A 113,914-nucleotide genomic window follows, 5' to 3' on the forward strand; every position below is an offset into this window, starting at 1 on the left:
GGCTGCTGAACCGCAATCTCGGTTTCATCGACACCATCAACGCGCTGGTCTACCGCGAGCAAAGCCTGCCGGAGGGCAGCCAGGGCACCGCCACGCTGTTTCTCGAGGACGTGCGGATCTCCACCAATGTGCGGCTGTTCGAAAACGTGCGCGCCCTCGGCACCCGGGTCTCGGCCGAGGTGCGTGGTCAGGTGCTGGGGCGTGGTGAAATCTGGCTCGACCGCGCCTTTGTGGTGAATGACTGGTACATCTCCGCCTATGAACCGATCCTCGACAGCCGCGGCAGGCGGGCCGGGATGCTTTATGTCGGCTTTCTGGAAACCCCGTTCCGCCAGGCCAAGCGCAGCTCGGTGCTGGCGCTGGGGGGCGCTTTCCTGCTGATCGCTGCCTTGTCGGTGCCGATCTTCCTGCGATGGGCCGGGCGCATCTTCCGCCCCCTTGAGGGCATGAACCAGACCATCGCCCGTGTCGAACAGGGCGACTTCACCGCGCGCAACCGCCCGCAGGCTGCCAGCGGTGAGATTGCCCGCGTGGCCGCCCATTTCGACAGCCTGCTGGACCAGGTTCAGGAGCGCGACCGCCAATTGCGGCACTGGGGCGAAAGCCTTGAAGCCAAGGTCGGAGAACGCACGGCCGACCTGCGCGAGGCAAACCGGCGGCTGGAACAGACCACCGAACGTTTGATTGTCTCTGAAAAGCTTGCCGCGGTTGGTGAAATCACTGCCTCCGTCGCGCATGAGATCAACAACCCGGTGGCGGTGATCCAGGGCAATCTCGACCTCGCCCGCTCGGTGCTGGGCGGCCACGCCGCCCCGGTCGAGGAGGAATTCCGCCTCATCGACGATCAGGTCTACCGGATCGGCGTGATCGTCTCGAAATTGCTGCAATTCGCCCGCCCGGAAGAATACTCCGGCGCCTCCGGGCTGATCTCTCCGGCCGAGGTGCTGTCGGACTGCCTGGTGCTGACCCGCCATCAGCTCGACGCCTGTTCGGTCGAGGCAGAGACCCGTCTGACCAGCACCCGCGAGGTGCGGATGTCGCGCACAGAACTGCAGCAGGTGCTGGTCAATCTGATCCTCAACGCAGTGCAAGCCATGCCCGCCGGCGGCCGCCTGACTCTGACCGCTGAAGATGCCCCGGAGGGCGTGCTGCTGACCGCCACAGACACCGGCACCGGCATTCCGCCCGAGCTGCAGAACCGCATCTTTGATCCGTTCTTTACCACCAAACAGGCGCAGGGCACCGGGCTGGGCCTGTCGATCAGCCACCAGCTGGTGAGTCGCGCAGGCGGGCGGATCACTGTCCAGTCGGAGCCCGGACAAGGCAGCCGCTTCGAGATTTTTCTGCCCTGCCCGGCTGTTGCCTGATCCGGACAATTTGGCGCAAATTTCGGCGCAGCCGCTGTACAGGTGCGGACAAAATGTCCCGGCACCGCCCCGCGGCCCTGACCCCGGCAGACAAAGTGTCACGATAAGCCGTTGTTATTGCTAAATTATTTAATTGACAGCTGTGGCAATCCTCCGCCTTTGTCAAGCCACGGCACATTGCCGAACGCCATTCCGGACCGCCGCAATAGGAGGTTGCAGCAGCCGGAACAGCACAAGGGAGGACAACACATGAGCAACCGATCACCCGGCGGGCTGGGGATCCTGCACAAGGCCCATATCACTGCCGGACCCGGCTTTAACCGCTGGCGCGTGCCGCCGGCATCCATCGCCATCCACCTCTGCATCGGCTCGGTCTATGCCTGGTCGGTCTTCAATCCGCCGCTGACCCGCGAACTGGGGGTGATCGCCTCCAGCGCCGACGACTGGAGCCTGGCTTCGGTGGTCTGGATCTTCTCGGTGGCCATCGTCTGCCTTGGCCTGGCCGCAGCTTTTGCCGGCAAATGGCTGGAAGAGGTCGGCCCCCGCATGGTCGGCGTGGTGGCCGCGCTGCTCTGGGGCGGCGGCTTCATTGTCGGCTCTTTCGGCATATCCAGCCACCAGCTGTGGCTGGTCTATCTCGGCTACGGCGTGCTCGGCGGCTGCGGGCTTGGTCTGGGCTATGTCTCGCCGGTCTCGACGCTGATCCGCTGGTTCCCTGACCGCCGCGGCATGGCCACCGGCATGGCCATCATGGGCTTTGGCGGCGGCGCGATGATCGCCGCACCGGTTAAAGGCTGGCTACTGAGCCTGTACCAGACCGCGCCCACCTACCTTGGCACCCAGGACACACTGCAGACGGTGGTCGAGAACGGCCGGGTGTTTGCCCAGACAGCCCAGGGACAGGTCGAAGTGGTGCTTGCCAGCGCCACCCAGGCAGCTGCCTTTGGCGGCGAAGCCGGCGCCTATGCGGTAGGCACCGGCAGCACCGGCGCTGCGCAGACCTTCATGACGCTTGGCATCGTCTATTTCGTGGTGATGATCCTGGCCGCCTTCCAGTACCGGGTGCCAGCCAAGGATTGGACGCCGGAAGGCTGGACACCGAAACCCGCCGCCTCGGGGCTGGTGACACAGAACGACGTGCATATCGACCAGGCGCTGAAGACACCGCAATTCTGGCAGCTGTGGGTAATGCTGTGCTTCAACGTGACCGCCGGCATCGGCGTGATCGGCGTCGCCAAGACCATGATGTCTGAGATCTTCGGCTCGGTGATGCCGCTGGTGGCGACTGCCGCCTTTGCATCAACCTACGTGCTGATGATTTCCGTGTTCAACATGGTCGGGCGGTTCTTCTGGGCCTCTGCGTCAGACTATATCGGACGCAAAGCCACCTACATGTGCTTTTTCATTCTGGGCACCGCGCTGTATCTGTCGATCCCTTATTTCGCCTCTGCCGCTGCAGCCAATCCGTCGCTGATCTATCTGGCGGGATTCTACCTGGCGACAATGCTGATCTTCTCGATGTATGGCGGCGGTTTTGCCACCATCCCGGCCTATCTGGCCGACATGTTCGGCACCATGCATGTGGGCGGCATCCACGGCCGGCTGCTGACAGCCTGGTCGACCGCAGGGGTTCTTGGACCGCTGGCCATCACCTCGCTGCGGCAGATGTCGGTGACCAGCGCGGTTCAGGATCTGGCAGCCAAAGTCGACCCGGCTGCCTTTGCGGCCAAGTTCGGCGCCCCCGTGGCGCAGCTGGATCAGCTGGTTGCGGCCAAAACCGTGACCATCGCCAAACTGATGGAGATCGCCCCGGCCGGCACTCTGGATCCGACCCCCGGCCTCTACAATACCACCATGTATTGCATGGCGGCGCTGCTGGCGGTGGCCTTCTTTGCCAACCTGCTGATGCGCCCGGTCAAAGAGCATCACCACCATGATGAGCCGGAGCTTCAGGCCGTTCCCGGCGAATAAATCCGCAGCCGAGGCGCCCATTGCGCCCCGGCTATATGATCCCGCAGTTTGATGGTGTGATCCTTGCGTAGGAGTGGACGGAAACACTATGGGACAGACGTCGTGATGGCAGCGCCGCACCCTGTCACCCGGCGGGGTGTTGCACAGCAATGTCCCGGGATACGCAGGCTTCGATCGCAGAGCTGAGCCGGGAGCTTGGCATTACCCCGAAGACGGTTGCGAAGTGGCTGAAAGCTCCATCTCTTTGCAGCCCTTGACCGTACCAGCAAGGTCGCGACGGCACAGCCGGTGGATAAAGCCGATGGCAAAATGGTGTTGGCATTCCTCGAACACCAGCTTGAAACCGTGCCCTGCCTGCTGGCATGCGAAACATTCTTGACAAAACCACTAGGATTTCTTACGGATTCCCGCGCGCCAAACGGGCGCGAATTCAGCAAGACGTGGGCGGATTTTTTTCCGCCGTCAGTCCAGCCACCCCCAAAGAACATGGCCTTCGGAACCTCCTGAGGCAGCCGGCTGGAGAGATGTTGTGACGCTGAGGCTGTGGCTGAAACCTCCGGGTGCCAATCCCGCGCAGCCGATCTGCTGTGGCCTGCTGCGCCGGGCAACTGGAATGACGGTACAGGCGGCGGCCATGCTGCTGGTCACCGCTCTGCCCGCCGCAACGGATACGTTTCCGGTAGAAATACAACACCTGTCCGGCTTGGCCGCCGTGCCTGCCAAACCCGAGCGCATCGTCTCTGTCAGCTTTTTCGGGCATAGTTTTCTGCTGGCCCCGGGCCAGACGCCAATCAATTTGCTCAATTGGTATGGCAACGAGTGCTCCGCCGTGTGGCCTTGGGGCCATGATGCAATGCGAGACGCCCCACGGGCTGAGTTCGGCTCCTATGGCACGCCCTGGCAGGAGATGCTGCACACGCATGGCGCCGCCACAGGAACTTCCGGACGCACCGAGACCGTCATCACCCGGACCGGGAGCCGGGTATCCGCCACCTGCGGGGAGCACCCCGAATTGGAAGGCGCCAGCGCCCCCCTGGCCTGGGCGGGCGGAATTGCCATTATGCTGCTGTGCGGCGCCAGTGTTGCGGTGGCGGGTCCAATTGCCTTTGCCGGGCTGATCGTGCCGCATTTGGCCCGCTGGGCCGCAGGCGCCGGTATGCGCCGGGTGATGCTGTTGCCTGCCGTGATCGGCGCCCAGCTGCTGACCGCCGCCGATCTCTTGCGCCGCTTGCCGCTGTTTCGAGGCAACATGCAGGCCGGTGTGATGACGGCATCAAATTCACGTGGCTCAGCCGGGATGTCAGCGGAATGCTGGCGGAGCGGGGGCAATACTCTGGGTACTCCCTTTTTGTTTGCCTGTGACAAGGCCGAAACCCAGCACCCGCGCGCAGCGCTCAAGCCAGAACGGGCAGATCCTAAAACCAATTACACCGCAGCAAATTGGAGCCAGACATGACCATTCGTATCCCTGCAGCGCTGGCAGCATTTTTGATGCTGACCGCAGCCTGGGCGGCAGCCCAGGAAACCCCTGCCGCGCCGGTGCCGGAGATTGCATTGGACGCACCCGTGGCCTCTGTGCCTCAACTTCCAGCCAGCGCGCCGGGGCCTGAAGTGCCCGAGGGAAGCGGGAACCCGGTGACAGCACACAAGGCCGGCCCGATGCCCCCATCAGTCCCGCCCGCCAGTCAGGATGAATTGACACAGGCGGCACGTGACGCTTCATCCAAGGCCTTGAAATTCCTGCGCGATGGCGGCCCTTCAATCTGGGCGATCGCCGTCTTGTCGGTGATCACAATGGCCCTGATTCTGTGGAAGATCTGGCGCCTGGCGCTGATCGGCGCCTGGTCGCGCGGCAAGGCAGGACAGGCCGTTCAAGCCTTTGAACGCGGCGACCGCACCGCGGCCCGATCCATCGTCAATAACCGGAGCGGAGTGCGGTCCAAAGTCGTCAGCGCCGCGCTGACCGCCGCCGCTGCCCTGCCCGAGGACCGCGCCCGCGAGGAAACCGCCAGGGTGGCCAAACTGCACCTTGCCAGCGCGGCCACCGGTCTTGGCGCGCTGGAGCTGATTGCCACCATCGCCCCGCTTCTAGGCCTGCTGGGCACCGTTCTGGGTATGATTGCAGCCTTTCAGGCGTTGCAAGCGGCCGGCTCCAAGGCTGACCCTGCGCTGCTGGCGGGCGGCATCTGGGAGGCGTTGCTGACCACTGCTGCAGGTATGGCAGTGGCGATCCCCGCCTCTGCCGCGCTGACCTGGTTTGAAGCGGTGATCACCCGCATCCGCCGCGACCTTGAGGACAGTGCCGCCCGTATCTTTATCGCCCATGACCCGCAGCCGATGAAACTGGCGGCCGAGTAGAGCCATGGAGTTCACCGAAACCCTGAAACCGCGGCGCAAGCCAAGCCTGACGCCCATGATCGACGTGGTGTTTCTGCTTCTGGTGTTCTTCATGCTGGCGTCGCGCTTTGGCACCGATGCGGTGCTGCAGCTGCCACTGGCGGCCCAGGGCGGCAGCTACTCGGGGCCGCCGCGGCTGGTCGGAATCGGTGCGGGAAATCTGGATGTAAATGGCGTGCCGGTGGCAGACAGCAACCTGACCCAGGCACTGGCACCGCTGATGGGAAAACCCACCGATATGCTGATCCTGCGCGGCCGCGACGGCGCCGACTTGCAGCGTATCACCGATGTGACCGGGCTGCTGCGGCAGGCGGGCTACAGTAACTTTGTGCTGGTGGAATAAGGAACCGCGCATGGACCTGACAGAGGCGCCCCGCCGTCCGCGGACTGAATCCATCGTACCGATGATCAATGTGGTGTTCCTGCTGCTGATCTTTTTCCTGATGACCTCGCGCCTGGCGCAGCCTGATCCGTTTGAGGTAACCCCGCCGGACGCAGCAATCGAGGCAGACCCCGGAGCCGGGCCTGTGCTGTACATCAATGCCGAAGGCAGGATGCATTTCGATGGGGCCGAAGGCGGCGAAGCCCTCGCACGGCTGGCGGCAGTCAGCGGCGGCACCCCGGTTCTGCAATTGCGCGCCGACGCCCGGCTGGAGGCAACAGCCCTGGCCCGCCTCCTGCGCCAACTGGCGGCAGCAGGCTTCAGCCAGGCTGAACTGGTGGTCCGCCAGCCATGAAACGTGCCGCTGAATTCACCGTTTTTGCCGGCATTGCCGTATTGATCCATGTGTCGCTGTTTGCTCGCGTGCCCGGTTCCGGCGCGCAATCCAGCGGCGCGGGCGGCACGGCGATGGTGTCAATCCAGGCGGCGCCTGAAGCTGTAGCGGAAATGGCCGAGGCCTGGGAGAAGCCGCCGCAGACTTCACCGCAGATCGCAGCCCAAAGCGTTGAACCGTTGCCGCCGGCCAACGTCCCTTCCCTGCCGCAACTGGCACTTGACCTGGCACCGCGGGCTGCAGCACAGATTGCAATACCCGCGCCTGCAAGAACGGACAATCTGCAAATCGACACTGCGCCGCCGTCACCTCCAAAGCCACAGAAACCAGAGCCAAAGCCGGATCCGCAGCCTAAACCCGCGCCTGAACCGCAACCGCAGCAGGACCGTACATCAGAACAGGCCTCGGCCGGCCGGGCCGAACAGCGGGCCGCCGGATCGGGCGGCGGCGCTCAGGCCGGGCAATCCGGCGGAGCACAGGCGGCAACGGCAGAGTCCGGCCGCCGGGCCAAGCTGCGCAGTATCTGGGGCGCCAAGATCCGCGCCCGTGTGGAACGGCGCAAACGCTACCCCGCCGGAACCAGCGGCAAAGGCCAGGTTGTGGTGCGTCTTACCGTCTCCCGGTCAGGCCAGCTGCTGAGCCACCGGATTGCCAGATCCTCAGGTGTCGCAGCCTTTGATCAGGCAGCCCTGCAAGCCGTCGCCCGGGCCGGCAAGTTCCCATCAGCGCCGAAAAAGCTGCAGATCAATCAAATCAGCCTTAACCTGCCTATGAGTTTCTCGAAATAAGCCCCGGAAGGCTGCCGCTCCAGCCAGCCCCGCCGGAGGGCCGGATCCCGAGGCTCAAGGTCAATCCGCAAGTTCCGGCGCAGGCTGGCATAGGCCGCAACCGGTGCACATGGCGTCTTCGGTGTCTCTGATCAATCGCTGCCGGTGTTATTGGCAGACCCCGGGATCGGCTCCCGAACGCTGTCTTGGATCAGCCACAGATGCGTTTTCTGCCGAGGTGTGGCCGCATTGCTGGGCCTGCAACCGCCAGCCGTCGCTTGTCATTCAGCAAATTGCTGCCCTTTGCAGCGCACAGCTGACACCAATTGAAGGCAGCAATTCCGTCCAAAACCGGCGGTGACCGCAGTATAGAATTTCCGTTTCCACACACAATGCAGCTTTTAATTGCTGTCTGCGGGCTTCGTCTCCGAACAGGCCGGGTGCAACTTTGCTGCTTGGCCGCTCACGTAATGCTCACGCAATGTGACCCCGCAAAGGCTTGCCTCGCCTCTCCCGGACCTTAAGGTGGATCCCGTACGCAGCATACTGAGGCCAACGCATGAAAGATCTAGCCCCCGTTCCGGACCTGAAACCGGAAACAGCGCAGCCGGACCTGCCCGCCAAACCGCCGGCACTGCATGAACGGGCACTGCATGTGCTGGCCCGGCTGCTGCCGCTGGCGTACTTCCGCCGCCCTCCAAAGATCATCATCATCGACGCCACCAACAGCTGCAACCTGCGTTGCCCGGTGTGCCCGGTCACCTTTGCCATGCAGCGCAAACGCGGCATGATGAAACCGAACGTGTTCCGCAGGATCATCGACGATTTCAAGGACCAGCGGGAAAAGCCCGCGATCTATTTCAGCTTCTCGGGTGAGCCGACCCTGCACAAAGACCTGCCCGATTTCATCGCCTACGCCCATGAAAACGGCCATGACACCTATCTGTCGACCAATGCCACCCGCCTCACTCCGGATATGAGCGAACGGCTGATCCGCTCGGGACTTGCCCGCGTAAATCTGTGCATGGACGGTTTTTCAAAGGAGGCTCAGGAAACTTACCGGGTCAATTCCGACTTCGATAAGGTCAAGGCCAGCATTGAAGAGTTTCTGAACATCAAAAAGGACCTGGGCTTCAAAACCCCGGTCACGGTGCTGCAGACACTGCTGACCAGCTATTCCGAACCGCAGATGGACGAAATGGAGACCTGGGCGCGCAACGCAGGTTTTGACCGGGTGCGGTTCAAGACATTCTCGATCGGCTCCTATACCTCCGCCGACCAGAAACGCGAGTTTGCGCATTTCCTGCCGCGTCAGAAAGAGCTGCGCCGCCACCCGCGCCACACCAGCCATGCGATGTGCACGGTGCCGCTGTTTCAGTCGGTGGTGTTCTGGAACGGCGATCTGGGCCTGTGCTGTATCGACTATGACCAGGTGATCCAGCTGCCCAATGTCGAGCAGGACGGCTTCCTCGCCGCCTACCGTTCGGACGAGGCCGCCCGCGCCCGCAAGCGCGGCTTTCTCAAACAGTTCGGCATCTGCAAAACCTGTTCGTTTTCCAACGCCGAAAACATGGGCATCCGCCGTGATCTGAAAAAATAACCGTGCGGCCAAGGCTGCCCGCTTCTGCTTCTTTCTGGTCAAAAATACCCTGGGGGTGAAGGCCCTCAGGCCTGAGGGGGCAAGGCCCCCTCCCCTGTTACCGCTGCAGCAGGACCGGAAACCAATCCTCGCGCAGTCGCTGGCCGGGCTGCATTTCATGCCCCGGGAAGGGCGGCGATGTGGGGCCGGGACGCTCAACATAGCGTGCATCATCGCCCACCAGCCGCAGCGAAAACGCACGGCGGCGCGCAGTTGAGGTGTTGCCGCGGGATCCGTGCAGCGTCTTGTAGTTAAAGGCGATCGCATCACCCGGTTGCATCGGGTATTCCACCACGGTCATGCCTTCGGCGTCAGGATCAGGAACAGCCATATACTGCCCTTCGTCCGCAAAGAAATCCTCCTCGGAGACCCAGCGGGTCGGCAGCACTTCCTTTTCCCATTTGTGGGAGCCTGCGACGCAGCGCAATGCGGCGTCCTTCACCTCATCCAGCGGCGACCAGAAGCTGATGGTCTGCTGCCCCTCGACGAAATAATATGGCCCGTCCTGATGCCACGGGGTCGGCATTGATGTGCCCGGTTCCTTGACCAGAACATGATCGTGGAACATTTGCACAGACTGGGATTGCATCAGGTCAGCGGCAACTTCGGCCGCTGGCGATTGTTCGATCGCCTGCTGGAACTCGGGGATGCGGGTCCAGTTGCAGTAGTCGTCAAAGAAGCGCCCGGTCTGGCCGGCCTTTTCGTTATTGGACGCATATGGCCCAGGGTTTTCCATATTGGCGGCCACCCCGGCGCGCAGCAGCTCAACCTGTTCGGCAAACAACCCGCGGATAAGGACAACGCCGTCGCGCTGAAACTGTTCGATGTGTTCAGGGGTGATAAGGGGGTGGACCATGGCGGCCTCCGCTGCTGAATGATGCAATTCTGATGCGTCATTCCTGCCGGTCAACGGACATAGTTTCAAATCATATCTTTCTATTATAGACTTAACCTCATGTTATACCTTACGTTACGCCATTACGAATATATCTGCGCCGTAGTGCAGCATGGCAGCCTGTCCGCAGCGGCCGAGGCGGTGCATGTAAGCCAGCCTGCCCTGTCTGCAGCCCTCAGCCGGATCGAAGACCACCTTGGTTATTCATTGTTCCTGCGCCGCCGCGGAACGGCGCTGACATTGACACCGCAGGGCCGGGACTTCGCGGCACAGGCGCAGGAACTGCTGGATCAAGCCCGGCGGCTGGAAGACCCGAAAGGGTCCGGTGCCGGGCAAAGAGGGCTAATGCTGGCCTGTTTCTCGGACCTTGCGCCGTTCCTGCTGGCACCGGCGCTGAAGGCCCTGCGCCAAGCGCTGCCAGAGGTGGGGGTCCGCCACCGTGCCTGCGGGTTCGACCCATTGAACAATGCGCTGACCGAAGGCGAGGCGGATCTGGCCATCACCTTTGACCTGGGTTTGGATGCCGGGTTCAGCCGGGCGGAACTGGACCGGTTTTCACCCCACGCGCTGGTGCCGCCTGAACATCCGCTGGCAACGCGCAGCGGCCTTACCCTGGCAGAGGTGGTGCTGCATCCGCTGGTACTGTCACAGGAAGGCTTATCTGTGCAGCACATGCTGGGACTGTTCAAGGCGCAGGGGCTGGTGCCGCGGATTGCCCACCGGGCGGGTTCGCTGGAATTGCTGCGCAGCCTGGCCGCCAATGGCGAGGGTGTCGGCATCAGCTACAGCCTGCCGCCTGGCGGGATGAGTTATGATGGCAAGCCATTGTGCGCTGTTCGGATCACGGACCAGGCCGCAGAAGAGCCGGTAATTCTGGCGGCGCATACGCAATTGCCGGATGCTTCGCCGGCCTTTAAGGCGCGTGACATTCTGCGCACAGTGCTAAGTGCCGGCAGGTCAGACCTTGCGCAGGCGGATCACCACATCGACTGAGGCGATCTCCATCCCGTCGGGGGCTTCCGGCAGTTTGTGAATCACCAGTTCCTGTGCGGGCGCGTCGCTGACGCGGCCTTCATCCTCCCAGAAGAAATGCGGATGATCATGGGTGTTGGTGTCAAAATAGCTTTTGGAGCCGTCCAGCGGGATCTCTTGCAACACGCCGGCGTCGCAAAAGGCGCGCAGAGTATTATAGACGGTGGCCAGCGATACGGCGGCGCCTTTCTTCTTGGCCGACTCGAACAGGCTTTCGGCGGTGATATGGCGGTGTTTGCCGTCGCCGACCAGCAATTCGGCAAGCGCCACCCGCTGCCGGGTGGGTCTTAGCCCGGCCTCTGTCAGCCAGCGTGTGGCCGTGTCTTCGCTGTTTGGCGTCATGAGCAGATCCTGCATCGCGTTGCTGACCGTATATATAGGTGCAACACCCAGGGTTTTTCAAATGAAATTCATTCGCAGCTAGGCAGGTGTTTCTTGTGTGCGTGTGGCACATTCAGCGCAGGAAGTGACGCGGGGTCCCCTTGCAGGACCCTTTGGCCGGGTGTTACAGGAAACCAGATATACTTATAGACCAGACCCCAGGCAGGAGATGCGCCCGAATGGCCGATTACCCGAGCAGCTTTGACAAGGACGAATTGCTGAAATGCGCGCGGGGCGAGCTGTTTGGGCCGGGCAACGCCCAGCTGCCGGCACCGCCGATGCTGATGATGGATCGCATTACAGACATCAGTGCGGATGGCGGCGAGTTCGGCAAAGGCCATGTTGTTGCGGAATTCGACATCACCCCGGACCTGTGGTTCTTCGACTGCCATTTTCCTGGCAACCCGATCATGCCCGGCTGCCTGGGCCTGGACGGGCTGTGGCAGCTGACCGGCTTTAATCTGGGCTGGCGCGGCATGACCGGCAAGGGCATGGCCATGGGCGTTGGCGAGGTCAAGCTGAAAGGCATGGTCAAACCCGACCGCAAAATGCTCACCTATTTCGTGGATTTCACCCGTGTCATCGACCGCAAGCTCAAGCTTGGCGTTGCCAATGGCCGTGTGCTGGCGGATGGTGAAGAAATCTATCAAGTCAAGGACATGAAGGTCGGGCTGGCAGACGAAAGCTGACCTCTATCCGTTTGATCGAATCCAAGGAGTACGCCTATGCGTCGCGTCGTCGTCACCGGTTTGGGGATTGTCTCCTCCATCGGGAACAATGCTGAAGAGGTCACCGCCGCGCTGAAAGCCGGTAAGTCCGGCATCGAAGCCAGCCCCGAGATGGCTGAGCACGGCTTTCGCAGCCAGGTGGCCGGCACGCTGAAAATCGACACTGCCCAGCATGTGGACAAGCGCACCCTGCGGTTCATGGGGCCAGGTGCGGCATACGCCCATATCGCGATGAGCCAGGCAATTGCCGATGCAGGTCTCTCGGAAGATCAGGTGGTTAACGAGCGTACAGGTCTGGTGGCAGGCTCCGGCGGCCCGTCGACCTCGGCCATGCTGGCAGCGCATCAGGTGGTCGCCAAAACAGGCGCCACCAAACGCATCGGCCCCTTTGCCGTGCCAAAATGCATGTCCTCGACCATTTCCGCCAACCTGGCAACGGCGTTCAAGATCAAGGGCGTCAACTATTCGATCACCTCGGCCTGCTCGACCTCGCTGCATTGCATCGGCAATGCGTCCGAGCAGATCATGATGGGCAAACAGGACGTGATGTTTGCCGGCGGCGGCGAGGAGTTGGACTGGACCCTTAGCTGCTTGTTCGACGCTATGGGCGCAATGTCTTCGAAGAAGAACGACGACCCCACCGCGGCCAGCCGGGCTTTTGACCAGGACCGCGACGGGTTCGTGATCTCCGGCGGCGGCGGCATTGTGGTGCTGGAAGACCTCGACCACGCGCTGGCCCGCGGTGCAAAAATTTACGCCGAAGTGACCGGCTTTGCCGCCACTTCTGACGGCCACGACATGGTGGCCCCCTCCGGTGAAGGCGGCGAGCGGGCGATGCGGCTAGCGCTGTCGACCCTGCCTGAAGGCCGTAAGGTGGACTATATCAATGCGCATGGCACCTCGACCCCGGTCGGCGACGTCGGCGAAGTCGAGGCCGCGCGCCGAGTGTTCGGCGAAGGCCAGGTACCGCCGATTTCCTCGACCAAGTCGATGACCGGCCACGCCCAGGGCGCTGCCGGCGCGCTAGAGGCGATCTTCTGCCTGTTGATGCTGGACAATGATTTCATCACGCCGTCGATCAATGTTGATACCCTCGCCGAAGGCATTCAGCCGGGCGAGATTGCCACCGCACTGGTGGAAAACGCAGGCCTCGATTCGGTGATGACCAACAGCTTCGGCTTTGGCGGCACCAATGGCTCGATGGTTCTGAGCAAATACAAGGAATAAGTGACGATGGCGGGACTGCTGACCGGCAAACGCGGCCTGATTATGGGCGTTGCCAATGACCGCTCCATCGCCTGGGGCATTGCCAAGGCCATGGCCGAAGCCGGTGCCGAGCTGGCCTTTACCTATCAGGGCGAAGCCTTTGGCAAGCGGCTGGAGCCGCTGGCACAGAGCGTCGGCTCGGACTTTATGGTCGACGTGGATGTGACCGACGACGCCTCGCTTGATACGGCGTTCGAACAGCTTGGCAGCCGCTGGCCGTCGATCGATTTCGTGGTCCATGCGATTGCCTATTCGGACAAATCCGAACTGACCGGGCGGTTCTTGGACACCAGCCGGGCAAACTTTAAGAACTCGCTGGATATCTCGGCCTATTCCTTCATCGAAGTGGCGCGCCGGGCACATCCGCTGATGAAGGAAAACGGCGGCACCCTGCTGACGCTGACCTATCAGGGATCAAACCAGGTGGTGCCGAACTACAATGTGATGGGCGTGGCCAAGGCAGCGCTGGAATCGGCGACCCGCTACCTGGCCAATGACCTGGGCCCCGAGGGCATCCGGGTGAATGCAATTTCGCCCGGTCCGATGAAGACACTCGCCGGTGCTGCCATCGGCGGCGCGCGCAAGACCTTCAAGCACACAGCCCAGAATGCGCCAATGCGTGACAACGCCACGCTGGAGGCGGTAGGCGGAACCGCAGTATACCTTGCGTCTGATGCAGGCTCTTGCACGACCGGTGAAGTCATCCGGGTCGATGGCGGCTTCCACGTGCTGGGAATGCCGCAGCAGGATTATCTGTAAGCAGCCAGAAGCCGCTGACATCTGGAAAGGCGCCCCTGGAGGCGCCTTTTTTCTTATTCACCCGTGGTTTCAGGACGCCGGGGCTTTGCAATGCGTCCGCCTGCCTTTGACCCGGCGCACTCCCGCCCGTCGCCGGGCTTTTGGCAAAGCCGGAAGACCTGCGGGCGCGGGAGTGCCGCCTGCCCGCAGGCCGGACATCAGGATACCGAGACCAGCGCGATATCGAAAATCAGATCTTTACCCGCCAGGAAATGGTTGGCATCCAGAGTGACTGTCTCGTCGCCGACCTCGACCACGGTCACCGGCAGCACTTGGCCGTCCGGGCTTTGCATCTGCAGCTGAGTACCCAGTTCCAGCGGGATATCCTCGGGGATGCCTTCGCGGGGGATCTCCTGGCGTGCGGCGGGGTTGATCGGGCCGTATCCTTCGGCGCAGGGGATTTCCAGCGTCTTGCTCTCCCCCACGGACATGCCTTCAAGCCCTGCATCCATGCCCGCGATCACATGCCCCGCACCGACGGTGAATTCCAGCGGATCACGGCCCTCGGAACTGTCGAAAACGGTGCCATCCGTCAGCTTGCCTGTGTAGTGGATGCGCACGGTGTCGCCGTTCTTTACCCCGGTCATATGACCTCCAATCGGTTGCGGGTTGATAAAGGAGCGCAGCCTAGCGTCCGCGAATGTGATGTAAACCCGTATGGATACAATTTCACGCTTTGCCCGCCCGGGGCTTCGTGCAACGCTTCAGCAAAGGGAGCGCCCCATGCCAATTACAACTTGTATCTTTGACGCCTACGGGACCTTGTTCGATGTGACCGCTGCGGCGCGGCAGGCCGCCAGCGAGCCGGAATTTCCGCATCTGCAGGACAGTTGGGCGGAGCTGGCCAACAACTGGCGGCTGAAGCAGTTGCAATACACCTGGCTGCGGGCGATCACCAATGCCCATGCCGATTTCTGGGATGTGACGCAGAACGGGCTTGATTGGGCGATGGAGGCGGCCGGGCTGGCAGCAGATGCCGCCTTGCGCCAGCGGCTGCTTGATCTTTACTGGCAGCTGCAGGCCTATCCGGAAGTGCCCGCAATGCTGAACACGCTGAAGTCCGCCGGCATGAACACCGCAATCCTGTCCAATGGATCCCCTGCCATGCTGGATGGTGCAGTACAATCAGCCGGGCTCGGCGATGTGCTGGACGGCGTGCTGTCGGTGGAGAGCGCCGGCATCTTCAAGCCCGACGCCCGCGTCTACGATATGGTTGGCGCCCGGTTCAATTGCGCCCGCGAGGAGGTGCTGTTTGTCTCCTCCAACGGCTGGGACGCGGCGGGGGCATCCGGCTACGGGTTTGTCACCGCCTGGGTCAACCGGGCGGGCGAGCCTGTTGACAGGCTGCCCTGGAAACCGGCGCATATCCTGCCGGACCTCACCACAATTCCCGATCTGGCCAAGGGATAAACCTTCACACATGCCGTTTTATGAAACCTCAGACGGGTTGCAGCTGCATTACTCCGCTGCCGGGGAGGGTGTACCGCTGCTGTGCTTGGCGGGCCTGACCCGGGACAGCCGCGATTTCCGCTATTTCGCGCCGCATGCCGCAGGCTGCCGGATGATCACCCTGGACGCCCGCGGAAGAGGACAGTCGGATCATGATCCGGACTTCATGACCTACAATGTTTTGCGCGAGGCGCAGGATGTGCTGGAGCTGCTGGATCATTTGGAATTGAACCGCGCTGCCATTCTGGGCACCTCGCGCGGCGGCCTGGTGGCGATGACATTGGCCGCCATCGCCAAAGACCGGCTCGCAGCGGTAATCCTGAATGATGTCGGCCCCGAGATCCCCGCAGATGGCATTTCCCGGATCATGGACTACGTTGGCAGGCGCCCGGCTGCAAAGACACATGCACAGGCTGCAGAAGCACTTTCTGCCCTGATGGCGCCGGCCTTTCCCGGTGTTCCGGCTGAACGCTGGCGCGAGGAGGCCGAGGCATTCTATGACGAAGATGCCGGCGGGCTCAGCCTGCGCTATGATCCGCGTCTGCGGGACGCGCTGCTGGCACAAGCGGAGGCTGGCCCTCCCCCGGATCTCTGGCCTCTCTTAATGACCCTGGACGGGCTGCCCTGCGGGATCATCCGCGGCGCAAATTCGGACATTTTGAGCGCCGGAACCTATGTGGAAATGCAGCGCCGCCTGCCTGCCCTGCAAGCCGTGGAAGTTCCGAACCGCGGCCATGTGCCCTTTCTGGACGAGCCAGAGGCGCTTGCCCTCATCCATGCTGTACTGGACCAAATCAAATGACCTCAATCGCCATGATCGAAGCTGCGGCAGCGCGGCTGAAAGGCCATGCCCGCGTCACGCCGCTGCTGTCTTCGCCGTTTCTGGACGAAATCGCCGGACGGCGTCTGTTTGTGAAGGCGGAATGCCTGCAGCACACCGGATCCTTCAAGTTCCGCGGCGGCTGGTCGGCGGTCTCGGCGCTGCCGGAAGAGGCCCTCGCGCGGGGTGTGCTTGCCTATTCCAGCGGCAACCATGCGCAAGGCGTGGCCGCAGCAGCCAAAGCGCACAAAACGCCTGCTGTGATCGTGATGCCCGCTGATGCGCCGCAGCTGAAGATCCGGAACACCCGTGATCTGGGCGCTGAGGTTGTGCTGTACGACCGCGCCGGCGGGGAAAGCCGCGAAACCGTTGGCGCCCGGCAGGCCGGAGAACGCGGGCTGGCTCTGATCAAACCCTATGACGAACCGCTGGTGATTGCCGGTCAGGGCACCTGCGGGTTGGAGATTGCGGAACAGGCCGCTGACGAAGGCGTCACCAGAGCAGAGGTTCTGGTCAACTGCGGCGGCGGCGGATTGTCGTCGGGGATCGCTTTGGCGCTGGAGGCATACGCGCCAGGCCTGCGGGTGCGGCCGGTGGAGCCGGAAGGGTTCGACGACGTGACCCGCTCGCTGGCCGCTGGTGAAATCCGGCAGAACCCCAGCCAATCGGGCTCCATCTGCGACGCGATCCTGACACCGCAGCCGGGAGAGATCACCTTTCCTATCCTCAGCCGCCTGTGCGGGCCGGGCCTGGTCATCACCGAAGAAGAGGCGCAGCGGGCGATGGCGATGGCCTTTTTGCGGCTGAAGATCGTTCTGGAACCCGGTGGGGCTGCGTCGCTGGCGGCGGCCCTGTTCCACCCTGGCAAGATCGGCGGCGAGGCCGTGATTGCAGTCGCCACTGGCGGCAATGTGGATGCAGCGCTGTTCCAGGAGGCACTGGCGCGTTATGCTTGAACTCTGACCGCACGGCAATCCGTCCGGCAGCCAAGGGGGCCGTTCATGACACGTTTCACCATCGCCTCGTTCAACGTCAAAAATCTGATCGGACCCGAGCGGGAATACTACCGTTTCCAAAGCTACACGCCCGAGGAATATGCGTGGAAAGCAGATTGGATGGCCGACCAGCTGCTGACGCTGAATGCCGATATCGTTGGGTTTCAAGAGATCTTTGAAGAGGCTCCGCTGCGCCAGGTGATTGCCGAAGCGGACCGGCGCGGGGCTGAGGCGAATGCAGCCAGCATCCCCGACCCCTCCAAGCGCTATCACCGCAAGGCGATTTTTCAGAAGCTGGCCTATGGGTCTTATGCTGAGGCTGCGCTGGCATTCGCTCCGAATGTCAATGACACGGGCGAGCCTGGAAAGCGGCGCCCGGGTCTTGCGGTGCTGTCGCGGTTCGGCTTCGAAGGCGAAGCAGAGGTGATCCAGGAGCTGGCTCAGCCGCTGGATATTCCGATGGCTTGCCTGGGCGAAGATGACGACGCTGGGTTCTATACCCTGCGCCGCCTGTCGCGCCCGGTTCTGAAAGTGCGCGTGCCGGTTGGCGATCAGGTTATCACCGTCTTCAACTGCCATTTGAAATCGAAGCTGGGTGAATACATCACGCCGCAAGGGGCGGAGTACGCCCCGGAATCTGTGCTGACAGCTTATGACGCCGCGGGCCGTGCCCTGGGGGCCTTGCGCGCAGCGTTGCGGCGGATGGGAGAAGCCTGGGTGCTGCGCCGTGCGGTGCTGGACGAGCTGGAACAAGGCCGCCCGGTCATGGTGCTGGGGGATTTCAATGACGGCGAACACGCGGTCAGCAGCGAAATCATCTCGGGCGAAGCACCATTCAGGAACTACGCCTGGATGCTGCGCCATGACGCCCGGCACGGCGGCGACCGCTATAGCGAGGAAGAAGACAGGCAGATCCGCGAAGCCATCGACCGGGTGCGGCTGCGCTCGGCCGAGAAGATGTTTCTGAAGAAGAGCTTGCGTGATGTGGTCTACACCACCGCCTTTGGCGGCGTGCATGAAAGCATCGACCAGATCTACATGTCGCGCCATTTCGACCCTGCCTGGAACGGCGCGCTGGGGGAGATGCAGTACTACAGTGTCTTCAACGATCATCTGACCGACGGCAGCCATCCGGAGGCGCCTTACAACAAACTCGCTTCCGATCACGGGCAGATCATGGCCCATATGGAGCTGCGCAGCTGAGGGGGGCCGGAAAAATCCGATTTTCCCGGCCAATTTTCTTCCTCAAGAAAATTCCACCGCCTGCGGCCAGCGGTTGGTTTACCTCGCCGCCAAGGCGCAGGTAGACTGCGGCGGAACAGAAATGAGGCATTTCATGCAGATCGCAGACCTGGGCGATGTCCAGCTTCACTACCGCATTGACGGAGATGCGGACGGCGCCCCCATCGTTTTTGCCAATTCGCTGGGCACGGACCTGAGGGTCTGGGATGCGGTGGTAGAGCGGCTGCCCGCGGGCCTGCGCGTTATCCGTTATGACAAGCGCGGCCATGGGCTGTCGTCCTGCCCGCCTGCCCCCTATTCGATGGGCGCGCTGGTGCGCGATGCGGAAAGGTTGCTGGATCTTCTAGAGGTACGCGATTGTGTTTTCGTAGGGCTGTCAATCGGCGGCATGATTGCACAAGGGCTGGCAGTGAAGCGGCTGGACCAGATCCGGGCGCTGGTGCTGTCGAACACTGCGGCCAAGATCGGCACCGCCGAGATGTGGAAGGACCGTGTGCAGATGGTGCAAACGCAGGGTATCGGGGCACTGGCCGATGCCGTGATGAAGCGCTGGTTTTCCCGCGGCTATCGCGCGTCGCCTCAACTGCAGCTTTGGCACAACATGCTGGTTCAACAGTCCCGCGATGGCTATGCCGGCTGCTGCGCGGCAATTGCGGGCACTGATTTCTATACACCCACCAGCGGTCTGCGGCTTCCCTGCCTGGGCATCGCGGGATCGGAGGACGGAGCCACCCCGCCCGATCTGGTGCGCGAGACGGTCGATCTTATCCCCGGCAGCCGATTCCACCTGATCCGCCGCGCAGGTCATATCCCTTGCGTTGAGCAACCTGAAGAATACGCAGCGCGCCTGACCGCTTTTCTGCAGGAGACCGGGCACATTGGCTGAGGTTCTTCTGATCCATGGTTCCTGCCATGGCGCCTGGTGCTGGCGCGATGTGATCCCGGGACTGGAAGCCAGCGGCCACAGCGCCCGTGCAATCACCCTGCCCGGCCATGGCGACGGCCGGGATCCGGCAGATGTCACGCTGGCAGAAACGGCTGAGGTCATCGCAGCAGCCTCCACTCCGGACACCCTCGTGCTGGGGCATTCCTGGGGCGGTTTTCCCATTTCCGCCGCGGCTGAGGCAGCACCTGAAAACCTGCGTGGATTGATCTATCTTTGCGCCTACATCCCTGTCAGCGGCATGTCCTTGATCGGTATGCGCAAGGCCGGGCCGCGGCAAACGCTGACGGGCACGACCGCCAAGAACCCGGCCGGCACAGGATACACATTCCTGCCCGAAACCGCGCCGGACTTATTTTATCACGATTGCCCGGCGGAGTCGGTGCGCTTTGCTCTGCAAAACCTCTGCCTTCAGCCGATCCGGCCTCAGGACACAGCGATCCAGCTGTCTGAACGGTTCGAAAGCGTGCCCAAGGCCTATATCCGCTGCTCAGGCGATCGGGTGATCCCTCCGGAATACCAGGCGCAAATGGCGGCGCAGCTGCCGCCGCAGCGGGTCTATGACATAAAAACATCCCATTCGCCCTTCTTTGCGGACCCCGACGGGCTCGCCGATCTGATCGGGCAAATCGCAAAGGACTTCTGATGGCAGGTTCCGTCTTTGACAGCCAAGTCTACGGTGATCTCTTTGGCAGCGGCGAGGCCAGCCGCCTGTTCTCTGACAGCGCAGAGGTGCGTGCCATGCTGCTGGTGGAAGGCGCGCTGGCCAAGGCGCAGGGCGCGTCCGGAGTGATCCCGCAGGAGAGCGCCGCCGCAATCAGCCGGGCCGTGGTGGAAATCGCCATTGATCCCGGTGTTTTGAAGCGGCCCACAGGGCAGAACGGCGTGCCGGTGCCAGGGCTGGTCGCGGCGTTCCGGGAAGAAATGAAAGCGCCAGAGCACGCGCAGTATGTGCATTGGGGCGCCACCTCGCAAGACATCATGGACAGCGCGCTGATGCTGCGGCTGCGCCAGGTGCTGGCGCTGATAGAAACGGATTTGACCGCAGCAGTAAAAACGCTTGGCACATTGGCCAAAACACATGCAGAGTTGCCGATGGCCGCCCGCACCTATGGCCAGCACGCCACCCCGACCAGCTTCGGTGCGGTGGCGGCGGGCTGGGGTGCGCCGCTGCTGGGGTTGCTGGAGGAACTGCCCGGCTTGCGCCGCTCCTGCCTGCTGGTGTCCTTGTCAGGTGCTGCGGGAACCTCATCTGCATTGGGGCCGCAAGCAGCCGAGGTACGCGCGGCCATGGCCAATGGGCTGGGGCTGGGCGATCCCGGACACAGCTGGCACACCAACCGCACCCCGGTCCTGCGGATTGCGGACTGGCTGGTGCGCGTGACGCTCGCATTCGGCAAGCTGGGAGAGGACAGCACCGCGCTGGTGCAAAGCGGTATCGGGGAGATTTCGCTGGGTGGAGCCGGCGCGTCCTCAACCATGCCGCAGAAACAGAACCCGGTGGCGCCTTCGGTTCTGGCGGCGCTGGCGCGGCAGGGCAGTGGTCTGCTTTCCGTCCTGCAGAGCGCTTCAATCCAGCAGCATCAGCGTGACGGGGCGGCCTGGTTCACCGAATGGATGTGCCTGCCCCAAATCGTGCTGGGTGCAGCCAGTGCCGCAAAGACCGGACGGGCGCTCAGCGCGGGCCTCGCGCCGAATGCGGCGGCCATGGCATCCGCGTTGTCGGACGGGCTGGGTATGATTCACGCCGAGGCATTGAGTTTTGCCCTCGCCGCAAAGATGCAGCGGCCTGATGCGCAGGCGGCGGTCAAGTTGCTGTGCCAGGAAGCACAGTCCACACGAACCCCGCTGCAGGAGCTGGTAGCGCGGGCGTACCCGGAACTGGACGCGGCAGCCCTGTTTGATCCGGCACAGCAGATGGGCCGGGCCCCGTGGGAAGCCTTGCAATTTGCCAAGAAGACAGAAGAACCGGGCGGCGAATAGAACCCGCTAAGGAGAGCAGAATTGCCTGTGCTACCGGCAAAATTCGACGAATGCGGCAGGGCTGAACGCCATAGCCGCCTGTCCCTCGTCTTTGTCCTGGCGACCGTGATGATCGATGCCATGGGCATTGGGCTGATCATGCCGGTGATGCCTGGCCTGATCACCGGGGTGCAGGGCGGTTCGCTGGCGCAGGCAGCAGTTTGGGGCGGTGTGCTCAGCACTGTCTTTGCAGTGATGCAGTTCCTGTTCAGCCCGGTCCTCGGCAGTCTATCCGACGCAGTGGGGCGCAGGCCGGTGCTGCTGGTGTCGCTGTTTGTGATGGCGCTGGACTATCTGATCATGGCCCTTGCCGGCACTATGTGGCTGCTGCTTCTGGGCCGCATTCTGGGCGGGATCACCGCCGCGACGCATTCGACAGCGGGCGCCTATATCGCCGACATTTCGCCGCCGGAGAAAAAGGCCGCCAATTTCGGCCTGCTGGGTGCGGCCTTTGGTGCCGGGTTTGTGCTGGGGCCGCTGATGGGCGGGCTGCTGGGCGAGTTGGGCACGCGGGCGCCGTTTTATGCCGCCGCGGTTCTGGTGCTGGCAAATTTCACCATCGGATGGTTTGTGATGGGCGAAACGGTGCAGGACAAGAACCGCCGCCCCTTTGATTGGCGCCGCGCCAACCCGTTTGGTGCCTTCCGCGCAGTCGGGCGCATTCCGGGCATCAAACCGCTGCTGTGGGTCTATTTCCTCTATTCTGTTGCGATCTATGTCTACCCTGCGATCTGGGCCTATTTCACGCTGGAACGTTTCGGGTGGCAGCCGCAGGTGATCGGCCTGTCGCTGGCGGTCTACGGTATCTCGATGGCTTTGGTGCAGGGCTGGCTGCTGCGCTATACAGTGATCTGGTTCGGCGAGCGGCGGACGGTGATCTGGGGGCAGCTGTTTGAGTTTATTGCCCTCGGCATTCTTGCCTTTATTTCCAGCGGCCCCCTTGCATTGCTGCTGATCCCGGTCTCGGCCCTGGGGGCAGTTGTCCAGCCCGCGCTGCAAGGAATGATGGCACAGGCGGTTGAGGACAACCAGCAGGGTGAACTGCAAGGCGTAGTGACCGCCGTCAATGCGCTGGCGATGATCCTGTCACCGCTGATGATGACGGCGGTGTTTGCCCGCTTCACCGGCGAAGGCGCCGGCCTCTACCTGCCTGGTGCGCCGTTCCTGCTGGCGCTGCTGATGATGGCGATCGGCTGCGCAGTGTTCCTGCGCAGCAAAACTTCCGTAGCGTAAAAGCGCCGCTCTGCCGGGCTGCTGCCGCATTCCAGCTTGCTTGCCGGGTGCCCACCGCGCCACGCTGCCTGAAAACGGGGAGAAAGAACATGCAAACCATCAAAGCCGCCGTCTGCCATGAATTCGGCGCTCCGCTGGTGATCGAGGAGGTGCAGCTGGCGCCGCCTGGAATGGGCGAGGTCGAGGTCACGCTGGACGCGGTTGCCATCTGCCACAGCGACATTTCTTATGCCGAGGGCGCCTGGGGCGGGCATCTGCCCGCAGTTTACGGGCATGAGGCCGCAGGGGTGATCACCGCAGTCGGCACCGGTGTGCAGGGGTTTACCGGGGGCGACTCTGTTGTGGTGACCCTGATCCGCAGCTGCGGCACCTGCCCCTCCTGCGCTGGCGGCAGGCCGGTGATCTGCGAAACGCCGCATGACACCCTGCGCGGCCCGCTGAAAACCGCGGACGGCAAGCCGCTGGATCAGGCCATGGCTTGCGGCGCCTTTGCCGAGAAGGTTGTGGTGGACCAGCGCCAGATCGTGAAAATCCCGGAAGACATGGGTAAGGACGCCGCGGCGCTGGTTTCCTGCGGGGTGATCACCGGCGTGGGCGCGGTGGTCAATGCGGCGCAACTGCGTGCGGGCCAGGATGTGGTGGTGATCGGTGCCGGCGGCGTCGGCCTCAACGCCATCCAGGGCGCCCGCATTGCCGGCGCCCGCCGCATCGTTGCAGTGGACATGAGCCCCGGGAAACTGGAGATCGCCAAGGAGTTCGGCGCCACCCACGGGGTGCTCGCCACCGAAGAAAAGCCATGGAAGGCCGCATACAAGGCGCTTGGCGGCCGCGGCGCTGACGCGGTGCTGATCACCGTTGGCGCCATCCCGGCCTATGACCAGGCCCCCCGCTACCTGGCGCGCGGCGGCAAGGCGGTGCTGATCGGGATGCCGCATTCAGGCGCCAAGGCTGCTTATGAACCGGTGGTTCTGGCAGCTGTTGGCCAGGGGCTGATCGGCTCCAAAATGGGCGATGTGGTGATCCAGCGCGATATCCCCTGGATGGTGGACCTCTACCAGCAGGGCAGGTTGAAACTGGATGAGCTGATCTCGGGCCGCTGGCGTCTGGACCAGATAAACGAGGCGATTGCCGACACCAAGACTGGTTCAGCCAAACGCAATGTGATTGTCTTCGGCTGACACTTTCAAGGCGGAGCGCAGGGCGTGCTGAAATTTTTGACCGATCTCTTCAAACCCGAGGCCCCCAAGGCGCCGCCGATCACCTCTGAGACATCGATGAATTTTGAAGCCGGCAGTGTCGGCCCTTTCCTGACCCGGCTGGCCAACAACCCCCGTTTCGGCCTGCCTGCGGATTTCACCACTTCCGTCACCGGCGCGATCCAGGACATGGCGTTGAACGAAGCCCGCCGCTGGCGGATTGACGGCGCATTTGACGGATCGCGGGTGCAGATCGAGATCGAGGTTTTCATGGACGATGCAGAGGCCCCTGACCTGGCCTTTTTCAGCACAGGGGCCGCAGTTGATGAGATCGGCAAGGAACTAGCCGCCTTTGCCGAGACTTCGGAGACCTGAACCATGAAACTGCAAGATCTGGATATCATCGTAACCGCCCCGCCCGCCCCTGGCTGGGGCGGACGCTATTGGATTCTGGTGAAAGTCACCACGGACACCGGCATCACCGGCTGGGGCGAATGCTACGCGTCGTCAGTGGGCCCCGATGCGATGACCCATGTGATCCGCGACGTATTCGCGCGCCACATGGCCGGGGAAAACCCGGAAAACATCGAACTGATGTTCCGCCGCGCCTATTCCTCGGGTTTCACCCAGCGTCCGGACCTCACGGTGATGGGGGCCTTCTCGGGCCTGGAAATCGCCTGCTGGGATATTCTGGGCAAGGACCGCGGCCGTCCCGTTCATGCGTTGATTGGCGGGCGGATGAATGACCGCATCCGCGCCTATACCTATCTCTACCCGCTGCCGCATCAGAACATCACGGAGTTCTGGACTTCGCCTGACTTGGCTGCCGAGGCCGCAGCGCAAAAGGTAAGCGAAGGCTACACTGCGGTGAAATTCGACCCCGCAGGCCCGTATACGATGCGCGGCGGGCATATGCCTGCGATGTCGGACATCTCCATGTCGGTGGCGTTCTGCAAGGCGATCCGCGATGCCGTGGGTGACAAGGCGGACCTGCTGTTTGGCACCCATGGCCAGTTCAGCACCGCCGGTGCCATCCGCCTGGGCCAGGCAATAGAACCCTATTCCCCGCTTTGGTTCGAAGAACCCACACCGCCTGACAATATCGAAGACATGGCCCGCGTTGCCCGCAACTTGCGCATTCCTGTGGCCACCGGCGAACGCATGACCGCAAAGGCGGAATTCGCTGCAGTGCTGCGGGCTGGTGCCGCCGAGATTCTGCAGCCCGCCCTGGGCCGCGCCGGCGGGATCTGGGAAATGAAAAAGGTCGCGGCCATTGCCGAAGTGTTCAACGCGCAGATGGCGCCGCATCTTTATGCCGGACCGGTGGAATGGGCGGCCAACATCCACCTGGCAGCCTCAATCCCGAACATTCTGCTGCTGGAAACCATCGAAACCCCCTTTCACGATCAGCTGATCAAGGGATCTATCCGGGTAGAGAACGGGTTTGTCACCCCGCCAGAGGCACCGGGGCTGGGCATTGAGGTGGACGAAGACCTTGCTCGCGCCCATCCGTTCACCGGAACTGACTTGCACCTCAATATGCAAGAAGCGCCTTGTGATTACGCCAATGGCAACGCCTTTGCCGGTGGCTCTCCGCCGATCGTGGACTGAGGCCATAATTCCTGGGTGACTTGGTCCGGAAAATAGAGGCAATATGCGGCAGACGACCAGCCAGGATGCCGCATATTGCCTGCCCAGATCAACGACCTCATCGACCCGGAAACGCCAGTCGACATGCAGGAACGCGCCGCAGCAGCGGCTGCTTTCCTCAAAACGCTTGCCCATGAAGGGCGGCTGATGATCCTGTGCCATCTTGGCACCGGCGAGAAATCCGTGGGCGAGCTGGAAGCCCTGTTAAATATGCGCCAGGCCGCAGTCAGCCAAATGCTCGCCCGGCTGCGTGAAGATGATCTGGTTGCCACGCGGCGGGAAGGCAAGACGGTTTTCTATTCTCTGACCGACGGCAACACACAAGAATTGATAGCCTTGCTGTACAAGCAATTCTGCAGCGGCGCTTGAACGTTTGTTTCCGCGGGTGCTGGCGGCGGTCAATCTGGCAGCCAGGCACGTTCCTTTCAGCCCGCTTCAGCGTTGCTGCACGCAGGCCCGCGCTGCGCATGGCGCAGCGCCGCGCCCAACCGGGGAGGCGCATTCTGCGAATGCGCCGGAACGGGCGGGAGACCCCGCCAGCAGCTTGTCAACGATCAGAGCGCACCGTTTGGGTCTGCACTCCCAGTCCTTCGATCTCCAGCCGCATCACGTCGCCGGGCCGCAGATAGACCGGTTGCGGTTTGCACCCCATGCCGACGCCCGGCGGGGTGCCGGTGGCGATCACATCACCCGGATGCAAGGTCATCAGCTGGCTGAGATGCGAGATGATCTGTGCCACGGTGAACACCATCGTGGCCGTGGTTCCAGTCTGCCGCCGCGCGCCGTTCACATCACAGGTCAGCCACAGGTTCTGCGGGTCCGGCACCTCGTCCCGCGTCACCAGCCAGGGGCCGATCGGCCCGAAGGTGTCACAGCTCTTGCCCTTGGTCCATTGGCCGGTCAGCTTGGTCTGATAGTCGCGCTCGGACACATCGTTAACCACGCAATACCCCGCCACATGGTTCAATGCATCTGCTTCGGAGACATATTTGGCTGCGGTGCCGATCACCACGCCCAGCTCGACCTCCCAATCCGCCGCCACTGAGCCGCGCGGCAGGATCACGTCATCATCCGGTCCGCAAATCGACGAGGACGCCTTGAGGAACAGGATCGGATGCTCCGGCAGCGCCATGCCCATCTCCTCGGCGTGATCGGTGTAATTGAGGCCGATGCCAAGAAACTTCCCCGTCTGCCCGGCACAAGGCGCCAGCTCCTGATGTCCTTTCACCAGCGGCAGTTCTGCCGGGTCCAACGCTGCCAGCCGTCCCAAGGCTTCGTCCCCCAGCACCGCACCGGTGATATCCGGCACATGCGCCGATAGATCCCGGACTGCGCCTGTACTGTCCAGAAGGCCAGGCCGTACTTGCCCGCCCGCGCGGTACCGCAGCAGTTTCATGTTCTTGTTCCCTGTCTCAATTCCTGGATCAATTGGAGACGTAGCCCGCCACCACCTGCAATAGCTTGAATGCCGTAGAAGCGTCATTTTCCACCACTGCCAGGAATTCTTCTTCGCCGATCCGCAGGCAGCTGAGGTCCGTCGCCGCAATCATGCTCAGCGCCCGGGCTTCATGCCGGATCAGACCCAGTTCCCCCACCAGCCGCCCGGGGCCAACCGTGGTAATCAGCCGGTCCTCGCCGCCGGGCTGCGGCAAGAAAAGCTCTGCCTCGCCTTCAAGGATCATATACGCCCCGTCCGATGCTTCATCATCCTTCAGGAACACCACCTCGCCCGCCTTGGCATCATACCAGCGGGCGCCAAAGGCCAGAAGACGAAGCTGGCGGCGGTTCAAGCCGGAGAACAGTTCAGTCTGTTCCAGTGCCCTCAGCTTGCGGGCCAGGTCCTGGCTGGCCGCCCCGTCGCCCGCTGCCGCGGCCTGCGCCTCGTCGCTGACCAGACGGCCCTGGCGCAGTTCAAAGAAGACGTCAAAGACATCCGGACTTTGGAAGCTTGGGGCAAGATAGATCAGCGTGGTGCCGGGCAACAGCTTTCGCAGGTTCTTATGCACCGCGACCCGGGTGTCCTGATCATAGCTTGCCATCGCGGAATCGAGGATCAGGATATCCGGTTTCTTGATTGTGGCCCGGCAAAAGGCCAGCGGCTCGGCAAAGCTGGCGGCCAGCCCCTGCCCGCCCACCGCAATCGGCATGTCAAAGATCAGCTCCACCACCTGGTCACGCAAGCCTTCGCGCACCATCAGTTCGGAAACCAGTTTGCGCACCTCATCGCCCTTGGCCCCGGCAGCGTCCGATATTTTGCCAAACAGAGCATTTTCCAGAACCGTCAGCGTGGGGGCGATGGCCTCTTCTGCAAACGGCACAAAGCCCGCGCCCAAAGCTTTTAGCAAGCTTTGCCCGTGGCTGCGGCGAAAGCCTAGGATCCGCTCTTTCATTTCCTCTTCAAAGGCCGGGCCGATCTGTTCCGCCGAGATGGTGAAAGGCACGATCAGCAGCTGCGCCAGCTCCTCACGGCTGAGCGCCGCCGCATTGACGGTACCGGGCCGGTCGACCAGCGACAGTGCCGTTTCATAGGCGCCCACATCCAATCCCAACTTGCGGAACAGCGGGTGGCCAGTGCCATCCATGCCGAAGATCTGCCGCAGCATCTCCACCACATCACGGGTCAGCGCCACCAGCCCTTCGTCCAGCCCCAGCTGCTTGAGCTGGTCGAGAAATTCCGCATGACCATGCAAGACCTCGCCGGTCATGGCCTGCTGCGAGGCTGCAAACAGCAGGTTTTCCGCAACCGGCAGCGCCGGGTTGTATGCTTCTGGTTCCAGAAAATGCACGTGCACATCCAGACCGGCGTCCAGAATGGCCTTGCGCACCGACGCGCGCAATCCGACCAGCCGCTCCGCCAGATCCGGGTGGGCGGGTGCCTCGAAACACTGTTCGATACCCCGGCGGAACAGGGCGGTATCGGATCCGATCCCCTCAACCAGCTGCAGCCACCAGCTCCGCAGTTCCGCCTCGTTGGAAAAACCAGCCAGTTTGGGATCAAGCCAGGGCGCATCAAAGGGATCCGGGCTGTTGCCCGCGCGTTTGGCTATTTCCAGCTGTTGCAAGTTGTGGGCCGCGCCCAACGGGCGCAGCCGCATTGGCATCATCACATTGTCGCCAAAAGATCCCTTAAACAGAACCGGCCGCGAGGTGGCATAGCCGATCCGCGCTGCCACCGTTGCCTGGTGCAGCCCGCTGAGGTTCTGATCGGCCACCGTCACCGTCCCTGTTGCGGGCAGGATTTCCCGCGTCAGCAGTTCCGCCAGGGCCCGGCGGTCTTCTTCGGAGGGGGCCGCAATACCGATGACCTGCCCTGCGGGGAAGGTTGCGCTCAGCTCCTCCAGCACCGGATTACCATCCGTGTCACGCACATTGATCGCATCCAGGACCACATCTCCGCGCAGGCGCTCCAGCTCCTCCGGCTCGCCGACCAGCAGTTTTTCATCCACCATGCCCTGCGGTGCAAAGCGCTCCAGGATCACGTCCCAGCGCAACCCCATGTCCTGAGTCTGGTTGTAATAGGTCAGCAATTCTTTCCAGGGCGACGCCAGATCCTTGTAAGCGGCAAGCGCCGCCACCAATGCGCCCAATGAGACTTTGCCCTGCAGCACCAGAAAGCCGCCGACGGCATAAAAGAAAAACGGCGTCAGCTGGGTGATGAAGTTGTTGAGAAACTTCATGAAGAATTTTTTCTGGTAGATCTCGAAGCGGATGTCATACAGCCGCCCCAGCCGCGCCGTGATGATCGCCATCCGGTAGCGCCAGCCGCCATTGATCCGCAGCGTCGCAGCACCCGCGGCGCTTTCGCCGATCTCAGTCGCCAGCGCCCGCACCTGTTTGATGCGTTTCTTGTTCAGCAGGTTGATCTGCCGTTGCAGCATCGGGATCAGCCAGCCTTGCAAAGGAATGAGCGCGATGGCTGCCATTCCGAACCAGAAATTCTGCAGGAAAAGGAAAAACAGGATGGTCAGCATCTGCCCGGCTTGCAGCACCGGCTGGCTGACCGCATCCCCCATCAGCCCGCCCATCGGCTCGGATTCCGAAGTTACCATGGACACCAGCTCGCCCTGGCTGACCCGTTCAAAATATGGTTGCGGAAAGCGCAGCACCCGGGCAATCAGCTGATAACGGAAGCGGCGCAGCATCCGCTCGGCCAGCACCCCCTTCATGGTGTTGATGCGCATTTTCAGCAGGCCGTGGCACAGCACCGCCAACAAAAAGCCGCCGCACAGAATCCACAGGAAGGTCAGCTGATCAAAGCTTTGCCCCATCAGGGTTATAGTGGAGGTCTCAGCGCCGATTGCATCATTGATGATCCGTTTCGGCAGCTCCAGCGTCAGGTAAAGAAGCGGGAACAGGCAGGCCGTGACCAGCAGCAGCACCAGCTGGTCGCGTTTCGAGTACTTCCAAATGAAACGGAACAAAGAGCGTTCGATGGGGAAAGCTCCATAATTGGCGGCTTCGGATGTGGTCTGCCTTATGGGTAGCGCGGTTTGGCAGGAACAGGCAATGGGCAGAAGACCGCCTTGTCCCGTTGCGGCACCCTGCCGGCGCGGCATTTGCCAGACGGCGAAAAATCCGTAAGGTTCCAGCGAGGTATCCATGCTGGAGGTCAATAGGTTTGCCGGAATATGTCGGATCCGTTCTGCTGCTGCTCTGCGCGTTGCAGGTCAAACACCTGTTTGCCGACTTCTTTCTGCAAACCCCCAAGATGCTGTCCGGCCGCTGCGCCTATGTCCATATGGGCCGTGCCCAGCATGCGGGTGTCCACGTGATCGGCTCAGCCATTGTCTACGCGTTGTTCAGCGCACCCGTGCCGTTCATCCTGGTGCTGGCGGCGCTGGAATGGGTCGTGCATTTTCACATCGACTTCGGCAAGGCCCGGTTTTCCGAGCGTAAAAAGCTGAACCCGCAGCAAGCGATGTTCTGGCAGGCCATGGGATCAGATCAGGCACTGCACCAGCTGACCTATATCGCCATGGCCTGGGCCTGGGTGAAATACGCGGCGATGTGAAAAAACCGCGCGCTGGGGGCCAGCCCCCAGACCCCCGGAGTATTTTTGCAAAGATGAAATTAAAGGGTGGTCCTCGTTCCCGCCAGTCTTGCGGGTCTTCCTTGCAGCAATGCTCCCGCCGCAGGCGGACTTTCTAAGGCACAACAGGCCTGTCCCGTTTGATCGTGCGCAACACCACATTGGTCTGGGCGCTGGCTACCGCTGGCAGGCGGAACAGGAAACCCTCCAGAAACCGGTTATAAGCATCCAGATCCGGCGCCAGAACCCGCAGGTGATAGTCGGACTGCCCCGTCGTTGCGTAACATTCCTGAACCAGCGGACTGCTCTCAACCGCGCGAATGAACTCCACCAGTTTGTCCGGATCGTGGCGGGTTAAATGCACATGCACGATAGCCTGGAACCCCAGCCCCATTGCCGGTGCGTTCACCACCGCACCGTAACGTTCAATAATGCCCGCCTCCTCCAACGCCCGCACCCGGCGCCACAGGGCCGACGGCGACATGCCCACGGCCTCTGCCAGATCAGCGTTGGAAATGCGGGAGTCTTCCTGCAGCAAGGTGAGGATACGGGAATCGCGGTCGTCAAGCTTCATGTTCCGGTCACTTTCTTCACCAGATAACTGTCATTCGGAAATTCTAACCATAAATTCCCACAAAAACAGTAACTCGGGCAAATCTTTTCAAACATTGTGGATTACTTTTCCGGAAAGCACATTTTCCGCGCAAGGACTCCCCGAGATGACCAAGCTGAGCCACGATTTCCGCAGCTACAAGCTGGACGACCGGTACGAAATGACCCAGGGCCGGGTTTTCCTGACCGGCACTCAGGCTTTGGCCCGGATTATGCTTGATCAGGCGCGCCGCGATCAGGAAGCCGGCTTGAATACCGCGGGCTTTGTCTCAGGTTACCGCGGCTCGCCTTTGGGGGCAGTCGACCTGGAATTCTGGCGCGCCAAGGACCGGATGCAGGCAAACCGGATCAAGTTCATGCCAGCGGTGAACGAGGACCTTGGCGCCACAGCTGTCCTGGGTGCGCAGCAGGCCGTGCTGGACCCGCATTGCGAGGTCGAGGGTGTGTTTTCCATGTGGTACGGCAAGGGGCCGGGCGTCGACCGCTCCGGCGATGCGCTGAAGCATGGAAACGCCTATGGCTCCTCCGCAAAAGGCGGTGTGCTGGTGGTGGCTGGTGACGACCACGGCTGTGTCAGCTCCTCGATGCCGCATCAGTCGGATGTGGCATTCATGTCCTGGTTCATGCCGGTGCTGAACCCAGCAGATGTGTCGGAGTATCTGGCTTTTGGCGAATACGGCTTTGCCCTGTCGCGCTACTCCGGCACTTGGGTCGGCTTCAAGGCGGTGTCGGAAACCGTTGAGAGCGCGCGCTCGGTGGACCTGCAGCCGGACCGTGAATTCATCTGCCCGGAGCTGGCGGATTACCCAGGCGGGCTGCATATCCGCCGCTCCGACCTGCCCTCTCCCGAGATTGAGACCCGCATTCACGCCAAGCTGGATGCCGTTCGCGCCTTTGCCGAGGCCAACCCGATCGACAAGCGGATTTACGACATCAAGGACGCGCGTTTTGGTTTTGTTTCCACCGGAAAGGGTCATCTTGATCTCATGGAAGCGCTGCGCCTTCTTGGGCTGGATGAGGCCGCCTGCCGCCGCCTGAAGATCGACATTTACAAAGTCGGCATGGTCTGGCCGCTGGACCGCACCGACGCGCTGAAGTTCGTCAAAGGCAAGCAGGAAGTGCTGGTTGTCGAGGAAAAGCGCGGAATCATTGAAAGCCAGTTCAAGGAAAACTTCTATGACTGGCCCGGCAGCAAACCCGAAAAGATGGTCGGCAAATACGACAGCCAAGGGGAGCCTCTGATCCCCTGGACCGGGGAGTTGAGCCCGCTGCTGCTTGCCCCCATTGTTGCCGCGCGGCTCGATAGTTTTTTCCCGGAGGAAAACCTGCCAGCCAAGGCCGCAGCACTCACGGCGGAACCGCCGAAGCTGTTGAACGTGCCCGGCGCCGCCCGCACGCCCTATTTCTGCTCCGGCTGCCCGCACAACAGCTCGACCAAGCTGCCCGAAGGATCCAAGGCGTTTTCCGGCATCGGCTGCCACGTGATGGCCAGTTGGATGGACCGCGACACAGCCGGCTATGCGCAGATGGGCGGCGAAGGCGTGCCCTGGACCGTGGCCTCGCAGTTCAATGGAAACAAGCATGTGTTCCAGAACCTGGGCGAAGGCACCTGGTATCATTCCGGCTCGCTGGCGATCCGCCAGGCAGTCGCGGCCGGCACCAATATCACTTACAAAATCCTGTATAATGACGCAGTGGCGATGACGGGCGGCCAGCCGGTGGACGGGCCGGTCTCGGTGCATGGTATCGCCCAGACCTGCCGCGCCGAGGGAGTGGAACGGATTGCATTGGTCTCGGACGACATTGGCAAGTTTGTCCGCAGCGACTTCCCCTCCGGCACCACCTTCCATGACCGCAGCGCGCTGGACACGGTGCAGCGGGAATTGCGCGACATCTCCGGCGTCACTGTTCTGATCTACGAACAGACCTGCGCCACTGAAAAACGCCGCCGCCGAAAGCGGGGCAAGATGGAGGACCCGAAACGCTTTGCCTTCATCAACGACCTGGTGTGTGAGGGGTGCGGCGACTGCTCGGTTGAATCCAACTGCCTGAGCGTCGAACCGAAGGAAACGCCCTTTGGCCGCAAGCGCAAGATCAACCTGTCCACTTGCAACATGGATTTCTCCTGCCTGAACGGCTTCTGCCCTTCTTTCGTCACTGTAGAAGGGGGCACCCGGAAGAAGAAAAAACCCGCTGGTCTGGACGCCGCCGCATTGACCGCCAAGCTGCCGGCGCCGGAACTGCCCTCTCTCAAGACGCCGTTCGACCTGCTGGTCACCGGAGTCGGCGGCACCGGTGTTGTCACGGTCGGCGCGCTGATCACCATGGCGGCCCATCTGGAAGGCAAGGGATCAAGCGTGCTGGATTTCACCGGCTTTGCGCAGAAGTTCGGAACTGTCCTCAGCTACATCCGGCTGTCCAAAGAACCCGGCACCTTGAACCAGGTGCGTATCGAACAGGGCGGCGCGGATGCGGTTATCGGCTGCGACGTGGTGGTCAGCTCGGCGCCCAAGGCCTCGGCCCATTACCGCGCAGGCACCAAGGTGGTGCTGAACCGGGCTGAAATGCCCACTGGCGATCTGGTGCTGCGCCGCGATGCCGATCTGATGGCAGGCCTGCGCGAGAAAACCATTGCCGAGGCCGTCGGACCGCAAAACCTGTCCGGTTTCAACGCCAATGAAGCCGCCGAGACAATGCTGGGCGACGCTGTGCTGGCAAATGTCATGATGCTGGGTTTTGCCTGGCAGCAAGGGCTGGTGCCGGTCAGTGCCGGGGCGCTGGACCAGGCGATTGAGCTGAACGGCGTTGCCATTGAAAAAAACCGCCTCGCCTTTGCCATAGGCCGTGCCATGGCGGAGGACCCGAAACTGGTCGCCAGCCACTTTGAGGAGACACCCGCAAAGACGGAAACATTGGACGCGCTGATCGAACGCCGTGCCACTTTCCTCACCGGCTATCAGAACATGGCTTATGCGGGACGCTACACCGCTGCCCTGAACCGGTTCCGCGACGCATTGCCTGCGGAGGCACAGGAAGAATTGACCGCAGCCGCGGCGCGGGCGCTATTCAAATTGATGGCGTACAAAGACGAATATGAAGTTGCCCGGCTCCTGACCAGCGACGCCTTCCAGCACCAGCTTGAGGATGAGTTCGAGGGGGATTTCAGTGTCAAATACCACCTCGCGCCGCCTTTGCTGAACTGGAAAAAGGACGCCCGCGGACGCCCAGCAAAACGGGCCTTTGGGGCCTGGCTGCGACCGGCGATGCACTTGCTGGCCAAGGGCAAGACGTTGCGCGGTTCGGCCTTCAATATCTTCGGTTATCACGAAGAAGCCCGCCTGCACCGCGATCTGCTGGCCTGGTTTGAGGCCGCGCTGAAGACCATCGCCAGCCGTTACCGTGCCGATGCGCATGAGGTCTGCCTGAAGGTACTGAAAGCGCCAATGGATATCCGCGGCTATGGCCCGGTCCGGCTGAAAGCAGCTGAGGAGGCGCGCGCGCAGGCTGAGGGTATTCTCCGCAGCCTGTAACACCACACGCCCGCGGCCGCGGCTGGTGTCTCAGACGTCCCAGTGCTGCTTGGTGAATTCAGTGAAGTCCGCCATCTCTTCGGACAACGGCTCGCGCCCGGTAAAGACCTTGAGGTACTCGGGCGTCACCTCCAGCCGGTGGGCGTGGCTTTCATTCGGATCCGCCATCTCATAGCCGAGCTGCATGTAGTACAGCACCTTGGCCCGGGTCACTGCTTCCCGGTCCGCATAGCCGTAGCGGGCAAACATCGCCGTCAGCGCCTCGACCCGGCGCCGGTCCGAGCGGTCCAGCAGGCTGCGCACCTTGCCGGAACGGCGCGACCAGTCACGTACGGCAAAGTCCAGCGCAGTGTTGAACAGATCAGGGTTGGCGATGCACTGGAACACATTCAGCACTGCCCCGGTGATGGCCTTGGCCGGCGCCTCGGCCTGGCGGACCATGCCGGCGGTATTGGTCTGCTCCCAGGTCTTGAGCAGCGCATCCAGCAAGTCCTGGCGTGATTTGAAATACCAGTAGAACGACGAGCGCGAAACCTGCATCCGCTCGGCCAGCGCCAGCACTTTCACCTGCTCCACCCCGTCCGAGATCAGCACATCCATCGCGACATTCAGCCAGTCGTTGCGGGTGACCTTAATATTGCCGACCAGCGGCTCGGCTTCCGGATCGTCCCGGTGCAGAACAGTTTTTTGCGCCATGTGCGGCCTTTCGGAATGCGTGCGTTCCCTGGCATCCTATGCCGGGCTGACTGCCGGCGCCAACAAGGCAATCCTGTCAGCAGCCATTTGCGGCAAGGACCGAGTGGCGCCGGGGCCACAGCAGGTCCGCAGCGTCCGGAGGGCGGAATTTAGCATTGCACCATAAAACACGTGCCGGCACGCTAATGTGAGAAACTGTTATTCCTCCTTGGGACACCGGACCGAAAACACCGGATATGCAGGGCGATTGCGGGATGACGGCACTGGTGAAGTGCCCGCAGTGCAACCGGGAAGCCCATCAATTTTTCCTTGCACAACGGGCATCTGGGCAAATGGGGTTTGACTAAGCAGCCTTCAGCGCGCGAAGGTGAGGCCAAAAAACAGGGGAAAACAAGATCTCATGAGTGCCTTGAACCAGCCGGGCGGACAATTCTGAATGCACCCGCTGCTTTCCGTTGAAAATCTCAGCATTGGGTTTGGCAAGGGCGACCCCGTCGTGAAGGACGTCAGCTTTGCTGTGCAGCCAGGCGAAACACTCGCCTTGGTCGGGGAAAGCGGCTCGGGGAAAACGGTCTCTTGCCGGGCCGTGCTGCGCATCCTGCCGAAGGTGGCGCAGCTGCGCTCCGGGCGCATTTTGCTGAACACCCGCGGCAGCGAACTTGACCTTGCGACGCTCGACGAACGGCGGATGCGCGACGTTCGCGGCAATACCGTCGCGATGATTTTTCAGGAGCCGATGCGCTCGCTTTCGCCGCTGCACCGGATCGGCAATCAGGTGTCCGAAGTGCTGTGGCTGCATGGCCGCAAGTCCGAACGCAAGGCACGCAAGGAGGTTCTTGAATGCTTTGAGCGGGTCGGCTTCTCCGATCCGGAACGCACCTACAGATCTTATCCCTTCGAACTGTCCGGCGGGATGCGCCAGCGGGCGATGATCGCCATGGCCATGGTGGCCAAGCCGGACCTGCTGATCGCGGATGAGCCGACCACGGCGCTGGACGTGACCACACAGGCCCAGGTTCTGGGGCTGATGAAAGAGTTGCAGCGCGAAACCGGTATGGCGATGATCCTGGTCACTCATGATCTCGGGGTGGTCGCCAATATGGCAGAGCAAGTGGTGGTGATGCACAAGGGCCGGGTGATGGAATCCGGCCGTGCGGAACCGATGCTGCGCACCCCTGCCCACCCCTACACCAAGGCCCTGTTCAACGCTGCACCGGAAATTCCGGATGAAGCGGTCGTCGCCATCCCGCCGTCACGCGATGACCTGATCATGGAAATGAAGTCGGTCTCCAAGACCTACACATTAAGAGCCAGCAAGGGCTGGCAAGCTCCGACCCTGATCCACGCCTGCCGCGAGGTTGATTTGCGGTTAGCCCGCGGGAAAACCTTGGCAGTTGTCGGTGAAAGCGGCTCGGGCAAGACCACGGCTGCACGAATTGCCTTGGGGGCAGAGCTTCCGGATCCCGGCGGCGAGGTGCTGTTCCGCCCTGATCCGGATCAGCCGGCGGTCACCGTGCACAGCATGGACCGCGCCGCGCGCACCGCCTTTCAGCGGCAGGCCCAGATGGTGTTCCAGGACCCTTACTCCTCGCTGTCGCCCAGGATGCGCATTCAGGATACTTTGGTCGAGCCGCTGGACATCCATCGCATCGGTTCTCGTGCCGAACGCCGGGACAAGGCGGCGGACATGCTGCGGCTGGTCGGCCTGTCACCGGACATGCTGAAACGCTATCCGCACGCGTTTTCCGGCGGTCAGCGCCAGCGGCTGTCGATCGCGCGCGCGCTGATGCTGGAACCGGCGCTGATCGTCTGCGACGAACCGACCTCGGCGCTGGATGTTTCAGTGCAAGAGCAGATCCTGCTGCTGCTGGAGGAAATCCGCGACCGGCAAAACCTGTCTTATCTGTTCATCAGCCATGATTTGGCCGTGGTCGCCCGCATCGCAGATGAGGTCGCCGTGATGCGGCGCGGGTTGATTGTCGAGCAGGCACCGCCGGAAACCTTGTTCTATAATCCTCAGCACCCCTACACCAAGGCGCTGATCGCAGCCCAGCCGGAACCCGATATCGACCGGCCCATCGACTTGAAACTGGTGGCCCAGGGCGCAGGCGCGCCGGACTGCTGGCCCGAGGAATTCCGCTTTAACGGATCTGATGCCCCGCGACTGGTAAACCTGAAACACCTGGAACCCGGCCATAAGGTGCGCTGCCATGCTTGATGCCCTGAAACCCCTTTTGACGGCTGCCTTCTGCCTTGCCCCGCTTTCGGCCCTGTGCGGCCCCGAGGTCCAGGAAAGCAAGTTCTGGAGTTCCGAAGTCAAGGCGGGCTATCTGCCCCCGGTGGCCAAACGCCTGCCAGAGGTGCCGCTGGTGGTCGACCTCGCAGCCAAGGGCCGGGACTTTGGCACCGAAGGCGGCACGCTGAACACCATGGTGACCCGTTCCAAGGATATCCGCCAGATGGTGGTATACGGCTATGCCCGCCTGGCAGGCTATGACGAACGCTACCGGCTGCAGCCTGACATTCTGCTGGGCTATGAGAACGAAAGAAACCGGCGTTACACCCTCAAACTGCGGCGCGGCCACCGCTGGTCCAGCGGCGATCCCTTCACCTCTGCCGATTTCCGCTACTGGTGGGAGGATGTCGCCAACCACGAGCTGCTCAGCCCGGCCGGTCCGCCGGATTTCCTGCGCGTCAACGGCAAGCTGCCGCGCGTAAGCTTCCCGGACGAAGCCACAATCATCTACGAATGGGACGACCCGAACCCCAGTTTCCTGCACATGCTGGCCCAGGCGCGCCCGCCTTTCATCTACCGGCCTGCAGAATACTTGAAACAATTCCACGCCGATTACGCCGACCCGGATGCGCTGGAAGAGGAAGTCGACTACGCCCGCGTCAAAAGCTGGGCCGCGCTGCACAACAAATACGACAACATGTACAAGTTCGATAACCACGAGCTTCCGACGCTGCAGCCCTGGATCAACGCCTCGCCAGGCAAGAAGATCCGCCACCAGTTCGTGCGCAATCCCTATTACCACCGGATCGACAGCCGCGGCGTGCAGCTGCCCTATATCGACACCGTGGAAATGGAAATTGTGACCGCCGGCCTGGTAGCGGCTAAGTCCAACGCAGGGGAAGCCGACCTGCAGGCCCGCGGTTTGGGGTTCCGGGATATCCCGATCCTGCGCAAAGGCGAAAAAGACGGCGCAAACTACAAGACTTATCTTTGGGGCTCCGGTGCCGCCTCGCAGATCGCGATCTATCCGAACCTGAATGCCAAGGATCCGGTCTGGCGCGAGGTGCTGCGCGATGTCCGGGTGCGCCGGGCGCTGTCCCTGGCTATCAACCGCCGGGCCATCAACCGGGCGCTCTATTTCAATCTGGCCAAATCCGGCGCCATGACGGTGCTGGAGCAGAGCGAATTTTTCGACCCCGCCCTGCGTGCCGCCTGGGCGGATTTCGACCCGGAGCAGGCCAACCGGCTGCTGGACGAGGCCGGCCTTACAAAGAAAGACGCCTACGGCATCCGCTATCTGGCCGACGGGCGGCTGATGGAGCTGGTGGTGGAAACAGCCGGTGAGCTTCAGGAAGTCGAGAATGCACTTCAGATAATCTCGGACGACTGGCGCGATGTCGGGGTCAAACTGGTGATGCGCCCGCTGGACCGCGACATCCTGCGCAACCGGGTGTTTTCCGGCAGCACCATGGCTTCTGCCTGGTTCGGCTGGGACAACGGCTTGCCGCAAGTCTATACCTCGCCTGCCTATCTGGCGCCAACGGACCAGGTGTTCCTGTCCTGGCCGAAGTGGGGCCAATTCTATCAAACCGGCGGCGACGCAGGCGAGCCGCCAGACATGGCTCCGGCGCGGCAACTGATGGATCTGATGCAGGACTGGAACATGGCCACCACAGATGCCGAGCGTGCCGCCGCCTGGCGCGCCATGCTGCAGATCCACGCCGATCAGGTCTATGCCATCGGCGTCGTGGCCGCCGCACCGCAGCCCGTCGTGGTCAGCAACCGCCTGCGCAATGTGCCCAAACAGGCAATATGGGCCTGGGACCCCGGCGCCCATTTCGGCCTTTACCGTCCGGATGAGTTCTTTTTTGAGGATGGCCAGGGCTGATGGAAATTCTGCGTTACGCCATTTACCGGTTTGGCACCATGCTGCTTACGCTTCTGGTGGTGTCGGTGCTGGTCTTTGCCATCATCAACCTGCCGCCGGGCGACTATCTGTCGAACCAGATTGCCGAGCTGCAGGCCACCGGCCAGTCCGCAGGCGTCGCCAAGGCGGAATTCCTGCGGCAGGAATATGCGCTCGATAAACCGCTGTGGCAGCAATACATGATCTGGATGGGCTTCATGCCCGGCCCGCACGGGTTCTCCGGCATGATCCAGGGAAATTTCGGCTGGTCATTCGAATTCGACAGCCCGGTTGCCGATATCGTCGGTGACAGCCTGTGGCTTACAGTTCTGGTAAACCTGTCCGCCGTGGTTTTTGTCTATGCAGTGGCGCTGCCGTTGGGGGTGCTGGCTGCCGCGCGGGCCCGCACCTGGATTGATTACACCTCGGCTTTCATCGGTTACCTGGGACTCGCTACGCCAAACTTCCTGCTGGCGCTGATCCTGTTCTACTATGGCCATCGCTGGTTCGACCTGCCGATCGGCGGGCTGATGGCCCCCGAATACGAAGGCGTGCCGATGAATTGGGACAAAGTGAAGTCCATTCTCGTCCACCTGATCGTTCCAACCTTCGTGATCGGCACCGCCGGTGCGTCCGCGATGATGCAGCGGCTGCGCGCCAACATGCTGGACGAACTGGGTAAACCATATGTGGAAACTGCCATCGCCAAGGGCATGAAACCCTCGCGGATGCTGGCCAAGTATCCGCTGCGCGTCGCCTTCAACCCCTTTGTCGCCGACATCGGCAACCTGCTGCCGGCAATGATCTCAGGCTCGGTGCTGGTGTCGGTGGTGCTGGGGCTGCAAACCATCGGGCCGACCCTGCTGACGGCGCTTAAAACCCAGGACATGTTCCTGTCGGGCTTCGTGCTGATGTTCGTCGCTTTGCTTACCTTGATCGGCACCATGGTTTCAGATGTTCTGCTGGTGCTGCTTGACCCGAGGATCCGGTATGAGGGGCGCGGCGCATGACCCGGCTGCCTGATGGACGTTATGTCGATGATGAAGCTTTCGACCCGCAGGCCTCGCTGCTGGAGCTGGAGCGCAAGGACCTGGACGCGCCGAACTGGCTGCTGGTCTGGCGCAAATTCAAGACCCACAAGCTCGGGTTGATTTCAGGCCTGTTCCTATTGATCGCCTACCTCATGATCCCGTTCGCCGGCTTCCTTGCGCCCTACGGACCAAACCAGCGCTTTTCAGAGCATCTGTATTCCCCGCCGCAATCGATCAAGCTGTTCCACGAGGGCGCGTTTGTGGGACCCTTCGTTTATCCAATGACTTCCGAGGCCAACCTGGAAACCTTCCAGTGGGAGTTCAGTCCCGACACCTCGCGCCCGCTGAAGCTTGAATTCTTCTGTGAGGGCAAGACCTATAAACTGGCCGGTCTCATCGAAAGCAACCGCCACCTGTTCTGCGCAACCGAAGAGGCGACAATCTTTATCCTGGGGTCCGACCGGCTGGGCCGCGACATCTTCAGCCGCGTTTCCTATGGTGCGCAGCTGTCGCTTACTGTGGGGCTGATCGGCATATCCGTGTCCTTTGTGCTCGGTATCTTCTTTGGCTCGCTGGCGGGGTATTTCGGCGGCAAAACCGATTGGCTGATCAACCGGGTGATCGAAGTTCTGCGGTCCCTGCCCGAGCTGCCTTTGTGGCTGGCGCTGTCTGCCGCGGTGCCCTCGAACTGGTCGCCGGTTGCGGTGTTCTTTGTCATCTCGATCATCCTTGGCATTCTCGACTGGCCGGGGCTTGCAAGATCGGTGAGGGCAAAATTCCTGTCCCTGCGCGAAGAGGAATACGTGCGCGCCGCCGAAATGATGGGCGCATCTTCAGGCCGGGTAATCCGCAAGCATCTGCTGCCAAATTTCATGTCGCACCTGATCGCCTCGGCCACCCTGTCAATCCCGGCGATGATCCTGGGCGAGACCGCGTTGTCATTCCTCGGCCTTGGCCTGCGCGCGCCGGCGGTCAGCTGGGGCGTCATGCTGAATGACGCGCAAAACCTGGCCTCGATCGAAATCTACCCTTGGACCGCGATCCCGATGCTGCCGATTGTGATTGTCGTTCTGGCATTCAATTTCCTCGGTGACGGGTTGCGCGACAGCCTGGATCCTTACCAGCAATGACCCTGTTCACTGCCCTGCCGGCGCCTGGCAGCTACCGCCTGACCGGCACAGGACACTGGCGCAGCGCCTTTGCGGTTACGGAACTTGCCAATGCCTCAGTCGCCGCCGTGGGGCTGGAGCTGGCGCGGCTGGTAAAGGCCCTGAACCTTGCGCCCGTTGCACCGGACGTCACGGTGGACCAGCGCCTGGCATCACTTTGGTTCAGCTATAGTTTCCGCCCCGAGGGCTGGGAGCTTCCCAGCCTGTGGGATCCGGTGGCCGGCAGTTATGAAACCGCAGATGGCTGGATCCGCCTGCACACCAACCTGCCGCACCACCGGCAAGCTGCTCTGAAAGTACTGGACTGCGCAGGAGACCGCGCGGCCGTGGCAATTGCCGTGAAACAATGGCAGGCCAGTCATCTCGAAAACGAAATCGTAAACGCGGGTGGTGTGGCCGCCGCCATGCGCAGCCGAGCGGCTTGGCTGACGCATCCGCAAGGTCTTTCTGTGGCGGCGGAACCGCTGATCCTATGGCAGTCGCCCCGTGTTATCCAACTGCGTGAGCGGCCAAAAGCAACAGCCGAACGCCCGCTGGCCGGACTGAAAGTGCTGGACCTCACGCGGGTTTTGGCCGGTCCGGTTTCCACCCGCACTCTGGCCGGATTTGGCGCCGATGTGCTGCGTATCGACCCGCCCGGCTGGGACGAACCTGGTGTCATCACCGATGTTGCGCTGGGTAAGCGCATGGCTTCCCTGGATCTGCGCAATACAGTGGACCGCCAGCAGTTTGAGGCGTTGCTGTCCAAGGCCGATGTGCTGGTGCATGGCTACCGTCCCGGTGCGCTGGATGGTCTGGGCTACGGCGCGGACGCCCGCCGCCGGATCGCTCCCAATGCGGTTGAAGCCTCTCTGGATGCCTATGGCTGGACCGGCCCCTGGGCCCAGCGGCGCGGTTTTGACAGCCTCGTGCAGATGAGTGCAGGCATCGCCGATACAGGCCGCGTCCAGGCCAAGGCGGACGATCCGCACCCTTTACCGGTACAAGCGCTGGACCATGCCACGGGTTATTTGATGGCAGCAGCGGTGCTCTCGGCCTTGGCAACTGCTGCCCAAAAGGCGGCGGTGCCCGCAGCGCATCTATCGCTTGCCCGCACCGCAGAACTGCTTGGTGGAATGCAGAAATGTTCCAAAGGACCGTATGTCGTCAAACCGGCACACAGCGACTTCACCCAGGAGATCGAAAACAGCGGCTGGGGGCCGGGCCGCCGCCTTGCTGCGCCGCTTGCCCTGGACACTAGCAAAATGCGCTGGGGCCGGCCCGCCTCCCATTGCGGCAGCGCCCCGGCATGCTGGCCGGAATAACCAATGGAAATGGGGCGCTGCCCCTCTTGGCTTGCAACCAGTTCACCCCGGCAAATTCTCAACCAGAACAAAACCGGATTCCGCAGCGGCGGCTTCTTTCTGGGAGAAGTACCTCCGCCGGAGGCAGCGGCGCGCGCCAGCGCGGCGCCACGCCCAACCCCAAGCGGAGCGCGCTAGCGGTCCAGCGCGGGGGCGGGAGGTCGCCGGTCAGGCATCTGCTCAGCGGTCATCGCCGCCCGGGCCGCCCATTTCGTCCAGAAGATCGTCGTCAATCGCCGCCTGCACTGCCCCTGCGGCAGCCTCTTTCTGCTTCGGCGTCATCTCATCAGCCTGGTCCGGCGCCAGCCGCACGGTGACCTCGCGATGAGCAAATCTGATGCCCTCGCGGGCAAACAATTCACGGATCTCCTGGTACACCCGTTTGCGGACAATCCACTGATCCCCCGGTTTGGTCATGAATTTCACGCGGATAATCATCGCTGAGTCCTGCATCTCGATCACACCCTGGGACTTCAGCGGCTGAATAAAGGTATGTCCGACAACAGGGTCATCCATCAGCTTCTGGCCAAGCTTCTTGATCAGCTTGCGAACCTTCTCCACGTCAGTATCATAGGTCACGCGCATCGGCAGTTTCATCATCACCCAGTCACGCGAATAATTGGTCAGAACCTTGATCTCGCCGAAGGGGATCGTGTGCAGCGCCCCGAGGTGATGGCGCAGCTGGAAAGACCGCACCGAGATCTTCTCGACCGTGCCCTTAACGTCGCCGATGTCGATGTATTCGCCCTTGCGAAAGGCATCATCGATCAAGAAAAAGGCGCCAGAGAAAATATCCCGCACCAGCGTCTGCGAACCAAAGCCAACCGCAAGACCGACAACACCGGCACCGGCGAACAGCGGGCTGACATTAATACCCAGTTCCAGCAGAACGATCAGCACGATCGAGACCAGCACAACCGCCAGGATCGTTCCCCGGAACAAGGGCAGCAAAGTGGCCAGACGGCTGGCGCCCCCGGCCCCGCCTTCATCACCCAGCTCTGCCTCCGAAACATCGCCGGCTTCCTCATCGATCTTGCTGTCGATCCAGATCCGGAACAGGTGATAGACGATAAAGCCGATGAACAGGATCACCGTCACATCTATCACCCGTTCAGCCGCAGTGGTTTCGGTCCATTGGGCGTCCGGGTTCCAGACAATCACCAGTGAATAGGCCCCGACTACAAAAGCCAGAATGCCTGCCACTCTGCGGGCAAGATCCTGGTACGTGCCAATAGGATGTCTTGCGGCCGGTGCATCTGCGGCTTCCGCAGCGGTCTCCGCCTCATCCGGAGCAGCTTCTTCACCCCGTTGCTCAGAAATACCCTCCGCTTCCGTGGCGGCACCTTCCTGCCCGGTTGCTGCCATGGCAGCCTGCATTCGCCGGGTGCGGTTGAAATAGCGTTCGATGAAGTAGTTGATCGCGCCATAGACAATCAGGATCGTGGTCAGAACGAAATAACTGCCCGCCATCAACGGGATCGAAATATCCTTTTCCAGCACCAGATCAAAGGCCAGCTTAAGCCAGCCAAAAGCCATGTAAGCCATCAGAACCGGTGCCCAGGCAACTGCCAGAACACGCACCAGCCAGGAACATTTTTCCGGCATTCGGCCGGCACGGATGGCATTGGATATGGCGCGCCCGTTGACCAGCACCATCAGCAGGTTGCCCAGCATCCCGACCAGTGCCAATACCCCGTATACCAGTGCATAGACATTGTAATTCAGGCCGAAATCGCCGACCCAGGTGGCAAACAGCGTCGAGGAAATGTCATAGGTCGCCAGCAGGGACGCCCAGATATAGAGCCGTTTTGCGTCCCGGTCTGAAAACACCGGTATCCGGTACTGGGCCAGGAACGGCGACAGCACCATCCGCCACAGATCGGACACCGTGCGGGCCAGGAAAAACGCCGTGTAGACAGCAGTTGCCGTGAATTCGATTGAGGGGTCGCCCGAAGCACCGAAGATCAAATAGGAAATCAGCGCCGCAAAGACCATCGCAAAGACGGTCCCGCCAATCCCCATCAGGAACCGGTAGACCAGGAAGGGCATCTTTTCCTGATAACCTTCCGGGTTCTGCCGGATCCGCGCCACGACGAAACGCTTGGCAAAGCGCTTTCCGTAGATTTCCGTCGACAGCCAGCGGCCGATCAGCAGGAACAGCACGCTCCAGAACAGCACCTCGACATAGGTCATGATCCGGCCGTCCGGGCTGGTTTCCCGCAGGATCCATTCCACCTCCAGCCGCGAATAGGGCAGCGCCTCCAGGCGGCTGCTCAATTCAGCCCGGAAGGCGCCGACCCTGGATTGCGCTTTCATCAGCGCCGAGGGCTGCTCCATCGTGTCGGATGCAGGATGGTCCGCTGCCTGTTCCGCGTCCGGCGGCGCGTTCAGCAACTTGCCGCTGCTGTCCACCACGACCACACTGACACCGCTTTCCGCCGCCTGTTCGATCGCACGGGACAATGTATCTGCTCCGCTCGCTTCACTTTCCTGCGCGCCTGCGTGAGCGGCCAGGCCAAAACTCAGCAGGCCGCAAATGAGAACCCGGAACAAAACTTGCAGCATGACCGCCTATCCTTTTGGAAACTTGCGTCAAATTAACCACGCAGCGGAGCGTTGCGCAAATGGCGCGGACGCAATTTCCTGTGCGGCAGGCAACAAAGGCGCATGATTGCATGCACACAGGCTCCGGGCTATACCAATTCATATACCCGCCCCTTGGGCGGACTGCTGCAGAGACTGGACTGGCAAACACCCTCCGGGCTTGAGCGGCAGCAAAAGCAAACACTGACCGTGCCCCCGCCGCAACCGGCTTCTGGGGCGCGCAAACTGAGGCGGAAGATGGCGGAGCACACGAGCACGCGCCCGGGGACGAGCGGCAAAACCGGCTGGCCTGGTTCCTGCGCCGCCGGCCCCGGATTTCGGCCATCCGCCGCCCGGCAACCTGATCAGGCAACTCAATGACGACCGCAAGCACCACACCGGCAGCGGCGGGCACCCGCGGGCCGCGGATCATGTTCTACAGCCACGACACTTTCGGACTGGGGCATCTGCGCCGTTCACGTGCGCTGGCAGGTGCACTCACCTCAGCCAATCCCGACGCTTCGGCGCTGATCCTGACAGGTTCACCGGTTGCGGGGCGGTTTTCCTTTCCGACCCGGGTCGATCATGTCCGCCTGCCGGGTGTGATCAAGCGTACCGACGGCTCTTATGCCTCGCGCACCATGGGCATGAGCATCGAAGAAACTGCTGATCTGCGCGCTGCGCTGATCCGCTCTACAGTAGAGCAATACGACCCTGACGTGCTGGTGGCCGACAAGGAACCCACCGGCTTTCGCGGTGAGCTGATGCCGGCGCTGGACCTGCTGAAATCGCGGGGCCGCTGCAAGATGGTGCTGGGCCTGCGCGATGTGCTGGACGAGCCCGAAGTGCTGGCCGCCGAATGGGAGCGCAAGCACGCGGTTGAGGCCACCCGCGATTTCTATGATGAGATTTGGGTCTACGGGCCGCGGTCCGTGTACGATCCCACCGCGGGGCTGCCCTTCACCCCGCAGATGCAGGCCCGGATGCATTGGACCGGCTACCTGCGCCGCGATCTTGGCCAGGTGGGGGAACCGCCCGAACAGCCCTATTTGCTGGTCACTCCTGGCGGCGGCGGCGATGGCGAGATGATGGTGGACCTGGTGCTGTCGGCTTACGAAGCCGACGCGGAGCTCTCCCCGCGCGCCGTGCTGGTCTATGGCCCTTTCCTGTCCGGGGAAACCCGGGAGGATTTCGAGGAGCGTGTCGCCCGCCTGAATGGCAGGGTTACCGCAGTTGGCTTTGAATCACAGATCGAGACGCTGTTTGCCGGCGCCCAAGGGGTGGTCTGCATGGGCGGCTACAACACGTTCTGCGAGGTCTTGTCCTTTGACAAACCCGCCGTGATCGTGCCCCGCACCACGCCGCGGCTGGAGCAATGGATCCGCGCCAGCCGGGCCGAGGAAATCGGCCTGACCACCATGCTGGACGAATCCCGTGACGGCTGGACACCCCCATCCCTGGCCAAGGCGATCCGCGCGCTGGCCACCCAGCCGCCGCCCTCTGCCGCCGGGTCTGAGGGGCTGCTGGACGGGTTGGACTATGTCACCCGCCGGGTGGACGCACTGCTGCAGGACACACATCAGGAGGCCGCCGAATGAGCACGCCCCGCCCGCCGCTCGCGGTGGTGGTAAAGGGCTGGCCGAGGCTGTCCGAGACCTTCATTGCACAGGAACTGGTTGCCCTGGAGGCCGCCGGCCACGCGTTTGAGATCTGGTCTCTGCGCCACCCCACCGACATCAAGCGCCACCCGCTGCATGCGCAGCTGCAGGCGCGCGTTAACTATCTTCCCGAATACCTCCATGATGAGCCGGAGCGGGTCTGGCGCGCACGCACGATGGCGCAACAACTGCCCGGTTATGCTGAGGCCTACCGCATCTGGCGCGCCGATCTGCGCCGTGACCAGACACCCAACCGCATCCGCCGCTTTGGCCAGGCCTGTGTGCTGGCCGCAGAAATGCCCGCGGACGTGCTGGGGCTTTACGCCCACTTCCTGCACACGCCGTCCTCGGTTGCGCGTTATGCCGCGATCATGCGCGGGCTGCCCTGGAGCTTTTCGGCCCACGCCAAGGACATTTGGACCTCGCCCGATTGGGAGCTTAAGGAAAAGCTCTCCGCCGCCCACTACGGCGCGGCCTTCGGCGCCACCTGCACCGGCTTTGGCGCCAAACACCTGCAACAGATGGCCGATACGCCGGGCCGCGTCGATCTGGTTTACCACGGGCTGGATTTGTCGCGGTTCCCCGCCCCCCCTGAACGCGGCCTGCGCCAGCCGCAGGATCCGATCCAGTTCATGTCCGTGGGGCGTTTGGTCGAGAAAAAAGGCTTTGACCGGCTGATCGCCGCCTTGGCTCTGCTGCCCTCAGGGCTTGATTGGCACTGGACCCATATCGGCGGCGGCGGATTGGGCGATTTGCTGCAGGGCATGGCTGAGGATGCTGGCATTGCCAACCGCATCACCTGGCGCGGCGCCTGCGACCAGCCCGAAGTGATCGAGGAAATGCGCCGCTCGGATCTGTTTGTGCTGCCCAGCCGGGTGGCTGCGGACGGCGACCGCGACGGGCTGCCCAATGTGCTGATGGAGGCGGCTTCACAGTGTTTGCCAATCCTGTCGACACCGGTTTCTGCGATCCCAGAGTTCATCACTCATGGAACCCATGGCCTGCTGAGCGAGGACCGCCCCGAGACGCTGGCCGAGACCCTGCTGTATGCTGCCCGGCACCCGCAACGGCTGGCAGCAATGGCCGGCGCAGCACTTGTCCGCCTGCGCACTGATTTCGGCATGGATCCCGGCATCGCCCAGCTGTCCAGGCGGCTGCATGCCATGCTGCAAGGAAGCTGACCGGTCATGCAGCCGGGAGCCGGAAAGCGGGTCGCCTTCTACGCACCGATGAAGCCGCCGCATCACCCGGTGCCCTCCGGCGACCGCGAGATTGCCCGCAACCTGATGGAGCTGCTCACCGCCAGCGGTGCGGCGGTGCAGCTGGTTTCAGACTTGCGGATCTATGACAAGACCGGCGACGCGGCGTTGCAGTCCAGCCTGCGCAATCAGGCCGAGGCCGAGGCTGAAAGACTGATCCGTTGCATGCCCGCCGCGGACCTCTGGGTCAGCTATCACAACTATTACAAGGCGCCAGATCTGATCGGCCCCGCTGTCGCCCGCGCCCGTGGAATTCCCTATGTGCAGATCGAATCCACCCGCGCCAAGAAACGCCTGACCGGACCATGGGCCGGTTTTGCTGTAGCGGCCCATGCCGCTGCCGACGCTGCCGCGGCGATCTTCTATTTCACCGAGCAGGACCATTTCGCATTGAACCGCGACCGCTGCGGCGCGCAGGCAGTGGCCCATCTGCCGCCCTTCCTGCCGCTGGATCAGCTGCCCGAAGCCTCGTCGCTGGACGGCCCGATGCTGACCGCCGGCATGATGCGTCCGGGTGACAAGCTGGCTTCCTACCAAATTATCTCGGAAATGCTGTCTCATCTGCCTGGCGATTGGCGGCTGGACATTGCCGGCGACGGCCCCGCCCGCAGCGAGGTTGAAGCACTGATGGCCCCTTTCGGACACAAAGTGCGCTTCCTCGGCCAGCTTTCCCGCGCGAAGCTGGCAGCCGCCTATGGCAACGCCAGCCTGTTCCTTTGGCCGGGCGTGAACGAAGCTTTTGGCATGGTCTATCTGGAAGCCCAGGCCCATGGCCTGCCCATCGCAGCCCAGGACCGGCCCGGCGTGCGGGATGTGCTGTTGCCCGCTGGCTATCCCGCTCCGGATCAAGGGGCCGAGGCTCTCGCAGGTTTTACCGCAGGCTTGCTTGCAAACCCCGAACTGCGCATTGAGGCTGGCAAGGATGCACGTGACCTCATTTTGTCCCGCCACCTTGCTCCCGCCGCTGCCCGGCAGTTCTGGGCAACCGTTCTGCCGTTAATGGAGACCCGCGTATGATCCGCCTCGCCCTTTTGCGTCATGGCCACACCGCCTGGAACCGCGCCGGCCGCATCCAGGGCCGCAGTGACATACCGCTGGATGATCAGGCCCGCAAAGAGCTGCGCGGCTACGCCCTGCCCGCTGACTGGACGCAGGCAGACCTCTGGTCCAGCCCGCTGATGCGCGCGGCGGAGACCGCAGAACTGATTACAGGCCGCGCACCCAGCACCGCACATGAACTGACCGAAATGAACTGGGGCGACTGGGAGGGGCTGCATGGGCAGGACCTGAAGGCCGACCCGGCAAGCGGTTTCCGCGATATCGAGAACTGGGGCTGGCACTACCGCCCGCCCGGCGGTGAAACCCCTGCCGAGGTCTGGACCCGTATAGAACCCTGGCTGCGCAGTCTGACGCGGGATACAGTAGCGGCCTGCCACATCGGCATCATGCGGATGATCCTGGCACGCGCCCATGGCTGGGATTTCGACGGCCCCGCCCCCTTCCGCATCAAACGCAACCGGCTGTTTGTGGTGGAAATCAGCAGCTCCGCCCTTATGCCTTGGCCCGAACCGGTCCGGCTGATCCGCAAGGCCGCGCCATGAAAGTCCTGATCGCCGTCACCCATCTGCTTGGCACCGGCCACTTGGCCCGTGCGCTGACATTGGCCCGCGCTTTCACCGCTGCCAGCCATCAGGTTCAGGTGGTTTCCGGCGGCTTCCCTGCCCCGCAGCTCGACACGGATGGAATCAATCTGATCCAGTTGCCGCCGTTGCGTTCCGATGGAGTGGATTTCACCCGGCTGCTGGCAGAGGGCGGAGGGCTGGCGGACGCGGCCTATTTGATCCGGCGCCAAGACGTTCTTTGTGCCGCTCTGAACGAAATGCAGCCCGATGTGCTGATTACCGAACTTTATCCTTTTGGCCGCCGCTCGCTGCGCAAGGAGTTTCTTGCGCTGCTTGATGCTGCCCATGCGTTGCCCCGGCGGCCGGTGATCCTGTCCTCTATCCGCGACATTCTCGCCCCGCCCTCCAAACCCGGGAAAGCGGACAAAGCCGATGCTGTAATCGCCCAATTTTATGATGCGGTTCTGGTCCACTCCGACCCCGCAGCAACAAAACTGGAGGCCAGCTGGCCGGTCACCCGCATGCTTGCAGGCAAGCTGCGCTATACCGGTTACGTTGCCCCTCCGGCTGCCGGCCTGCATCCGTCACAGGCAGGATCAGGCGAGGTGCTGGTCAGTGCTGGCGGCGGCAGCGTAGGAACGCCGCTATACCAGGCAGCACTTGACGCGGCAAAGCTGATGCCGGACACGCCTTGGCGGCTGCTGGTTGGCGGATCAAACGCCGCCCGGCGCATCACAGAATTTGCCAAAACAGGCTCCCCCGCCCTGCTGGAACCAGCGCGCAAGGATTTCCGCCAAATGCTCTCCCATGCCGCGGCCTCGGTCAGCATGTGCGGCTACAACACTGCTCTGGATCTGCTGCAAGCCGGCACGCCTGCGGTGCTGATCCCGTTTGATGCCGGGAATGAAACCGAGCAGGGTCTGCGCGCCGCCAGCCTTGCGCCCCTGAACGGCGTCCAAGTGGTCAAAACCGCAGATCTCTCAGCTGAGACGCTATGCGCTGCGGTCAAGGCGGTATTGCACGCACCGCCGCGGGTTGCAGGCGGTTTCAGGTTTGACGGCGCCGCCCGGAGTGTGGAGATTGCCGCAGAACTTGCGGGAGGGCGCGAATGACACCGGATTGGAGCGGTCTGGACCGGGAACTGGAGCACTGGCAGACGGCAGGATTGACGCTGCCTTTGTGGTGGCGGGATGATGACGCGATGTCCCATTCAACCGAGCTGGAGCGTTTGGCAGCACTGTCTGCGGACCTGGACCTGCCGGTGCATCTCGCGGTGATCCCGCACGGCGTCACCCCGGATCTTGGCCGTTTTGTTGCAGATCATCCGCAACTGATCCCGGTGGTGCATGGCTGGACGCATCAGAACCACGCGCCCGCCGGCGAGAAGAAAGCCGAGTTTGGAGCGCACCGCCCGCTGGAGGAACTGCTGGACGATGCCGAGCGCGGCCTGATCTGTCTGCAAGAGATATTCGGCACCAGCCTTCGCCCTATGTTCGTGCCGCCCTGGAACCGGGTCTCTCCGGAAATGCTGACATGGCTGGCGGGTACCGGTTTCACCGCAGTTTCCACTTTTACACCGCGCAAAAGCGCCAAACCCGCCTCCGGCCTGCTGCGGGTGAACACCCACCTGGATCCCATCGACTGGAAAGGCGGCCGCAGCTTGCTGCCACCGGAGCAGCTGATTGCGCAAGTGGCGCGCCAGCTGCGCGACCGCCGGCTTGGCGATGCCGACAATGCAGAGCCTTACGGGCTGCTGACCCACCACCTGGTGCATGACGAGGCAGTCTGGAACTTTATCGCCGCTCTTGCAGTGCGCCTGCTGGATGGCCCGGCAGAGGCCTGGATCTATGACGAAAGGATGTCCTGAATGAGCCGTCTTGATTCCATGCTGCGCCGCCTCACCGCCCAGCGCGACGGGTTGAACTGGGCCGCAAATCAGGTCGCCCCGCTGGGCGGCGATGTGCTGGACATGGGGCTTGGCAACGGCCGCACCTATGATCACCTGCGCGAAACCCTCGCCAGCCGGCGGATCTGGGTCATTGACCGGTTGCTGCAATGCCATCCCTCCTGCGTGCCGCCGGAGCAGGATTTCCTGCAAGGCGAGGCAAAACCAATGCTGGAACGGCTGGCGGCTGAGGGGCGCAAAATCGCCTTGGCGCATTATGACTTCGGCTTCGGGATCAAGGAAAAGGACGTCGCCGAGGCCGCTGCCCTCTCCCCCGTCATTGCGCAGGTCATGGCCCCTGGCGGCATCATCGTCTCCGGCCAGCCGCTGGTTGGTTTTGAAGAACTGGACGGCCCTGATGGCATCCAGCCGGGGCGCTATATGTTCTACCGGGCCGGCTGATCCGGGTCACCGCCCGGCCCGGAAGGCCGGGCAGCGCACGCCCCCGCCCCAAGAGGGCTGGCGCTCCTCCCGCTTCCGGATTCTGGGCCGCTCAGGCCACACGCTCCCCGCGCGACCAGACCCCGCGCAGGACCGGCGCGCCGGCTTTCAGCCGGAACCGGATCAGATCCGCGCGCTGACCGGTTTCCAACCGCCCGCGATCACTCAGCGCAACTGCATCGGCCGGCGCATGGGTTACCGTGCCCAGGCCGCGCGCCATGTCGCCCCACAGATCGCCCAGCTGTACTGCCGCCATCAGCAATGCCGCAGGGACATAGTCTGACGAAAGAATGTCCAGCAGCTCCAGCTCCGCCAGCTCATGCGCCGCCACATTGCCGGAATGCGAGCCGCCGCGGATCAGGTTCGGCGCCCCCATCATGACTTTGATCCCATTCGTATGACAGGCCTGCGCCGCCTCTACCGTTGTCGGAAATTCCGCCAGGCTGATGCCATGACGGGCTGAAACAGCCACTTGACCCGCGGTGGTATCGTCATGACTGGCCAGCACCGAACCGAACCGCCTGGCGGCTTTCACAGCCTCAGCTTCATGCACGTCGCCGTAGGTTTCGCGCAGCCCTTTCAGATGCGCGACATGGGCCTGAAAAGCCGCATCATCAAACCCATGCTTTCCCTTCACATATTGCTCAAGCTTTGCGAGATCGCGAAATTGCCGCTGACCCGGCGTGTGATCCATCAGCGAAACCAGCCCTACACGGTCCGCATCTCCAAATGCATTCAATTCATCTACCAGAGTATCACTGCAAACTTCGGCCCGCAGATGCAGAAAATGCGAGATCTTCAGCGCGCCTGCCGCCCGCAGCTCCAGAAGCTCGCTCGCCAGTCCGCGGGCATAGGCGCCATAGCGGCTTTCCCTGCGGCTGATCGACCCCACGCGCATGGCATCAAACACCGTGGTGATCCCAGTGCCCGCCAGTTCCGCATCATGGGCGATGATGGCGCTGGCATGCGGCCAGTCCACCTTGGGCCGGGGCTGGATGTGGCGTTCCAGATTATCGGTATGCAACTCCACCAGCCCCGGGCAGACGCAGTCGCCCTCGCAGTCAATTGCGCCTGCCGGAATCGAAGCCCCTTCGGCAATATCAGTGATTTCACCGCCGGTGACCTTAACACTGCCTGTCCGGGTCTCGCCCGGCAGCACCAGTGTGGCATTGGCAAGGATTAAATCTTCTGTCATCTGAACTTCACATCTTTCGAGCTATGGAAGGCCACGTTTAGGAGGCCAATGTGACATTCACGCGATACGCGATCTATTACGCCCCGCCTGCCGGGGCAGCATGGAGCCGGTTTGCCGCCGGCTGGCTGGGCTGGGACATGGAAGCGGGTCTGGACTTGCCTCACCCGCAGGTTCACGGGCTGGATGTGGCGGCAATCACCGATGTGCCGCGCACATACGGGCTGCACGCCACCCTGAAGCCGCCGATGCGCCTCGCCGAGGGGCAGACCCGTTCGGCGCTTGAAGACGCCTGCGCGGCGCTGGCCGCCACGCATAAACCGGTCACGCTGGACGGTCTGCAACTGGCGCGGCTGGGCCGTTTCCTGGCCCTGCGCCCTGCCGGAGACGATACCGCGCTGAAGGCGCTGGCCGCCGCCTGCGTGACAGAGCTTGACCGGTTCCGCGCGCCTGCCTCTGAGGCTGAGCTGGAGCGCCGCCGCGGCGCGGGGCTGCCCCCGGAGCAGGACGCAAACCTCAGCCGCTGGGGCTACCCTTATGTTCTGGACCAGTTCCGTTTTCACATCACCTTGACCGGCAAGCTGCCCAAGCCGCAGCTGCCCGCGGTGCAGGACGCGCTCGACACGCATCTCCTCCCGCTGCTGCCTGCTCCCTTCGTGATCCGGGATCTGGCGCTGGTGGGCGAAGCAGCGGACGGCCGGTTCCACCTGATCCATCGCTACGCCCTTTCCGGCTGAATGGCGCTCAGCGCGGCCTGCACGGCCGCGCTGAGCGCACCGCTGTTGTCAATCTCATGCACACGGGCCAGCCCCTCAGGCAGCGGATTGGCGGCGCGCGTCAGACGGCGCCGCACCTCTTGCGCATCTTCCCGCCCGCGTGCCAGCAGACGGTCGGCCAGAACCTCCGGCGCGGCAGTCACTGACAGCACGATGAAATCCCCGAACACGTCCTGTGCCTTCAGCAGCACGGAACGCGAAAGGTTCACCAGCACGCCGCCCGATCCTTCCCGCAGCATTTCAATGTCGCGTGGAATGCCATAGTGCAGCCCGTGTGCCCGCCAGTGCAGGGCAAAGACCCCATTTTCTGCCAGCGCAGAAAACTCAGGTTCCGTAACCGCCTGATAGTCCTCTCCGCCCGCCTCTGGCGCGCGGGTAATAACCCGCCGCATCAGCCGCAGCTGCGGGCCGGATACCGCCAGGGCAGACATCAGACTATCCTTGCCCACCCCCGATGGCCCGACCACCGCGATGACGGGTCCCTTTTCAGAAGGCGCACTCATGCCGCGGCCTGGGGCGCAAAGCCCGACACATCCACGAACCGGTCGCAAACCTGCTGGCGCGCCGTCTCATCATGAAAAATGCCGATGATCGCCGCCCCGCGCGCCTTGGCACTTTCTATCAAACCCAGCACGATGGCGCGGTTCCTCGCATCAAGGCTCGCTGTCGGCTCATCCAGCAGCAGCGCCGGATAGCCATAGGCAAAACCGCGGGCGATATTCACCCGCTGCTGCTCCCCGCCCGAAAATGTGGTCGGGCTAAGGCTCCACAGCCGTTCCGGAATGTTCAGCTGCGCCAGCAGCGAGGCCGCCGTATCACGCGCCTGTTCTATTGGCGTGCCAACCGCAAGCAGCGGCTCAGCCACCACATCCAGTGCCGGAACCCGCGGCACCACGCGCAGGAACTGGCTGACATATCCCAAGGTCTCGCGGCGCAACGCCAGAATCTCACGCGGCGCGGCTTTGGCGACATCCAGCCCGCCGACCATCACACTGCCGGACGCTGCCAGATAGTTGCCGTATATCACCCGCATCAGGGTGGACTTACCCGCCCCGGACGCGCCGGTCAGGCCAACGCACTCACCCGGCTTTACACGCAGCGTGGCGTTTTCCATCACCGGGATCACTGCGCCGCCCTGATTGTGCAGGGTAAAGCTTTTGCTTACCTTATTCAGTTCAATCATCACCCTGTCCTCAGACTTGCAGCACGCTGGAGACCAGCAGCTGGGTATAGCCATGCTGGGGATCATCCAGCACCTGATCAGTCAGCCCGGTTTCAACCACATGGCCGTCCTTCATCACCATCAGCCGGTCCGCCAAAAGACGCACCACCGCCAGGTCGTGGGTGACGATGATGGCGCTCAGCCCCATTTCGCGAACCAGCCCCCGCAGCAGATCCAGCAATCGCGCCTGGACCGAGACATCAAGGCCGCCGGTCGGTTCATCCATGAACACCAGCCGTGGGCCGGTTACCAGATTACGGGCGATCTGCAGCCGCTGCTGCATGCCGCCGGAAAAGGCTGACGGACGGTCATCAATGCGGTTGCCGGAAATCTCCACCCGGCCCAGCCAGTCCGCAGCGCGTTCCCGGATCGCGCCATAATGGCGGTCCCCGACTGCCATCAGCCGTTCGCCGATGTTACCGCCGGCACTGACGGACATGCGCAGCCCGTCGCGGGCGTGCTGATGCACAAACGCCCAGTCAGTGCGGCTGAGCATCCGGCGTTCCGGCTCGGACATGGTGACGGTATCCACAGGACCATCACCGCGGGTGTCAAAGATCACCTCTCCCCGGTCCGGCGTCAGATGGCCCGCCAGACTGTTCAGCAGCGTCGACTTGCCCGAGCCGCTTTCACCCACGATCCCCATCACCTCGCCGGGGTAGAGATCAAAGCTCACATCCGTGCAGCCGATCCGTGCGCCATACATTTTGGCAACGTTTTTCACTTGCAGCAAAGGTATCATTGCGCTGCCTCCTCACCCAGGCGGCCAGTATGGCCTGCGCCGCGCCGCGAGCGGCAGTAATCAGTGTCGGAACAGACAAACATCCGGCTGCCCGCATCATCCAGGATCACCTCGTCCAAATAGCTGTCTTCCGCCGCGCATAGATCGCAAGCGTGATCCGCTTTGCTGGCTTCAAACGGGTAGTCCTCAAAATCCAGCGAGACGACTTTGGTATAGGGCGGCACTGCATAAATGCGCTGTTCCCGGCCTGCGCCGAACAGCTGGATCGCCGCCATTTCCATCTTGGGGTTGTCGAACTTCGGGATCGGCGAGGGATCCATCACATAGCGCCCTTCGACCTTCACCGGATAGGCATAGGCGGTGGCAATTGCACCGTGCTGGCTGATGTCCTCATACAGTTTCACATGCATCAGCCCGTATTCCTGCAAGGCATGCATTTTGCGGGTTTCTGTTTCCCGCGGCTCCAGAAACCGAAGCGGCTCCGGGATCGGCACCTGATAGACAAGGATCTGATCTTCGGTCAGCTCCGCCTCGGGGATCCGGTGACGGGTCTGGATGATGCTGGCCTTCTCGGTTTCCTCGGTGGTTTCAACACCCGCAGTCTTTTCAAAGAACTTGCGAATCGACACCGCGTTGGTGGTGTCGTCGGCCCCTTGGTCGATCACTTTCAGCGTGTCATCCGGCGTCAGCGTGGCTGCCGAGACCTGCACACCGCCTGTACCCCAGCCATAGGGCATCGGCATCTCACGGCTGGCAAAAGGCACCTGATAGCCCGGCACCGCCAGCCCTTTGAGGATTGCCCGGCGGATCATCCGCTTGGTCTGCTCATCCAGATATGCAAAGTTGTAGTCGTTCATTCCGCAGCCTCCCGTGCCGCCAGCGTCTCTGCCAGTTCCGCCGCTTCCCGGCGCAGTTTGCGGACAAGTTCCAGTTCGGACTGGAAATCCACGTAGTGGGGCAGCTTGATGTGCTCCAGAAAACCGGTAGCCTGGATGTTGTCGGCATGGCTCAGGACAAATTCCTCATCCTGCGCAGGCGCGCCGACGTTGTCCTCGCCCAGTTCCTTCCAGCGCAGCGCGCGGTCAACCAGCGCCATGGCGATGGACTTGCGTTCTGACTGCCCGAACACCAGGCCATAGCCGCGGGTGAACTGCGGTGGCACCGTCTTGGAACCCTTGAACTGGTTCACCGTTTCGCATTCGGTCAGCTCCACCTCGCCGATCTCGATGGCAAAGCCCAACTCCGGGATTTCCATCTCCACCGGCACCGTGCCGATGCGCAGCTCACCTACAAAGGCGTGGTTGCGGGCATAGCCGCGCTGGGTGGAGTACGCCATGCCAAGGATAAAGCCCTCATCCCCGCGGGTCAGCGACTGCAGCCGCACCGATCTGTTCGCCGGGAAGGACATCGGCTCACGGGTCAGATCCCCCGGCGCAGCGTCCGAGGACGGCTCACGCTCGATAATGTCCTCGCCTTGCAGAAATCCGGTGATATGCGGCGTTTCTTCCATGCGCGGTTCCGCAACCGGCGCTTCGGGCACCTCGCCGTCTGCGGCCAGTTTGAAATCCAGAAGGCGGTGTGTATAGTCAAACGTCGGCCCCAGCACCTGGCCCCCCGGTGCATCCTTGAAGGTCGCGGAAATCCGGCGGTCGCAGGCCATCCCGCCGGTTTCCACCGGCAGCGTATAGCCGAAGCGCGGTAAGGTGGTGCGGTAAGCGCGGATTAAAAAGATCGCCTCAATCAGGTCGCCGCGCGATTGTTTGATCGCCAGCGCCGCCAGGTCCGGATCATAAAGAGACCCTTCCGCCATCACCCGGTTCACCGCCAAACTTAGCTGTTCGCGGATCTGGGCAAGAGACAGCTCCGCCACATCCCTATCACCGCGGCGCTCTTCGGCAAGCCAGGCGTGGGCGTTGTCAATCGCCCGCTCGCCGCCTTTTACTGCAACATACATCGTTCAGGTCTCCGCGTTGATTTGGGTGGACCGGGGCAGCGCAGCCAATTGCGCCCCGCAGGTGAAAAAGAAATCCACCCCCAGCGGGTAAAGCATCGCGTTGTTCTGCAAGGCTTCCAGCTCAGGCAGCGCCATCTTTGCGGTGTCCTTGATGCCGGGTCCGGACAGGACGGCATTGGGCGCGCCGAACGCCGGCACTTCCACAATCAGGGTGGCAGAGCGATCCGGATACTCCGGCGTCCCGATGCGGAAGCGGTCGAGCGGCATCAGCGCAGCCCAGCTGCCAAGGACAAAATCCGCCTGTTCCGCCGCCACGATAGGCGCGCCGGTGTGAAATGACAGCCAGCAGCGCAAGGCTTCGCTGTCCACGTCCGGGGCCAGATAGACACCGGTTTCCGGATCGCACAGTGTCAGCAGCAGGCTGCCAGCAGCAACCGATATCCCGCCGGGCGGTATGGCGCCGGTGATATCTTCGATCCGGCCGGGACGTGCCATCGCATTCATCGCTGCGCGAAACGCTTGGGCCGACACCACCGGCGGATTGCTGAACCCGCCGGCATAGGCCATATTCTGAGACTGCCGAGGCATCAGTCTTCCCCCCGCACCATTGTAAAAAACTCAACCTTGGTTGCCGCAGCCTTGGCGGCCCGGGCCGTCTTGCAGGCCTTGCGTTCGGCGGCCAGCGGTTCCAGCACTGCAGTACGCAGGCCCGCCGCCGTACCGGTCTGCATCAACGCGTCGATCTTGGCGGCCATTCCGGCCTTTGCCTTGCTGCGGCCCTGCACATAGCCGTGACCAACCGTTCCGTCCTCCAACGACAGCGCACAGCGGGTGATGGTCATCTCACCCAGATTGAACGAGGCGCCGACCCCGCCAATCCGGCCCCGGACCATAACGCCGCCTGCCTCCGGCGCGCGCAGCCATTCACAGGCGGGATCGGCCCCGTATTCTTGCCACAGCTCAGCGAGCCGGACCTCGTCAGCAGAGGCCAGCAAGCTCATCCAGCCCTTGCGGTCTTCTGTGGAAAATTCTTTGTTCATTTGTCTAAGCCTCTTGGCCAGGTTGTCTATATAAGCTATACAACTAGACAAATGCTATCTGAGTCGCCCCTGCCGACGCAATCCAAGACTTGTGAAAGTTACATGACATGGCCCGCACCCCCGTTTGGAAGTCCATCGCCATTGCCCTGACAGACGACATCGCACAGGGCCGCTACGAGACCGGCGGCAAGCTGCCCGCCGAGGCGCAGCTGTCGGCCCGTTTCGGGGTGAACCGCCACACTGTGCGCCGGGCGTTAGCCGATATGGCGGAACAGGGCCTGGTGCATGCGCGCCGCGGCGCCGGTGTGTTCGTGGCGGCCAAGCCGACGGATTATCCAATCGGCAAGCGGGTGCGCTTTCACCAGAACCTGACTCGCGAGGGGCGCAGCCCTGCCAAACAGATCCTGATGCTGGAGACCCGCGCCGCGGCGCCCCGTGAAGCCAATGCGCTGCAGCTGGATCCCGGCGCCCAGGTGCATGTCTATGACGGCCTGTCCCTTGCTGACGGCCAGCCCATTGCCCTGTTTCAAAGCATCTTTCCCGCGGACCGGTTTCCGGGGATTCTGAACGCATTGAAAGACCTGCGCTCGGTCACGGCGGCATTGCAAGAACAGGGTGTTGAGGACTACACCCGCGCCGAAACCCGGATCACGGCCAAACTCGCCAACGCGACCCAGGCCCTGCATCTGAAGATAGCCGAAGGCAGCCCGATCCTGCGCACCACCGGCATCAATACAGATCCTGAGAACCGCCCCGTCGAGTTTGGCCGAACCTGGTTTGCCGGCGATCGGGTCACCTTGACCGTCGGCGGCGAGACCTGAAGCAAAAAGCTCCCGCCTGTTCCGGCGCATTTTGAAAATGCACCTCTCAGTTGGGCCGCGCGCCGCGCTGACGCGCGGCGCGCAACCACTTCGACCTCAATTGCAGTTTGTTCAATTGCAACGCCCCCTGCCGTGCGCAGCACGGCTGCCACGCCCAACCATTGCAGGGTATCTTTGATACCCGGAACGGGCGGGAGTACCACCGCAATGGAACAGGCCCCCGCTGACAGCAGAGGTTTAGCGTGCAGATCAAAAACCGCTATTGTTTGGCGTTGAACACAAACAGCGTCTCGCCATTGATCTGATACCCGTTGATCAGCTCTTGTGCTTTGTCCGAAACCAGCCAAGCCTCCAATTGCACCGCCAGGCTGTTCTTCACGTGACCATGTTTTTCCGGGTTCACCGGGATATAGGCGTATTGGTTGAACAGCACCGGATCGCCTGAAAACAGCAGCGCCAAGCCACCTTTGTTGCCAAAGTTGAGCCAGCTTGCACGGTCCGACATGATGTAACCGTCCATGCCTGACGCCGTATTCAGAGCAGCCCCCATCCCCGCACCAACCGCGCGGTACCAGTCGCCGAAATCCTTAGGATCAAGGCTGGCCGATGCCCACAGGCTCAGCTCTTTCTTGTGGGTGCCGCTGTCGTCCCCGCGGCTGACAAAGGCGGTTTCAGCGCCTGCAATCTTCTGCAGCGCGCTTGCAGCATCCGCGGCACCGGACACGCCGGCCGGATCCGCCTTTGGACCAATGAAGACAAAATCATTATACATGATCTCGCGGCGGTGGGTGCCGTACCCGCCAGCCAGGAACTTTCCCTCAGCCGTCTTGGAATGCACCAGAATCGCATCGACGTCACCGGCTTCGCCCAGCCTGAGCGCCTGACCGGTACCAACAACCAAAAGCTGCAGATCCAGACCAAGATCGTTCTTGATCTCCGGCAGCAGGATCCCGGCCAGGCCGGAATTGTGGAAGGAAGTGGTCACCGCCATCTTCATCTCTTCCGCAAGCACTGCCGTGGCCATTGCCATTGAGGCAACCGCACCAATAATCAGATGTTTCATTCTACAATATCTCCGTTCAGAAATGCGCGTCCCTGAGGGGTTCCGGGTCCGGCAAAGAAATCTTTTGCCGGGCTGAATTCATGAATGCGGCCCTGCAGGACAAAGATCACCTCATCCGCCAGCCGCCGGGCCTGGCCCATATTGTGGGTGGACATCACCAGCCGCGTGCCGCTTTCCGATGCATGGGCCAGAATATCCTCGATCTCGCGGGTGGCGCGGCCGTCCAGCGCCGCGCAGGGCTCATCCAGGAACAGGACCTGCGGCTCACGCACCAGAGCGCGCGCAAGAGCCAGCTTCTGCCGCTCACCGCCGGACAGCATAGTTGCCTGGCGCTCCAGGATTGCCCCCAGCCCCACCCGCCCGGCCCAATCCGCCGCCCGTGCACGCGCTTCTTTGCGGGCCAGGCCGGTCAACCGCAACGGATAGGCGATGTTCTCGATCACCGAGCGCCGCATCATCACCGGGGTCTGGAACACAAAGGCCTGGTGCTTTTGCGCCTCTTCCAGCGGGCAGGCCCAGTCCAGGCTGCCGCCGTTCATCCGCACTATGCCATGCAGCATCTTCAGCAGCGTCGTTTTGCCCGCCCCATTGGGACCCACCACAATCGAGGTACCCTGCCCGCCCAGCGTCAGATCAACCGGCCCGACCAGAACCTTGCTGCGGCGGCGCACCATGGCGCCCTTGGCCACCAGCGGGAACATCTGCATCACCAGCGCCCCTCGCTCTCCGTCCGGCCCAGCCAGTGGATCGCCAGATTGACTGCAATAGCCAGCGCGATCAGCACAAACCCCAGCCCCAGCGCCATGGCAAACTCGCCCTTGCCGGTTTCCAGCGCAATCGCTGTTGTCAGCACCCGGGTGGCATGGTCGATGTTGCCGCCGACCACCATGATTGCCCCGACTTCGCCGATGGCGCGGCCAAAACCCGCCAGCGCCGCAGTCAGCAGCGCCCGGCGCCCGTCCCACAACAGCGCCCGAATGCGCTGCAGCTGGGTTGCGTTCATCGAGATCAGCAGATCATGGTAATCGCTCCAAAGTTCCCGCAATGACTGATGCGCAATCGAGGCTACCAAGGGCACAACAATGATCACCTGCGCGATGATCATCGCTGTGGGCGTGAACAGCAGGCCAAACACGCCAAACGGTCCGGCCCGCGACAGGAACACATAGACCACCAGCCCCACCACCACCGGCGGAAGCCCCATCAGCGCATTCAGCACCGCAATTGTGGCCCGGCGCAGCCGGAACCGGCGCACCGCCAGAAACGCCGCCAAGGGCAGCGCAATGGCACAGGCAATCGCCAGCGCAGTCAGCGTCACCCGCAGCGAGCGCAGGGTGATTTCCACCAGATCCGCGTCCAGCGCCGCCAGCAGCCAAAAGGCCTGGCTCAGTCCTGCCCACAGATCATTCATCGCGTCCGGTCACTCTCCCAAAGGCCAACTGCCGGCCCGGTCTAACATGGCTTTGCGCGGCTCCAAATCACAGGAGCAGACGCCGGGACAGCCAAAAACGGCAATCCGGCTGGAAAATTCTGCCCCCGATACCCATTTGAGAAGTAACGGCTTCCCGAAGATGCCGCCTGTTAGCGCCAAATCACCGCTTTTGGCTGCAAAAGCCTTCTCGCGTGCTTGCGTGCGCCAAATGAACATGAAACAACCCCCGTCCAAAGTGTCCCCTTGGACGCAACTTTGAGGACTTGCCATGTTCGACCTGCAATCCATGCGGGATCAACTCGCCAGCCAGTATGATCTGGCGCCCAATCCTGCCCTTGCCGAAAAGATGACGGATGTATACGCGCGGATGAACCGTGTGGTGAACCCCATCGAATGGGTCGCCCATGCGCCCTATGTTGCAGCCATCCTTGAGCTGAAAAAGCAGCGCAATGCGGTGATCCTGGCGCATAACTACATGACGCCCGAGATCTATCACGGCGTATCGGACGTGGTTGGCGACAGCCTGCAGCTGGCGATCGAGGCGGCAAACGTCGAGGCCGATGTGATCGTCCAGTGCGGCGTGCATTTCATGGCTGAGACCTCCAAGATTCTCAGCCCGGACAAGACGGTGCTGATTCCCGACATGGAGGCCGGCTGCTCGCTGGCGGAATCAATCACCGCCGAGGGCATCGAACAAATGCGCGCCAAATACCCCGGCGCACCGGTCGTGTCCTACGTGAACACAACAGCTGAGGTGAAAGCCGCATCTGACATCTGCTGCACCTCGTCGAACGCGGCACAGATCGTCGCGGCGCAAGACAGCCACACCGTGATCATGACACCGGACCAGTATCTGGCCCAGAACGTCGCCAAACAGGTGCCGCAGAAAAACGTGGTCTGGTGGGAAGGCTCCTGCATCGTGCACGAGCAATACACCGCCCAGGATCTTCGCGATTTCCGCGAATGGAATCCCGGCACGCGGCTGATCGCCCACCCGGAATGCCCGCCCGATGTGGTGAACGAGGCCGATTTCTCAGGCTCCACCAGCGGCATTCTTAAATACGTGACTGATGAAAAGCCGGAAAAGGCGATGCTGATCACTGAATGTTCGATGGCCTCGAACATCGCCGATCAGCTGCCCGAGGTGGATTTTGTCGGCCCCTGCAACATGTGCCCTTACATGAAGAAGATCACGCTGGAGAAAATCCTCTGGTCTTTGCACACCATGTCCGAGCCGGTCGTGGTCGATGAAGTTGTGGCCGAAAAGGCCCGTGTGGCGGTTCAGCGGATGATTGACCTCAGCCAGAAACTTGGCGTCTGATCTGTGATCGAAACCGGCCGCATTGTTATTGCCGGCGCAGGTCTTGGCGCGCTCTACGCCGCGCTTGAGCTGGCACCGCGGCCGGTTCTGGTGATCTCACCGGAAACCTTGGGCAAGGGCGCAAGCTCTGCCTGGGCGCAGGGCGGCGTTGCGGCAGCCATGGCCAATCATGACACGCCCGAGGCCCACGCCGCCGACACTCTGCAGGCAGGCGCCGGCACGGTCGATGCTAAGGTGGCCGCGATGGTCACACGGGTCGCGCGCGCGCATATCGTCGACCTGACCGACCTTGGCACGCCATTTGACCGCGATGCGGACGGCAATTATGTGATGAGCCGCGAAGCTGCCCATTCCGCCGCCCGCGTGGTGCGCGTAAAGGGCGACCAGGCCGGCGGCAAGATCATGCAGACATTGATTTCTGCCGTGCGCGCAGCGCCGTCCGTGCAGGTGCTGGAAAACACCCAGGCAGTGCGGTTGGAAACCGAAGGCAATACCGTTACCGGCATCTGGATCACCCGCGCCGATACGCCTTCTGCCCCGGTGCTGGTCAAATGCCCCGGCGTGCTGCTGGCCGGCGGCGGCTCCGGCGGGCTTTATGCCCATACCACCAACCCGCCCCGCATCCGCGGCCAGGTGATCGGTTTTGCCGCCCGCGCCGGCGCCCGCATCGCCGACCCGGAATTTGTGCAATTCCACCCCACCGCCTTTGACATCGGCGAGGACCCGGCCCCGCTGGCGACCGAAGCATTGCGCGGCGAAGGCGCGGTGCTGATCAACGCGGATGGTGAACGCTTCATGCTGGCTGAGCACCCGGACGCCGAACTGGCCCCCCGTGACATCGTTGCCCGCGCGATCTTCGCCGAAACCCAAGGCGGCCGCCGCCCGATGCTTGACACAACCGAAGCACTCGGCGCCGAGGTGCTGACCCGCTACCCCACGGTCGCAGAAACCTGCGCCCGTGCGGGCATCGACCCGGTGCAGAACCCGATCCCGGTTGCCGTCGCCGCACATTACCACATGGGCGGGGTCGAGGCCGACATGCAGGGCCGCAGCAGCCTGAAAAACCTCTGGGTCTGCGGCGAGGCGTCCTCCACCGGCCTGCATGGCGCCAACCGTCTGGCCTCTAACGGGTTGCTGGAAGCGCTGGTCTATGCCCGCAACGCAGCTCAGGACATCGGGTCGCTGGATACCCCGGTAAATGTGGATGAGATCCACCCGAGCTTCCCGCCGGGCGGACAGAATCTGGACGCTGCAGCGGTCAAAAACCTGCGGGAAACCATGACCGCGCATGCCGGCGTGCGCCGTACCGCCCAAGGCCTGAAACAGGCGCTGGCAGCCATTGCCCGGCTCGAAGCCGGGCAGGCCGCAGACGAGAATTTCGCCAATATGTGCGCTACCGCCACGCTGATCACCGCCGCTGCGCTTCAGCGCAAGGAAAGCCGGGGCGGTCATTTCCGCGACGACTTCCCCACGGCCGACCCTGCGCAGGCCCACCGCACCCGCATCACCCTGGACGAGGCCATGGCGATCCGTGACCGGATTGCCCCCGGGCCGTGAAGGAGCCGACATGAGCACCCAATTCGCCACCCTGCCCGACTTGATCCTGGAACCGATGGTGCGCGCAGCGCTGATGGAAGACCTGGGCCAGAACGGCGACATCACCACCCGCGCTGTGATCCCGGCCACAGCCGCCTACACCGCCCGGGTGAACGCCCGCGAGGACGGCGTGGTCTCCGGCATGCAGATCGCCCGGATCGCCTTTCATCTGGTGGATGCCGGGCTGAAGGTGGAAACGCTCCTGCCCGACGGCAGCCCCTGCCGTAAGGGCGACACGCTGATGACCATCGAAGGCTCTGCCGCCTCGATCCTGTCGGGCGAGCGTGTGGCGCTGAACTTTGCCGGACGGCTGACCGGTATTGCCACCCTTACTGCTGCCTTTGCCGCCGAGGTCAAGGGCACCGCCACCCGCATCACCTGCACCCGCAAGACCACGCCGGGCCTGCGCATCGCCGAGAAGCAGGCGGTTCTGCATGGCGGCGGTTACAACCACCGTTTCGGCCTGTCGGATGCCATCCTGATCAAGGACAACCACATCGCCGCGGCTGGCGGGGTGCGCGCCGTTCTGGACGCCGCCAAATCCAGCGTCAGCCACATGATGAAGGTGGAAATCGAAGTCGACACTCTGGACCAGCTGACCGAAGTCATCGCCACCGGCGGTGCCGATGTGGTTCTGCTGGACAACATGGATACCCCCACCCTGGCCAAGGCTGTGGAGATCGCCAAGGGCCAGGTGGTGACCGAAGCCTCTGGCAACATGCGCCTTGACCGCATTGCCGAAGTGGCTGCAACCGGGGTTGATTACATTTCCTCCGGCGCGCTTACCCATTCGGCGCGCACCCTGGATCTGGGCCTTGATTTCTAAGGCAGCCCCGAACCGCCGGACATAACGCCGGGCCAGTGCCCGGCGTTATTCGTCAGCCTGGCGGTTTTTCCGGGCGGCCTCCAGCTTGCCTTCCCGCAGCGCCTTGGGCGACAGCATCAGCACCGAACCGCCATCAATATGGCGCACCTCATAGCCCTGCCCCTCCAGCAAGCCGCCGCGCAGCTCCCCGGGCAGGCCGGCACAGGCTTCAGGCCGGCTTTCGCACATCACGATGTCCCGCCCCGTCAGGTAATTCAGCCGGAATTCGACTGACTGATCCTTTTGCAGGTCCGACTTGTTGGCCGCTTCCAGGGACAGATAGGTTCCGGTGACATAAACCGTCCCCTCCCCGCCAGCCAGCTCTGCCGCCATGTCCTGGCTCAACCGGTTCCATTCGGTAGAGAAATAGTGGGTCAGCCCGGCAAAGATCACATACAGGGCCGTGAAGCCAAACAGCAGGTTGCGGCTCAGCCGGGCCCGCCCGCCGTCACGCAGCTGAAGGGCGAACAAGCCGACAAAGACTGCGCCAAATGCCCACAGAAACCCGCCGGACCGCACCGGCATGTCGATGCCGCTGCGAATGACCTGCAGGCAGATCAGCGCCAGCCCCAGCCCGGCTCCGGACAGCATGTACAGCGCCCGCCATTTGTCCCGGCTCCACACGGCCCACACGGCACAGCCAAGCACCGCAGTCTGAAGCAGCGCCAGCCCGGTGATGCTGTAGCCGCCTTTCAGCACCAGGTTCACCAGGAAATCCGCGGCCAGTTTGGAATTTTTCAATGCCGAGGCCAGATCCGTCGCAGGGCTGGGATTGCGCCAGTCTGCCATCGGCACGCCGAACACCCCGTGTTCGGCATAGTTCAGCGCGTAGATTGCCAGCATTCCAAGGGCAAAGCTGGCGATGAACAAAATCAGCAAACCCGCGAGATCCTTTGCCGAACGCGCGGCGTCTGCGCGGGTCAGGCTCATCGCGAGGATCAAAAACGGGTAGGTCGTATAAGACATCAGCGCCGCCGGAACAAAGACCAGCATCAGCCAGCGGCACGCCCGTTCGCTCAGCCGGGTGGCAAGCCAGCCATAGAGCGCCAGAATCGCCAGCCCCGGAAGCAATGTGTTGAACCACAGAGAGATCAGCACCGATGGCAGACACAGCCCGGCAATCAACGCTACCATCACCCGCTGCCAGACCTCAGCTTGCCGACCAAAAGCATTATGCACCAGACAGCCCAGATAGATCGCCCACAGCAGGTGGTAGGCCAGGAAGTTAACCCAGGCCGGCGTCACTACGCCGCGCAAATGCCACAGATAGTTGACCCAACGTCCTTCGGTCAGAGTTTTGGAATAGAACAATGATGGATCCGCCAGCAGCGCCGGATAGTCGTCATGCCGGATCATTGGATCATGCAGTTGGAACAGCGCGGCCAACAGCATCAAGGCAAAGACCGCAGCTACCGTTACCAGCAACTGCGGCACTGCAGGTCGCCCCGTAGCAGTACTGCCGGCGGTGGCAAGTGTCATCCTGCCGCCTCCTGCAGGCGGCGTGCACGGCGGGCCAGCACCGCAGCGCGGCCCTGGGCGATTCTGGTGACCACTGGCTGCGGCATCAGCGAGACGATCCCCCTCCGCATCCGCCAGCCGAGGCTGCCAGCCAGCGGCACGTTCTGTCCAGCCGGTACTTCCGCAGCCAGCACCGCCTGCGGCAGGTTTCTTCGCCCAGCGGCATTGGCGTATAGAACGGTGTTATAGCGGTACCAAGGCTCGACGCCGTCGATGTCCTTCAGTTGGGGCCGGGCAAAGTCAAAGGCAGAGAAGCCGCGCGCGGCAAACATCTCCTGCCAGAATGACAGTGGCTTTTCGTTGATGTGAAATTCCCCTCCCTGCCCCGGCACCGCGGCTGAGAAAAGAACCCGGTCGGCGTGGCAGGTCAGGCTATCCACCAGCCGCTCCGAGGCCGCCTCGGGCAGATGCTCACCCACTTCCAGGCTTTGCGCCAGGTCAAACTTGCGTTTCAGGTCAAAGGGTTTGGTCAGGTCAGCTGCGTGAAACTGCTCACGCGGGATTGCCAGCCGGTCGCGATCTACATAATCGCCATCAACGCCGGCCACATCCATCACACCGGCCTTGATCCATTCGCTCAGCCAAACGCCACGGCCGCTGCCCAGATCCAGCACACTGCCCGCTTGCAGATGCGGCTGCACCACCGAAATCATCGCCTGCGCCGAAGATCGCGCGCCCTGGTCGATGTAATCGTAAAACTCGTTGGAATAGATATGGGACATAGTTGCTCCGATCGATTGTCAGCCAGCCGCGGCATACACCCAGAGGCGGAAGATGATAAAATTCTGAACCGGCAGGATCACCGTGACGGCAGCGGCGGACAGCCAATCCGCCCAGCCCAACGCCGGACCGATCACACCGGTGATCAGCGCCGAGACGGCAAATCCCGCAGCGATGGTGCAGGAAAAGCGCAGCATCTGCTCCGGCATGCCCAACGGGCGGCGGAAGGTCCATGCCGTTTGCAGTACATATTGAACAGCGACAGCAACGGCAAAGGCGAGCACATTTGCGGACGCCTGTGCCAGCCCCGATGCCAGCAACGCGGTATAGCCCAGCACATAAAGCCCCGCGACCGTCGCGCCCACAATCGAGAACCGCAGAACCTGACCGGAATCGCCCCCCAAAACAGCCATCCTTACGACGCTTCCTTGTGCCGGGGGGCCGTTTCGATGTTCACCGGATCAGCCGCCGCCGCAGTGCCGGTTTCTTCCGACAAAAAGTACATGGGCCGCTGTTTGCTCTCCATATAGAGCCTGCCGATGTATTCCCCCATGATCCCCAGCGTCAGCAGCTGAATGCCCGAGAAGAAGGAAATCGCCAGCAGCATCGACGCCCAGCCCGGCGCGGTGTTGTGAAGGATCAGCGACAGGAACACATAGACCGCCATCAGGAAAGTCACATAAAGGCTCAGGAACGCCAGCCGCGTCGCCATTTTCAGCGGCTTGGTGGAGAACCCGGTCAGCGCGTCCGTCGCAAAGCGCAGCATGGCCCGGAACGGGTATTTGGTGACACCGGCAACCCGCGCATCGCGCACATATTCCAACCCGATCTGTTTGTAGCCTGCCCAGGCAAACATGCCGCGGATGAACCGCGCGCGCTCGGGCATTGCCAGCACTGCGTCCAGCGCGCGGCGGCTGACCAGACGGAAATCGCCGGTATCCTTGGGGATATCCACATCCGACAGCGTGTTCAGGAAACGGTAGAACCCATAGGCCGTGATCTTCTTGAACAGGGTCTCCCCCTGCCGTTCGGCCCGGCGCCCGTAAACCACGTCATAGCCGCGGTCCATCATCATCATCATGTCCGGCAGGATTTCCGGCGGGTCCTGCAGGTCGGCGTCCAGCATAAAGACACGCGCGCCACGCGCAGCCTCCAGCCCCGCGGTCAGCGCCACCTGATGACCGCGGTTCGCCGACAGGCGGATGCCGCGCACCACAGGGTATTTGGCATGGGCCGCCTCTATCGCCGCCCAGGTTTGGTCGCTGGATCCGTCATCCGCCAGGATGATCTCGGCGTCCTGCGCCCATGGTTCAATGGCCTGCACCAGCCGCTCCACCAGCATGGGGACCGACTCTTCTTCATTGTAGCAGGGCACAACAACGGAAAGCTGCACTTTCTCGCCCCCAATACTGTTTGTTAACCGCTCGTTAACTAAGATACTGGCCGATCCGGCACGGCCAAGGCAACGGCAGCCCGCTGAGGGTTTAATTTGCAATCAAATGGTTAAAGGCCTGTGTGTTTTTGGTAACGCACTATGTCAAAACCAAGGCAAATGCGGACGAATTGCCGAAAACCCGCCCGCATCCCGCCCTGGATTACAGCACGCCGCGCGGAATCACTTCCTGCCATTCCTTGGTCAGGACCACTTCCCTGTTTGCGCCCTCATAGGCCGTCACCCGGCGCCAGAGGTAAAAATTCTCCCGGTCGCAGGTCACCTTGTTTTCAGTGTCAATTGCAACTTGCCAGCCGCCACGCTCGAATTCGAAATTCCAGTTGCTGGCAAAGGCTGCAGTGGCCGGATCATCCGGATGCACTTCGTAATGCATGGAGACATGGCTGCCTGCGCTCATGCCGTGGCTGGGATCCACCGCCTTGCCGTAATCGTCAAAGGTATCCAGCACCAGCGCGCCGTCTTCCCGGGTCCAGGTCCTGGAGGTGCCGCCAGCCGCCCGCAGCTTCTCCGCCTGCAGCACCGGATAGTCCCGCGGCGCGCCAGGGGCCTGCGGGTCGATCTCTTGCGAAACCCGCCGCTCGGGCAACACCAGCGTGCAAGCTTCGAGATGCAGCGTGACTTTTGCTGCCTCCGGCGCGGGCCAGACAATCGGCCAGTAGGACGTCGACAGCGCCAGCCGCAGCACGTGCCCCGCCTTCAGACGGTGCGCGCATTCATTCAACTCGATCTCCGCTTCATACCGCTCACCCGGCACCAGGTTTTGCGGCGCCTCGAACCCGTTGCGGCAGGTCAGGTTCAGCGGCCGGAAGGTGATCCGTTGCGAGACACCTTCAGGCGAGACATCACACAGCCGCGCCACCAGCTGCGCCACCGGCCTGTCGACGCTGAACGCCACCTTGACCCGCGGCCGGCCCAGCAGCTCCAGCGGATCTGCCAGCGGTGCGCTGTCAAAACAGGCAGACAACGCATCGTCGCCTGCCTGATCGCCCGCCAGTTCATTGTCGAACCGCATCCCCGGACAGAAATAGCCCGACGCCTGCCCGACCGTCGCCGGGCTGCTGACTGTCTGAGTGCCGCTTGCAGCCTCTCCGGCCAGCACGCCCGTGCCCAGATGCATCACCCGCTCCTGCACATTGGGTGAGGGCCACGCGGCTTCCGCCACCCAGCGCCCCTGACGCGGTTTGTTCTGCATCGACGGATTGAAATGCTCCTGCATGTAGACACGGTAGTCCGGCAGGTCTTCCGCCCCGGTCTCCTCGCCCTTCAGCCATTTGCCGAACCAGGTCAGCACCTCGCCATGGAAATCCGCCGGATCCAGCTTGGCGATATGGGCATAGCGGTGCTCCCACGGGCCGATCATCGCCTTGGCCGGCACTGTCAGATTGGCGGCCAGCGCGGGCGGCGCATTCACATAGGCATCCGCCCAGCCGGTGATTGCCAGCACCGGTGCCTGGATCGCCGGCCAGTCCTCGCAGACCGATCCATGCTTCCACTGGCCATCCCTGGTCTGTTGCCGCAGCCAGTCCGCGGCCATGAAAGGCATCTCTTCGATCCGCTTGATCCAATCCGCGCGCCAGTCCGGGCGCAGCTCAGGATCCGCAGGGCGCGACTGATATGCAAACATCTGACTGCCCCAGTTGGCGTTGTCGCTAAGGAGACAACCGCCCATGTAGTGGATATCATCGGCATAACGATCCACGGTCGAGGCAACCGAGACCACCGCTTTCAACGCCTCCGGGCGGCGGAACGCCAGCTGCAACCCGTTGAAACCGCCCCAGCTGATGCCAATCATGCCGATATTGCCATCGCACCAGTCTTGCGCTGCGATCCAGGCCAGAACCGCCTCGCCATCGCTCAGCTCCTGCTCGGAGTATTCATCGTCAAACACGCCCTCGCTGTCGCCGGTGCCGGCAATATCCACCCGGATGCAGGCATAGCCTTCGGTGGCAAAAACCGGATGCGTGGTTTCATCGCGGGGCGCTGTGCCGTCGCGCTTGCGATAGGGCAAATACTCCAAAATTGCCGGAAACGGCCCCTCGCCTTCGGGCATCCACATCCGCGCCGCCAGCTTGCGCCCGTCCGGCAGGGTGATCCAGGTGTTTTCAATGATGCTGAATGTGCCGGGCATTTGGTCTTCCTTGTCTCAGTTCCGGGCGGTGCCCTTTGGCGGTACTCTTGCCAAACCGGCATCGAAAGAAAAGTGATCACTTGTACGCATATGTAAGCGAGTGTACGCAGTCAGACAGCCATTCCGTGAAAGCCCGCACCGATGCCCGACGATTTTTCCCGCAATTTGCGAAGGCTGTGCGCCGATACCGGCAGCATCGCTCAGGTCTGCCGCGAGATCGGTATGAACCGGCAGCAGTTTAACCGGTATCTCAACGGGCACGGCCTGCCTTCGGCCCACAATCTGCACCGCATCGCGCGTTACTTCGGGCTGGAGGAGGAGGCGCTGTTTACCCCGCATCAGGACTTTCGCCAGCAAAGGGGTGCTGCCGCCGCGGTGTCGGCCCCGGCCTTGCAATTCGGCAGCCTGTTCCGCGATCAGGCCCGGCGGCTGCGCCGTTTCATGGGCGTCTACCACGGTTATTTCCGCACCCCGACCTGGCCCGGCCAGATTCTGCGCACGCTGATCTGGCTGCGCCCGCAGGACGGCTGCGCCGTCACCCATACATTTGAGCGCGCCATTGCCCGCGACGGCAGTATTCGCCAGCGCAGCCGCTATGCCGGCATGGCCACCCTCCGCAACAACCGGATCTGCATGTATGAAACGCCCCGCCGCGGCGGCGGCTACCTGTCCGAAACAGTGCTGATGCCCGCCCATCCGCAGCAGGTCTCCTACTTGCAGGGGCTGACCCTGGGGATCTCCGCAGGCCCCGGCCAGGCGCCCTTCGCCACAAACACCGTCTGGGTGCGGATCGGCGAAAGGACCTCGGCCCGCGAGGCGCTTGCCGCAACCGGTGCTTACCCTGAGGCCAGCCCCCGCATTGACCCGAAGGTACGGCGCCTGCTGGGAGAACAACCGCCGCTGAGCCTGAGCGCAGGCCCTCAGGTTTAACCGCACCCGCTCTGCCGCGTGTCGGGCTGCGGGTTACTCCGGCAGCTTCGGCGCTGATTTCTTCAGCGCAAGTTCCGCATCCGAAAACGTCCACGGCCCCCGCACCCCCGGTACGCCTTCCGGCGCGATCTGCATCTGCCGGTGCTGGATCTGCGGATCCTCAAAGGCCTGCCCGATGGTGTTGATCGGCCCCGCGGGCACAGTTGCCGCCTCCAGCGCTGCCAGCAGATCCGTTTGCGTCCAGGCCGCCAGCACCTCCTCCAGAACCGCCGTCAGCACCTTGCGGTTGGCAACCCGCAGCTGGTTGGTCTGGAACCGCGCATCCGCTTTGGCCTCGGCCAGCCCCAGCACATCGCACAGCCGCAGGAACTGCCCGTCATTGCCCACCGCCAGGATCACATGGCCGTCCTTCACTGCCATCACCTGATAAGGCGCGATATTCGGATGGTCATTGCCCAACCGCACCGGGCTGTCGCCGGTCGCCAGATAGTTCATCGCCTGGTTCGCCAGCAAGGCCGTCGCGCAGTCCATCAGCGACATATCCAGATGCTGGCCGCGGCCCGTTGTGTGGCGCTGCTCCACCGCCGCAAGAATGCCGATCGTGCCATAAAGCCCGGTGACAATATCGGTGATCGCCACCCCCACCTTCTGCGGCTGGCCATCCTGCGCGCCGGTGATCGACATCAAGCCTGACATGCCCTGCAGCAGAAAGTCATAGCCCGCCCGCTTGGCATAAGGTCCGTCCTGGCCAAAACCGGTGACCGAGCAGTAGATCAGCCGCGGGTTGATCTGCGCCAGGCTGTCGTAATCCAGTCCGTATTTCTTCAGACCGCCGACCTTGAAGTTCTCGATCAGAATGTCTGCGTCACGGATCAGGTCAAGGACAGTCTGCTTGCCCTCCTCAGTCCGGAAATCAGCAACGACACAGTCCTTGCCCCGGTTGGCAGCATAATAATAAGCGGCGGTTTTATCGCCGTCCCGCTCAATGAACGGCGGCCCCCATTTGCGGGTATCGTCGCCGTCCGGGCTTTCCACCTTTACAACCTCAGCGCCCAGATCCGCCAGCGACTGGCCGATCCAGGGCCCTGCCAGGATACGGGCAAGCTCAACCACCTTAAGGCCGGCTAGCGGGGTCATGGGCATTCCTCCCTGTTGGTGCTTTGGTCTTTGCTGGATATGCTTAACGGCTGAAACAGCTCCGGGCAAGATTTGATCAAATCAACGCTTGCCCGGGTCCCGTGACAGGCCGGCTGCCAAAAACAGATATGTTCCGGGCTGTTTCCCGTGCCGGGATACGGCCTTACTCAAACCACTGGTCCCAGCCGTCCTGGTAATACCCGGCCAGCGCATGGGATTGCAGCGAGTTGATCGCCACGTCAACCGGCCCGGTGTCATCCCCAAAGACCTGCGCCGCCTGCCACACAGCGGCATTCAAGAACTTCAGCCCCGCAGGCAGTGTCAGTTCCCGCGGCCTTAGCGCCTGCGGCGTGGCCAGCACAAATCCCCAATCGCCAAAGCTTGGCACATAGGCGTGATACGGCAGTACCTGCAGCCCCTCGCCCGGACGGTAGGGATTGCGCGCCGCCTTCAGCGTCCCCGCCACCGACCAAAAAGCGCTGCGGGCAAACAAAGGCGAGCCGGCCTGGGTCACCACCACCCCTTGTGCGCTCAACCGTTCCATCAGCGCGCCATAGAACTGCCGGGTGTACAGCTTGGACAACGCCAGATTCTTGGGGTCCGGCAGATCCGCGATGATTACGTCAAAGACGCGATCCGTCCCCTCTACAAACTTCCACGCATCCATGTTGCGGATGGTTACACGTGAATCCTTCAGCGCCCCGCCATTCAGCGCCGACAACTGCGGATGGCCGCGGAACAGCTCCGTCACCCGCGGGTCAAGATCCACCAGCGTAACACTTTCCACCTCCGCCCAGCGCAGCACCTCGCGCACTGCCATGCCATCGCCGCCGCCCAGGATCAGCACGTCCTTGCGCCGCGGCGCCAGCGCCATCGCCGGGTGCACCAGGCTTTCGTGATAGCGGTGCTCATCCAACGTATCGAACTGGATCGAGTAATCCAGAAACAGCCGCACCCGGTCCTTGTAGCGGGTCACGGTGATCTGCTGATACGGCGTTGCCTCGGTCAGGATGATGTCGTCCTCAAACAGATCGGCTTCGGCCACCGACACCAGCCGCTCGGATTGCCACAGGCCCGCGAGCGTGGCGGCAAAAACCACGGCCCAGACTGCGGCCTGCGCCCGGCTGGCATCAGCGCGGAACACCCATAGCGACAGGCCGGCAACACCCAGGTTCAAGGCCCCGAAACTCAGGCTGGCCGACATCAGGCCCAGCTGCGGAATGATCAGCAGCGGAAAGGCGACCGAGGCCGCCAGCGCGCCGGCATAATCCACGCTCAGCACGTTTTCGAACCGGAACTCCGGCGCGCCGATCTGCTTCAGCACCCGCGCAATCAGCGGGATTTCCATCCCAGACAGCACACCAACCAGCACCAGCAGCCCGTACAGGGGCACCGAAACGCTCTCCATCCAGGCATAAGAAAAGAAAATCGCCGGCGCCATAAAGCCGCCAGCCACCCCCAGCCCGATCTGCGCCCAGATAAAGCCGCTCATCGCCTGACCGACAAAACGCGACAGCCAGGCCCCCAGCCCCATCGCAGACAGGAACACCCCGATCACCAGCGAGAACTGGCGCACGGAATCCCCCAGGAGGTAACTGGAAAGTGTCGCCGCGATCAGCTCGTAAATCAGCCCCGATACCGCCACCAGAAAGGTCGCCGCCAACAGCCAGAACTCGCGCAGCCGCACGCCCCCGCCGTCAGGGGCCGCGCCGGTCATGACAGGATGACGGCAGCGATGATGATCGAGATGGACAGGAACAGAAAGCCGATCAGCACCGCCAGCGCCATGTTCTGGTCCTGCTCGATTTCCTTCATGATCGGAAAGGGCGTCATCCAATCGATCACTTTCCAGACCGCCCCCATCAGCGCCACGCCGACAAAGGTATAAAACACAGTGCTGATCAGCTCAGCGGCTTGGATGGCAGAGAAATACTCCATGGGGTCCCCCGGTTATTTGACGTTGCCGTTTGAATAGCGCCCGCCGCTGGCGGCGCGGATGGATTTGTCCAGGTCGCGGCTCTCGCCGCCGTAGCCCTGATACGAGACATAAGCAGCCCCGGTGATGGAGAGGCCGGACATGACCAGAAAGATGATGCGGAACAGGTTCATTAGTCGTCGTCTTCCACCCAATCACTGCCGCGCCAGCGCGCCTTGCGATGCCACCAGGCGCGCAGGAAACCCTGCCCGGCCAGCAGGCCGAATGCGATGGCCAGAAAGCCCATATATAGCCCGGAGGACAATCCGGATTTCGCTGAAACCGTAAGTTTGCTGAGCGCCGGCCGGTTTTGTGCCGCAGTTTTCGGGCGCGTTTTCGTGGATTGCGGGTAGCTCAGCTCCGTCCAGTGGCCGCTTTCCTCAACCTCCAGGCTCAGCGTGTAGGTGCCGGCCATCAGCGGCCGGAAGGTCAGCTGCGCCTTGTTGTCGCCTTCGCTCCAGTTCCCATCCGAACTGCGGCCATGGTAATACTCAACCGTGCGTCCAGCTTGGAACACGGGTTCATCCTCCGGGTCGGTCAGCTCAATCCCGACAAAAGCCCAGCTGTTATTTGTATTTCCTGCGAGTCTGATGCGTGTCAGCTTGCCGGCTTCACTGACTATCACAGGAAGCTCTGCCGGCAGGTCAGCAGCCGTCAGAACCGTCCGCTTCAGCGCAACCTCGCCAGAGCGTCCCTGCAAGTTCATTCCGATGATCAGGCACACCACGGCACAGGCGGCAGAGGCCCATTTTATAAAGTCGAAATCCGGCCCGGTCTTAAAGGGCTGCAACGGATGTGTGCCATGCGGCTTCAACCCGGTCTGGATGCCAAATCCTGCTTCAGCATCCCCGGCAGGCAAGTATTGCGACAGCCAAGTTTCACGCTCGCTGCCGGCCTGGGCGAAACTCAGCATCGCGTCATCAGCAAGCGCAGTGACCGTTGTGGTTTTTTCACCCTTTTTCGGGGACCAGGTGAACTCCCCTTCGGCAAAGGTGATCCGGCTGGTGGAGGTGCCGTAATACTGAAACGTGCGGGATCCCGCATGCACCTTTGGCCGGTGTTCCGCCCGTTCCACCCAATGCACCGACATCCATACCGGGCGCCGGTAGCGCCGAGTGAAAACCAAATGGCCATCCTCAATCGTCAGCCAGGCATAGCCGTGGGTCGGGGAAAAAAGCTGGTGATCCACCCAGATCCAGGTCCGCACGCCCCAGCGTTCTTCGTGCTGCAATGTGCCGATCACGGTGTAGTCTGCACCGAACAGAGTGCCGGTCATGCCGATTGCGAACGGGCTGATCGGGCGTTTGATATCGTTGAACGTGCGAACAGCGCGGTAATTGTCCAACGCGTCCAGTTCAGTGCCGCAATAGGGGCAGATATGCACCGTCACCCGGCCGCCGCCCAGGATATCCAGCCCTGCCCCGCAGGAGGTGCAGTTGACCGCCTTCAATTCAGCGTTCCGGGTCATGCCAGCACCTCGACCTCAAACGGGTCATACCACCGGCCATGGTACCATTCGCGGCGGCTGCCCTGAAACTCCGCTGACAACAGCGTGCCGTCATCGCCCTGCAAGTTTACAAAGCGATAGCGCTCGCCCACCAGCAGGGGCTGATCGAAACTGCCGCGCACTGCGATGCATTCGGCATCGTCTTCTTCGGCAACTGCGAACTCCACGCTGTCATGGTCAATGCGCTGCCCCAGCCGTAGATAGCCGTCATACCGCGGCCAGGCAGCGCGCTGCAGCACCCGCTGCATCACGATGTCGCCCTCATCTATCGAGACCCAGCAGGGGGCGCCTTTGTCATCCAGCGCCCAAAACTCGTCCCAATATCCGCGCCCATAGGAAAACCGCGCGTGGCCCAGGATCTGCAACTGGTGGCCGCCTAACCGGATGGCGCTGCCAAGGCCGAACAGCAGCGGGGTGTCATGCATGACACCTGCGTCGCCTGCGAGCCGCACCTGCGCATCCTCGATGAACAGGGTAGTGCCGCAGGCCTCGCAAGCGGTCAGCTTGACCGTGGCCGCCTTCGGGGTCACCGGGCTGGCACAATTGGGGCAGTGAAACATGCTCATGGCTTCCCAATTCCCCAAGCCGGCGGTCAATTCAAGCGGGAAGTCCGGGACAGGGCAACAATTGATCAGTACTGTTGACCCAATGTTTCGCACGCGAAACATTCCGGCAGCAAGGCTGACCTGTTTGCAAGCAGACGGGCCGCCGTGTTTTTCCGGATGGCCCTCACCGGCCCCATATGTTAGCGATAACTCAACTTTAACCAGCCATATGGCAACAGAGGCAATTGAATTGCCCCGCCCCAAGCGGCACAATGGCCTGGCCTCTGTAGAACAGCGATGTAAAATCAATGGTTTCCCGCGTCATCCCCGTTGAACCCTTTGACCTCGTGCTGTTTGGCGCGACCGGCGACCTGGCCCGCCGCAAGATCCTGCCGGCCTTGTTTCACCGCTTCCAGATCGGTCAGTTCAGCGATGCGTGCCGGATCATCGGCAGCTCGCGCAGCACATTGACCGCCGAAGAATTCCGCGCCCAGACCGCCGATGCTATCCGCGATTTCGGCCAGGATGTGGAGACCACGCCTGCGGAAATCGCCGCTTTCACCGCCCTTCTGGACTATGTCGCGGTGGATGCACGCGGCGATGCCGGCTGGGATGTGATTCACGGGAAACTGCGCGACGATGCGGTGCGCGCCTTCTACCTCTCGGTCGGCCCGCCGCTGTTCACCGACATTGCCCGCCGCCTCAGCGAGACCGGCATCGCCACGCCGGACAGCCGCATCGTGCTGGAAAAACCCTTTGGCCATGATCTGGCTTCAGCCCAATCCCTGAACACCGCGCTGCGGGCCCATTTCGAGGAACGGCAGATCTACCGGATCGACCATTACCTGGGCAAGGAAACCGTGCAGAACCTGATGGCGCTGCGCTTTGCCAATTCGCTGTTTGAACCCTTGTGGAACTCCTCGCACATCGACCATGTGCAGATCACCGTGGCCGAGAGCATCGACGTTGAAGGGCGCGGGGAATACTACGATAAATCGGGCGCCATGCGGGACATGGTGCAGAACCATCTGATGCAGCTGCTGTGCCTCACTGCGATGGAGCCGCCCGCGCAATTCACCCCAAACGCCGTGCGCGATGAAAAGGTCAAAGTGATCGAGGCGCTGCGCCCGGTGCCCCAATCCAGCATCGCCCGCGGCCAGTACCGGAGCCGGAACGGCGGCAAAGCCGGCGGCAGCTACCGTGACCACGCCGCCAACCCGTCCAGCCGCACCGAAAGCTATATCGCGCTCAAGGTTGAAGTGGCGAACTGGCGATGGGCCGGGATCCCCTTCTACCTGCGCACCGGCAAATGCCTGCGCGAGCGGGTGAGCGAGATCGCCGTCTATTTCCGCGACCCGCCGCACAACATCTTCGAAGGTTCCGGCACCGTGCATGGCAATGTGCTGGTGATCCGTCTGCAACCGGATGAGGGCATTACGCTGAAGACCACAATCAAGGACCCCGGCCCGGGCGGCATGCGCCTGACGGGGGCCAATCTGGACATGACATTTGCGGATGAGCTGCCAGAATCGGGCCGCCCGCAGGACGCCTATGAGCGGCTGATCATGGATGTGATCCGCGGCAACCAGACCCTGTTCATGCGCGGCGACGAGGTTGAGGCCGCCTGGGCCTGGGCCGACCCGATCATCGCCGGCTGGGAGGACGCGGGCGAAGCGCCGCAGCCCTATGACAGCGGCAGCACGGGACCTGATGACTCGTTGCTGCTGATCCACCGCGACGGCCGCCGCTGGCGCAGTATCGGAACCTGAGATGACTGCCCTCCCCTTTGCCCCCGCAGTTTGCTACAAAGGCACCCCATGACCCTGAACCCCACCCTGGCCGCCGTCACCGACCGTATCATCGCCCGCAGCGAGGTCACCCGCTCGGCCTATCTGGAACGGATGGCTGCTGCCTGCGGCAAGGGACCTGCGCGGGCGCATCTGTCCTGCTCCGGCCAGGCCCATGCTTATGCCGCCACCGGGGCGGACCAGCAGACACTGGCCCAGGGCGCCAAGGGTCATCTGGGAATTGTCACCGCCTATAATGACATGCTGTCGGCGCATCAGCCGTTTGAAACCTACCCAGGCTTGATCCGCGACGCTGTGCGCCGGGCCGGCGGCACCGCCCAGGTGGCGGGCGGGGTGCCTGCCATGTGCGACGGCGTCACCCAAGGCGAGGCCGGCATGGAGCTGAGCCTGTTTTCCCGCGACACCATTGCCATGGCCGCAGGCATCGCGCTCAGCCATAATGTATTCGACGCCGCGGTTTTTCTTGGCGTCTGCGACAAGATCGTGCCGGGGCTGGTGATCGGCGCCCAGGCGTTCGGCCACATCCCGGCGGTTTTCCTGCCGGCAGGTCCGATGACCAGCGGCCTTGCCAACGATGAAAAAGCCAAGATCCGCCAGAAGTTTGCGGCCGGGGAAATCAACCGCGAAGAGTTGCTGAAGGCAGAAATGGCGGCCTATCACGGGCCCGGCACCTGCACCTTCTACGGCACTGCCAACACCAACCAGATGCTGATGGAGTTCATGGGCCTGCACCTGCCCGGCTCCTCTTTTGTCACACCCGGCACACCGCTGCGCGAGGCCCTGACGGTTGAGGGCGCCAAACGTGCGCTGTCGCTCAGTGCATTGGGGAACAATTATACCCCGGTCTGCGACGTTCTGGACGAGAAAGCCTATGCCAATGGCATCGTCGGGCTGATGGCCACCGGCGGTTCCACCAATCTGCTGATCCATCTGATCGCAATGGCCCGTGCGGGCGGCATCCTGCTAGACTGGCAGGACTTTGCAGATCTGTCCGAAGCGGTGCCGCTTTTGGCAAAGGTCTACCCCAACGGCCTTGCTGACGTGAACCATTTCCACGCGGCCGGCGGCCTCGGCTACATGATCGGCGAACTGCTGAAAGCCGGCTGCCTGCACCCCGACACCAAAACCGTGGCAGGCGACGGGTTGGAAAATTACGTGATGGAACCGTTCCTGTCCGAAGACGGCCTGACTTTCCGCGCCGGTCCGGGGCAAAGCCTGAACGACGCGGTGCTGCGCCCGGCAGATGCGCCGTTCCAGGCAACCGGCGGGCTGAAGCGGCTGACCGGAAACCTGGGCACTTCGGTGATCAAGGTCTCGGCAGTGGCCAAGGAGCACCAAGTGATCGAGGCCCCCGCCCGCGTCTTTCATGACCAGGAAGAAGCCAAGGCCGCCTTCAAGGCAGGTGAGCTGACCGGCGACGTGATTGTTGTGGTGCGCTTCCAGGGCCCCAAGGCCAACGGCATGCCGGAATTGCACAGCCTGACCCCGATGCTGGGCATCATGCAGGGCAAGGGCCAGAAGGTGGCGCTGGTCACCGACGGGCGGATGTCCGGGGCCTCCGGCAAGATCCCCGCCGCGATCCATGTGGTGCCCGAAGCGCTGGACGGCGGCCCGATAGCCAAACTCAAGGACGGTGACATGCTGCGGCTGGACGCGGTGCGCGGCACGATGGAAATCCTCACCGAAGGCGTGCTGGAGCGCGATACCGCCACTGCCGACCTCAGCGCCTATCAGCACGGCACCGGGCGTGAGCTGTTTTCCCTATTCCGCCGCTCGGTCGCTTCGGCCGACGAAGGCGCCAGCGTTTTTGGAGTTTGAAATGACGCGGATAACCCCTCAGGACGCCAGCCTGCGCACATGCGGGATCTGCACCCTGGCGCCGGTGATGCCGGTGCTGGTGGTCGACGACGCGGCCCATGCCCGCCCCTTGGCCGAAGCGCTGATCGCGGGCGGCTTGCCGGCACTGGAGGTCACCCTGCGTACAGGTGCTGCGCTGGATGTGATCCGCGAGATGGCACAGGTGAAGGGCGGTGTGGTCGGGGCCGGCACGCTGATCACCCCCGAAGACGCCGAAGCCGCCAAGGAGGCCGGCGCGCAGTTCGGCGTCTCCCCCGGCGCGACGGATGACTTGCTGGACGCCTGCGAATCCATCGGCCTGCCGCTGTTACCCGGTGCTGCGACAGCAACCGAGGCGATGCGCCTGCTGGCGCGCGGTTATGGGATGCTGAAGTTTTTCCCGGCAGAAGCCTCAGGCGGCGTGCCCGCGCTGAAAGCGATCGGCGCGCCCTTGCCGCAAATCTCCTTCTGCCCCACCGGCGGCATCAGCCCCGCCAATGCGGAAACCTATCTGAGCCTGCCTAACGTGGTCTGCGCCGGCGGCAGCTGGGTGGCGCCTGCCGATCTGGTCAAGGCTGGCAACTGGGCAGCAATCGAAGCAGTTGCGCGGGACGCAAGCCAGCTCGGCAAGGGTTAGGTCACCGCAAAATCCACCGGTCAGCTCTGCTCCTGCCATGACCGGCGGCCGTTTCACGGCCCGTAGTTACTCCGCCGTGTCCCCGCGGGGACAGCGGCGAAAAAGTTCAGCCCAGGGCCTGCACGATATCCGTTGGCAGCCGGTCATGGTGCCTGCGCGCCGCCAAATCCAAGGTCGTTTTGATAGGCAAACAGCGCCGGCAGCCCACCGGTGTGCAACAGCAGCACCTTCTGGCCTTTGCGGATGCTGCCCTCCTCCAAAAGGCCAAGCAGACCGGCAAAGGTCTTGGCAGAATAGACCGGGTCCAGCAGGATCCCTTCTGCCCTGGCCATGCGCTGCAGTGCGGCGCGGGTGGCGGGGCCTGCGCGGCCATAGCCCGGTGCCAGCGCACCGTCCCAGGTAAGGATTCCGTCGCTGCCAAATGGGCGCGGGATGCCTATCAGGTCTGCCAGCGCATCCGCCACTGTCCCCAACCGTTCTTTCTGCAACGCAGCATCACGGCGCACGCAGATGCCAAAGACAGGCGAGGTGATGCCCGCAAGACGCACTCCGGTCAGAAACCCGGCGTGGGTCGCTCCACTGCCCGACGGCACCACGGCTGCATCAAAGCCGCCAATCTGCGCTACCAGTTCCGCCCCGCCCTGCACATAGCCCAGCGCGCCAAGCGGCGGATGGCCAAGGCCAAGCGGGATGATGTAGGGGTTTCGGCCCTCGGCGCGCAGGTCTTCGGCACGGGTTTCCAGCGCGGCATCCGCGCCGGCCTCATCCTCGCCCCCGGGATAGCTCATCACCCCTGCACCAAGGATGTCCGACAGGAAGACATTGCCTGAACTATGGTAGAGCGGGTCCATATCCGGCACCCGCTCCTCTCGCTGCAGCACCGCTTGCATGCCGTATTTCGCAGCCGCGGCGGCGGCGGTGCGGGCAAAGTTTGATTGCACCGCGCCGGTGATCAGGATGGTGTCGGCCGCAGCCGCGCGCGCAGCACCGATATAGAACTCCAGCTGGCGCGTCTTGTTGCCGCCAAAACTCAGACCGGTAAGGTCGTCACGCTTGATCCACAGGTCGGTATCCAGCTCAGCGGACAGCCGGTTGAGACGTTCCAGGGGTGTCGGTCCTGCCAGCAGACTTGCGCGCGGGAAGGCAGAGAGGAGCGTGTCGATCCGGGGCATAGCAGTCTCCTTTGACGGGGCCGGGCAAAGCGGGCGGCTTGCAGTCAGGCCCGAACTAAGGCTGTACGCAATTTGCAATCCTGGCAAGCCGGCGCAATCGCGGCCCCGGGCGAGGCCGCCGCCGGCAAGGATACCTGCACGCCCAAACCGCTCCAATCCGCTGATCCTTTCGCGGCGAGCCCGAAACCAGGCCTATTCTGCACAGATGGGGCGCCGCTCGCAGGTTGCTTTCCGGATGGGCCGCCCCCATCTCCCCTGCAACGCGTTGAACATAAAAGGACCCGCCTCATGGAAACTTCCGAAGCCCGCCCCGCCCTCCGGGTGGATATCATCTCGGACGTGGTTTGCCCCTGGTGCGCGGTGGGGTACAACCAACTGGCCTTTGCCGCCCGCCGCGCCGGGGCGGTTCTCGACATCCACTGGCAGCCGTTTGAATTGAACCCGGACATGGCGCCGGAAGGCGAGGACCTGCGGGAGCATCTGGCCGCGAAATACGGCAGCACGGCGGAACAATCGGCGCAGGTGCGGGCGCAATTGACGGAACTGGGGGAGGCCTTGGGTTTCACCTTCCGCTTCTTTGACGGGATGCGGATCTACAATACCTTCCAGGCGCATCAGCTGATCGAATGGGCGGAAGAACGCGGCAAAGGCCATGAGATGAAACAGGCGCTGCTGGCGGCCTATTTCACCGACGGCAAAGATGTCTCCGATCCGGAGGTTCTGACGCAAGCTGCCGGGAACCTAGGCCTGGACGGTTCAGAAGCCCGTGCTGCGCTGGACAGCGGCAAACATGCCGACAGCGTGCGCCAGCGCGAAGCGTTCTGGGTGAGCCAGGGCATCCGCGGTGTGCCTGCGATGGTGCTTGATGGCCGCCATCTGGTGACCGGGGCGCAAGGGGTGGAGAATTACGCCGGTATTCTGGATCAGCTAGGCGACACCGGGAGCAAAATGCGCTGAGGGCAGCGCCCGCCCATGGGGCGGGCGCTGCCCGGCCTGCGGCCAGGCGGTTAGTATTTCTTTGAGCAGCTTAAGCTTGCGGCAGGCACTGGGTGATGGCGGCCTCCAGCTTATCCACCACCTCGGAAATCTGTTCCCCGGTGATGATGAACGGCGGTGCCAGCAGGATATGGTCGCCGTTCTGACCGTCGCGGGTGCCCGGCATCGGGTAGCAGATCAAACCGGCCTGAAACGCTGCCTTCTTGATGCTCTTGGCCAGACCCAGCGCCGGATCGAAAGGTTCCTTGGTGTCGCGGTCGGCGACCAGCTCGACCCCGCGGAACAACCCGCGCCCACGGATATCGCCGACGTAGGGGTGCCGGCCGAAACGGTCCTCCAGCGCGGCCTGCAGCTTTTCTCCCATTTCGGCACAACGCTGCACCAGCCCGCGCTCCAGCATCGCCTTGACCACGGCAAGGCCGGCAGCGGCCGCCACCGGGTGGCCGATATAGGTGTGGCCGTGCTGGAAAAAACCTGAGCCGTGCTCGATCGCCTCATATATCTGGCGGGTGCAAAGCATTGCACCAATCGGCTGATAACCGGCGCCCAGCCCCTTGGCGATGCACAGGATATCCGGCGCCACGCCGTCCGCCTCGCAGGCAAACAGATGGCCGGTGCGGCCCATGCCGCACATGACTTCATCCAGGATCAATAGCACGCCGTACTTGTCGCAGATCTCGCGGATGCGTTTGAAATAGCCCGTAACCGCCGGCACCGCACCCAAGGTTGCACCGACCACCGGTTCCGCCATGAAGGCCATCACGGTCTCGGGGCCAAGGCGGAGGATTTCCGCCTCCAGCTCATTTGCCACCCGCTGGCCATAGTCAAAGCTGCTCTCTCCCTCACCCCGGCCCACGTATTCGTAGCAGGGCGAAATGTGGGAGATCTCGATCAGGAGCGGGGCAAACTGGGTTCGGCGCCATTCGTTGCCGCCTGCGGCCAGCGCCCCAAGGGTGTTGCCATGGTAGCTTTGCTTGCGGGCGATAATGCGGCAGCGCTGCGGCTCGCCGCGTTCCAGATGGTACTGGCGGGCGAGTTTGATCGCCGCCTCGGTCGCCTCGGAGCCGCCGGAGACGAAATACACCCGGTCGATATCACCCGGCGCATGGGCAACCAGCAGATCCGCCAGCTCCTCGGCGGGATCCGAGGTAAGGAAACCGGTGTGGGCAAAGGCCAGCTTGCCGACCTGATCCTGAACCGCCTTGATCACATCAGCGTCGGAATGGCCGAGGCAGGACACCGCAGCACCGCCGGAGCCGTCGAAATAGCGCTTACCGTCTGCGTCGATCAGATAGCAGCCCTCGCCCGCGACGGCGGTGGGCAGCGCGGCCTTGGTGTGGCGGGGAAAGACGTGGGACATGATCAGCACTCCTTAAGGCGATGGCCCGCATCCCGCGCGGCCTGAACGAAGGCGGCAACCGAGGCTGCATTGTCGGCCAGCAGCCCGCCTTCCGGTGTTTCGATGTTATTCTCAAATCCGATTCGCGCATCCCCGCCTGCGGCGATGGCGGCCAGCAGGCAGGCGTGCTCGTGGCGGCCAAAGGCGCAGACAGTCCAGCTCAGGCGCAAATCTGCCGCCGCGTCACGGAAGGCCGCGAGCCCGTCAGGCTGCGCCAGAACCGGCGGGGTGTATTTGCCCAGAACAAAGATCGCATCACGCATACGGCCCGGCACGGTGCCGTCCTGATACCAGACGCGCAGCTGAGCGATGCAGTCCGGACCATACAGGATGTGCTGCACCTGCGTCCCTGCCTCCGCGCACAGCGCATAGGCCCGCGCGGCGACGCTGGTGTCCCGGGCCATTTCCCGGATGGAAACCGAAGCCGCAACAGGGCGTACCGCCTCCAAACAGGCGAGCTGGGCAGAAGCGTCGTAGACACCGGCGCTTTCCGTGGTGATCTGCACCGCCATTCCCGGCGCGCTTTCCCGCACCGCATCAAGGGCTTCGCGGTAACGGCCCGCATCCAGCGAATGGCGCCCCGCATCGTCGCGCACATGCAGATGCAGTGCCTGGGCGCCGGCCGCATAACAGGCTGCAGCCGCCGCTGCCGTCTGCTGCGGCGTCACCGGCAATTCAGGATGATCGCCACGCCCGCGGCGGGCGCCGTTCGGGGCCACCATCAATCTGTATTCCGCCACCGGCTACCTCCTTTGCGGTCTGCCCAGCCGCGACTTGCGCCCAGGATGCCTGCAGCTTGCCCCTTTGGGACATCCGCTCTCAAGCCGGTAACTTCAGAACATTTGTTCCAGGGCAATCCGCAGCCGGCGCCGCGCCGCTAATTCGCTGAACCGGACGTCTCTGGACCTAAGCAAGCACATGCTCTGGCCCTAACGAATTCCCGGAATCTGACGTTTCTGGTACATAATACGCCTCAGAAGCCCTGTAGGGTTCCGGGCAGCCAGTTTCACTTCTAACGCCGAAAGGACATGTCATGGACGGCACGTTCAACGAAAACGATCTCTCCCGTGTGGTTGAGGCCGACAAGGCCCACATGTGGCATCACCTGTTCCAGCACAAGGCGCTGGAAACTGCTGACCCGCGCATCATTGTCGAGGGCAAGGGCATGCGCGTCTGGGATCAGAACGGCAAGGAGTTCCTGGATGCGGTCTCCGGCGGCGTGTGGACCGTCAACGTCGGCTATGGCCGCGAAAGCGTCTGCAAAGCTGTCTACGAACAGATGATGAAGATCTGCTATTTCGCCAACTCCGCCGGTTCCATCCCCGGTGCGCTGTTTGCCGAAAAACTGATCGAGAAGATGCCGGGCATGACCCGCGTCTACTACACCAACTCCGGATCCGAGGCCAACGAGAAGGCCTTTAAGATGATCCGCCAGATCGCCCACAAGAAATACGGCGGCAAGAAAACCAAGATCCTGTACCGCGACCGCGACTATCACGGCTCTACCCTGGCGACCATGTCGGCGGGCGGCCAGGACGAGCGCAACGCGCAGTACGGGCCCTTTGCGCCGGACTTTGTCCGCGTCCCCCACTGCATGGAATACCGCAAGCATGAACTGGGCCTGGAACACCTGTCCGGCCGCGAGTTCGGCATTGCCGCGGCAGACGCCATTGAGGAAGTGATCCTGCGCGAAGGCCCGGAAACCGTGGGCGCCCTGTGCCTGGAGCCGGTAACCGCAGGCGGCGGCGTGATCGAGGCGCCGGAAGGCTACTGGGAGCGCGTGCAGGAGATCTGCAAGAAGCACGACGTGCTGCTGCACATCGATGAAGTGGTCTGCGGTGTTGGCCGCACCGGCAAATGGTTCGGCTACCAGCAGTACGGCATCAAGCCCGACTTTGTGACCATGGCCAAAGGCGTGGCTTCGGGCTATGCGGCGATTGCCTGCATGGTGACCACCGAGGAAGTCTTCAACATGTTCAAGGAAGATGCCTCGGACCCGATGGGTTATTTCCGCGACATCTCGACCTTTGGCGGCTGCACCGCAGGTCCCGCTGCTGCGCTGGAAAACATGCGCATCATCGAAGAAGAGAACCTGCTGGACAACTGCACCGCCATGGGCGAGCGGATGCTCAGCAACCTGGCCGCGCTGAAAGAAAAGCATGCAGTGATCGGCGATGTGCGCGGCAAGGGCCTGTTCCTGGGCGCCGAGCTGGTTGCCGACCGCGAAACCAAGGAGCCGGTAGACGAGAAGCTGGCCCAGCAGGTTGTCGCGGAATGCGGCGCGCAGGGCGTGATCATCGGTGTCACCAACCGCTCGCTGCCGGGCCGCAACAACACCCTGTGCTTCAGCCCGGCGCTGATCGCCACTGCGGATGACATCGACCAGATCTGCGATGCGGTCGACAAGGCCCTGACCAAAGTATTCGGCTGACAACCTCTCCCTGTTGGACGAACAAACTGCGCCCTGGAAATTCCGGGGCGCTTTTTCGTTTTAAGTTTTAGGTGCAGGGGCCTAGACCAGCCGCACGGCAACCCCGCCGTCCACAGCCATCGGCGCTCCGGTCACAAAACTGGACCGGTCCGACAACAGGAACACCGCGGCTTGAGCAATTTCAGACGGGGCGGCCATCCGCTTCATCGGGTGCAGCCCGGCGATAAAGCTGTGGGTATCCGGATCATCGCCGGCCATCGCAGTCCTGGTCCCGCCCGGCAGCAGGGCATTCACCCGGATACCTTCGGCCGCATGATCAGAGGCCAGCGATTGGACCAGCCCCACCAGCCCGGCCTTGGACGCGGCATAGGCCCCCATGCCGGGCATGCCGCCGTTGCTGACGCCGACAAAGGACCCGGTAAAGACAATCGAACCGCTGCCCCGCGCCCTCAGCGCAGGTATCTGCGCCTTGGCCGAATAAAATGCCCCCGTCAGATTGGCTGCGATTACCGCGTTCCAATTGGCGGCGTCCATCTGCTCCACCGGCCCCATATCGCCCATCATGCCCGCGTTGTTGAAGGCCCCGTCCAGCCCGCCGAATTCTTCCACGGCAAGCGCCACCAGGTTTGCCGAATAGGCTTCGCTGGTGACATCGCCGGCAAGACAGGCAGCCTTGCCGCCGCTTTGATTGATCTGCCCGGCAAGGGTCTGCAGTTCGGCCTGCCGCCGGGCCCCCAGCACAACATTGGCCCCTTCTTCTGCAAACAGCAGTGCCGCGGCGGCGCCTATGCCGCTGCTGGCGCCGGTAATGATGAGTGTCTTGTTTTTCAGTTCCATCGTCAAAGCCTCCAGTGGTTGAATGGCTTTGACCTAAACGCCCCGCCCAACTGCGCTCGACCCGTTTCTTGCGCTTGCCGCCGCCGGGTGTTTAAAACCGCAAGAAACGGGTCAAAACACCAGTGCCGCCCGGCTCACCTGATACTTCTTGGCCGCATGAGACGCTGCGCCCGGAGAAGCATAAGCAGGCAGCACGGATCAGAGTTGCAAGTGAATATGGTCGTCATGCCGCGCCGCCCGGCAACCCTGGAAGCGCAACTTGCTGGAGCGAACCCCTAAGCGGTCCTGCAAATGCGGTTCCAAAAAAATCTTTCCGGCCCGCTTGTCCGCTGCCAAGACCTGCAGCAGATGGCCGGTCCGGCCGGCGTCGACCTTCAAATCCCGCCAGAGCGGCTGCAAGAGGCCCATATCCCAGCGCAGAGTCAGCCAGTTGCCGGGACAGTCCGTTGGCCCCTGCTCAAATGCGAAATAGCCCAAGGGCGACCGGGTAACCCCAGGCGCATACCCCTCGGCATCCGCATAGTAAATGGCAAGGTCGGCCTTGTTGCCATCGTCATGGGACAGATGCGGCAGCAGCGGGAACCCGGCCAGCACGGGGAAATTCGCGTCCAGTACTTGTGTCACCGTGCCGGGAAAGGCCTGGTTCATAGCCACGGCGGTGTCCTGCAGCAACTCTGCCAGTTCTGGCGTCACGTAGTTCCGGTTCAAGGCGCAGTAGACCCAGGATTGCACATGCAAAGGCCCGCGCCCCCCGCAGCTGAGTGCTACCCGGCCGAAATGCGGCGCTACCCAAACGGCAGCCATGCTGAGGCCTGTGTATAAGATCAGGAACGCCAACAGCCGCCGCCGGAAGATTAGCGCGGTCAACCAGGCGATGCCGCCCAACTGGCTGAGAATCGTAAAAAGAACAACAATTGCCAAATGGCCTAATACTTTAAGCATGGCGGCAAGCTGCCACTCCCAGCTAGACCAAAGCAAGCCACAGATTTCCCGAAACTGGCCCTAAGTCCAGATTGCACCGCGTTTAAGTCCACCCTAAGGTGGCGCGCATGGGCATTTCCGTCGATACCTTTTTCCTCAACCCTGACGCCCAGGGCACTCTGCAAGCGCAGATCCAGGAGATGATTGCCGAGGGCATTCTGTCCGGCCGGTTCCGGGTCGGGGAAAAGCTGCCGTCGTCGCGCAAACTGGCGGCGCATCTGGGGATCAGCCGGATCACCGTGACGCTGGCCTATACCGAGCTTTTGGCCAATGACTACCTTACCTCGCGCGGGCGGTCGGGGTACTTTGTTTCCGACAATGCGCCGGTGCCGCCCTCCTACACGCCGCAGCAGAAGTCCGGCGATGCGATGGATTGGGGCAAGGTGCTGGCGCGCAGCTTTACTGGCGGCGACACCCCGCGCAAACCCCAGAACTGGCGCGAGTACCGCTATCCGTTCATCTACGGGCAAGCCGATGCCTCACTGTTTGACCATGCCAATTGGCGGCTGTGCGCGCTGCGGGCGCTGGGGCAAAAGGATTTTGCCGCGCTGGCAAATGATTATTTTGACCAGGACGATCCGCTGCTGATCGAGTACATCGCCCGCCACACGCTGCCGCGGCGCGGGATCACTGCGCGGCCTGAAGAGGTTTTGATCACCCTGGGCGCCCAGAATGCGCTGTGGATCACCTGCCAGCTGCTGTTGAACCGCAGGCGGCGGGCTGCGGTGGAGGATCCGGCCTATTACACCCTGCGCGACCAGGTGGTGCAGACCCGCTGCCAGGTGGATTGCATTCCGGTCGATGACGGCGGGCTGCCGCCCGAGCAGATTTCGCAAGACACCGATGTGATCTTCTGCACCCCCAGCCATCAAAGCCCGACCACCTTCACCATGCCGATGGAACGGCGCAAGGAGCTGCTGCAGCGGGCCGGTGAAATCGACGCGGTGATCGTCGAGGATGACTACGAATTCGAAATGTCCTTTCTGGGCGCGCCTTCCCCTTCGCTGAAGTCTCTCGATACCGAAGGGCGGGTGATTTATGCCGGCAGTTTTTCCAAATCGCTGTTTCCCGGGCTGCGGCTTGGGTATCTGGTCGGCTCGGAACCGTTTATCCGCCAGGCCCGGGCCTTGCGCGCCAGCGTGCTGCGGCACCCGCCGGGCCATGTCCAGCGCACCGTCGCCTATTTCCTGTCGCTGGGCCATTACGACGCCCAGATCCGGCGTACCGCCAAGGTACTGCATGACCGCCGCGCAGTGATTGAGGATGCCATCCGCAAGCACGGCCTCGCCATTGCCGGCGTCGGCAGCTTTGGCGGCTCGGCCCTGTGGATGCGGGCACCGGACGGGGTGGATACCACCGCTGTTGCAGAACGGCTGAAGGAAAAGAGCGTGATCATTGAGCCCGGCGCACCGTTTTTTGGCGCCGAGCACCGGCAGCAGAATTATTACCGGCTTGGCTATTCTTCGATACCCGTCACAAGGATCGAGCCTGGCCTGGCATTGATTGCCAAGGCACTGAAGCAAGGCTGAACCCGGAATCCAGCAGAGAATGGCGCGGCAAATGATACCAAACGTATCATTTGCCGCGCCATCTGCATTCATGCGCCTGCACAGCGTGACCGGCTGAAGCGTATATGAAAATCCACCTTTGCTATTTTCATCATGCCAGTTTTGGACCTATCCGGGTTTGGCAACTGGCCCTAACCCGGTCTCCCCCCGCCCCCTAAACCAGAGTCAATTCCCGGCACTGCGCCCGGGGGAATTCCGCGTCTCACTCAGGAGAACCCGCCATGAAAATGACCACCGAAGAAGCCTTCGTCAAAACCCTGCAAATGCACGGCATCGAACACGCCTTTGGCATCATCGGCTCGGCCATGATGCCGATTTCCGATATCTTTGAGCCGGCAGGCATCACCTTCTGGGACTGCGCCCACGAAGGTTCCGGCGGCATGATGGCGGACGGCTACACCCGCGCCACCGGCAAGATGTCGATGATGATTGCCCAGAACGGCCCCGGCATCACCAACTTTGTGACCGCCGTGAAAACCGCCTACTGGAACCACACCCCGCTGCTGCTGGTCACCCCGCAGGCCGCGAACAAGACCATGGGCCAGGGCGGTTTCCAGGAAATGGAACAGATGCGCATGTTTGCCGACTGCGTCTGCTACCAGGAAGAAGTGCGCGACCCCTCGCGCATGGCCGAAGTCCTGAACCGCGTGATCATGCAGGCCAAGCGCAACTCGGCGCCGGCCCAGATCAACGTGCCGCGCGACTATTTCACCCAGGTGATCGACATCGACCTGCCCGCAATCGTCGACTTTGAACTGCCCTCCGGCGGCGCGGATGCGGTGAGCCAGGCAGCCGAGCTGCTGTCGAACGCCAAGTTCCCGGTCATCCTGAACGGTGCCGGCGTTGTCATCGGCGGCGCGATCCCCGCGTCCATGGCCCTGGCCGAGCGTCTGGATGCCCCGGTCTGCGTTGGCTACCAGCACAACGACGCCTTCCCCGGCTCGCACCCGCTGTTTGCAGGCCCGCTGGGATACAACGGTTCCAAGGCCGGCATGGAGCTGATCTCCAAAGCTGACGTAGTGCTGGCACTTGGCACCCGCCTGAACCCGTTCTCGACCTTGCCCGGCTACGGCATCGACTATTGGCCGACCGACGCGAAAATCATCCAGGTTGACATCAACCCGGACCGCATCGGCCTGACCAAGAAAGTATCCGTGGGCATCGTCGGCGACGCAAAAACCGTTGCAGACACGATCCTTGGCCAACTGGCAGACACTGCAGGCGACGCGGGCCGCGATGAGCGCAAGGCGCTGATCTCGCACACCAAGTCGGCTTGGGCCCAGGAACTGTCCTCGATGGACAGCGAGCAGGACGATCCCGGCACCACCTGGAACGAACGTGCCCGCGCTGCCAAGCCCGACTGGCTCAGCCCGCGCCGCGCATGGCGTGCAATCCAGGCCGGCCTGCCGAAAGATGCGATCATCTCCTCGGACATCGGCAACAACTGCGCCATCGGCAACGCCTACCCGTCGTTTGAAGACGGCCGCAAATACCTGGCCCCCGGCCTGTTCGGCCCCTGCGGTTACGGCCTGCCGGCAGTTGTCGGCGCGAAAATCGGCTGCCCCGACGTTCCGGTTGTCGGTTTCTCGGGCGACGGCGCATTCGGCATCGCAGTGACCGAGCTGACCGCGATCGGCCGCGAAGAATGGCCCGCCGTGACCCAGGTTGTTTTCCGCAACTACCAGTGGGGCGCGGAAAAGCGTAACTCCACCCTGTGGTTCGACGACAACTTTGTCGGCACCGAGCTGGACCAGCAGGTCTCCTATGCCGGCATCGCCAATGCCTGCGGCCTGAAAGGTGTGATTGCCCGCACCCAGGACGAGCTGACCGACGCCCTGCGTCAGGCCTGCGAAGACCAGAAGAAAGGCATCACCACCCTGATCGAAGCGATGATCAACCAGGAACTGGGTGAGCCGTTCCGCCGCGACGCAATGAAGAAACCGGTCGCCGTTGCTGGCATCAGCAAGGACGACATGCGTCCGCAGCAGGTCTGAACCTGATGCCCCTGCCCTTTGACCTTTCAATGGGCCAGGGGGCCTATCTGGCCGCCGCGTTATTCGCGGCGGCCTTGATCCGCGGCTTTTCCGGCTTTGGATTTTCCGCGATCTTTATCATTCTGGCAGCATTGACCACCAATCCGCTGCCGCTGATCCCGGTGGTGTTTTCCTGCGAAATCGCCATGACCGTCTTTCAGGCGCGCGGCATCCGCCCGCATATCGACTGGCGCCGCGCCTTTGCCCTGCTGGCCGGTGCCGCGGTCGCCACCGTACCCGCCATCGCCATCATGGCCCGGCTGGGAGAGTATGAGGCAAGGCTGGCGATCTCGTGCCTGATCCTGGTGCTGAGCCTGGTACTGCTGAGCGGCTGGCAACTGGAACGCCCGGTCGGGCGCAATGGCACCGCAGGCGTCGGCGCCATCGCAGGCATCGCCAACAGCGCCGGGGTCGGCGGGCTGCCGGTGGCGGCCTTCCTGACGGCACAACCGGTGCCGCCTGCGGTGTTCCGCGCCACGATGATCGTATTTTTGACCGGTATCGACCTGATGGCGCTGCCGGTGATGGCCGCAAACGGATTGGTTGGTCCGGAAACGCTGACCGGCATCCTGCTGGCCTTTCCCATTCTGGGGCTTGGCATCTGGGCCGGCTCCCGCGGTTTTCATGCGGTCTCCCAAAGACTGTTCCGGCGCGCGGTGGTGCTGATGCTGACCGCCTTTTCGCTGATCAATATTGCGCGGCTGGCGTTCTGAACGCCCGACGCCCCGAACCGCAGCTACAGGACCAATGCCCGTGACCAAAACACTCTCGCCCCTCGAACTGCTGCAGGCCGAAGCCCCGGCCGTCCGTCCTGTTGTCGCGCTCAGCGAGGGCAGCGATCCCCGCGTCGTGGCGGGTGCCCTGGCCGCGCATCAGGCCGGCATCGCCGATGTGATCCTGATCGGTCCCAAAGCCGACGTCACCGCCGCCCTGCAAGCCGAAGGTGCCAGCGCAAGCGAGGGCGTCGCGGTTCATGACCCGGCCGCATCCGGGCTGACCGAAGCCTTCGCGGCTGAGTACCACAGCCTGCGCAAGCACAAGGGCGTGGATGAGGCCAAGGCCCGCGCCGCTGCCGAAACCCCGCTGGTCTATGCCGCCATGCTGGTGCGTCTGGGCCACGCCACCGGCACCGTTGGCGGTGCAGTCCACACCACCGGCGATGTGGTGCGCAGTGCCATTCAGGTGATCGGCATGGCGCCGGATGCGGGCATGGTCTCCTCTTTCTTTCTGATGTACCCGCCCGACGGCGCCCCCGATGGCGCCCGGGCGATGCTCTATTCCGACTGCGGCCTGGTGATTGATCCGAACCCGGCTGAGATGGTCTCAATCGCCGCCGCCTCGGCCCGGTCAGCCAGCGCGCTGCTGCGGGTGGATCCGAAACTGGCCTTCCTCAGCTTCTCCACCAAAGGCAGCGCCAAGCATCCGGCGGTGGACAAGGTGACCGAGGCTTTGGGGCTGTTTCAGAATGCGCATCCTGATCTGCAGGCTGATGGCGAACTGCAGTTCGACGCCGCCTTTGTGCCTGCCATAGGGGAGCGGAAATCGCCCGGCTCCAGCGTGGCGGGCCAGGCCAATGTAATGATCTTCCCCAATCTGGATGCCGGCAACATCGGCTATAAGATCACCCAGCGGCTGGGCGGTTATTCCGCCATCGGCCCGGTGCTGCAGGGGCTGGCAAAACCCGCCAACGACCTGTCGCGCGGCTGCAGCGCCGAAGACGTCACCCAGATCATCGCCGTCACCATCCTGCAGGCCGCAGGCGCCCCGGGTCCGGATATTTGAACCATCCTCCCAAAAATCCGAACCCTCGCAGAACACTATTCCCAAATTGAGGCTTTCCGTCATACGGTCGCCCGAAACACCCAACAGGACCCGCCCATGACCCATCAGCAGCCAATCCTGAACACGTCGCCCAAGGTCTCGGACGAGATCCGGCAGACCACCTGTTACATGTGCGCCTGCCGCTGCGGCATCAACGTGCATATGAAAGACGGCAAGGTTGCCTATATCGAGGGCAACCGCGACCACCCGGTGAACAAGGGCGTGCTCTGCGCCAAGGGGTCGGCCGGCATTATGCAGGTCAACGCGCCGTCACGGCTGAAGGCGCCGATGATCCGCACCGGCCCGCGCGGCTCGGGCCAATACAAGGAAATCTCCTGGGACGAGGCGCTGGCAATTGCGGTGGGCTGGCTGGAGCCGGTCCGCCACGAGGCGCCCGAGCAGCTGGCGTTCTTCACTGGCCGCGACCAGTCGCAAAGCTTCACCAGCTTCTGGGCGCAAAGCTTCGGCACTCCGAACTATGCGGCGCACGGCGGTTTCTGCTCGGTCAACATGGCGACCGCGGGCATCTACACCATGGGCGGCGCGTTCTGGGAGTTCGGCCAGCCCGACTGGGACCACACCAAACTGTTCATGCTGTTCGGCGTCGCCGAGGACCACGATTCCAACCCGATCAAGATGGGTCTGGGCAAGATCAAGAAGCGCGGCGCACGGGTGATCGGCGTCAACCCGATCCGCTCAGGCTATAACGCGATTGCAGATGAATGGGTCGGTATCACGCCGGGCACCGACGGGCTGTTCATTCTGTCGATGATTCACGTGCTGATGAAGGCCGGCAAGATCGACCTCGACTATCTCAGCCGTTACACCAATGCTCCGGTGCTGGTGAATGCCTCCGAAGGGCCGGACAAGGGCCTGTTCCTGCGGGACGATGACGGCAAGATGCTGGTGATCGACCGCAACACCGGCAAGCTGACCCCGTTCGACCAGCCCGGCGTGCGCCCCGACCTGTCGGCTGTGTACGAGGCAGATGGCGTCACCCACCGTCCGGTGTTCCACCAGATGGCCGAGCGTTACCTGGCCGACGAATACACCCCCGAAGCCGTCGCGGAAAAATGCGGCATCCCGGCCAAACGCATTCGCGCCATTGCGGGCGAGCTGGCCCGCGTCGCCTTTGACGAGGCGTTTGAGCTGGACGTCGAATGGACCGATTTCCGCGGCGAAAAACATACCAAGATGACCGGCCGCCCGGTCTCGATGCACTCGATGCGCGGTGTCTCGGCCCATGCCAATGGTTTCCAGACCTGCCGCGCGCTGCATGTGCTGCAGATCATCCTTGGCACGGTTGAGGTCCCCGGCGGCTTCCGCTTCAAACCGCCCTACCCCAAACCGGTCGAGGCGCACCCGACCCCGCATTGCAAGGCAACCCCCGACACCCCGTTGGACGGTCCGCACCTGGGTTTCGTGCGCGGACCGGAACATCTGGCACTGAAGGAAGACGGCAGCCCGGCGCGGATCGACAAGGCATTCACCTGGGAAAACCCGATGTCGGCCCACGGGCTGATGCATATGGTGATCTCCAACGCGCATGCGGGCGACCCCTACAAAATCGACACGCTGTTCATGTATATGGCCAACATGTCGTGGAACTCCTCCATGAACACCAAAGGTGTGATGGAGATGCTGACCGACAAGGATGAAAACGGCGACTACAAGATCCCGCACATCATCTATTCGGATGCCTATTCTTCGGAGATGGTGAGTTTTGCCGATCTGATCCTGCCCGATACCACCTATCTGGAGCGCCACGACTGCATCTCGCTCTTGGACCGCCCGATCTGCGAGGCGGATGCCGCAGCCGATGCCATCCGCTGGCCGGTGATTGAGCCGGACCGTGATGTGCGCGGCTTCCAGACGGTGCTGGTCCAGCTCGCCAACCGGATGAAGCTGCCGGGCTTCACCAATGCAGACCGCACCGCCAAGTGGAAAGACTACGCCGACTACATCGTCAACCACGAGCGCAAGCCGGGGATTGGCCCGCTGTCCGGTTTCCGCGGTGAAGACGGCAGCAAGACCGGCCGCGGCGAAGTGAACCCGGAACAGCTGAACCAATACATCGAAAACGGCGGCTTCCATGTGGCCCACATCCCCGAAGAGGCAGGGTATTACAAACCCTGGAACACCGCCTATCAGGACTGGGCCGTGGACATGGGTATCTATGACAGCCCGCAGCCCTATCTGTTCCAGCTTTACGTCGAGCCGATGCGCAAGTTCCAGCTGGCCGCCGAAGGCCATGGCGACCGCCAGCCGCCCGAACATCTGCGCCAGCGGGTCAAGGACGTGATGGACCCGCTGCCGATCTGGTACGAGACCGACCAGCAGGGAAACGAGGGCTTCACTGTCAACGCGCTGACCCAGCGTCCGATGGCGATGTACCACTCCTGGGGCACCCAGAACGCCTGGCTGCGCCAGCTGCACGGCCGCAACCCGCTGTATGTTCCAACCAAGCTGATGCGCGAGAACAACCTGCAGGACGGTGACTGGGCCAAGGTCACCTCGCCGCATGGGTCGATCACCGTGCCGGTGATGGAAATGGCGGCGCTCAACGACAACACCGTCTGGACCTGGAACGCCATCGGCAAGCGCAAGGGCGCCTGGGCGCTGGAAGAGGACGCGCCGGAAGCCACCAAGGGTTTCCTGCTCAATCACCTGATCCATGAACTGCTGCCCCCCAAGGGCGACGGCATGCGGTGGGCAAACTCGGACCCGATCACCGGCCAGGCGGCCTGGTTCGACCTGAAAGTCAAAATCGAAAAGGCCGCCGCCCCGGCTGACCTGCAGGAAAGCCAGCCGGCCTTCCCTGCTCAGGAGTCGCCCGTTGGCACCGGCCCGAAAGAACTGAAGTGGAAAGTAGGCAAATGACGGGCGCAATTTTCTTCGAAGAAAATTGCCAGGAAAATTTGAATTTTCCTGGCTCCGCAAGCCGCACACGGAGTATGCAATGACTGAGCTTCCCGCCAAGACCGACCGCAAAATGGGTCTGGTCATCGACCTGGACACCTGCGTTGGATGCCATGCCTGTGTGATTTCCTGCAAAGGCTGGAACACCGAAAACTACGGCGCGCCCCTGTCGGACCAGGATCCTTACGGCAGCGACCCTTCGGGCACCTTCCTGAACCGGGTGCATTCCTATGAGGTGAAGCCATCCCCCTGCAGCAGCCAGCCGGATCCGGCAGCGCAGCTGATCCATTTCCCCAAATCCTGCCTGCACTGCGAAGACGCGCCCTGCGTCACCGTCTGCCCCACCGGCGCCAGCTACAAACGGGTGGAAGACGGCATCGTGCTGGTGAACGAAGACCACTGCATCGGCTGCGGCCTGTGTGCCTGGTCCTGCCCTTACGGCGCACGCGAATTGGACCTGGCCGCAGGTGTGATGAAGAAATGCACGCTTTGCGTGGACCGGATCTATAACGAAAACCTGCCGGAGGTGGACCGCGTTCCTTCCTGTGTTCGGACCTGTCCGGCAGGCGCGCGCCATTTCGGCGACCTTGGCGATCCCGGCAGCGATGTCTCCAAACTGGTGGCGGAGCGCGGCGGCATGGATCTGATGCCGGAAATGGGCACCAAACCGGTGAACAAATACCTGCCGCCCCGGCCCAAGGACACAATCGAAGAAGAGATCGACATCCTCGCCCCGCTGCTGGCGCCAGTCGCTGAAGAACCTCAGGGTTTCCTGGGCTGGCTGGACAAAGCACTCGACAAAATTCCAGGTCAATCTTCAGGCCGATCTTCAGGGGGGGCGAACTGATGCATCCCGCACCATCCGTCATCATATTCACCACACTGTCGGGGCTGGGCTTTGGCCTGCTGGCATTCCTTGGTCTCGGCCAACCCGCGGTGACCGGCACAGTGGCCTTTGTCTTTTACGCCATCGCCTTTGGCCTGGCTTGCGGCGGCCTGATGGCCTCGACCTTCCACCTTGGCCGCCCGGAGCGTGCTTGGCGTGCATTCACCCAGTGGAAAACCAGCTGGCTGTCGCGCGAGGGTGTCTGCGCCGTCGGTGCCCTGCTGGTCATGGGGCTTTACGCGCTTGGCGCGGTGTTCCTGGACAGCCAATGGACGTTGCTGGGCTGGATCGGCGCCGCTCTCAGCCTTGCCACGGTATTCACCACCTCGATGATCTACACACAGCTCAAGACCATCCCGCGCTGGAATATGGAACTGACACCGGTGATGTTCCTCTCCTTCAGCCTTGCTGGCGGCGCCTTGCTGGCGGGGGCCGAGGCCGTGGCGCCCTGGCTGCTGGCCATCGCAGGTGCTGTGCAACTGGCCTATTGGGCCAAGGGCGACCGCGCGCTGGAGGCCTCCGGCACCGACATCGGCACCGCCACCGGTCTGGGTGAGCGCGGCGCGGTCCGCGCCTTTGAACCGCCGCACACCGGCTCCAACTACCTGTTGCGCGAATTTGTGCATGTGGTGGGCCGCAAACACGCGCAGAAGCTGCGGATGATCGCATTTGTGCTGGGCTTTGCCTTGCCCCTGCTGCTGATCCTGACCCCGGTTCAGGGTGTGGTGATCAAACATCTTTTTGCAGCCCTTGCGGTCATTTCGCACATCGCTGGCATCGCCGTATCGCGCTGGCTGTTCTTTGCGCAGGCCGAACATGTGGTCGGCCTCTACTACGGCAAACGCTGACATATTCCGGGGCGCCCACTGCGGCGCCCCGATTTTTTTGTGTATTTTTACGACGGCATGTCACAAACGCCCCTGCTGTCTCGTCCTGTTCCTGAAGCCATCTGAAAAGGAACAGAATGATGACCCAGCGCCTTGATTACTTCGCAGCCGCCCCCGACTTGTTTCAGCCGATGCTGACGCTTGAAGCCACGCTCAAAGACAGCGGGCTGGAACACAGCCTGATTGAATTGGTGAAGCTGCGGGCCTCGCAGATCAACGGCTGTGCTTACTGCATTCACATGCACACGCATGATATGCGCTCGAAAGGTGAGAGCGAAGACCGGATGCATCTGCTGAATGCCTGGCGGGAGTCCTCGCTTTACTCCGCACGGGAACAGGCCGCCCTGGCCTGGACCGAAGCCCTGACAAGGATTGAAGCCACTGCGGCGCCGGACGCGGATTATGATTTGGTCGCACAGCAGTTTTCCCCCCGTGAACAGGCGGCGCTGACACTGGTGGTTTCCACCATCAACGCCTGGAACCGGATTGCAATCGGCTTCCGCACCTCGCATCCTGCCGGACAGGAGGCAACTGCCGCGTGATTGCAAACCCCGAAACAGACGAAACCGATGCGTTTCTGAAAGCGCGGCCGCGATTATTCGCGGCCGCCTACCGGATGCTGGGCAGCGTAAGCGACGCCGAGGACATCCTGCAGGATGCCTTTTTGCGCTGGCAGGCAGCCCCGCAAGCGCAGGTGCAGGATCCGACCGGATATCTGATACGGATCACCACGCGCCTGTGCCTGGACCAGCTGAAATCGGCCCGCGCCCGGCGCGAGACCTACCCCGGTGAATGGCTGCCCGAACCGATTCTGACAGAAGACGCGACCGAGCTTCTGGATCACGATGTCACCGTTGCCCTGCTGCTGGCGCTGGAGACCCTGTCGCCGCTGGAACGCGCCGCCTTTTTGCTGCACGATATCTTCGACAGCGCCTATGAGGACATTTCCGCGGCGCTGAACCGAACCCCGGAGGCCTGCCGCCAGCTCGCGGCAAGGGCCCGGCGCAAGGTACAGAAGCTTCGGCCGCATGCCCCCGCGGATCCGGACCAGGGACGCGATCTGACCGAAGCCTTTTTCCGCGCATCCAAGACCGGCGACACAGCGGCGCTGACCCGGCTGCTGACCCAGGAGGTTCAGCTGATCTCCGACGGCGGCGGCAAGGCAATGGCGGCTCTCAACCCGATCTACGGGCGGGACAAGGTGCTGCGGCTGCTTGAGGGGCTTGCCCGCAAATCCGGCCGCAGGACGCCGGACCGCTGGCGGTTTTGCCAGTTGAACGGCCTGCCGGCCATATTGAACTGGGCAGAGGACGGTATTCTGCAAGCAACAGCGCTGGAAATCCGGGATGGCCGGATTTCCCGGATCTACGTGACCCGCAATCCCGACAAGACGCGGCATCTGGCCAAAGCACTGGATTGAGCGGGAGAGAGGGGCCAGCCCCTCTTGCCCCTCAAGGGGCAATTCACCCCGGGGTATTGAAGACCAGAAAGAAGCAAACAGGACGGCGCTCCATCGGAGGCCGCCCTTGATTTTGTGACAGTGACCCGAGGCTTACAGCAGGCCGGCATGCCCCATGGCAGCGTCGATGGCGGCCTTGGTGCTATCTTCCAGCGTAGTCAGCGGCGAACGGACCTCTTCGCTGCACATGCCGAGTTTCGACAGGCCGTATTTGGCACCAACCAGGCCCGGCTCGATGAAGATCGCTTCATGCAGCGGCATCAGCTTGTCCTGATAGGCCAGCGCCGATGTGTAATCGCCTGCGAGGGTCGCGGCCTGGAATTCGGCGCAAAGTTTCGGCGCCACATTGGCGGTGACCGAAATGCACCCCACCCCGCCATGGGCGTTGAAGCCCAGCGCGGTGGCGTCTTCGCCGGACAGCTGCACAAATTCCGCACCGCAGGAGGCGCGCTGCTGGCTGACACGGGCGAGATCGCCGGTGGCATCCTTCACACCCGCAATGCGCGGCAGCTTGGCCAGCTCGCCCATAGTGGCCGGGCTCATGTCGACGATTGAACGGCCCGGGATGTTGTAGATGATGATCGGCAGATCCGCGCAGTCATGGGCTGCGGTAAAATGCTGCACCATCCCGCGCTGGGTCGGCTTGTTGTAATAGGGGGTCACAACCAGCGCCGCATCGGCGCCGGCCTTTTTGGCAAACTCGACGAATCGAATCATCTCGACGGTGTTATTGGAGCCGGCACCGGCAATCACCGGCACCCGGCCTGCTGCCGCCTTGACCGTTTCCGCGATGACCAGCTCGTGCTCGTCATGGGTCAGCGTCGGGCTTTCGCCGGTGGTGCCGACGGGCACAAGACCAGTGGAGCCTTCGGCAATCTGCCATTCCACCAAGCGTTTGAGCGCATCCAGATCCAGCTCGCCGTTCGAAAACGGGGTGACGAGTGCTGGCATAGAGCCTTTGAACATGGGCACGCTCCCTTTGCTGCAGGTGCAGGCGGCAATCCGCCGCCGTCAAGATATAGAATGCCGGGGATTTGAGTTGATACCGGCACGCCAATGAGTAACGTTCAAGCCTCTATCCCCGGACCGCTGGAAAATGCAAGAGATGACACGCATCCTGGCCCTTATTCTGCTAATCTCGGCGGCCCTTCCCGGGTCGCCTGCCTTGGCGCGCGGCCTTGGCTCCGCCCTGGATCTGATGCGGGCAGAGAAATGGGATCTGGCCGCCCGCGAAGCCGGGCAGCGGCACAGCACCACCCGCGATATCATCGAATGGCACCGGCTGCGGGCCGGGCTGGGCTCGGCCCGCGACGTGATGGCGTTTCTGGAGCGGCGGCAGGATTGGCCTGGTCTCGCCTATCTGCGGCGCCGGAACGAGGATGCGATTGCGGCCGCCGGCCGCAATGCCATTCTGGCCTTTTACGCGGATGAACGCCCGCAGACCGCCGAAGGCGCGCTGAGCCTGGGCAAGGCGCTGATTGCCGCCGGGCGGCGCGGCGATGGCGAGGCGGAGATCGTTCTGGCCTGGCGCACCAAGGCAATGGGCAGCGCCATTCAAAAGGCGTACCTGCGGGATTTCTCCAAGCTGCTGAAACCGCATCATGCGGCGCGGCTGGACCGGCTGTTGTGGGAGGATCATCTGGTCAGTTCCAAACGGATGCTGCCACTGGTGCCCGAGGGCGAACGCAAGCTGGCGGAGGCACGCATCGCCCTGCAGGAACGCGCGCCCGGAGTGGATGCCAAAATCGAGGCCGTTCCGGACCGGCTGAAGGGATCGGCAGGCCTTGCCTATGACCGGTTTGCCTGGCGCGACCGCAAGCGGCTGCAGGATGGCGCCATTCAGATGCTGATGGAGCGCAGCACCAGTGCCGAAAAACTGGGCGAGCCAGCCAAATGGCTGCGCCGCCGCCGCGATCTGGCGCGGCAAGTGATGCGGGACAAGGATTACGAACGCGCCTATCAGCTGGCCGCCTATCATTTCTCCTCACCCGAGGACGGTTATGGCTACTCGGACTGTGAATGGCTGGCGGGATACATCGCCCTGCAAAAACTGCGGGACCCGGAATTGGCCGCGGTGCATTTTCAGCGCTTCCTGGCCTCGGTCGAGACCCCGATTTCGATCGGACGCGGCGGCTATTGGCTGGGCCGCGCTTATGCGGCGATGGGCCAGCCGGACAAGGCGCATGAGGCCTATGCCAAGGGTGCGGAGTACCAGACGTCATTCTATGGGCTGCTGGCCGCCGAACAGCTGGGCCGCCCGTTTGATCCGGCGCTGGTGAAACCGGCAGACCTGCCGGACTGGAGCAAGGCCGGTTTTGCCAAATCCTCGGTCACCAGGGCCGGGCTCGAACTTCTGAAAGCTGGCGATCTGGCATTGGCCGAGCGTTTTTTCACCCATCTGGTCGAAACGCTGCCGCCGGTGCAGGCGCGCCAGCTTGGGCAGATGGCAGTGGAGCTGAACCAGCCGCATCTGGCAGTGATGATCTCCAAACGCGCGGCGCGCGGCGGGGTGGAGCTGGAGGGCGCCTACTACCCGTTGCACCCGGTGGCCAAGCGGCAATTGCCGATGGCCGAGGAAATGACCCTGGCCATCGCCCGCCGCGAAAGCGAGTTCGACTCGGCGGTGATCAGCCATGCCGGCGCGCGCGGGCTGATGCAGGTGATGCCTGCCACTGCGAAACTGGTGGCGACCGAGCTGGGCATCCTGGCAGGCCACAAGACCTCCCGCCTGACCGCCGAATGGGATTACAACGCCAAGCTGGGGGCCAATTACCTGGCTGGGCTGGCCGGCAAATTCCGCGGTAATGTGGTGATGATGGCAGCAGGGTATAATGCCGGGCCGCACCGGCCCACAGCGTGGATGCAGCGCTATGGCGATCCGCGCGATGGCAGCCCGGATATCGTCGACTGGATCGAGCACATCCCGTTCAACGAGACCCGCAACTATGTAATGCGGGTAACTGAAAGCCTGCCGGTCTATCGCGCCCGGCTGGGCAAGGCTCCGCTGCCCGTCCCGTTCTCAGAGGAACTGCGCGGCTCAACCCTTCACGCGTTCGCGCCATAGGGTGAACAGACCTGCCCCGATGATGATACCGGCGCCGATGGCGACATTGGTGCGGATCACCTCGCCGAACACGGCCATGCCCAGCGCCGCCGCCCAGATCAGGTGGAAATAGGCAAAGGGCTGCACCGCGCTGGCCTCGGCCATCTCGTAGCATTTGATCAGCAGCCAATGGCCGGTCACGCCGGACACGCACAGCAGCGCCATCCAGAACCAGTCGGTCTGGCTCATCGGTTCCCAGTACCAGATACCGATGGCGGTCATGAAAACCATGCCGGCAACCCCGGTCCAGAAGAAGCTGGTGGCGGTGCTGTCCTTGCGCGCCGCATAGCGGGTGACCAGCCCGTAGACGGCAAACATCAGCGCCGAGATAAACGGGATGATTGCCGCGGGGTTGAACACCCCCATGCCCGGTTGCAGGATGATCAGCACGCCAATCAACCCGACGCCAATCGCCGCCCAGCGCCGCCAGCCGACGCTTTCGCCCAGCACCGGCCCGCTGAGGGCCGCCACCAGCAGCGGATAGCAGATGAACACCGCCTGGCTCTCAATCAGGCCAAGCACGGTAAAGCCATAAACCGCCACGCAGATTTCACCGACCAGAAAAACACCGCGGAATATCTGCAGCCACAGCTGATCGGTCCGCGCCGCAGCCCGGATGCCGCCCGGCGCCCGTACTGCCAGGAACATCACAAAGGCGGCAAAAAACCAGTAGCGTACCATCACCACCATGTAGGTATTGTAGGTGCCCGCCAGATGGCGCGAGATACCATCCTGCAATGCAAAGACAACCGTCGCGCCAATCATCAGCAGAATGCCCAGCGGCACGTTATTGGTCTGGGCCCGGGCCGGGGCTGCCTGTGTCATGGCTTCACTGCCTTTGTCATATGCCGCTTGCGCCCGTAACCGGGGATGCGGGTCACCTCAAATCCTGCGGCCTCCAGCCCGCGGCGCACAAAACCCGCCGCCGTGTAGGTCGCCGCCGAGCCGCCCGGCACGGTATGCGCCGCAACCTCGCCCATCAGTGCCTCTTCCCACAATTCCGGGTTCTTGGCCGGAGAGAACCCGTCCAGAAACCAGGCATCCGCCTGCCCTGTCCACTCCGCCAGCGACACGCGCGCGTCGCCGGCAATCACCTCCAGCTGCAGGCTGCCCAGATCACAGGTGCCAGTGCCTTGCCATTTCTCCAGAAACCGCGCGGCCCAGGGGGCAACCGCGGGGAAGGCCTCCAGCGCTTTGGCCATGTCGGCGGGCGCCATCGGGAAAGCCTCGAAACTGGTGAAGTGCAATGGCCCTGCCTGCCCTGCCGCCTCCCAGGCGCGCCAGACGGCCAGCATGTTCAAGCCGGTTCCGAACCCCAGTTCGGCAATGCGGAATCCGGGCGCAAAGCGCGCAGGCAGGTCGTTGCCCGCCAGAAACACATGCTCGGTTTCCGCCAGCCCGTCCTGAAGCGAGAAATAGGGATCATCGAACTGGTCCGACACCGGCACGGTGCCATCGCGCCAGCTGAGGCGGGCCTGCTGGTCTGCCATGCTATAATCCCCTAAGTGGTTGTCCGGAACGGCGCGACACTGGCGAAAGGATCCTCAAATGGCAATGGCAGATGTAACGGTGCGCGGGGCTGGCATATTCGGCCTGTCCATCGCCTGGATCTGCGCCCGGCGCGGCGCGCATGTGCAGATCGCGGACCCGTTCGGAGCAGGCGCCGGTTCCAGCGGTGGTCTTGTCGGTGCGCTGGCACCGCATGTGCCGGAGAACTGGAACGCCAAGAAGCAGTTTCAGCTGGAAAGCCTGCTGATGGCCGAAGGTTTCTGGGCCGGGGTCGAGGCGGCCGGCGGCGTCTCCGCAGGCTATGGCCGCACCGGGCGGCTGCAGCCGATCAATGACGCGCGCACGCTGGAGCTTGCCCGTCAGCGCGAAATCACCGCCCGCGAGCTGTGGAAGGACACCGCCGAATGGCGCGTCTGCAAGGCGGACAGCCTGGGGCCTTGGGTCCCGCCCAGCGCAACGGGCTATGTCATTCACGACACTCTCAGCGCCCGGATGCACCCCCGCCGCGCTTGTGCGGCACTGGTCTCTGCCCTGGCTGTGATGGGGGTCGAGGTGCAGCCGGAGGCCGCCGATCAGGGCAAGGTGGTCCATGCCAAAGGCTACGCCGGCCTGTTGGAGCTGAACGAGGCGTTCGGCAAAACTGTGGGCGGCGGCGTCAAGGGCCAGGCCGCGCTCCTGCGCTTTCACGAGGGCGCGGTGCCGCAGCTTTACGCCGACAGCCTGCACATCATTCCGCACGCCGACGGCACCCTGGCCATCGGTTCCACCAGCGAGCGTGAATTTGAGGACGGCAAGACGACCGACGCCCAGCTCGACGATATCGTCGAACGCGCCCGCACCGCGGTGCCGGTGCTGCACGGCGCCGAGGTGATCGAACGCTGGGCCGGCGTGCGCCCCCGCGCCAAGTCCCGCGCCCCGATGCTGGGTGCCTGGCCCGGCCGCGACCGTCATTTCATCGCCAACGGGGGCTTCAAGATCGGCTTTGGCATGGCCCCCAAAGCGGCCCAAGTGATGGCTGATCTGCTGCTGGAGGATGCGGACAGCATCCCCGAAGGTTTCCGCGTCGAAAACAATCTTTGACCTGCGCGCGCCTCCTGCCCTTTGGCGGGTCAAGGGCGGCGCAGCCGTCGCGCGGCACGCGCGGTTCACCCTTGAGGCGTCAACGGGCTGTTCACAATTGAATTGGCGCCTTGAGGGGCAGCATTGCCCGTCAAGCGCTTCTCAGCAATATTCCCTGCGCTGCGCAGCAGCGCCACGCCCAAGCCGCTAATCTGCCCGGCAAGGGCAGCTTGGGGCGCGGGAGCCTCCCGTTTCAGCCTCTGGGCACTGCGACTGCGCTCATGCATTGCCGCCCGTCCGGGCCGCGCACCCACAGGTCCTGGCCATTGCAGCACAGGCTGGCGGTCTCGAAATGCATCAGCGGTGAAGACGCCCGGAAGGAAAACTCCGCCAGCGGTCCCATCAGTTCTTCCGCCAGCAGCATCAGATGCTGCGCCAGCAGCGGGCCGTGAACAACCAGCCCCGCGTAGCCCTCTGTTTCACGGGCATATTCCAGGTCATAGTGGATCCTGTGCCCATTGAAAGTCAGCGCAGAATACCGGAACAGCAGGGTCGAGTTGAACGAGATCTGCCGCACCTCTGTCTCGTCGGTGCGGGCTGTCGGCGGCACCGGTTTGGCGGCCGCAGGATCCGGGTCTTCGCGGTAGACCAGATCATGCCATTCCGTCAGGCACAGCGCCCCCTGCTGGCGGATCTCATGACGCAATGTGACCAGCCCCAACGGCCCGGTGCGGCCCGTTTTTTTCTCAGCTCTTTCCAGCACGGACGTTTTTTCTGCCGCAATCCCGGCCCGCAAGGACGCCGCGAAGCGCAGCCGCCCGCCGGCCCACATCCGCCGCGGCAGGCCCATGTCCGGGATCAGACCAGCGCCGCCCACCTTAGGGTGGCCATCGCGGCCCAGATCCGCGGGCGGCAGCGGTTTCCAGAAGTAGAGCTGATGAAAAAACGGCGGCAGCACACTGCCCGCCGAAATGTCCATACGCCGCCCCAGCGCCGCCTGAAAGGCAGCCGCCCGGGCCGGGTCTATCATGTCCATAGAATGCTGCACGGGAGTGAAGGCCATATCACGTTTCATGCCGTCACCTTAACCCCGCGCTGCGGCAAGGCAAGCTCAGCGGTCCAGTTCACCGCGCAGCTTCAGCATCAGCTTGCTCAGCGTCGCCTCATAGTGATCGCTGGTCAGCCTGCCGGTCTCATCAAACTCCTTGCTGGATCCCGCCAGATGCACCCCCGGCCCAGTCAGGATCCGCGGCTGGAACGGCACCAGAAAACCGCGCAGCAGCGCCTGCGCCAGCTCGCCCCCGGCCCGGCCTGCCGCCGCCGACATCACCGCCACCGGCTTGTCCACCCAGGGGTTGCCCTCGGTGCGGCTCACCCAATCGAGCGCATTTTTCAGCACGCCGGACGGGCCTTTGTTGTATTCCGGGGTAGAGATCGCCACCGCATCTGCTGCCGCGATCTGATCCGCCAAAAGCTGCACAGCAGGCGGGATGCCGTCCGCCGCTTCGGCGTCGCCGTCATACAGCGGCAGGTGCAGATCCGCCTCGACCACGGTCGCAGGCCCGAATACCCGCGCAGCTTCGGCCAGCAGTTTGCGGTTGGTGGCCTCGCGGCGCAGGGAGCCGGAAAGGGTCAGCAAGACAGGGTCAGCCATAGGAGTACCTCTTTGTTCGCGTCTCTGTTGCGGCCATCATGCAGGAGGCAGGCCCCGCGAAGAAACAGCTTTCACCGCGCAGGCCATGTGCAGCGTTACGTAAGCCGGTGCCCCTGAGACGGAAAAAGCCCGCCCCGGGGAAGGGGCGGGCTGCGAAACATGCCGGGGGCCGGCGGATCAGGCCGCCTGCGGGATCACCACCACCTCGACGCGGCGGTTGCGGGCCTTGCCGTCGGGCGTCAGGTTCGAGGCCACCGGCTGCTCTTCGCCGCGGCCGATGATGCGCATCCGGTGATAGGGCACCCCGCCGGCCTGGATCTGGCTGGCCACCGCATTGGCGCGGCGCTCGGACAGGCCCTGATTATAGCCGGCATCGCCATCGCTGTCGGTATGGCCGATCACCTGGATTGTGCTGTTGGGATAGCGCACCAGGCTGTCGGCCACCCGGCGCAGGTCGCCCTGCACAGCCGGCGCCACTGCGGCGCTGTCGGTGGCAAATGTCAGATCGTTCGGGAAGGACAGGATCAGCCGGTCGCCAGTGTTGACGATGGTGATATCGTCATTGGCCAGGGTCTGGCGCAGCTCGCGTTCCTGCGCGTCCAGCTGGTTGCCGATCACCCCGCCCGCAGTGGCCCCGACCAGTGCACCGGTCACCGCCCCCAGGCCGCGGTCAGAATCATTGGCAATAGCGCCGACGCCGGCGCCGATAATGCCGCCCAGGATCGCGCCCTGCTGGGTGTTGCTGCCCGGCGTGCCAACGGTTGCCGGATCGGTGCAGGCGCCCAGGCCCAGTGCTGCGGCAACAATACCTGCCGTGGTGAGTTTCATCTGCATCATCAAATTGCCTTCTTTTTTCTCAGTCCCGGGCAACGCCCGGCATTCCGAACGAATATCGGGGTGCGGCGCCGCCATCTCAAGTCAGGATCCGCAATCATGGGCGAAATACCGCGCAAAATCCGCCTGAGCCCTTGTTATGGCGCAAAGGCAAAGTCCCAGCTTTCCTGCTCCATCCACAGCTTGCGCAAGGCGCCGGCCTCTGGCGCAAAACTATCCTCCAGCAACTCCGCTGCCAGCATCCGGTCAGTGCGGAAATGCCGGAACCCGCCGCGCAGCTCGCACCAGGCAGCCAGCATGGTGCATTCAATGTGGTAGATCAGCGCCAGGGGGCGCAAGGTCCGGCGGCTTTCACCCCGCTCCGGGCTTAGATAGGTAAGGTGCAGCTTGCAGCTGTCCCGCACCGCCTGGCGCAGCAGCGCCTTGGACACACAGCCCAGTTCTGGATCATCCAGCGGTGCCCCCCAGGGAGCCACCTGCAACCAGTCGGCAGTGGCATGCACGTCCTTGATCTTGTGGCTGACCCGTTCCGCGGCCTTTTGCAAGGCGCCGTCCCCCGTGCGCATCAGCATCGCCAGACCCACGTGCAGCGCTTCCAGCTCTTCTTCGTCAAAATTCAGCGGCGGCAGATCATAGCCTTTGCGCAGAATATAACCGATCCCGGCCTCCCCCTCGACCGGGGTGCGCATCGCCTGCAAGGCAGAGATATCGCGGTAGATGGTGCGTTTGGAAACCTCCAGCTTCGCTGCCAGATCCTCGGCCCGCAGCGGGGCTGCGGCGGATCGCAGGATCTGGATAATTTCGAACAAGCGGCCAGTGCGCGGCATGGGCAGGCTCCTGTGACAGTCTGCTGACACCCTAGCACAATCCACTGACAACAGGCTGTCAGCAGTGGTCTGGTTGTCTGCACCTCCAAGAAGGAGACACACAATGCTGACTTATGAATGGATTTCCATGATCACCCTGGGCAAGGACCGCTGGGACACGCAGCACCATCTGCCGAAACCTTATGAAGCGGAACGCGAAGCCGCCCGCCAGCGCCACGAAGCCCGGTTACCGGCCAAACCGTCACATCCGGGCCTGCTGCGGCGCCTGTTCAGCCGGCAGCGCGCATATCATCTGCCGCAGCCTCCTCGTCCCGCGCCGCCTCATAAGCAAGCATCGCGCGCTTGACCGGCAGGCCCCAGTGATAGCCGCCCAGCGCCCCGGATTTGCGCAGGGCCCGATGGCAGGGGATCAGCCAGCTGACCGGGTTCCGCCCGACTGCAGTTCCAACCGCACGCACGGCCTTTGGGGATCCGATTGCCTGCGCCAGCTCGGAATATGTAGTGACGTGACCTGACGGGATGCGCAGCAGCGCTTCCCAGACCTTGATCTGCAGCGGCGCGCCGATCATGTGCAGCGCGGTCTCGCCTTTTTGGGCAAATGCAGCCTCTGCCAGCGGGCGCAGGGCTGCGGGATCCTCGACGAATTCCGCCTGCTGCCACCGCGCGCGCATGTCTGCCATGGCTGGTTCCGCCCCGGTTTCGGCAGCGAACCCCAGCCCGCAGATGCCCTTTTCCGTGCCCATCACCAGCGCCAGGCCAAAGGGGCTGTCGAACCAGCCCCAAAAGATCCGCAGGCCATCCCCCTTGCGGGCATATTCGCCGGGGCTCATCGCCTCCCAGCGCAGGAACAGATCATGCAGCCGGCCGGACCCCGACAACCCCACAGCGTGCGAGGCCTCCAGCGTGGTGAACCGCTCGCGCAGCAGTGCCTTGGCATGGCCCAGCCGCAGATACTGCTGGTAGCGTTTGGGCGAAACACCGACCCAGGAGGAAAACAGCCGCTGAAAATGCGCCGGACTCATATCCATGCGGGCGGCCAGCTGCTCCAGCGTCAGATCCTCGCCGCCGTCGTCGATCAGCTCAATCGCCCGGCGCATGACGCCGTAATGATAGGTGTTTTCCCGTGTTTCGATATTCATCGGCCCAACCTGTTCTGACTTATGGACCAACTTACTACGCCTGCTCCGGCCGTTCGACCCGGAACTTGCGAAATCCCCTGCCCCGCGCACTCGCTTGGCAAAGCGGGACCGGAGCGGCAATCACAGAAGTGCCGGGCCGGACCGGAAAAATTCTGTAAAATCCGCTGCCGCAAACGCAGCATTAAAAGCTGCCCGCCTGCTCTCTTACATGCCGCCGCAAACTGTCCCGGCACCGCAATTTCAATTGCTCTTTAAGGTCTGACCTGTACATAAGCGCTGCCATGGCAAAGCAACTCGACTATCATACGCTGCGCGAGATTTTCACGCGCTTCAAGGCAGCTGAGCCCGAACCCAAGGGCGAGCTGGAACATGTCAATGTCTACACGCTGGTGGTGGCGGTGGCGCTGTCGGCGCAGGCGACCGATGCCGGCGTGAACAAGGCAACCCGCGCGCTGTTCAAGATCGCCGATACCCCGCAAAAAATGCTGGATCTGGGGCTTGAAGGGCTGACCGAACACATCAAGACCATCGGCCTGTTCCGTCAGAAGGCCAAGAACGTGATGAAGCTCAGCCAGATCCTGGTTGATGACTACGGCGGCGAGGTGCCCAATTCCCGCGCCGCACTGCAATCGCTGCCGGGGGTGGGCCGCAAGACTGCCAATGTGGTGCTGAATATGTGGTGGAAACAGCCCGCACAGGCAGTGGACACCCATATCTTCCGCGTTGGCAACCGGTCCGGCATTGCCCCGGGCAAGGATGTGGACGCCGTCGAACGCGCGGTGGAGGATAACATCCCGGCAGATTTCCAGCAGCACGCCCACCATTGGCTGATCCTGCATGGCCGCTATCACTGCAAGGCACGCAAACCGATGTGCGGCAGCTGCCTGATCCGCGATCTGTGCATGTATGAAGACAAGAACCTATAAACCTTTGGCGCGGCATATTTTCCGAACCGGAACCGCTCCGGATTTTCCCGAGGAGGGACCATGACCAAAACCTATCAGCTCGTCGGTATCGGCAACGCCGTCGTCGATGTGATTGCACAATGCGAAGACAGCTTCCTGGCCGAACAGGGCATCGAAAAAGGCATCATGCAGCTGATCGAGCGCGACCGCTGCGAGGATCTTTATGCTGCGATGGGCAACCGGGTGCTGACCCCGGGCGGCTCGGTCGCCAATACCATTGCCGGCGCCGGCGCGCTGGGGCTGCAGGCCGCCTTTATCGGCCGGGTCCGCGGCGATGCGCTGGGACAATTCTATGCCGATGCGATGAACAACGAAGGCGTCGCCTTTGTGAACCCGCCGGTTACCGATGGCGAGCAGCCGACGTCACGGTCAATGATCTTTGTGTCGCCCGACGGTGAACGCTCAATGAACACTTACCTGGGGATTTCTTCCGAGCTGAGTTCGGAGGATGTTCCCGAAGACGCCGCCGGCAAGGCCAGGATCATGTTCCTGGAAGGCTATCTGTTCGACAAGGACAAGGGCAAGACCGCCTTCATGGAAGCGGCCCGCAAGTGCCGCGAGGGCGGCGGCCGGGTCGGCCTGTCGATTTC

The 113,914-nt window shown here is 62.8% G+C and carries 105 protein-coding genes (2 of these 105 cut by a window edge); 62 read left to right on the forward strand and 43 right to left on the reverse strand.

All coding sequences use genetic code 11. The annotated features are described in order from the left end of the window. From ETW24_RS16100 to ETW24_RS16135, 8 genes are all read left to right on the forward strand, one after another. On the forward strand, positions 1 to 1,367 hold the 3' portion of the coding sequence (locus tag ETW24_RS16100; protein WP_129371989.1) for a sensor histidine kinase. Its footprint begins 598 nt before the window's first position; 1,367 of the gene's 1,965 nt are visible here — the last part of the coding sequence; the start codon falls outside the window, past its left edge; its stop codon occupies positions 1,365 to 1,367. Between the two features lie 249 nt (positions 1,368 to 1,616). Continuing rightward, positions 1,617 to 3,338 (forward strand): OFA family MFS transporter, encoded by a 1,722-nt coding sequence (locus ETW24_RS16105; protein WP_129371990.1) that lies wholly within the window; start codon positions 1,617 to 1,619, stop codon positions 3,336 to 3,338. Positions 3,339 to 3,867: 529 nt separating this feature from the next. Beyond that, positions 3,868 to 4,794 carry an iron chelate uptake ABC transporter family permease subunit gene (locus tag ETW24_RS16110; protein ID WP_254695638.1) on the forward strand — a complete coding sequence of 309 codons (927 nt, stop codon included), beginning with the start codon at positions 3,868 to 3,870 and terminating at the stop codon, positions 4,792 to 4,794. Continuing rightward, complete coding sequence (locus ETW24_RS16115) at positions 4,791 to 5,696, forward strand: MotA/TolQ/ExbB proton channel family protein (RefSeq protein WP_129371991.1); 906 nt, start codon at positions 4,791 to 4,793, stop codon at positions 5,694 to 5,696. Before ETW24_RS16110 ends, ETW24_RS16115 begins: the two co-directional genes overlap by 4 nt. A 4-nt stretch (positions 5,697 to 5,700) precedes the next feature. Then, positions 5,701 to 6,078, forward strand: a complete 378-nt coding sequence (locus tag ETW24_RS16120) for an ExbD/TolR family protein (protein ID WP_129371992.1) — start codon at positions 5,701 to 5,703, stop codon at positions 6,076 to 6,078. Positions 6,079 to 6,088: 10 nt separating this feature from the next. Further along, entirely contained in the window at positions 6,089 to 6,472 is a 384-nt protein-coding gene (locus tag ETW24_RS16125; protein ID WP_129371993.1) for an ExbD/TolR family protein, read from the forward strand. Next, a complete protein-coding gene (locus tag ETW24_RS16130; protein ID WP_129371994.1) occupies positions 6,469 to 7,299 on the forward strand; it encodes an energy transducer TonB in 831 nt (276 codons plus the stop codon). The genes ETW24_RS16125 and ETW24_RS16130 overlap by 4 nt, the downstream gene beginning before the upstream one ends. Before the next feature lie 538 nt (positions 7,300 to 7,837). Then, a complete protein-coding gene (locus ETW24_RS16135) occupies positions 7,838 to 8,878 on the forward strand; it encodes a radical SAM/SPASM domain-containing protein (RefSeq protein WP_129371995.1) in 1,041 nt (346 codons plus the stop codon). A gap of 97 nt (positions 8,879 to 8,975) precedes the next feature. On the opposite strand, the gene ETW24_RS16140 is transcribed toward ETW24_RS16135, so the two are convergent. Then, positions 8,976 to 9,773, reverse strand: a complete 798-nt coding sequence (locus ETW24_RS16140) for a phytanoyl-CoA dioxygenase family protein (protein ID WP_129371996.1) — start codon at positions 9,771 to 9,773, stop codon at positions 8,976 to 8,978. 99 nt (positions 9,774 to 9,872) lie between these two features. Between ETW24_RS16140 and ETW24_RS16145 the strand changes: the two genes are divergently transcribed. After that, a complete protein-coding gene (locus tag ETW24_RS16145) occupies positions 9,873 to 10,805 on the forward strand; it encodes a LysR family transcriptional regulator (protein ID WP_129371997.1) in 933 nt (310 codons plus the stop codon). Here ETW24_RS16145 and irrA read toward each other — a convergent pair. Then, positions 10,770 to 11,186 (reverse strand): iron response transcriptional regulator IrrA, encoded by a 417-nt coding sequence (gene irrA / locus ETW24_RS16150; RefSeq protein ID WP_129371998.1) that lies wholly within the window; start codon positions 11,184 to 11,186, stop codon positions 10,770 to 10,772. The genes ETW24_RS16145 and irrA overlap by 36 nt on opposite strands. Positions 11,187 to 11,404: 218 nt before the next feature. Here irrA and fabA point away from each other — a divergent pair, with 218 nt between their 5' ends. From fabA to ETW24_RS16165, 3 genes are read left to right on the forward strand one after another with little or no spacing between them, the layout of a single operon-like run. Beyond that, positions 11,405 to 11,914 carry a bifunctional 3-hydroxydecanoyl-ACP dehydratase/trans-2-decenoyl-ACP isomerase gene (fabA, locus tag ETW24_RS16155; RefSeq protein WP_129371999.1) on the forward strand — a complete coding sequence of 170 codons (510 nt, stop codon included), beginning with the start codon at positions 11,405 to 11,407 and terminating at the stop codon, positions 11,912 to 11,914. A gap of 36 nt (positions 11,915 to 11,950) precedes the next feature. Continuing rightward, the gene (gene fabB / locus ETW24_RS16160; RefSeq protein WP_129372000.1) at positions 11,951 to 13,180 is read left to right on the forward strand and encodes a beta-ketoacyl-ACP synthase I; all 1,230 of its coding nucleotides are present in this window, start codon (positions 11,951 to 11,953) and stop codon (positions 13,178 to 13,180) included. Positions 13,181 to 13,186: 6 nt separating this feature from the next. Then, a complete protein-coding gene (locus ETW24_RS16165; RefSeq protein WP_129372001.1) occupies positions 13,187 to 13,978 on the forward strand; it encodes an enoyl-ACP reductase FabI in 792 nt (263 codons plus the stop codon). 197 nt (positions 13,979 to 14,175) lie between these two features. Here the strand turns inward: ETW24_RS16165 and ETW24_RS16170 are convergent, their stop codons facing one another. Beyond that, positions 14,176 to 14,604 carry an FKBP-type peptidyl-prolyl cis-trans isomerase gene (locus tag ETW24_RS16170; RefSeq protein ID WP_129372002.1) on the reverse strand — a complete coding sequence of 143 codons (429 nt, stop codon included), beginning with the start codon at positions 14,602 to 14,604 and terminating at the stop codon, positions 14,176 to 14,178. Between the two features lie 136 nt (positions 14,605 to 14,740). Between ETW24_RS16170 and ETW24_RS16175 the strand changes: the two genes are divergently transcribed. From ETW24_RS16175 to ETW24_RS16230, 12 genes are all read left to right on the forward strand, one after another. After that, on the forward strand, positions 14,741 to 15,427 hold the full coding sequence (locus tag ETW24_RS16175) for a haloacid dehalogenase type II (protein WP_129372003.1): 687 nt from the start codon (positions 14,741 to 14,743) through the stop codon (positions 15,425 to 15,427). A gap of 10 nt (positions 15,428 to 15,437) precedes the next feature. Next, complete coding sequence (locus ETW24_RS16180) at positions 15,438 to 16,268, forward strand: alpha/beta fold hydrolase (RefSeq protein WP_129372004.1); 831 nt, start codon at positions 15,438 to 15,440, stop codon at positions 16,266 to 16,268. After that, a complete protein-coding gene (locus tag ETW24_RS16185) occupies positions 16,265 to 17,242 on the forward strand; it encodes a threonine ammonia-lyase (RefSeq protein ID WP_129372005.1) in 978 nt (325 codons plus the stop codon). Before ETW24_RS16180 ends, ETW24_RS16185 begins: the two co-directional genes overlap by 4 nt. Positions 17,243 to 17,287: 45 nt before the next feature. After that, entirely contained in the window at positions 17,288 to 18,484 is a 1,197-nt protein-coding gene (locus tag ETW24_RS16190) for an endonuclease/exonuclease/phosphatase family protein (RefSeq protein WP_129372006.1), read from the forward strand. Positions 18,485 to 18,617: 133 nt separating this feature from the next. Further along, positions 18,618 to 19,409: a 3-oxoadipate enol-lactonase gene (pcaD, locus tag ETW24_RS16195; RefSeq protein ID WP_129372007.1), complete on the forward strand. Its 792-nt coding sequence runs from the start codon at positions 18,618 to 18,620 to the stop codon at positions 19,407 to 19,409. Continuing rightward, positions 19,402 to 20,112, forward strand: a complete 711-nt coding sequence (locus tag ETW24_RS16200) for an alpha/beta fold hydrolase (RefSeq protein WP_129372008.1) — start codon at positions 19,402 to 19,404, stop codon at positions 20,110 to 20,112. The genes pcaD and ETW24_RS16200 overlap by 8 nt, the downstream gene beginning before the upstream one ends. Further along, on the forward strand, positions 20,112 to 21,449 hold the full coding sequence (locus tag ETW24_RS16205) for a class-II fumarase/aspartase family protein (RefSeq protein WP_129372009.1): 1,338 nt from the start codon (positions 20,112 to 20,114) through the stop codon (positions 21,447 to 21,449). Before ETW24_RS16200 ends, ETW24_RS16205 begins: the two co-directional genes overlap by 1 nt. Positions 21,450 to 21,557: 108 nt before the next feature. After that, a complete protein-coding gene (locus tag ETW24_RS16210; protein ID WP_129372958.1) occupies positions 21,558 to 22,721 on the forward strand; it encodes a TCR/Tet family MFS transporter in 1,164 nt (387 codons plus the stop codon). An 89-nt stretch (positions 22,722 to 22,810) separates the two neighbouring features. Continuing rightward, complete coding sequence (locus ETW24_RS16215; protein ID WP_129372010.1) at positions 22,811 to 23,899, forward strand: Zn-dependent alcohol dehydrogenase; 1,089 nt, start codon at positions 22,811 to 22,813, stop codon at positions 23,897 to 23,899. A 24-nt stretch (positions 23,900 to 23,923) separates the two neighbouring features. Then, positions 23,924 to 24,292, forward strand: a complete 369-nt coding sequence (locus ETW24_RS16220; protein WP_129372011.1) for a hypothetical protein — start codon at positions 23,924 to 23,926, stop codon at positions 24,290 to 24,292. 3 nt (positions 24,293 to 24,295) lie between these two features. Next, positions 24,296 to 25,528 carry a mandelate racemase/muconate lactonizing enzyme family protein gene (locus ETW24_RS16225; RefSeq protein ID WP_129372012.1) on the forward strand — a complete coding sequence of 411 codons (1,233 nt, stop codon included), beginning with the start codon at positions 24,296 to 24,298 and terminating at the stop codon, positions 25,526 to 25,528. Between the two features lie 123 nt (positions 25,529 to 25,651). Next, a complete protein-coding gene (locus ETW24_RS16230; RefSeq protein ID WP_129372959.1) occupies positions 25,652 to 25,936 on the forward strand; it encodes an ArsR/SmtB family transcription factor in 285 nt (94 codons plus the stop codon). Positions 25,937 to 26,114: 178 nt separating this feature from the next. Here ETW24_RS16230 and ETW24_RS16235 read toward each other — a convergent pair whose 3' ends face one another. Further along, positions 26,115 to 26,963, reverse strand: coding sequence for a fumarylacetoacetate hydrolase family protein (locus ETW24_RS16235; protein ID WP_129372013.1), 849 nt, complete (start codon positions 26,961 to 26,963; stop codon positions 26,115 to 26,117). A 28-nt stretch (positions 26,964 to 26,991) separates the two neighbouring features. Continuing rightward, entirely contained in the window at positions 26,992 to 29,949 is a 2,958-nt protein-coding gene (locus ETW24_RS16240; RefSeq protein WP_129372960.1) for an ABC transporter transmembrane domain-containing protein, read from the reverse strand. A gap of 236 nt (positions 29,950 to 30,185) precedes the next feature. Between ETW24_RS16240 and ETW24_RS16245 the strand changes: the two genes are divergently transcribed. After that, positions 30,186 to 30,578 (forward strand): DUF3307 domain-containing protein, encoded by a 393-nt coding sequence (locus ETW24_RS16245; protein WP_129372014.1) that lies wholly within the window; start codon positions 30,186 to 30,188, stop codon positions 30,576 to 30,578. Positions 30,579 to 30,711: 133 nt separating this feature from the next. On the opposite strand, the gene ETW24_RS16250 is transcribed toward ETW24_RS16245, so the two are convergent. Further along, positions 30,712 to 31,170 carry an Lrp/AsnC family transcriptional regulator gene (locus ETW24_RS16250; RefSeq protein ID WP_129372015.1) on the reverse strand — a complete coding sequence of 153 codons (459 nt, stop codon included), beginning with the start codon at positions 31,168 to 31,170 and terminating at the stop codon, positions 30,712 to 30,714. A 145-nt stretch (positions 31,171 to 31,315) separates the two neighbouring features. Between ETW24_RS16250 and ETW24_RS16255 the strand changes: the two genes are divergently transcribed. Further along, entirely contained in the window at positions 31,316 to 34,738 is a 3,423-nt protein-coding gene (locus tag ETW24_RS16255; protein ID WP_129372016.1) for an indolepyruvate ferredoxin oxidoreductase family protein, read from the forward strand. Positions 34,739 to 34,768: 30 nt separating this feature from the next. Here the strand turns inward: ETW24_RS16255 and ETW24_RS16260 are convergent, their stop codons facing one another. Beyond that, positions 34,769 to 35,434 (reverse strand): TetR/AcrR family transcriptional regulator, encoded by a 666-nt coding sequence (locus ETW24_RS16260; RefSeq protein WP_129372017.1) that lies wholly within the window; start codon positions 35,432 to 35,434, stop codon positions 34,769 to 34,771. A 436-nt stretch (positions 35,435 to 35,870) separates the two neighbouring features. On the opposite strand from ETW24_RS16260, the gene ETW24_RS16265 reads away from it, so the two are divergent. The 5 genes from ETW24_RS16265 to ETW24_RS16285 are packed head-to-tail and all read left to right on the forward strand — an operon-like array spanning position 35,871 to position 43,080. Continuing rightward, positions 35,871 to 37,652: an ABC transporter ATP-binding protein gene (locus ETW24_RS16265; protein WP_129372018.1), complete on the forward strand. Its 1,782-nt coding sequence runs from the start codon at positions 35,871 to 35,873 to the stop codon at positions 37,650 to 37,652. Then, entirely contained in the window at positions 37,645 to 39,558 is a 1,914-nt protein-coding gene (locus ETW24_RS16270; protein WP_129372019.1) for an ABC transporter substrate-binding protein, read from the forward strand. The genes ETW24_RS16265 and ETW24_RS16270 overlap by 8 nt, the downstream gene beginning before the upstream one ends. After that, positions 39,558 to 40,586, forward strand: a complete 1,029-nt coding sequence (locus ETW24_RS16275) for an ABC transporter permease (RefSeq protein WP_129372020.1) — start codon at positions 39,558 to 39,560, stop codon at positions 40,584 to 40,586. The genes ETW24_RS16270 and ETW24_RS16275 overlap by 1 nt, the downstream gene beginning before the upstream one ends. Continuing rightward, positions 40,583 to 41,737 carry an ABC transporter permease gene (locus ETW24_RS16280; protein WP_129372021.1) on the forward strand — a complete coding sequence of 385 codons (1,155 nt, stop codon included), beginning with the start codon at positions 40,583 to 40,585 and terminating at the stop codon, positions 41,735 to 41,737. Before ETW24_RS16275 ends, ETW24_RS16280 begins: the two co-directional genes overlap by 4 nt. Next, the gene (locus ETW24_RS16285) at positions 41,734 to 43,080 is read left to right on the forward strand and encodes a CoA transferase (RefSeq protein WP_129372022.1); all 1,347 of its coding nucleotides are present in this window, start codon (positions 41,734 to 41,736) and stop codon (positions 43,078 to 43,080) included. Before ETW24_RS16280 ends, ETW24_RS16285 begins: the two co-directional genes overlap by 4 nt. Positions 43,081 to 43,299: 219 nt before the next feature. Here the strand turns inward: ETW24_RS16285 and ETW24_RS16290 are convergent, their stop codons facing one another. Further along, entirely contained in the window at positions 43,300 to 45,684 is a 2,385-nt protein-coding gene (locus ETW24_RS16290; protein ID WP_129372023.1) for a mechanosensitive ion channel family protein, read from the reverse strand. A 395-nt stretch (positions 45,685 to 46,079) separates the two neighbouring features. Between ETW24_RS16290 and ETW24_RS16295 the strand changes: the two genes are divergently transcribed. Genes ETW24_RS16295 through ETW24_RS16325 form a run of 7 tightly spaced genes read left to right on the forward strand, consistent with a single transcriptional unit; the run spans position 46,080 to position 52,588 of the window. Further along, complete coding sequence (locus tag ETW24_RS16295; protein ID WP_343328057.1) at positions 46,080 to 47,300, forward strand: glycosyltransferase family protein; 1,221 nt, start codon at positions 46,080 to 46,082, stop codon at positions 47,298 to 47,300. Beyond that, the gene (locus tag ETW24_RS16300; protein WP_129372024.1) at positions 47,297 to 48,541 is read left to right on the forward strand and encodes a glycosyltransferase family 4 protein; all 1,245 of its coding nucleotides are present in this window, start codon (positions 47,297 to 47,299) and stop codon (positions 48,539 to 48,541) included. The genes ETW24_RS16295 and ETW24_RS16300 overlap by 4 nt, the downstream gene beginning before the upstream one ends. 6 nt (positions 48,542 to 48,547) lie before the next feature. Beyond that, positions 48,548 to 49,636, forward strand: a complete 1,089-nt coding sequence (locus ETW24_RS16305) for a glycosyltransferase family 4 protein (protein ID WP_129372025.1) — start codon at positions 48,548 to 48,550, stop codon at positions 49,634 to 49,636. After that, complete coding sequence (locus ETW24_RS16310; protein WP_129372026.1) at positions 49,633 to 50,220, forward strand: histidine phosphatase family protein; 588 nt, start codon at positions 49,633 to 49,635, stop codon at positions 50,218 to 50,220. The genes ETW24_RS16305 and ETW24_RS16310 overlap by 4 nt, the downstream gene beginning before the upstream one ends. Further along, a complete protein-coding gene (locus tag ETW24_RS16315) occupies positions 50,217 to 51,353 on the forward strand; it encodes a glycosyltransferase family protein (RefSeq protein WP_129372027.1) in 1,137 nt (378 codons plus the stop codon). Before ETW24_RS16310 ends, ETW24_RS16315 begins: the two co-directional genes overlap by 4 nt. Then, complete coding sequence (locus ETW24_RS16320; protein ID WP_129372028.1) at positions 51,350 to 52,108, forward strand: polysaccharide deacetylase family protein; 759 nt, start codon at positions 51,350 to 51,352, stop codon at positions 52,106 to 52,108. The genes ETW24_RS16315 and ETW24_RS16320 overlap by 4 nt, the downstream gene beginning before the upstream one ends. Then, the gene (locus ETW24_RS16325) at positions 52,109 to 52,588 is read left to right on the forward strand and encodes a class I SAM-dependent methyltransferase (RefSeq protein WP_129372029.1); all 480 of its coding nucleotides are present in this window, start codon (positions 52,109 to 52,111) and stop codon (positions 52,586 to 52,588) included. Between the two features lie 91 nt (positions 52,589 to 52,679). On the opposite strand, the gene ETW24_RS16330 is transcribed toward ETW24_RS16325, so the two are convergent. Beyond that, a complete protein-coding gene (locus ETW24_RS16330) occupies positions 52,680 to 53,822 on the reverse strand; it encodes an alpha-D-ribose 1-methylphosphonate 5-triphosphate diphosphatase (RefSeq protein WP_129372030.1) in 1,143 nt (380 codons plus the stop codon). Between the two features lie 50 nt (positions 53,823 to 53,872). On the opposite strand from ETW24_RS16330, the gene ETW24_RS16335 reads away from it, so the two are divergent. Continuing rightward, positions 53,873 to 54,556 carry a DUF1045 domain-containing protein gene (locus ETW24_RS16335; RefSeq protein ID WP_129372031.1) on the forward strand — a complete coding sequence of 228 codons (684 nt, stop codon included), beginning with the start codon at positions 53,873 to 53,875 and terminating at the stop codon, positions 54,554 to 54,556. Here ETW24_RS16335 and phnN read toward each other — a convergent pair. From phnN to phnG, 7 genes are read right to left on the reverse strand one after another with little or no spacing between them, the layout of a single operon-like run. Continuing rightward, positions 54,538 to 55,098, reverse strand: a complete 561-nt coding sequence (gene phnN / locus ETW24_RS16340) for a phosphonate metabolism protein/1,5-bisphosphokinase (PRPP-forming) PhnN (RefSeq protein ID WP_129372032.1) — start codon at positions 55,096 to 55,098, stop codon at positions 54,538 to 54,540. The two genes, ETW24_RS16335 and phnN, sit on opposite strands and share 19 nt — an antisense overlap. Beyond that, a complete protein-coding gene (phnL, locus tag ETW24_RS16345; protein ID WP_129372033.1) occupies positions 55,095 to 55,778 on the reverse strand; it encodes a phosphonate C-P lyase system protein PhnL in 684 nt (227 codons plus the stop codon). The genes phnN and phnL overlap by 4 nt, the downstream gene beginning before the upstream one ends. A 10-nt stretch (positions 55,779 to 55,788) precedes the next feature. Further along, complete coding sequence (gene phnK, locus ETW24_RS16350; protein ID WP_129372034.1) at positions 55,789 to 56,559, reverse strand: phosphonate C-P lyase system protein PhnK; 771 nt, start codon at positions 56,557 to 56,559, stop codon at positions 55,789 to 55,791. Continuing rightward, a complete protein-coding gene (locus ETW24_RS16355) occupies positions 56,556 to 57,416 on the reverse strand; it encodes an alpha-D-ribose 1-methylphosphonate 5-phosphate C-P-lyase PhnJ (protein WP_129372035.1) in 861 nt (286 codons plus the stop codon). The genes phnK and ETW24_RS16355 overlap by 4 nt, the downstream gene beginning before the upstream one ends. After that, the gene (locus ETW24_RS16360; protein WP_129372036.1) at positions 57,413 to 58,513 is read right to left on the reverse strand and encodes a carbon-phosphorus lyase complex subunit PhnI; all 1,101 of its coding nucleotides are present in this window, start codon (positions 58,511 to 58,513) and stop codon (positions 57,413 to 57,415) included. Before ETW24_RS16360 ends, ETW24_RS16355 begins: the two co-directional genes overlap by 4 nt. 3 nt (positions 58,514 to 58,516) lie before the next feature. Continuing rightward, a complete protein-coding gene (gene phnH, locus ETW24_RS16365; protein WP_129372037.1) occupies positions 58,517 to 59,101 on the reverse strand; it encodes a phosphonate C-P lyase system protein PhnH in 585 nt (194 codons plus the stop codon). Continuing rightward, positions 59,101 to 59,553, reverse strand: a complete 453-nt coding sequence (gene phnG / locus ETW24_RS16370; protein ID WP_129372038.1) for a phosphonate C-P lyase system protein PhnG — start codon at positions 59,551 to 59,553, stop codon at positions 59,101 to 59,103. Before phnG ends, phnH begins: the two co-directional genes overlap by 1 nt. 107 nt (positions 59,554 to 59,660) lie before the next feature. Between phnG and phnF the strand changes: the two genes are divergently transcribed. Next, a complete protein-coding gene (gene phnF / locus ETW24_RS16375) occupies positions 59,661 to 60,374 on the forward strand; it encodes a phosphonate metabolism transcriptional regulator PhnF (protein WP_129372039.1) in 714 nt (237 codons plus the stop codon). Between the two features lie 259 nt (positions 60,375 to 60,633). Here phnF and ETW24_RS16380 read toward each other — a convergent pair whose 3' ends face one another. From ETW24_RS16380 to ETW24_RS16390, 3 genes are read right to left on the reverse strand one after another with little or no spacing between them, the layout of a single operon-like run. Continuing rightward, complete coding sequence (locus tag ETW24_RS16380; protein WP_129372040.1) at positions 60,634 to 61,437, reverse strand: substrate-binding domain-containing protein; 804 nt, start codon at positions 61,435 to 61,437, stop codon at positions 60,634 to 60,636. Further along, entirely contained in the window at positions 61,434 to 62,144 is a 711-nt protein-coding gene (locus ETW24_RS16385) for an ATP-binding cassette domain-containing protein (RefSeq protein WP_129372041.1), read from the reverse strand. Before ETW24_RS16385 ends, ETW24_RS16380 begins: the two co-directional genes overlap by 4 nt. Then, positions 62,144 to 62,848: an ABC transporter permease gene (locus ETW24_RS16390; protein ID WP_129372042.1), complete on the reverse strand. Its 705-nt coding sequence runs from the start codon at positions 62,846 to 62,848 to the stop codon at positions 62,144 to 62,146. Before ETW24_RS16390 ends, ETW24_RS16385 begins: the two co-directional genes overlap by 1 nt. Before the next feature lie 289 nt (positions 62,849 to 63,137). Between ETW24_RS16390 and nadA the strand changes: the two genes are divergently transcribed. Genes nadA through nadC form a run of 3 tightly spaced genes read left to right on the forward strand, consistent with a single transcriptional unit; the run spans position 63,138 to position 66,612 of the window. After that, complete coding sequence (gene nadA, locus ETW24_RS16395) at positions 63,138 to 64,190, forward strand: quinolinate synthase NadA (protein WP_129372043.1); 1,053 nt, start codon at positions 63,138 to 63,140, stop codon at positions 64,188 to 64,190. A gap of 3 nt (positions 64,191 to 64,193) precedes the next feature. After that, positions 64,194 to 65,747: an L-aspartate oxidase gene (locus ETW24_RS16400; protein ID WP_129372044.1), complete on the forward strand. Its 1,554-nt coding sequence runs from the start codon at positions 64,194 to 64,196 to the stop codon at positions 65,745 to 65,747. 10 nt (positions 65,748 to 65,757) lie between these two features. Continuing rightward, positions 65,758 to 66,612, forward strand: coding sequence for a carboxylating nicotinate-nucleotide diphosphorylase (nadC, locus tag ETW24_RS16405; RefSeq protein WP_129372045.1), 855 nt, complete (start codon positions 65,758 to 65,760; stop codon positions 66,610 to 66,612). A 45-nt stretch (positions 66,613 to 66,657) separates the two neighbouring features. Here the strand turns inward: nadC and ETW24_RS16410 are convergent, their stop codons facing one another. The 5 genes from ETW24_RS16410 to ETW24_RS16430 form a co-directional block, all read right to left on the reverse strand. Then, a complete protein-coding gene (locus ETW24_RS16410; RefSeq protein ID WP_129372046.1) occupies positions 66,658 to 68,130 on the reverse strand; it encodes a hypothetical protein in 1,473 nt (490 codons plus the stop codon). Then, the gene (locus tag ETW24_RS16415) at positions 68,127 to 68,891 is read right to left on the reverse strand and encodes a methyltransferase domain-containing protein (protein ID WP_129372047.1); all 765 of its coding nucleotides are present in this window, start codon (positions 68,889 to 68,891) and stop codon (positions 68,127 to 68,129) included. The genes ETW24_RS16410 and ETW24_RS16415 overlap by 4 nt, the downstream gene beginning before the upstream one ends. 18 nt (positions 68,892 to 68,909) lie before the next feature. Further along, positions 68,910 to 69,302, reverse strand: a complete 393-nt coding sequence (locus ETW24_RS16420) for a GtrA family protein (RefSeq protein WP_129372048.1) — start codon at positions 69,300 to 69,302, stop codon at positions 68,910 to 68,912. 2 nt (positions 69,303 to 69,304) lie between these two features. After that, a complete protein-coding gene (locus ETW24_RS16425) occupies positions 69,305 to 70,282 on the reverse strand; it encodes a glycosyltransferase family 2 protein (protein WP_129372049.1) in 978 nt (325 codons plus the stop codon). Positions 70,283 to 70,484: 202 nt separating this feature from the next. Beyond that, positions 70,485 to 72,470 carry a CocE/NonD family hydrolase gene (locus tag ETW24_RS16430; protein ID WP_129372050.1) on the reverse strand — a complete coding sequence of 662 codons (1,986 nt, stop codon included), beginning with the start codon at positions 72,468 to 72,470 and terminating at the stop codon, positions 70,485 to 70,487. A gap of 141 nt (positions 72,471 to 72,611) precedes the next feature. Here ETW24_RS16430 and ETW24_RS16435 point away from each other — a divergent pair, with 141 nt between their 5' ends. Further along, the gene (locus ETW24_RS16435; RefSeq protein ID WP_129372051.1) at positions 72,612 to 73,400 is read left to right on the forward strand and encodes a helix-turn-helix transcriptional regulator; all 789 of its coding nucleotides are present in this window, start codon (positions 72,612 to 72,614) and stop codon (positions 73,398 to 73,400) included. 33 nt (positions 73,401 to 73,433) lie between these two features. On the opposite strand, the gene ETW24_RS16440 is transcribed toward ETW24_RS16435, so the two are convergent. The 6 genes from ETW24_RS16440 to ETW24_RS16460 all read right to left on the reverse strand — a co-directional run bounded on the left by ETW24_RS16440 (position 73,434) and on the right by ETW24_RS16460 (position 78,585). Further along, positions 73,434 to 74,537, reverse strand: coding sequence for a CaiB/BaiF CoA transferase family protein (locus ETW24_RS16440; protein ID WP_129372052.1), 1,104 nt, complete (start codon positions 74,535 to 74,537; stop codon positions 73,434 to 73,436). A 163-nt stretch (positions 74,538 to 74,700) separates the two neighbouring features. Further along, positions 74,701 to 76,254 (reverse strand): polyamine aminopropyltransferase, encoded by a 1,554-nt coding sequence (locus tag ETW24_RS16445; RefSeq protein WP_129372053.1) that lies wholly within the window; start codon positions 76,252 to 76,254, stop codon positions 74,701 to 74,703. Then, positions 76,251 to 76,475: a DUF350 domain-containing protein gene (locus ETW24_RS16450; protein WP_129372054.1), complete on the reverse strand. Its 225-nt coding sequence runs from the start codon at positions 76,473 to 76,475 to the stop codon at positions 76,251 to 76,253. Before ETW24_RS16450 ends, ETW24_RS16445 begins: the two co-directional genes overlap by 4 nt. Positions 76,476 to 76,487: 12 nt before the next feature. After that, positions 76,488 to 76,646, reverse strand: coding sequence for a hypothetical protein (locus tag ETW24_RS24330; protein ID WP_164982760.1), 159 nt, complete (start codon positions 76,644 to 76,646; stop codon positions 76,488 to 76,490). Further along, on the reverse strand, positions 76,646 to 77,980 hold the full coding sequence (locus ETW24_RS16455; RefSeq protein WP_129372055.1) for a DUF4178 domain-containing protein: 1,335 nt from the start codon (positions 77,978 to 77,980) through the stop codon (positions 76,646 to 76,648). Before ETW24_RS16455 ends, ETW24_RS24330 begins: the two co-directional genes overlap by 1 nt. Further along, complete coding sequence (locus tag ETW24_RS16460; RefSeq protein ID WP_129372056.1) at positions 77,977 to 78,585, reverse strand: DUF4178 domain-containing protein; 609 nt, start codon at positions 78,583 to 78,585, stop codon at positions 77,977 to 77,979. Before ETW24_RS16460 ends, ETW24_RS16455 begins: the two co-directional genes overlap by 4 nt. A gap of 287 nt (positions 78,586 to 78,872) precedes the next feature. On the opposite strand from ETW24_RS16460, the gene zwf reads away from it, so the two are divergent. The 3 genes from zwf to eda are packed head-to-tail and all read left to right on the forward strand — an operon-like array spanning position 78,873 to position 82,845. Beyond that, on the forward strand, positions 78,873 to 80,333 hold the full coding sequence (gene zwf / locus ETW24_RS16465) for a glucose-6-phosphate dehydrogenase (protein WP_129372057.1): 1,461 nt from the start codon (positions 78,873 to 78,875) through the stop codon (positions 80,331 to 80,333). A 48-nt stretch (positions 80,334 to 80,381) separates the two neighbouring features. Next, positions 80,382 to 82,190, forward strand: coding sequence for a phosphogluconate dehydratase (gene edd, locus ETW24_RS16470; protein ID WP_129372058.1), 1,809 nt, complete (start codon positions 80,382 to 80,384; stop codon positions 82,188 to 82,190). Position 82,191: 1 nt separating this feature from the next. Next, on the forward strand, positions 82,192 to 82,845 hold the full coding sequence (eda, locus tag ETW24_RS16475; RefSeq protein WP_129372059.1) for a bifunctional 4-hydroxy-2-oxoglutarate aldolase/2-dehydro-3-deoxy-phosphogluconate aldolase: 654 nt from the start codon (positions 82,192 to 82,194) through the stop codon (positions 82,843 to 82,845). Positions 82,846 to 82,988: 143 nt separating this feature from the next. Here eda and ETW24_RS16480 read toward each other — a convergent pair whose 3' ends face one another. Beyond that, positions 82,989 to 84,017, reverse strand: a complete 1,029-nt coding sequence (locus ETW24_RS16480; RefSeq protein WP_129372060.1) for a D-cysteine desulfhydrase family protein — start codon at positions 84,015 to 84,017, stop codon at positions 82,989 to 82,991. A 288-nt stretch (positions 84,018 to 84,305) separates the two neighbouring features. Here ETW24_RS16480 and ETW24_RS16485 point away from each other — a divergent pair, with 288 nt between their 5' ends. Next, positions 84,306 to 84,974 (forward strand): DsbA family oxidoreductase, encoded by a 669-nt coding sequence (locus ETW24_RS16485; protein ID WP_129372061.1) that lies wholly within the window; start codon positions 84,306 to 84,308, stop codon positions 84,972 to 84,974. Between the two features lie 70 nt (positions 84,975 to 85,044). Here ETW24_RS16485 and ETW24_RS16490 read toward each other — a convergent pair whose 3' ends face one another. Both ETW24_RS16490 and ETW24_RS16495 read right to left on the reverse strand, forming a co-directional pair. Further along, positions 85,045 to 86,373, reverse strand: a complete 1,329-nt coding sequence (locus tag ETW24_RS16490; RefSeq protein ID WP_129372062.1) for an aspartate aminotransferase family protein — start codon at positions 86,371 to 86,373, stop codon at positions 85,045 to 85,047. Between the two features lie 2 nt (positions 86,374 to 86,375). After that, positions 86,376 to 87,152, reverse strand: a complete 777-nt coding sequence (locus ETW24_RS16495; RefSeq protein WP_254695639.1) for a 3-keto-5-aminohexanoate cleavage protein — start codon at positions 87,150 to 87,152, stop codon at positions 86,376 to 86,378. A 293-nt stretch (positions 87,153 to 87,445) separates the two neighbouring features. On the opposite strand from ETW24_RS16495, the gene ETW24_RS16500 reads away from it, so the two are divergent. Beyond that, positions 87,446 to 88,843, forward strand: coding sequence for an aminotransferase family protein (locus ETW24_RS16500; RefSeq protein WP_129372063.1), 1,398 nt, complete (start codon positions 87,446 to 87,448; stop codon positions 88,841 to 88,843). 81 nt (positions 88,844 to 88,924) lie between these two features. Here ETW24_RS16500 and ETW24_RS16505 read toward each other — a convergent pair whose 3' ends face one another. Together ETW24_RS16505 and ETW24_RS16510 are read right to left on the reverse strand one after the other, a co-directional pair. Then, the gene (locus ETW24_RS16505; RefSeq protein WP_129372064.1) at positions 88,925 to 89,680 is read right to left on the reverse strand and encodes an SDR family oxidoreductase; all 756 of its coding nucleotides are present in this window, start codon (positions 89,678 to 89,680) and stop codon (positions 88,925 to 88,927) included. Positions 89,681 to 89,878: 198 nt separating this feature from the next. Then, positions 89,879 to 90,484: a hypothetical protein gene (locus ETW24_RS16510; protein ID WP_254695640.1), complete on the reverse strand. Its 606-nt coding sequence runs from the start codon at positions 90,482 to 90,484 to the stop codon at positions 89,879 to 89,881. Between the two features lie 245 nt (positions 90,485 to 90,729). Between ETW24_RS16510 and pdxR the strand changes: the two genes are divergently transcribed. The 9 genes from pdxR to ETW24_RS16555 all read left to right on the forward strand — a co-directional run bounded on the left by pdxR (position 90,730) and on the right by ETW24_RS16555 (position 102,195). Then, the gene (gene pdxR, locus ETW24_RS16515) at positions 90,730 to 92,190 is read left to right on the forward strand and encodes a MocR-like pyridoxine biosynthesis transcription factor PdxR (RefSeq protein WP_129372065.1); all 1,461 of its coding nucleotides are present in this window, start codon (positions 90,730 to 90,732) and stop codon (positions 92,188 to 92,190) included. 260 nt (positions 92,191 to 92,450) lie between these two features. Then, positions 92,451 to 94,223 (forward strand): sulfoacetaldehyde acetyltransferase, encoded by a 1,773-nt coding sequence (gene xsc, locus ETW24_RS16520; RefSeq protein WP_129372066.1) that lies wholly within the window; start codon positions 92,451 to 92,453, stop codon positions 94,221 to 94,223. A gap of 5 nt (positions 94,224 to 94,228) precedes the next feature. Further along, positions 94,229 to 94,975, forward strand: coding sequence for a sulfite exporter TauE/SafE family protein (locus tag ETW24_RS16525; RefSeq protein ID WP_129372067.1), 747 nt, complete (start codon positions 94,229 to 94,231; stop codon positions 94,973 to 94,975). A 34-nt stretch (positions 94,976 to 95,009) separates the two neighbouring features. Then, complete coding sequence (gene pta, locus ETW24_RS16530) at positions 95,010 to 96,044, forward strand: phosphate acetyltransferase (protein ID WP_129372068.1); 1,035 nt, start codon at positions 95,010 to 95,012, stop codon at positions 96,042 to 96,044. Between the two features lie 96 nt (positions 96,045 to 96,140). Continuing rightward, positions 96,141 to 98,963, forward strand: a complete 2,823-nt coding sequence (locus ETW24_RS16535; RefSeq protein ID WP_129372069.1) for a molybdopterin oxidoreductase family protein — start codon at positions 96,141 to 96,143, stop codon at positions 98,961 to 98,963. A 79-nt stretch (positions 98,964 to 99,042) separates the two neighbouring features. Further along, the gene (locus tag ETW24_RS16540) at positions 99,043 to 99,849 is read left to right on the forward strand and encodes a 4Fe-4S dicluster domain-containing protein (RefSeq protein ID WP_129372070.1); all 807 of its coding nucleotides are present in this window, start codon (positions 99,043 to 99,045) and stop codon (positions 99,847 to 99,849) included. Next, positions 99,849 to 100,736, forward strand: a complete 888-nt coding sequence (locus tag ETW24_RS16545) for a dimethyl sulfoxide reductase anchor subunit family protein (RefSeq protein ID WP_129372071.1) — start codon at positions 99,849 to 99,851, stop codon at positions 100,734 to 100,736. The genes ETW24_RS16540 and ETW24_RS16545 overlap by 1 nt, the downstream gene beginning before the upstream one ends. A 119-nt stretch (positions 100,737 to 100,855) precedes the next feature. Continuing rightward, positions 100,856 to 101,317 carry a carboxymuconolactone decarboxylase family protein gene (locus tag ETW24_RS16550; RefSeq protein ID WP_129372072.1) on the forward strand — a complete coding sequence of 154 codons (462 nt, stop codon included), beginning with the start codon at positions 100,856 to 100,858 and terminating at the stop codon, positions 101,315 to 101,317. Further along, positions 101,314 to 102,195, forward strand: coding sequence for a sigma-70 family RNA polymerase sigma factor (locus ETW24_RS16555; protein WP_129372073.1), 882 nt, complete (start codon positions 101,314 to 101,316; stop codon positions 102,193 to 102,195). The genes ETW24_RS16550 and ETW24_RS16555 overlap by 4 nt, the downstream gene beginning before the upstream one ends. Positions 102,196 to 102,327: 132 nt before the next feature. Here the strand turns inward: ETW24_RS16555 and dapA are convergent, their stop codons facing one another. Continuing rightward, positions 102,328 to 103,200, reverse strand: a complete 873-nt coding sequence (dapA, locus tag ETW24_RS16560) for a 4-hydroxy-tetrahydrodipicolinate synthase (protein WP_129372074.1) — start codon at positions 103,198 to 103,200, stop codon at positions 102,328 to 102,330. 139 nt (positions 103,201 to 103,339) lie between these two features. Here dapA and ETW24_RS16565 point away from each other — a divergent pair, with 139 nt between their 5' ends. After that, entirely contained in the window at positions 103,340 to 105,298 is a 1,959-nt protein-coding gene (locus ETW24_RS16565) for a lytic transglycosylase domain-containing protein (RefSeq protein WP_129372075.1), read from the forward strand. Here ETW24_RS16565 and ETW24_RS16570 read toward each other — a convergent pair. Together ETW24_RS16570 and mnmD are read right to left on the reverse strand one after the other, a co-directional pair. Further along, positions 105,272 to 106,162, reverse strand: coding sequence for a DMT family transporter (locus ETW24_RS16570; protein ID WP_129372076.1), 891 nt, complete (start codon positions 106,160 to 106,162; stop codon positions 105,272 to 105,274). The two genes, ETW24_RS16565 and ETW24_RS16570, sit on opposite strands and share 27 nt — an antisense overlap. Beyond that, positions 106,159 to 106,827, reverse strand: coding sequence for a tRNA (5-methylaminomethyl-2-thiouridine)(34)-methyltransferase MnmD (gene mnmD, locus ETW24_RS16575; protein ID WP_129372077.1), 669 nt, complete (start codon positions 106,825 to 106,827; stop codon positions 106,159 to 106,161). Before mnmD ends, ETW24_RS16570 begins: the two co-directional genes overlap by 4 nt. A gap of 58 nt (positions 106,828 to 106,885) precedes the next feature. Here mnmD and ETW24_RS16580 point away from each other — a divergent pair, with 58 nt between their 5' ends. Next, positions 106,886 to 107,926 carry an NAD(P)/FAD-dependent oxidoreductase gene (locus ETW24_RS16580; RefSeq protein ID WP_129372078.1) on the forward strand — a complete coding sequence of 347 codons (1,041 nt, stop codon included), beginning with the start codon at positions 106,886 to 106,888 and terminating at the stop codon, positions 107,924 to 107,926. Positions 107,927 to 108,158: 232 nt separating this feature from the next. Here ETW24_RS16580 and ETW24_RS16585 read toward each other — a convergent pair whose 3' ends face one another. The 5 genes from ETW24_RS16585 to ETW24_RS16605 form a co-directional block, all read right to left on the reverse strand. After that, the gene (locus ETW24_RS16585; protein WP_254695641.1) at positions 108,159 to 108,980 is read right to left on the reverse strand and encodes an acyl dehydratase; all 822 of its coding nucleotides are present in this window, start codon (positions 108,978 to 108,980) and stop codon (positions 108,159 to 108,161) included. Between the two features lie 36 nt (positions 108,981 to 109,016). Continuing rightward, positions 109,017 to 109,559 carry an NADPH-dependent FMN reductase gene (locus ETW24_RS16590; protein WP_129372079.1) on the reverse strand — a complete coding sequence of 181 codons (543 nt, stop codon included), beginning with the start codon at positions 109,557 to 109,559 and terminating at the stop codon, positions 109,017 to 109,019. Positions 109,560 to 109,736: 177 nt separating this feature from the next. Then, complete coding sequence (locus ETW24_RS16595) at positions 109,737 to 110,396, reverse strand: OmpA family protein (RefSeq protein ID WP_129372080.1); 660 nt, start codon at positions 110,394 to 110,396, stop codon at positions 109,737 to 109,739. 134 nt (positions 110,397 to 110,530) lie between these two features. Next, a complete protein-coding gene (locus ETW24_RS16600; protein ID WP_129372081.1) occupies positions 110,531 to 111,220 on the reverse strand; it encodes a helix-turn-helix transcriptional regulator in 690 nt (229 codons plus the stop codon). Between the two features lie 269 nt (positions 111,221 to 111,489). Continuing rightward, positions 111,490 to 112,359 carry a methylated-DNA--[protein]-cysteine S-methyltransferase gene (locus ETW24_RS16605; RefSeq protein ID WP_129372082.1) on the reverse strand — a complete coding sequence of 290 codons (870 nt, stop codon included), beginning with the start codon at positions 112,357 to 112,359 and terminating at the stop codon, positions 111,490 to 111,492. A 281-nt stretch (positions 112,360 to 112,640) separates the two neighbouring features. Here ETW24_RS16605 and nth point away from each other — a divergent pair, with 281 nt between their 5' ends. Further along, the gene (gene nth, locus ETW24_RS16610) at positions 112,641 to 113,285 is read left to right on the forward strand and encodes an endonuclease III (protein ID WP_129372083.1); all 645 of its coding nucleotides are present in this window, start codon (positions 112,641 to 112,643) and stop codon (positions 113,283 to 113,285) included. A 60-nt stretch (positions 113,286 to 113,345) separates the two neighbouring features. Beyond that, positions 113,346 to 113,914, forward strand: the 5' portion of a protein-coding gene (locus ETW24_RS16615; protein WP_129372084.1) for an adenosine kinase. The gene runs 424 nt beyond the window's last position; only the first 569 of its 993 coding nucleotides appear in the window; its start codon is at positions 113,346 to 113,348; its stop codon lies beyond the right edge, outside the window.

The organism is Leisingera sp. NJS204, assembly GCF_004123675.1.
Classification (GTDB): Bacteria; Pseudomonadota; Alphaproteobacteria; order Rhodobacterales; family Rhodobacteraceae; genus Leisingera.

Coding starts and splice junctions, on each gene's coding strand:
- ETW24_RS16140 (WP_129371996.1), bottom strand. CDS start 9,773: ATGGTCCACCCCCTTATCACCCCTGAACACATCGAACAGTTTCAGCGC.
- ETW24_RS16445 (WP_129372053.1), bottom strand. CDS start 76,254: ATGACCGGCGCGGCCCCTGACGGCGGGGGCGTGCGGCTGCGCGAGTTC.
- ETW24_RS16330 (WP_129372030.1), bottom strand. CDS start 53,822: ATGACAGAAGATTTAATCCTTGCCAATGCCACACTGGTGCTGCCGGGC.
- ETW24_RS16320 (WP_129372028.1), top strand. CDS start 51,350: ATGACACCGGATTGGAGCGGTCTGGACCGGGAACTGGAGCACTGGCAG.
- xsc (WP_129372066.1), top strand. CDS start 92,451: ATGAAAATGACCACCGAAGAAGCCTTCGTCAAAACCCTGCAAATGCAC.
- eda (WP_129372059.1), top strand. CDS start 82,192: ATGACGCGGATAACCCCTCAGGACGCCAGCCTGCGCACATGCGGGATC.
- ETW24_RS16215 (WP_129372010.1), top strand. CDS start 22,811: ATGCAAACCATCAAAGCCGCCGTCTGCCATGAATTCGGCGCTCCGCTG.
- ETW24_RS16255 (WP_129372016.1), top strand. CDS start 31,316: ATGACCAAGCTGAGCCACGATTTCCGCAGCTACAAGCTGGACGACCGG.
- ETW24_RS16260 (WP_129372017.1), bottom strand. CDS start 35,434: ATGGCGCAAAAAACTGTTCTGCACCGGGACGATCCGGAAGCCGAGCCG.
- zwf (WP_129372057.1), top strand. CDS start 78,873: ATGGTTTCCCGCGTCATCCCCGTTGAACCCTTTGACCTCGTGCTGTTT.
- ETW24_RS16315 (WP_129372027.1), top strand. CDS start 50,217: ATGAAAGTCCTGATCGCCGTCACCCATCTGCTTGGCACCGGCCACTTG.
- ETW24_RS16210 (WP_129372958.1), top strand. CDS start 21,558: ATGATCGATGCCATGGGCATTGGGCTGATCATGCCGGTGATGCCTGGC.
- ETW24_RS16415 (WP_129372047.1), bottom strand. CDS start 68,891: ATGTCCCATATCTATTCCAACGAGTTTTACGATTACATCGACCAGGGC.
- ETW24_RS16120 (WP_129371992.1), top strand. CDS start 5,701: ATGGAGTTCACCGAAACCCTGAAACCGCGGCGCAAGCCAAGCCTGACG.
- nadC (WP_129372045.1), top strand. CDS start 65,758: ATGAGCACCCAATTCGCCACCCTGCCCGACTTGATCCTGGAACCGATG.
- ETW24_RS16485 (WP_129372061.1), top strand. CDS start 84,306: ATGGAAACTTCCGAAGCCCGCCCCGCCCTCCGGGTGGATATCATCTCG.
- ETW24_RS16385 (WP_129372041.1), bottom strand. CDS start 62,144: ATGCAGATGTTCCCGCTGGTGGCCAAGGGCGCCATGGTGCGCCGCCGC.
- ETW24_RS16500 (WP_129372063.1), top strand. CDS start 87,446: ATGGACGGCACGTTCAACGAAAACGATCTCTCCCGTGTGGTTGAGGCC.
- ETW24_RS16190 (WP_129372006.1), top strand. CDS start 17,288: ATGACACGTTTCACCATCGCCTCGTTCAACGTCAAAAATCTGATCGGA.
- ETW24_RS16130 (WP_129371994.1), top strand. CDS start 6,469: ATGAAACGTGCCGCTGAATTCACCGTTTTTGCCGGCATTGCCGTATTG.
- ETW24_RS16115 (WP_129371991.1), top strand. CDS start 4,791: ATGACCATTCGTATCCCTGCAGCGCTGGCAGCATTTTTGATGCTGACC.
- phnG (WP_129372038.1), bottom strand. CDS start 59,553: ATGAACAAAGAATTTTCCACAGAAGACCGCAAGGGCTGGATGAGCTTG.
- mnmD (WP_129372077.1), bottom strand. CDS start 106,827: ATGGCAGACCAGCAGGCCCGCCTCAGCTGGCGCGATGGCACCGTGCCG.
- ETW24_RS16170 (WP_129372002.1), bottom strand. CDS start 14,604: ATGACCGGGGTAAAGAACGGCGACACCGTGCGCATCCACTACACAGGC.
- ETW24_RS16205 (WP_129372009.1), top strand. CDS start 20,112: ATGGCAGGTTCCGTCTTTGACAGCCAAGTCTACGGTGATCTCTTTGGC.
- ETW24_RS16165 (WP_129372001.1), top strand. CDS start 13,187: ATGGCGGGACTGCTGACCGGCAAACGCGGCCTGATTATGGGCGTTGCC.
- ETW24_RS16300 (WP_129372024.1), top strand. CDS start 47,297: ATGAGCACGCCCCGCCCGCCGCTCGCGGTGGTGGTAAAGGGCTGGCCG.
- ETW24_RS16270 (WP_129372019.1), top strand. CDS start 37,645: ATGCTTGATGCCCTGAAACCCCTTTTGACGGCTGCCTTCTGCCTTGCC.
- ETW24_RS16440 (WP_129372052.1), bottom strand. CDS start 74,537: ATGACCCCGCTAGCCGGCCTTAAGGTGGTTGAGCTTGCCCGTATCCTG.
- ETW24_RS16355 (WP_129372035.1), bottom strand. CDS start 57,416: ATGAACGACTACAACTTTGCATATCTGGATGAGCAGACCAAGCGGATG.
- ETW24_RS16505 (WP_129372064.1), bottom strand. CDS start 89,680: ATGGAACTGAAAAACAAGACACTCATCATTACCGGCGCCAGCAGCGGC.
- ETW24_RS16275 (WP_129372020.1), top strand. CDS start 39,558: ATGGAAATTCTGCGTTACGCCATTTACCGGTTTGGCACCATGCTGCTT.
- ETW24_RS16420 (WP_129372048.1), bottom strand. CDS start 69,302: ATGGCTGTTTTGGGGGGCGATTCCGGTCAGGTTCTGCGGTTCTCGATT.
- ETW24_RS16605 (WP_129372082.1), bottom strand. CDS start 112,359: ATGAATATCGAAACACGGGAAAACACCTATCATTACGGCGTCATGCGC.
- pcaD (WP_129372007.1), top strand. CDS start 18,618: ATGCAGATCGCAGACCTGGGCGATGTCCAGCTTCACTACCGCATTGAC.
- ETW24_RS16480 (WP_129372060.1), bottom strand. CDS start 84,017: ATGCCCCGGATCGACACGCTCCTCTCTGCCTTCCCGCGCGCAAGTCTG.
- dapA (WP_129372074.1), bottom strand. CDS start 103,200: ATGTTCAAAGGCTCTATGCCAGCACTCGTCACCCCGTTTTCGAACGGC.
- ETW24_RS16580 (WP_129372078.1), top strand. CDS start 106,886: ATGGCAATGGCAGATGTAACGGTGCGCGGGGCTGGCATATTCGGCCTG.
- nadA (WP_129372043.1), top strand. CDS start 63,138: ATGTTCGACCTGCAATCCATGCGGGATCAACTCGCCAGCCAGTATGAT.
- ETW24_RS16305 (WP_129372025.1), top strand. CDS start 48,548: ATGCAGCCGGGAGCCGGAAAGCGGGTCGCCTTCTACGCACCGATGAAG.
- phnH (WP_129372037.1), bottom strand. CDS start 59,101: ATGCCTCGGCAGTCTCAGAATATGGCCTATGCCGGCGGGTTCAGCAAT.
- ETW24_RS16455 (WP_129372055.1), bottom strand. CDS start 77,980: ATGACCCGGAACGCTGAATTGAAGGCGGTCAACTGCACCTCCTGCGGG.
- ETW24_RS16390 (WP_129372042.1), bottom strand. CDS start 62,848: ATGAATGATCTGTGGGCAGGACTGAGCCAGGCCTTTTGGCTGCTGGCG.
- ETW24_RS16125 (WP_129371993.1), top strand. CDS start 6,089: ATGGACCTGACAGAGGCGCCCCGCCGTCCGCGGACTGAATCCATCGTA.
- edd (WP_129372058.1), top strand. CDS start 80,382: ATGACCCTGAACCCCACCCTGGCCGCCGTCACCGACCGTATCATCGCC.
- phnN (WP_129372032.1), bottom strand. CDS start 55,098: ATGAGTGCGCCTTCTGAAAAGGGACCCGTCATCGCGGTGGTCGGGCCA.
- ETW24_RS16290 (WP_129372023.1), bottom strand. CDS start 45,684: ATGCTGCAAGTTTTGTTCCGGGTTCTCATTTGCGGCCTGCTGAGTTTT.
- ETW24_RS16295 (WP_343328057.1), top strand. CDS start 46,080: ATGACGACCGCAAGCACCACACCGGCAGCGGCGGGCACCCGCGGGCCG.
- ETW24_RS16180 (WP_129372004.1), top strand. CDS start 15,438: ATGCCGTTTTATGAAACCTCAGACGGGTTGCAGCTGCATTACTCCGCT.
- ETW24_RS16285 (WP_129372022.1), top strand. CDS start 41,734: ATGACCCTGTTCACTGCCCTGCCGGCGCCTGGCAGCTACCGCCTGACC.
- ETW24_RS16545 (WP_129372071.1), top strand. CDS start 99,849: ATGCATCCCGCACCATCCGTCATCATATTCACCACACTGTCGGGGCTG.
- ETW24_RS16585 (WP_254695641.1), bottom strand. CDS start 108,980: ATGAAACGTGATATGGCCTTCACTCCCGTGCAGCATTCTATGGACATG.
- ETW24_RS16490 (WP_129372062.1), bottom strand. CDS start 86,373: ATGTCCCACGTCTTTCCCCGCCACACCAAGGCCGCGCTGCCCACCGCC.
- fabB (WP_129372000.1), top strand. CDS start 11,951: ATGCGTCGCGTCGTCGTCACCGGTTTGGGGATTGTCTCCTCCATCGGG.
- ETW24_RS16250 (WP_129372015.1), bottom strand. CDS start 31,170: ATGAAGCTTGACGACCGCGATTCCCGTATCCTCACCTTGCTGCAGGAA.
- pta (WP_129372068.1), top strand. CDS start 95,010: ATGCCCGTGACCAAAACACTCTCGCCCCTCGAACTGCTGCAGGCCGAA.
- ETW24_RS16185 (WP_129372005.1), top strand. CDS start 16,265: ATGACCTCAATCGCCATGATCGAAGCTGCGGCAGCGCGGCTGAAAGGC.
- ETW24_RS16135 (WP_129371995.1), top strand. CDS start 7,838: ATGAAAGATCTAGCCCCCGTTCCGGACCTGAAACCGGAAACAGCGCAG.
- ETW24_RS16105 (WP_129371990.1), top strand. CDS start 1,617: ATGAGCAACCGATCACCCGGCGGGCTGGGGATCCTGCACAAGGCCCAT.
- ETW24_RS16225 (WP_129372012.1), top strand. CDS start 24,296: ATGAAACTGCAAGATCTGGATATCATCGTAACCGCCCCGCCCGCCCCT.
- ETW24_RS16435 (WP_129372051.1), top strand. CDS start 72,612: ATGCCCGACGATTTTTCCCGCAATTTGCGAAGGCTGTGCGCCGATACC.
- ETW24_RS16510 (WP_254695640.1), bottom strand. CDS start 90,484: ATGGCTGCCGTTTGGGTAGCGCCGCATTTCGGCCGGGTAGCACTCAGC.
- ETW24_RS16540 (WP_129372070.1), top strand. CDS start 99,043: ATGACTGAGCTTCCCGCCAAGACCGACCGCAAAATGGGTCTGGTCATC.
- ETW24_RS16145 (WP_129371997.1), top strand. CDS start 9,873: ATGTTATACCTTACGTTACGCCATTACGAATATATCTGCGCCGTAGTG.
- ETW24_RS16550 (WP_129372072.1), top strand. CDS start 100,856: ATGACCCAGCGCCTTGATTACTTCGCAGCCGCCCCCGACTTGTTTCAG.
- ETW24_RS24330 (WP_164982760.1), bottom strand. CDS start 76,646: ATGAACCTGTTCCGCATCATCTTTCTGGTCATGTCCGGCCTCTCCATC.
- ETW24_RS16525 (WP_129372067.1), top strand. CDS start 94,229: ATGCCCCTGCCCTTTGACCTTTCAATGGGCCAGGGGGCCTATCTGGCC.
- ETW24_RS16380 (WP_129372040.1), bottom strand. CDS start 61,437: ATGAAACATCTGATTATTGGTGCGGTTGCCTCAATGGCAATGGCCACG.
- ETW24_RS16535 (WP_129372069.1), top strand. CDS start 96,141: ATGACCCATCAGCAGCCAATCCTGAACACGTCGCCCAAGGTCTCGGAC.
- ETW24_RS16450 (WP_129372054.1), bottom strand. CDS start 76,475: ATGGAGTATTTCTCTGCCATCCAAGCCGCTGAGCTGATCAGCACTGTG.
- ETW24_RS16430 (WP_129372050.1), bottom strand. CDS start 72,470: ATGCCCGGCACATTCAGCATCATTGAAAACACCTGGATCACCCTGCCG.
- phnF (WP_129372039.1), top strand. CDS start 59,661: ATGGCCCGCACCCCCGTTTGGAAGTCCATCGCCATTGCCCTGACAGAC.
- ETW24_RS16325 (WP_129372029.1), top strand. CDS start 52,109: ATGAGCCGTCTTGATTCCATGCTGCGCCGCCTCACCGCCCAGCGCGAC.
- ETW24_RS16410 (WP_129372046.1), bottom strand. CDS start 68,130: ATGACACTTGCCACCGCCGGCAGTACTGCTACGGGGCGACCTGCAGTG.
- irrA (WP_129371998.1), bottom strand. CDS start 11,186: ATGACGCCAAACAGCGAAGACACGGCCACACGCTGGCTGACAGAGGCC.
- fabA (WP_129371999.1), top strand. CDS start 11,405: ATGGCCGATTACCCGAGCAGCTTTGACAAGGACGAATTGCTGAAATGC.
- phnK (WP_129372034.1), bottom strand. CDS start 56,559: ATGATACCTTTGCTGCAAGTGAAAAACGTTGCCAAAATGTATGGCGCA.
- ETW24_RS16280 (WP_129372021.1), top strand. CDS start 40,583: ATGACCCGGCTGCCTGATGGACGTTATGTCGATGATGAAGCTTTCGAC.
- ETW24_RS16360 (WP_129372036.1), bottom strand. CDS start 58,513: ATGTATGTTGCAGTAAAAGGCGGCGAGCGGGCGATTGACAACGCCCAC.
- ETW24_RS16565 (WP_129372075.1), top strand. CDS start 103,340: ATGACACGCATCCTGGCCCTTATTCTGCTAATCTCGGCGGCCCTTCCC.
- ETW24_RS16175 (WP_129372003.1), top strand. CDS start 14,741: ATGCCAATTACAACTTGTATCTTTGACGCCTACGGGACCTTGTTCGAT.
- ETW24_RS16600 (WP_129372081.1), bottom strand. CDS start 111,220: ATGCCGCGCACTGGCCGCTTGTTCGAAATTATCCAGATCCTGCGATCC.
- ETW24_RS16590 (WP_129372079.1), bottom strand. CDS start 109,559: ATGGCTGACCCTGTCTTGCTGACCCTTTCCGGCTCCCTGCGCCGCGAG.
- ETW24_RS16595 (WP_129372080.1), bottom strand. CDS start 110,396: ATGATGCAGATGAAACTCACCACGGCAGGTATTGTTGCCGCAGCACTG.
- ETW24_RS16265 (WP_129372018.1), top strand. CDS start 35,871: ATGCACCCGCTGCTTTCCGTTGAAAATCTCAGCATTGGGTTTGGCAAG.
- ETW24_RS16230 (WP_129372959.1), top strand. CDS start 25,652: ATGCAGGAACGCGCCGCAGCAGCGGCTGCTTTCCTCAAAACGCTTGCC.
- ETW24_RS16310 (WP_129372026.1), top strand. CDS start 49,633: ATGATCCGCCTCGCCCTTTTGCGTCATGGCCACACCGCCTGGAACCGC.
- ETW24_RS16570 (WP_129372076.1), bottom strand. CDS start 106,162: ATGACACAGGCAGCCCCGGCCCGGGCCCAGACCAATAACGTGCCGCTG.
- ETW24_RS16460 (WP_129372056.1), bottom strand. CDS start 78,585: ATGAGCATGTTTCACTGCCCCAATTGTGCCAGCCCGGTGACCCCGAAG.
- pdxR (WP_129372065.1), top strand. CDS start 90,730: ATGGGCATTTCCGTCGATACCTTTTTCCTCAACCCTGACGCCCAGGGC.
- nth (WP_129372083.1), top strand. CDS start 112,641: ATGGCAAAGCAACTCGACTATCATACGCTGCGCGAGATTTTCACGCGC.
- ETW24_RS16235 (WP_129372013.1), bottom strand. CDS start 26,963: ATGAAACTGCTGCGGTACCGCGCGGGCGGGCAAGTACGGCCTGGCCTT.
- phnL (WP_129372033.1), bottom strand. CDS start 55,778: ATGATTGAACTGAATAAGGTAAGCAAAAGCTTTACCCTGCACAATCAG.